Annotated in this window: 111 protein-coding genes and 1 pseudogene (2 of these 112 running past the window's edge); 54 read left to right on the top strand and 58 right to left on the bottom strand. The window is 72.9% G+C overall.

What is annotated here, in order from left to right; translation table 11 throughout:
* The 3 genes in view from dhaK to AB0C59_RS03450 are tightly spaced (at most 50 nt apart) and all read left to right on the top strand, a layout consistent with a single transcriptional unit that may run on beyond the window.
* Positions 1-200 carry the end of a dihydroxyacetone kinase subunit DhaK gene (gene dhaK / locus AB0C59_RS03460; RefSeq protein WP_363000528.1) on the top strand. The gene continues 793 nt to the left of window position 1, outside the view, so only the last 200 of its 993 coding nucleotides appear in the window; the start codon falls outside the window, past its left edge; its stop codon occupies positions 198-200.
* 50 nt (positions 201-250) lie between these two features.
* A complete protein-coding gene (dhaL, locus tag AB0C59_RS03455) occupies positions 251-850 on the top strand; it encodes a dihydroxyacetone kinase subunit DhaL (protein WP_363000526.1) in 600 nt (199 codons plus the stop codon).
* Positions 843-1259: a PTS fructose transporter subunit IIA gene (locus AB0C59_RS03450; protein ID WP_363000524.1), complete on the top strand. Its 417-nt coding sequence runs from the start codon at positions 843-845 to the stop codon at positions 1257-1259. Before dhaL ends, AB0C59_RS03450 begins: the two co-directional genes overlap by 8 nt.
* Before the next feature lie 48 nt (positions 1260-1307).
* Here the strand turns inward: AB0C59_RS03450 and AB0C59_RS03445 are convergent, their stop codons facing one another.
* The 3 genes from AB0C59_RS03445 to AB0C59_RS03435 form a co-directional block, all read right to left on the bottom strand.
* The gene (locus AB0C59_RS03445; protein WP_363000522.1) at positions 1308-1853 is read right to left on the bottom strand and encodes a PadR family transcriptional regulator; all 546 of its coding nucleotides are present in this window, start codon (positions 1851-1853) and stop codon (positions 1308-1310) included.
* 208 nt (positions 1854-2061) lie between these two features.
* Positions 2062-4077 carry an NADPH-dependent 2,4-dienoyl-CoA reductase gene (locus AB0C59_RS03440; protein ID WP_363000520.1) on the bottom strand — a complete coding sequence of 672 codons (2016 nt, stop codon included), beginning with the start codon at positions 4075-4077 and terminating at the stop codon, positions 2062-2064.
* A 77-nt stretch (positions 4078-4154) separates the two neighbouring features.
* Positions 4155-4955 carry a putative protein N(5)-glutamine methyltransferase gene (locus AB0C59_RS03435; RefSeq protein ID WP_363000518.1) on the bottom strand — a complete coding sequence of 267 codons (801 nt, stop codon included), beginning with the start codon at positions 4953-4955 and terminating at the stop codon, positions 4155-4157.
* Positions 4956-5294: 339 nt separating this feature from the next.
* Between AB0C59_RS03435 and AB0C59_RS03430 the strand changes: the two genes are divergently transcribed.
* Entirely contained in the window at positions 5295-5789 is a 495-nt protein-coding gene (locus AB0C59_RS03430; protein WP_363000627.1) for a MarR family winged helix-turn-helix transcriptional regulator, read from the top strand.
* Positions 5790-5823: 34 nt separating this feature from the next.
* Here AB0C59_RS03430 and AB0C59_RS03425 read toward each other — a convergent pair whose 3' ends face one another.
* Entirely contained in the window at positions 5824-6540 is a 717-nt protein-coding gene (locus AB0C59_RS03425) for a GNAT family N-acetyltransferase (protein WP_363000516.1), read from the bottom strand.
* A 391-nt stretch (positions 6541-6931) separates the two neighbouring features.
* Between AB0C59_RS03425 and AB0C59_RS03420 the strand changes: the two genes are divergently transcribed.
* The 3 genes from AB0C59_RS03420 to AB0C59_RS03410 all read left to right on the top strand — a co-directional run bounded on the left by AB0C59_RS03420 (position 6932) and on the right by AB0C59_RS03410 (position 9199).
* The gene (locus AB0C59_RS03420; RefSeq protein WP_363000514.1) at positions 6932-7516 is read left to right on the top strand and encodes a hypothetical protein; all 585 of its coding nucleotides are present in this window, start codon (positions 6932-6934) and stop codon (positions 7514-7516) included.
* 98 nt (positions 7517-7614) lie between these two features.
* Complete coding sequence (locus tag AB0C59_RS03415) at positions 7615-8580, top strand: acetylxylan esterase (protein WP_363000512.1); 966 nt, start codon at positions 7615-7617, stop codon at positions 8578-8580.
* Between the two features lie 151 nt (positions 8581-8731).
* A complete protein-coding gene (locus AB0C59_RS03410) occupies positions 8732-9199 on the top strand; it encodes a hypothetical protein (RefSeq protein WP_363000510.1) in 468 nt (155 codons plus the stop codon).
* A gap of 21 nt (positions 9200-9220) precedes the next feature.
* On the opposite strand, the gene AB0C59_RS03405 is transcribed toward AB0C59_RS03410, so the two are convergent.
* Positions 9221-9967: a methyltransferase domain-containing protein gene (locus AB0C59_RS03405; RefSeq protein WP_363000508.1), complete on the bottom strand. Its 747-nt coding sequence runs from the start codon at positions 9965-9967 to the stop codon at positions 9221-9223.
* A 122-nt stretch (positions 9968-10089) separates the two neighbouring features.
* Between AB0C59_RS03405 and AB0C59_RS03400 the strand changes: the two are divergent.
* Positions 10090-11145: pseudogene (locus tag AB0C59_RS03400) on the top strand (serine hydrolase); the annotation flags it as partial.
* Here AB0C59_RS03400 and AB0C59_RS03395 read toward each other — a convergent pair.
* The 10 genes from AB0C59_RS03395 to crcB (AB0C59_RS03350) all read right to left on the bottom strand — a co-directional run bounded on the left by AB0C59_RS03395 (position 11067) and on the right by crcB (AB0C59_RS03350) (position 20687).
* Complete coding sequence (locus tag AB0C59_RS03395; protein WP_363000506.1) at positions 11067-12440, bottom strand: glycosyltransferase 87 family protein; 1374 nt, start codon at positions 12438-12440, stop codon at positions 11067-11069. The pseudogene AB0C59_RS03400 and the gene AB0C59_RS03395 overlap by 79 nt on opposite strands.
* Positions 12437-13825 (bottom strand): polyprenol phosphomannose-dependent alpha 1,6 mannosyltransferase MptB, encoded by a 1389-nt coding sequence (mptB, locus tag AB0C59_RS03390; protein WP_363000504.1) that lies wholly within the window; start codon positions 13823-13825, stop codon positions 12437-12439. The genes AB0C59_RS03395 and mptB overlap by 4 nt, the downstream gene beginning before the upstream one ends.
* A gap of 151 nt (positions 13826-13976) precedes the next feature.
* On the bottom strand, positions 13977-14900 hold the full coding sequence (locus tag AB0C59_RS03385; RefSeq protein ID WP_363000625.1) for a glutaminase: 924 nt from the start codon (positions 14898-14900) through the stop codon (positions 13977-13979).
* Positions 14901-15010: 110 nt separating this feature from the next.
* On the bottom strand, positions 15011-16423 hold the full coding sequence (gene aspA, locus AB0C59_RS03380) for an aspartate ammonia-lyase (protein ID WP_363000502.1): 1413 nt from the start codon (positions 16421-16423) through the stop codon (positions 15011-15013).
* A 121-nt stretch (positions 16424-16544) separates the two neighbouring features.
* Complete coding sequence (locus AB0C59_RS03375) at positions 16545-17585, bottom strand: asparaginase (RefSeq protein ID WP_363000500.1); 1041 nt, start codon at positions 17583-17585, stop codon at positions 16545-16547.
* Positions 17582-18322, bottom strand: a complete 741-nt coding sequence (locus tag AB0C59_RS03370; RefSeq protein WP_363000498.1) for a FadR/GntR family transcriptional regulator — start codon at positions 18320-18322, stop codon at positions 17582-17584. The genes AB0C59_RS03375 and AB0C59_RS03370 overlap by 4 nt, the downstream gene beginning before the upstream one ends.
* A gap of 133 nt (positions 18323-18455) precedes the next feature.
* Positions 18456-19289, bottom strand: a complete 834-nt coding sequence (locus tag AB0C59_RS03365; RefSeq protein ID WP_363000496.1) for an undecaprenyl-diphosphate phosphatase — start codon at positions 19287-19289, stop codon at positions 18456-18458.
* A gap of 87 nt (positions 19290-19376) precedes the next feature.
* The gene (gene crcB, locus AB0C59_RS03360) at positions 19377-19751 is read right to left on the bottom strand and encodes a fluoride efflux transporter CrcB (protein ID WP_363000494.1); all 375 of its coding nucleotides are present in this window, start codon (positions 19749-19751) and stop codon (positions 19377-19379) included.
* Positions 19748-20128, bottom strand: coding sequence for a DUF190 domain-containing protein (locus tag AB0C59_RS03355; RefSeq protein ID WP_363000492.1), 381 nt, complete (start codon positions 20126-20128; stop codon positions 19748-19750). The genes crcB (AB0C59_RS03360) and AB0C59_RS03355 overlap by 4 nt, the downstream gene beginning before the upstream one ends.
* An 82-nt stretch (positions 20129-20210) precedes the next feature.
* The gene (crcB, locus tag AB0C59_RS03350; protein ID WP_363000490.1) at positions 20211-20687 is read right to left on the bottom strand and encodes a fluoride efflux transporter CrcB; all 477 of its coding nucleotides are present in this window, start codon (positions 20685-20687) and stop codon (positions 20211-20213) included.
* A gap of 329 nt (positions 20688-21016) precedes the next feature.
* Here crcB (AB0C59_RS03350) and AB0C59_RS03345 point away from each other — a divergent pair, with 329 nt between their 5' ends.
* Together AB0C59_RS03345 and AB0C59_RS03340 are read left to right on the top strand one after the other, a co-directional pair.
* Positions 21017-21373 carry a VOC family protein gene (locus tag AB0C59_RS03345; RefSeq protein ID WP_363000488.1) on the top strand — a complete coding sequence of 119 codons (357 nt, stop codon included), beginning with the start codon at positions 21017-21019 and terminating at the stop codon, positions 21371-21373.
* Positions 21374-21444: 71 nt separating this feature from the next.
* Positions 21445-21849: a MarR family transcriptional regulator gene (locus AB0C59_RS03340; RefSeq protein ID WP_363000486.1), complete on the top strand. Its 405-nt coding sequence runs from the start codon at positions 21445-21447 to the stop codon at positions 21847-21849.
* A 57-nt stretch (positions 21850-21906) separates the two neighbouring features.
* On the opposite strand, the gene AB0C59_RS03335 is transcribed toward AB0C59_RS03340, so the two are convergent.
* Positions 21907-22308, bottom strand: coding sequence for an SseB family protein (locus AB0C59_RS03335; RefSeq protein WP_363000484.1), 402 nt, complete (start codon positions 22306-22308; stop codon positions 21907-21909).
* 231 nt (positions 22309-22539) lie between these two features.
* Between AB0C59_RS03335 and AB0C59_RS03330 the strand changes: the two genes are divergently transcribed.
* Positions 22540-23526, top strand: coding sequence for a Ku protein (locus AB0C59_RS03330; protein ID WP_363000482.1), 987 nt, complete (start codon positions 22540-22542; stop codon positions 23524-23526).
* 39 nt (positions 23527-23565) lie between these two features.
* Here AB0C59_RS03330 and AB0C59_RS03325 read toward each other — a convergent pair whose 3' ends face one another.
* From AB0C59_RS03325 to AB0C59_RS03315, 3 genes are all read right to left on the bottom strand, one after another.
* Positions 23566-24111, bottom strand: a complete 546-nt coding sequence (locus tag AB0C59_RS03325; protein WP_363000480.1) for an SHOCT domain-containing protein — start codon at positions 24109-24111, stop codon at positions 23566-23568.
* Between the two features lie 110 nt (positions 24112-24221).
* The gene (locus AB0C59_RS03320) at positions 24222-24785 is read right to left on the bottom strand and encodes a DUF308 domain-containing protein (protein ID WP_363000478.1); all 564 of its coding nucleotides are present in this window, start codon (positions 24783-24785) and stop codon (positions 24222-24224) included.
* Positions 24786-24871: 86 nt separating this feature from the next.
* The gene (locus tag AB0C59_RS03315) at positions 24872-25402 is read right to left on the bottom strand and encodes a hypothetical protein (protein WP_363000476.1); all 531 of its coding nucleotides are present in this window, start codon (positions 25400-25402) and stop codon (positions 24872-24874) included.
* Positions 25403-25608: 206 nt separating this feature from the next.
* On the opposite strand from AB0C59_RS03315, the gene AB0C59_RS03310 reads away from it, so the two are divergent.
* Positions 25609-26628, top strand: coding sequence for an NAD-dependent epimerase/dehydratase family protein (locus AB0C59_RS03310; RefSeq protein ID WP_363000474.1), 1020 nt, complete (start codon positions 25609-25611; stop codon positions 26626-26628).
* A gap of 36 nt (positions 26629-26664) precedes the next feature.
* Positions 26665-27507: a rhomboid-like protein gene (locus AB0C59_RS03305; protein WP_363000472.1), complete on the top strand. Its 843-nt coding sequence runs from the start codon at positions 26665-26667 to the stop codon at positions 27505-27507.
* Positions 27508-27791: 284 nt separating this feature from the next.
* Here the strand turns inward: AB0C59_RS03305 and AB0C59_RS03300 are convergent, their stop codons facing one another.
* Both AB0C59_RS03300 and AB0C59_RS03295 read right to left on the bottom strand, forming a co-directional pair.
* Positions 27792-28904: a HAMP domain-containing sensor histidine kinase gene (locus AB0C59_RS03300; RefSeq protein WP_363000470.1), complete on the bottom strand. Its 1113-nt coding sequence runs from the start codon at positions 28902-28904 to the stop codon at positions 27792-27794.
* Positions 28901-29674, bottom strand: coding sequence for a response regulator transcription factor (locus AB0C59_RS03295; protein WP_363000468.1), 774 nt, complete (start codon positions 29672-29674; stop codon positions 28901-28903). Before AB0C59_RS03295 ends, AB0C59_RS03300 begins: the two co-directional genes overlap by 4 nt.
* A 115-nt stretch (positions 29675-29789) precedes the next feature.
* Between AB0C59_RS03295 and AB0C59_RS03290 the strand changes: the two genes are divergently transcribed.
* Genes AB0C59_RS03290 through AB0C59_RS03280 form a run of 3 tightly spaced genes read left to right on the top strand, consistent with a single transcriptional unit; the run spans position 29790 to position 31923 of the window.
* Positions 29790-30506, top strand: coding sequence for a glycosyltransferase family 2 protein (locus AB0C59_RS03290; RefSeq protein WP_363000466.1), 717 nt, complete (start codon positions 29790-29792; stop codon positions 30504-30506).
* Positions 30503-31120: a DUF2064 domain-containing protein gene (locus AB0C59_RS03285; RefSeq protein ID WP_363000464.1), complete on the top strand. Its 618-nt coding sequence runs from the start codon at positions 30503-30505 to the stop codon at positions 31118-31120. Before AB0C59_RS03290 ends, AB0C59_RS03285 begins: the two co-directional genes overlap by 4 nt.
* Entirely contained in the window at positions 31117-31923 is an 807-nt protein-coding gene (locus AB0C59_RS03280) for a methyltransferase domain-containing protein (protein ID WP_363000462.1), read from the top strand. The genes AB0C59_RS03285 and AB0C59_RS03280 overlap by 4 nt, the downstream gene beginning before the upstream one ends.
* 310 nt (positions 31924-32233) lie before the next feature.
* Here AB0C59_RS03280 and AB0C59_RS03275 read toward each other — a convergent pair whose 3' ends face one another.
* The gene (locus tag AB0C59_RS03275; RefSeq protein WP_363000460.1) at positions 32234-33460 is read right to left on the bottom strand and encodes a molybdopterin-dependent oxidoreductase; all 1227 of its coding nucleotides are present in this window, start codon (positions 33458-33460) and stop codon (positions 32234-32236) included.
* 113 nt (positions 33461-33573) lie between these two features.
* On the opposite strand from AB0C59_RS03275, the gene AB0C59_RS03270 reads away from it, so the two are divergent.
* Entirely contained in the window at positions 33574-34929 is a 1356-nt protein-coding gene (locus AB0C59_RS03270) for a hypothetical protein (protein WP_363000458.1), read from the top strand.
* 78 nt (positions 34930-35007) lie between these two features.
* Here the strand turns inward: AB0C59_RS03270 and AB0C59_RS03265 are convergent, their stop codons facing one another.
* Positions 35008-36462 (bottom strand): glyceraldehyde-3-phosphate dehydrogenase, encoded by a 1455-nt coding sequence (locus AB0C59_RS03265; protein ID WP_363000456.1) that lies wholly within the window; start codon positions 36460-36462, stop codon positions 35008-35010.
* A 572-nt stretch (positions 36463-37034) separates the two neighbouring features.
* On the opposite strand from AB0C59_RS03265, the gene AB0C59_RS03260 reads away from it, so the two are divergent.
* The 3 genes from AB0C59_RS03260 to AB0C59_RS03250 all read left to right on the top strand — a co-directional run bounded on the left by AB0C59_RS03260 (position 37035) and on the right by AB0C59_RS03250 (position 39663).
* Positions 37035-37847 (top strand): CAP domain-containing protein, encoded by an 813-nt coding sequence (locus AB0C59_RS03260; protein WP_363000454.1) that lies wholly within the window; start codon positions 37035-37037, stop codon positions 37845-37847.
* Between the two features lie 379 nt (positions 37848-38226).
* Positions 38227-38502, top strand: a complete 276-nt coding sequence (locus tag AB0C59_RS03255; RefSeq protein WP_363000623.1) for a hypothetical protein — start codon at positions 38227-38229, stop codon at positions 38500-38502.
* 312 nt (positions 38503-38814) lie between these two features.
* Positions 38815-39663: a methyltransferase domain-containing protein gene (locus AB0C59_RS03250; RefSeq protein WP_363000452.1), complete on the top strand. Its 849-nt coding sequence runs from the start codon at positions 38815-38817 to the stop codon at positions 39661-39663.
* A gap of 13 nt (positions 39664-39676) precedes the next feature.
* Here the strand turns inward: AB0C59_RS03250 and AB0C59_RS03245 are convergent, their stop codons facing one another.
* On the bottom strand, positions 39677-40507 hold the full coding sequence (locus AB0C59_RS03245; protein WP_363000450.1) for a TetR/AcrR family transcriptional regulator: 831 nt from the start codon (positions 40505-40507) through the stop codon (positions 39677-39679).
* 309 nt (positions 40508-40816) lie between these two features.
* On the opposite strand from AB0C59_RS03245, the gene AB0C59_RS03240 reads away from it, so the two are divergent.
* Entirely contained in the window at positions 40817-42532 is a 1716-nt protein-coding gene (locus AB0C59_RS03240) for an MFS transporter (RefSeq protein ID WP_363000448.1), read from the top strand.
* A 91-nt stretch (positions 42533-42623) separates the two neighbouring features.
* On the opposite strand, the gene AB0C59_RS03235 is transcribed toward AB0C59_RS03240, so the two are convergent.
* From AB0C59_RS03235 to AB0C59_RS03220, 4 genes are all read right to left on the bottom strand, one after another.
* Entirely contained in the window at positions 42624-43103 is a 480-nt protein-coding gene (locus AB0C59_RS03235; protein WP_363000446.1) for an NUDIX domain-containing protein, read from the bottom strand.
* Between the two features lie 9 nt (positions 43104-43112).
* Positions 43113-44774, bottom strand: a complete 1662-nt coding sequence (gene lnt / locus AB0C59_RS03230; protein ID WP_363000444.1) for an apolipoprotein N-acyltransferase — start codon at positions 44772-44774, stop codon at positions 43113-43115.
* 81 nt (positions 44775-44855) lie between these two features.
* The gene (locus AB0C59_RS03225) at positions 44856-45389 is read right to left on the bottom strand and encodes a hypothetical protein (RefSeq protein WP_363000442.1); all 534 of its coding nucleotides are present in this window, start codon (positions 45387-45389) and stop codon (positions 44856-44858) included.
* A 96-nt stretch (positions 45390-45485) separates the two neighbouring features.
* On the bottom strand, positions 45486-46256 hold the full coding sequence (locus tag AB0C59_RS03220; protein WP_363000621.1) for an aspartate/glutamate racemase family protein: 771 nt from the start codon (positions 46254-46256) through the stop codon (positions 45486-45488).
* A 53-nt stretch (positions 46257-46309) separates the two neighbouring features.
* On the opposite strand from AB0C59_RS03220, the gene AB0C59_RS03215 reads away from it, so the two are divergent.
* A complete protein-coding gene (locus AB0C59_RS03215; protein WP_363000619.1) occupies positions 46310-47509 on the top strand; it encodes a glycosyltransferase in 1200 nt (399 codons plus the stop codon).
* A gap of 12 nt (positions 47510-47521) precedes the next feature.
* Here the strand turns inward: AB0C59_RS03215 and AB0C59_RS03210 are convergent, their stop codons facing one another.
* Positions 47522-48808, bottom strand: a complete 1287-nt coding sequence (locus AB0C59_RS03210) for a TerD family protein (protein WP_363000440.1) — start codon at positions 48806-48808, stop codon at positions 47522-47524.
* Positions 48809-49099: 291 nt separating this feature from the next.
* Between AB0C59_RS03210 and AB0C59_RS03205 the strand changes: the two genes are divergently transcribed.
* From AB0C59_RS03205 to AB0C59_RS03180, 6 genes are all read left to right on the top strand, one after another.
* Positions 49100-49540, top strand: coding sequence for a DUF6643 family protein (locus tag AB0C59_RS03205; RefSeq protein WP_363000438.1), 441 nt, complete (start codon positions 49100-49102; stop codon positions 49538-49540).
* Between the two features lie 48 nt (positions 49541-49588).
* Positions 49589-50416 carry an MOSC N-terminal beta barrel domain-containing protein gene (locus tag AB0C59_RS03200; protein WP_363000436.1) on the top strand — a complete coding sequence of 276 codons (828 nt, stop codon included), beginning with the start codon at positions 49589-49591 and terminating at the stop codon, positions 50414-50416.
* Between the two features lie 250 nt (positions 50417-50666).
* Complete coding sequence (locus tag AB0C59_RS03195; RefSeq protein WP_363000434.1) at positions 50667-51269, top strand: hypothetical protein; 603 nt, start codon at positions 50667-50669, stop codon at positions 51267-51269.
* A 124-nt stretch (positions 51270-51393) separates the two neighbouring features.
* A complete protein-coding gene (locus tag AB0C59_RS03190) occupies positions 51394-53829 on the top strand; it encodes a right-handed parallel beta-helix repeat-containing protein (RefSeq protein ID WP_363000617.1) in 2436 nt (811 codons plus the stop codon).
* A 129-nt stretch (positions 53830-53958) separates the two neighbouring features.
* The gene (locus AB0C59_RS03185) at positions 53959-54807 is read left to right on the top strand and encodes a DeoR/GlpR family DNA-binding transcription regulator (RefSeq protein ID WP_363000432.1); all 849 of its coding nucleotides are present in this window, start codon (positions 53959-53961) and stop codon (positions 54805-54807) included.
* 81 nt (positions 54808-54888) lie between these two features.
* Entirely contained in the window at positions 54889-55362 is a 474-nt protein-coding gene (locus tag AB0C59_RS03180; protein WP_363000430.1) for an SRPBCC family protein, read from the top strand.
* Between the two features lie 41 nt (positions 55363-55403).
* On the opposite strand, the gene AB0C59_RS03175 is transcribed toward AB0C59_RS03180, so the two are convergent.
* On the bottom strand, positions 55404-56546 hold the full coding sequence (locus AB0C59_RS03175) for a PLP-dependent cysteine synthase family protein (RefSeq protein ID WP_363000428.1): 1143 nt from the start codon (positions 56544-56546) through the stop codon (positions 55404-55406).
* 388 nt (positions 56547-56934) lie between these two features.
* Between AB0C59_RS03175 and AB0C59_RS03170 the strand changes: the two genes are divergently transcribed.
* From AB0C59_RS03170 to AB0C59_RS03160, 3 genes are all read left to right on the top strand, one after another.
* Positions 56935-57258 (top strand): hypothetical protein, encoded by a 324-nt coding sequence (locus AB0C59_RS03170; protein ID WP_363000426.1) that lies wholly within the window; start codon positions 56935-56937, stop codon positions 57256-57258.
* Between the two features lie 245 nt (positions 57259-57503).
* The gene (locus tag AB0C59_RS03165; RefSeq protein ID WP_363000424.1) at positions 57504-58091 is read left to right on the top strand and encodes an ATP-binding protein; all 588 of its coding nucleotides are present in this window, start codon (positions 57504-57506) and stop codon (positions 58089-58091) included.
* Positions 58092-58221: 130 nt separating this feature from the next.
* Positions 58222-58932 (top strand): hypothetical protein, encoded by a 711-nt coding sequence (locus AB0C59_RS03160; protein ID WP_363000422.1) that lies wholly within the window; start codon positions 58222-58224, stop codon positions 58930-58932.
* Positions 58933-58997: 65 nt separating this feature from the next.
* Here the strand turns inward: AB0C59_RS03160 and AB0C59_RS03155 are convergent, their stop codons facing one another.
* Both AB0C59_RS03155 and AB0C59_RS03150 read right to left on the bottom strand, forming a co-directional pair.
* Positions 58998-60236, bottom strand: coding sequence for an ROK family protein (locus AB0C59_RS03155; protein ID WP_363000420.1), 1239 nt, complete (start codon positions 60234-60236; stop codon positions 58998-59000).
* Positions 60233-60964 (bottom strand): alpha-ketoglutarate-dependent dioxygenase AlkB, encoded by a 732-nt coding sequence (locus tag AB0C59_RS03150; protein ID WP_363000418.1) that lies wholly within the window; start codon positions 60962-60964, stop codon positions 60233-60235. The genes AB0C59_RS03155 and AB0C59_RS03150 overlap by 4 nt, the downstream gene beginning before the upstream one ends.
* An 86-nt stretch (positions 60965-61050) precedes the next feature.
* Here AB0C59_RS03150 and AB0C59_RS03145 point away from each other — a divergent pair, with 86 nt between their 5' ends.
* Complete coding sequence (locus AB0C59_RS03145; protein WP_363000416.1) at positions 61051-62193, top strand: methyltransferase; 1143 nt, start codon at positions 61051-61053, stop codon at positions 62191-62193.
* Here AB0C59_RS03145 and AB0C59_RS03140 read toward each other — a convergent pair.
* Entirely contained in the window at positions 62183-63058 is an 876-nt protein-coding gene (locus AB0C59_RS03140) for a class II fructose-bisphosphate aldolase (RefSeq protein ID WP_363000414.1), read from the bottom strand. The two genes, AB0C59_RS03145 and AB0C59_RS03140, sit on opposite strands and share 11 nt — an antisense overlap.
* 11 nt (positions 63059-63069) lie before the next feature.
* On the bottom strand, positions 63070-63981 hold the full coding sequence (locus tag AB0C59_RS03135) for a sugar isomerase (RefSeq protein ID WP_363000412.1): 912 nt from the start codon (positions 63979-63981) through the stop codon (positions 63070-63072).
* Positions 63982-64156: 175 nt separating this feature from the next.
* Here AB0C59_RS03135 and AB0C59_RS03130 point away from each other — a divergent pair, with 175 nt between their 5' ends.
* The 6 genes from AB0C59_RS03130 (at position 64157) to AB0C59_RS03105 (ending at position 71492) form a co-directional block, all read left to right on the top strand.
* Positions 64157-64936: a DeoR/GlpR family DNA-binding transcription regulator gene (locus tag AB0C59_RS03130; RefSeq protein ID WP_363000410.1), complete on the top strand. Its 780-nt coding sequence runs from the start codon at positions 64157-64159 to the stop codon at positions 64934-64936.
* A 75-nt stretch (positions 64937-65011) separates the two neighbouring features.
* Positions 65012-66847: a glycoside hydrolase family 15 protein gene (locus tag AB0C59_RS03125; protein ID WP_363000408.1), complete on the top strand. Its 1836-nt coding sequence runs from the start codon at positions 65012-65014 to the stop codon at positions 66845-66847.
* Between the two features lie 98 nt (positions 66848-66945).
* A complete protein-coding gene (locus AB0C59_RS03120; RefSeq protein ID WP_363000406.1) occupies positions 66946-68232 on the top strand; it encodes an MFS transporter in 1287 nt (428 codons plus the stop codon).
* A gap of 45 nt (positions 68233-68277) precedes the next feature.
* A complete protein-coding gene (locus AB0C59_RS03115; protein ID WP_363000404.1) occupies positions 68278-69795 on the top strand; it encodes an MFS transporter in 1518 nt (505 codons plus the stop codon).
* 173 nt (positions 69796-69968) lie between these two features.
* Entirely contained in the window at positions 69969-70616 is a 648-nt protein-coding gene (locus AB0C59_RS03110) for an HAD family hydrolase (protein ID WP_363000402.1), read from the top strand.
* A gap of 150 nt (positions 70617-70766) precedes the next feature.
* Entirely contained in the window at positions 70767-71492 is a 726-nt protein-coding gene (locus AB0C59_RS03105) for a helix-turn-helix transcriptional regulator (RefSeq protein WP_363000400.1), read from the top strand.
* Between the two features lie 249 nt (positions 71493-71741).
* On the opposite strand, the gene AB0C59_RS03100 is transcribed toward AB0C59_RS03105, so the two are convergent.
* Positions 71742-72398, bottom strand: a complete 657-nt coding sequence (locus AB0C59_RS03100) for a TetR/AcrR family transcriptional regulator (RefSeq protein WP_363000398.1) — start codon at positions 72396-72398, stop codon at positions 71742-71744.
* Between the two features lie 186 nt (positions 72399-72584).
* Between AB0C59_RS03100 and AB0C59_RS03095 the strand changes: the two genes are divergently transcribed.
* A complete protein-coding gene (locus AB0C59_RS03095; RefSeq protein ID WP_363000396.1) occupies positions 72585-73643 on the top strand; it encodes a medium chain dehydrogenase/reductase family protein in 1059 nt (352 codons plus the stop codon).
* A 69-nt stretch (positions 73644-73712) separates the two neighbouring features.
* Here the strand turns inward: AB0C59_RS03095 and AB0C59_RS03090 are convergent, their stop codons facing one another.
* Positions 73713-74405, bottom strand: coding sequence for a TetR/AcrR family transcriptional regulator (locus tag AB0C59_RS03090; RefSeq protein WP_363000394.1), 693 nt, complete (start codon positions 74403-74405; stop codon positions 73713-73715).
* 288 nt (positions 74406-74693) lie between these two features.
* Here AB0C59_RS03090 and AB0C59_RS03085 point away from each other — a divergent pair, with 288 nt between their 5' ends.
* On the top strand, positions 74694-75167 hold the full coding sequence (locus tag AB0C59_RS03085; protein ID WP_363000392.1) for a nitroreductase family deazaflavin-dependent oxidoreductase: 474 nt from the start codon (positions 74694-74696) through the stop codon (positions 75165-75167).
* Between the two features lie 51 nt (positions 75168-75218).
* Here AB0C59_RS03085 and AB0C59_RS03080 read toward each other — a convergent pair whose 3' ends face one another.
* On the bottom strand, positions 75219-76451 hold the full coding sequence (locus tag AB0C59_RS03080) for a geranylgeranyl reductase family protein (RefSeq protein ID WP_363000390.1): 1233 nt from the start codon (positions 76449-76451) through the stop codon (positions 75219-75221).
* A 193-nt stretch (positions 76452-76644) separates the two neighbouring features.
* Here AB0C59_RS03080 and AB0C59_RS03075 point away from each other — a divergent pair, with 193 nt between their 5' ends.
* Positions 76645-78000 (top strand): dipeptidase, encoded by a 1356-nt coding sequence (locus tag AB0C59_RS03075; protein ID WP_363000388.1) that lies wholly within the window; start codon positions 76645-76647, stop codon positions 77998-78000.
* Positions 78001-78057: 57 nt separating this feature from the next.
* Positions 78058-79149 (top strand): protein kinase family protein, encoded by a 1092-nt coding sequence (locus AB0C59_RS03070; RefSeq protein WP_363000386.1) that lies wholly within the window; start codon positions 78058-78060, stop codon positions 79147-79149.
* Here AB0C59_RS03070 and AB0C59_RS03065 read toward each other — a convergent pair.
* The 8 genes from AB0C59_RS03065 to AB0C59_RS03030 form a co-directional block, all read right to left on the bottom strand.
* On the bottom strand, positions 79122-80192 hold the full coding sequence (locus AB0C59_RS03065; protein WP_363000384.1) for an oligopeptide/dipeptide ABC transporter ATP-binding protein: 1071 nt from the start codon (positions 80190-80192) through the stop codon (positions 79122-79124). The two genes, AB0C59_RS03070 and AB0C59_RS03065, sit on opposite strands and share 28 nt — an antisense overlap.
* Positions 80189-81310: an ABC transporter ATP-binding protein gene (locus tag AB0C59_RS03060; RefSeq protein ID WP_363000382.1), complete on the bottom strand. Its 1122-nt coding sequence runs from the start codon at positions 81308-81310 to the stop codon at positions 80189-80191. Before AB0C59_RS03060 ends, AB0C59_RS03065 begins: the two co-directional genes overlap by 4 nt.
* Positions 81307-82227, bottom strand: a complete 921-nt coding sequence (locus tag AB0C59_RS03055; RefSeq protein ID WP_363000380.1) for an ABC transporter permease — start codon at positions 82225-82227, stop codon at positions 81307-81309. Before AB0C59_RS03055 ends, AB0C59_RS03060 begins: the two co-directional genes overlap by 4 nt.
* On the bottom strand, positions 82220-83206 hold the full coding sequence (locus AB0C59_RS03050; RefSeq protein ID WP_363000379.1) for an ABC transporter permease: 987 nt from the start codon (positions 83204-83206) through the stop codon (positions 82220-82222). Before AB0C59_RS03050 ends, AB0C59_RS03055 begins: the two co-directional genes overlap by 8 nt.
* Before the next feature lie 130 nt (positions 83207-83336).
* Entirely contained in the window at positions 83337-85160 is a 1824-nt protein-coding gene (locus tag AB0C59_RS03045) for an ABC transporter family substrate-binding protein (protein ID WP_363000378.1), read from the bottom strand.
* Between the two features lie 261 nt (positions 85161-85421).
* Positions 85422-86462, bottom strand: a complete 1041-nt coding sequence (locus AB0C59_RS03040) for an NUDIX domain-containing protein (protein WP_363000377.1) — start codon at positions 86460-86462, stop codon at positions 85422-85424.
* Between the two features lie 145 nt (positions 86463-86607).
* On the bottom strand, positions 86608-86799 hold the full coding sequence (locus tag AB0C59_RS03035) for a hypothetical protein (protein ID WP_363000376.1): 192 nt from the start codon (positions 86797-86799) through the stop codon (positions 86608-86610).
* Between the two features lie 116 nt (positions 86800-86915).
* Positions 86916-87875 (bottom strand): ROK family protein, encoded by a 960-nt coding sequence (locus AB0C59_RS03030; RefSeq protein WP_363000375.1) that lies wholly within the window; start codon positions 87873-87875, stop codon positions 86916-86918.
* 249 nt (positions 87876-88124) lie between these two features.
* Between AB0C59_RS03030 and AB0C59_RS03025 the strand changes: the two genes are divergently transcribed.
* Positions 88125-89207, top strand: coding sequence for a LacI family DNA-binding transcriptional regulator (locus AB0C59_RS03025; RefSeq protein ID WP_363000374.1), 1083 nt, complete (start codon positions 88125-88127; stop codon positions 89205-89207).
* Positions 89208-89441: 234 nt separating this feature from the next.
* On the opposite strand, the gene AB0C59_RS03020 is transcribed toward AB0C59_RS03025, so the two are convergent.
* The 5 genes from AB0C59_RS03020 to AB0C59_RS03000 form a co-directional block, all read right to left on the bottom strand.
* Entirely contained in the window at positions 89442-90749 is a 1308-nt protein-coding gene (locus AB0C59_RS03020) for an aldolase/citrate lyase family protein (protein ID WP_363000373.1), read from the bottom strand.
* Positions 90750-90941: 192 nt separating this feature from the next.
* Entirely contained in the window at positions 90942-91904 is a 963-nt protein-coding gene (locus AB0C59_RS03015; protein WP_363000372.1) for an electron transfer flavoprotein subunit alpha/FixB family protein, read from the bottom strand.
* A gap of 56 nt (positions 91905-91960) precedes the next feature.
* A complete protein-coding gene (locus AB0C59_RS03010) occupies positions 91961-92746 on the bottom strand; it encodes an electron transfer flavoprotein subunit beta/FixA family protein (RefSeq protein WP_363000371.1) in 786 nt (261 codons plus the stop codon).
* A 234-nt stretch (positions 92747-92980) separates the two neighbouring features.
* The gene (locus tag AB0C59_RS03005; protein ID WP_363000370.1) at positions 92981-93502 is read right to left on the bottom strand and encodes a flavin reductase family protein; all 522 of its coding nucleotides are present in this window, start codon (positions 93500-93502) and stop codon (positions 92981-92983) included.
* A 240-nt stretch (positions 93503-93742) separates the two neighbouring features.
* Complete coding sequence (locus tag AB0C59_RS03000; RefSeq protein WP_363000369.1) at positions 93743-94075, bottom strand: thioredoxin family protein; 333 nt, start codon at positions 94073-94075, stop codon at positions 93743-93745.
* Positions 94076-94317: 242 nt separating this feature from the next.
* On the opposite strand from AB0C59_RS03000, the gene AB0C59_RS02995 reads away from it, so the two are divergent.
* Entirely contained in the window at positions 94318-95046 is a 729-nt protein-coding gene (locus AB0C59_RS02995) for a lysophospholipid acyltransferase family protein (RefSeq protein WP_363000368.1), read from the top strand.
* A 30-nt stretch (positions 95047-95076) separates the two neighbouring features.
* Here AB0C59_RS02995 and AB0C59_RS02990 read toward each other — a convergent pair whose 3' ends face one another.
* From AB0C59_RS02990 to AB0C59_RS02975, 4 genes are all read right to left on the bottom strand, one after another.
* A complete protein-coding gene (locus AB0C59_RS02990) occupies positions 95077-95769 on the bottom strand; it encodes a phenylalanine--tRNA ligase beta subunit-related protein (protein WP_363000367.1) in 693 nt (230 codons plus the stop codon).
* 230 nt (positions 95770-95999) lie between these two features.
* On the bottom strand, positions 96000-97070 hold the full coding sequence (locus AB0C59_RS02985) for a low specificity L-threonine aldolase (protein WP_363000366.1): 1071 nt from the start codon (positions 97068-97070) through the stop codon (positions 96000-96002).
* Positions 97067-97819 (bottom strand): SDR family NAD(P)-dependent oxidoreductase, encoded by a 753-nt coding sequence (locus AB0C59_RS02980; protein WP_363000615.1) that lies wholly within the window; start codon positions 97817-97819, stop codon positions 97067-97069. Before AB0C59_RS02980 ends, AB0C59_RS02985 begins: the two co-directional genes overlap by 4 nt.
* A gap of 53 nt (positions 97820-97872) precedes the next feature.
* Entirely contained in the window at positions 97873-99267 is a 1395-nt protein-coding gene (locus AB0C59_RS02975; protein WP_363000365.1) for a DUF6421 family protein, read from the bottom strand.
* 538 nt (positions 99268-99805) lie between these two features.
* Here AB0C59_RS02975 and AB0C59_RS02970 point away from each other — a divergent pair.
* Positions 99806-100489, top strand: coding sequence for a glycerophosphodiester phosphodiesterase family protein (locus AB0C59_RS02970; RefSeq protein WP_363000364.1), 684 nt, complete (start codon positions 99806-99808; stop codon positions 100487-100489).
* 41 nt (positions 100490-100530) lie between these two features.
* Here AB0C59_RS02970 and AB0C59_RS02965 read toward each other — a convergent pair whose 3' ends face one another.
* Positions 100531-101070, bottom strand: a complete 540-nt coding sequence (locus AB0C59_RS02965; protein WP_363000363.1) for a GNAT family N-acetyltransferase — start codon at positions 101068-101070, stop codon at positions 100531-100533.
* Positions 101071-101145: 75 nt separating this feature from the next.
* Between AB0C59_RS02965 and AB0C59_RS02960 the strand changes: the two genes are divergently transcribed.
* Positions 101146-101538, top strand: coding sequence for a VOC family protein (locus tag AB0C59_RS02960; protein ID WP_363000362.1), 393 nt, complete (start codon positions 101146-101148; stop codon positions 101536-101538).
* 61 nt (positions 101539-101599) lie between these two features.
* Positions 101600-102364, top strand: a complete 765-nt coding sequence (locus AB0C59_RS02955) for a VOC family protein (protein ID WP_363000361.1) — start codon at positions 101600-101602, stop codon at positions 102362-102364.
* Here the strand turns inward: AB0C59_RS02955 and AB0C59_RS02950 are convergent.
* Together AB0C59_RS02950 and AB0C59_RS02945 are read right to left on the bottom strand one after the other, a co-directional pair.
* Positions 102361-102975, bottom strand: a complete 615-nt coding sequence (locus tag AB0C59_RS02950; protein WP_363000360.1) for a MarR family transcriptional regulator — start codon at positions 102973-102975, stop codon at positions 102361-102363. The genes AB0C59_RS02955 and AB0C59_RS02950 overlap by 4 nt on opposite strands.
* Positions 102972-104636, bottom strand: a complete 1665-nt coding sequence (locus AB0C59_RS02945; RefSeq protein ID WP_363000359.1) for an FUSC family protein — start codon at positions 104634-104636, stop codon at positions 102972-102974. Before AB0C59_RS02945 ends, AB0C59_RS02950 begins: the two co-directional genes overlap by 4 nt.
* A gap of 138 nt (positions 104637-104774) precedes the next feature.
* On the opposite strand from AB0C59_RS02945, the gene AB0C59_RS02940 reads away from it, so the two are divergent.
* From AB0C59_RS02940 to AB0C59_RS02915, 6 genes are all read left to right on the top strand, one after another.
* Positions 104775-105326: a DUF5134 domain-containing protein gene (locus tag AB0C59_RS02940; protein WP_363000358.1), complete on the top strand. Its 552-nt coding sequence runs from the start codon at positions 104775-104777 to the stop codon at positions 105324-105326.
* Positions 105327-105415: 89 nt separating this feature from the next.
* Positions 105416-106351: a M56 family metallopeptidase gene (locus tag AB0C59_RS02935; RefSeq protein ID WP_363000357.1), complete on the top strand. Its 936-nt coding sequence runs from the start codon at positions 105416-105418 to the stop codon at positions 106349-106351.
* A gap of 58 nt (positions 106352-106409) precedes the next feature.
* Positions 106410-107108, top strand: a complete 699-nt coding sequence (locus AB0C59_RS02930; protein ID WP_363000356.1) for an HAD-IA family hydrolase — start codon at positions 106410-106412, stop codon at positions 107106-107108.
* Between the two features lie 144 nt (positions 107109-107252).
* On the top strand, positions 107253-107930 hold the full coding sequence (locus AB0C59_RS02925; RefSeq protein WP_363000355.1) for a helix-turn-helix domain-containing protein: 678 nt from the start codon (positions 107253-107255) through the stop codon (positions 107928-107930).
* Positions 107931-108008: 78 nt separating this feature from the next.
* Entirely contained in the window at positions 108009-108623 is a 615-nt protein-coding gene (locus tag AB0C59_RS02920; protein ID WP_363000354.1) for a helix-turn-helix domain-containing protein, read from the top strand.
* Positions 108620-109531, top strand: coding sequence for an SDR family oxidoreductase (locus tag AB0C59_RS02915; RefSeq protein WP_363000353.1), 912 nt, complete (start codon positions 108620-108622; stop codon positions 109529-109531). Before AB0C59_RS02920 ends, AB0C59_RS02915 begins: the two co-directional genes overlap by 4 nt.
* A 103-nt stretch (positions 109532-109634) precedes the next feature.
* On the opposite strand, the gene AB0C59_RS02910 is transcribed toward AB0C59_RS02915, so the two are convergent.
* Complete coding sequence (locus tag AB0C59_RS02910; RefSeq protein ID WP_363000352.1) at positions 109635-110081, bottom strand: DUF6214 family protein; 447 nt, start codon at positions 110079-110081, stop codon at positions 109635-109637.
* A 237-nt stretch (positions 110082-110318) separates the two neighbouring features.
* Between AB0C59_RS02910 and AB0C59_RS02905 the strand changes: the two genes are divergently transcribed.
* On the top strand, positions 110319-110971 hold the 5' end (the start) of the coding sequence (locus AB0C59_RS02905; RefSeq protein WP_363000351.1) for an FAD-dependent oxidoreductase. 694 nt of this gene lie beyond the right edge of the window; only the first 653 of its 1347 coding nucleotides appear in the window; the start codon lies at positions 110319-110321; its stop codon lies beyond the right edge, outside the window.

The raw sequence follows: 110971 nt of genomic DNA, 5'->3' as shown, positions 1-110971 counted from the left end.
TGGAGCTGTACGGCTACAACGCCGAGGTCCAGCGGGTGCTGGTGGAGCGCGGGGTCGCCGTGGCCCGGACGCTGGTCGGCAACTACGTCACCTCCCTCGACATGGCGGGAGCCTCGGTCACCCTGTGCCAGGTGGACGAGGAACTGCTCAGGCTGTGGGACGCCCCGGTGAGTACACCGGCGCTGCGCTGGGGCAGGTGAGAGGAGAGCACCATGCGAACCACGGCATCCGTACCACGCAAGGAGATCCTGTGCTAGACGCCGACTTCTTCCGCCGCTGGATGACGGCGGCGACCGCGTCCGTCGACCGTGAGGCAGAGCGGCTGACCGCGCTCGACTCACCGATCGGGGACGCCGACCACGGCAGCAATCTGCGGCGCGGCTTCAGGGCGGTGGCGGCGGCGCTGGACAAGGAGGCGCCGGACACCCCCGGCGCGGTCCTCCAGCTCGCCGGGCGGCAGCTGATCTCGACGGTCGGCGGGGCCTCGGGCCCGCTGTACGGGACGCTGCTGCGCCGTACCGGCAAGGCGCTCGGGGAGGACGCCGAGGTCGACCGGGAGAGTCTGGCGCAGGCGCTGCGGGCCGGCGTGGAGGCGGTGATGGCGCTCGGGGGTGCCGCGCCCGGCGACAAGACCATGGTCGACGCGCTGGTCCCGGCGGTGGACGCGCTCGGCACGTCGTTCGCGGCGGCGAGCGCCGCGGCCGAGGAGGGGGCGCGGGCGACGACGCCCCTGCAGGCCCGCAAGGGGCGGGCGAGCTATCTCGGCGAGCGCAGTGTCGGGCACCAGGATCCGGGGGCGACGTCCTCCGCCCTGCTGGTCGCCGCGCTGGAGGAGGCGGCTGGTGAGTGAGAAGACCGAGGGGTTCGTCGGCATCGTGCTCGTCTCGCACAGCGCCGAGGTCGCCGGGGCGGTCGCCGCGCTGGCCAGGGGGCTGGCGGGGGGCGCCGCGCGGGTGCCCGTCATCCCGGCGGGCGGCACGGACGAGGGCGGGCTCGGGACGAGTGCGGGGCTGGTCGCCTCCGCCGCCCTGGCGGCCGACCGGGGTGCGGGGGTCGCCGTGCTCGTGGACCTGGGCAGCGCCGTGCTGACGGTGAAGGCCCTGCTCGCGGAGGGGGACGAGCTTCCGGCCGGCACCCGGCTGGTCGACGCCCCGTTCCTGGAGGGGGCGGTCGCCGCGGTGGTCACGGCGTCGACCGGCGCGGACCTCTCGGCGGTGGAGACGGCGGCCAAGGAGGCGTACACGTACCGCAAGGACTGAGGCCGCCGCGCGGGTGGTCCGCGGATGCTCCCGGCCCGTCGGCGTCCGCTACGGCCCGGGCAGCGGCTTGCCGAGTTCCTCCAGGGCGTGCGTGAGCCAGTGGATCCAGAAGGTCTCCAGGTCGATGCCCGCCCGCAGCACCAGGTGCTGGATGCGGCCCTGCGCCGTGCCGTCGCCGGGCGTGAAGTCGCGTGCCTCGATCGCCTGGTACTCGGCCAACTGCCGCTGGTGCAGCTGCAGGTGGCGGCGCAGGTCCGCCTCGATGCCCTCGGTGCCGACCACCGCCGCCGCGCGCAGCCGCAGCAGCAGCACGTCGCGCGCGGGTTTGGGGTCCTGCGGAGCGGCGGTCCAGCGGGCGAGTTCGGCCCGTCCCGCGGGCAGGACCTCGTAGGCCTTCTTCTGCCCGCGGGACGGTTGCTCGGTGGGCAGGGCCCGGATGAGGCCGTCGCTCTCCAGCCGTCCCAGCTCGCGGTAGATCTGCTGGTGGGTCGCCGACCAGAAGTAGCCGATCGACCGGTCGAACCGGCGGGTCAGTTCGAGTCCGGACGACGGCTTCTCCAGCAGGGCGGTCAGGATCGCGTGCGGGAGTGACATGGCCCCATCCTAGGAAGAGCGCCGGGCGCTGCCGGTGCCGCGGCGGGCGATGTCCGCGTGGCGGAGCGGACATCGCCCGGTGCGGTACCAGCGCCGCGGCAGGCACGTCCCGCCCGTCGAGGAGCGGTGCCTGGTGGGGTCCCCCGCTCGAAGAGCCGGGGGGAACGTGCCGGGCACCCTCCACGGGGCGAACGTCGCCCGGTACCTGCTAGAGCGCCGCGGCGAGTTCCGTGCCCTGCTTGATGGCCCGCTTGGCGTCCAGTTCCGCCGCCACGTCGGCGCCGCCGATCAGGTGCGGTGTCCGGCCGGCGGCCAGCAGGTCCTCGTACAGGCCCCGGGTGGGCTCCTGACCGGTGCACAGGACGACCGTGTCGACCTCCAGGAGCCGGCTCACCCCGTCCACGCTGATGTGCAGCCCGGCGTCGTCGATCCGATCGTAGGTCACTCCCGGCACCATGGTGACGCCGCGGTGCTTCAGTTCGGTGCGGTGGATCCAGCCGGTGGTCTTGCCGAGGCCCGCGCCGACCTTGCTGGTCTTGCGCTGGAGCAGGTGGACCTGGCGGGGCGGGGCGGGGCGCGCGGGGGCGGTGAGGCCGCCGGGGGCCCGGTAGTCCATGTCGACGCCCCAGCTGCGGAAGTACGTGGCCGGGTCCTCGCTCGCCTTGTCGCCCGGGTCGGTGAGGAACTCGGCGACGTCGAAGCCGATGCCGCCCGCGCCGAGGACGGCGACGCGCTCGCCGACGGGGGCGCCGTCGCGCAGCACGTCGAGGTAGCCGACGACGCTCGGGTGGTCGATTCCCGGGATCTCGGGGACGCGCGGGGCGACACCGGTGGCGACGACGACCTCGTCGTGGTCGGCGAGGTCGCCGGCGGCGACGCGGGTGTTCAGTCGGACGTCCACGCCGTGCTGTGCCAGCTGGGTGCGGAAGTAGCGCAGGGTCTCGTCGAACTCCTGCTTGCCCGGGACCTTGCGGGCGACGTTGAGCTGTCCGCCGATCTCGGCCGCGGCGTCGTAGAGGGTGACCTCGTGGCCGCGTTCGGCGGCGGAGACGGCGCAGGCGAGCCCGGCGGGTCCGGCGCCGACCACGGCGACCTTCTTGCGCAGCCGGGTCGGGGAGAGGACCAGCTCGGTCTCGTGGCAGGCGCGGGGGTTGACCAGGCAGGAGGTGATCTTGCCGCTGAAGGTGTGGTCCAGGCAGGCCTGGTTGCAGCCGATGCAGGTGTTGATGGCGTCGGCGCGGTCGTCGGCCGCCTTGGCCACGAAGTCGGGGTCGGCGAGCATCGGGCGGGCCAGGGACACCATGTCGGCGCAGCCGTCGGCCAGCAACTCCTCCGCCAGCTCGGGGGTGTTGATCCGGTTGGTCGTCACGAGCGGGACCGAGACGGCGCCCATGACCTTCTTGGTCACCCAGGTGTACGCGCCGCGCGGCACGGAGGTGGCGATGGTCGGGATGCGGGCCTCGTGCCAGCCGATGCCGGTGTTGATGAGGGTGGCTCCGGCGGCCTCCACCGCCTTGGCGAGCGTGATGACCTCGTCCAGGGACGAGCCGCCGGGGACGAGGTCCAGCATGGACAGCCGGTAGATGATGATGAAGTCCTCGCCGACCGCCTCGCGGACCCGGCGCACGATCTCGACGGGGAAGCGCATGCGGTTCTCGTACGAGCCGCCCCAGCGGTCCTCGCGCCGGTTGGTCTGCTGCGCGATGAACTCGTTGATGAGGTAGCCCTCGGAGCCCATGATCTCGACACCGTCGTATCCGGCCTGCCGGGCGAGACGGGCGGCGCGCGCGTAGTCCTCGATCGTCTGCTCGATCTCGGCCTCGGTGAGGGCGTGCGGGACGAACGGGCTGATCGGGGCCTGGAGGGCGCTGGGCGCGACCAGGTCCTGGTGGTAGGCGTACCGGCCGAAGTGGAGGATCTGCAGGGCTATCTTGCCGCCCTCGCGGTGCACCGCCTCGGTGATGACCGTGTGCTGCGCGGCCTCCTCGTCGGTGGTGAGCTTCGCGCCGCCCTCGTAGGGGCGTCCGGCGTCGTTCGGCGCGATGCCGCCGGTGACGATCAGGCCCACACCCCCGCGCGCCCGGGCGGCGTAGAACGCGGCCATGCGCTCGAAGCCGCGCTCGGCCTCTTCCAGGCCGACGTGCATCGATCCCATCAGCACGCGGTTGGGCAGCGTGGTGAAGCCCAGGTCGAGCGGGCTCAGCAGATGCGGGTAGCGGGTCATGGTGGGGGCCCTCCGTACACGGTGTCGTCCGGTCCGTTGTAGACGACGGCGCGACCGAAGTGCAACTAGTTGCACAATCACGGGGGTGTGAGCCGCGTCCCACGGGGCCGGGTGCCGATCAGCACATGGGCGCCCCGTTCGGGTGAGACGGCCGGCCGGACGTCGAGCCCGCCGCGGGTGAAGGCCGCCCTGGCCGCGGGAATCTGGCGTGCGCTCGTCTCCACCAGCAGCAGTCCCCCGGGCGCGAGCCACGCCGCCGCCTCGGCGGTGACACGGCGCAGGACGTCCAGGCCGTCGCCGCCGCCGTCGAGGGCGACGCGGGGCTCGTGGTCGCGCGCCTCGGGGGGCAGCAGCGCGATCTCGTCCGTGGGGACGTAGGGGACGTTCGCCGCCAGGATGCCGACGCGCCCGCGGAGGTCGTCGGGAAGGGCCGCGAACAGGTCGCCCTCGTGGACGCGGCCCCCGTGGGCGGCGACGTTGCGCCGGGCGCAGCGCACCGCGGCCGGATCGATGTCGGCGGCGTGCAGTTCCGGGCCGCCGAGCTCGTGGGCGAGGGCGGCTCCGACGGCGCCCGAGCCGCAGCACAGGTCCACGACCAGCGTCGCGGCGGCGCCGAGACGCGCGGCCTGCTCGACCAGGAACTCCGTGCGGCGCCGGGGCACGAACACCCCGGGTTCGACCGCGAGCCGCAGTCCGCGGAACTCGGCCCAGCCCAGGACCTGTTCGAGGGGCAGACCGGCCGCGCGCCGGGCGACCATGGCCCGGGCCTCGTCGGGTGTGCGGGCGGTGGAGAGGATCAACTCCGCCTCGTCCTCGGCGAAGACGCAGCCCGCGGCGCGGAGCGTGGAGACGACAGGGGGGAGCGGGAGTGGTGGCATGGAGAGGTGAAGCCTTCCGGTGGACCGAAGGGCACCCTCGCGGTCATTCCGCCCGGCAGCGGGGATCCGCGCCGTCGCGAGGTGAGAGCACCCGGGCTGACACAGCGGTGATGGGTCCCACCTCCTCGGTCGCGGTCGGCCGGGACGATCCGCGGCCGACGGTCACAGTAGCAGGGCGTGAGCAAGGGCGTACGGCGTCGACGGCGCACCGCCGCCCCGGCCTTGGGGTCGTACGACTCCCCCTTCGAGTTGTACTCTGCAACCAGAGGTCGAGGAGGATCCGTGGAGACAGCCCAGAGGTCCGGCGAGACGCCCGTCGCGGAGCGTGTCGGTGCCGCCGTGCCGGCGGAGTGCGTCGCCGCCGCCGGGGCGCGGGCGGCCGAGTCGGCCGAGTCGGCCGTCGAGACGATCCACCGCGAGCTGACGGCGTTCGCGCGCCGCGCCAGGGCCTCGGCCGGCCGCATGCATCCGGAGCTGTCGCTCGTCTCCTACACCCTGCTCGGGCACCTGGAGGAGAGCGGCGGCTGCCGGGCCACCGACCTGGCCGCCCACTACGCCCTGGACAAGTCCACGGTCAGCCGCCAGGTGGCCGCACTGGAGCGGGCCGGGCTGATCGAACGGCGGCTCGCCCCCGAGGACCACCGGGTGCAGGTGCTGGCCCTGACCTCGGCGGGCACCCGGATCCTGGCCCAGGTGACCGAGAGCCGTCGCGAGGCGTTCCGCGAACGCCTGCTGGGCTGGGCGGAGGACGACCTGGAACGCTTCGCGGCCTATCTGCTCCGGTACAACGCGGCGACGGCCACGGCACCCCCCGCACGCCCCTTCACCGACTGACGGCCGGACCGGCCGCCCCGGCCCGCGACCGCCGTCACAGCGGTGCCGGCTCCCTGGCCGCCGCGTGCTCCGGGACCCTCGCTCCGAGGAACCGCGTGTCGCGCCGCAGCCGGAAGCCGAGCGCCTCGTACAGGCGGATGGCGTTGGCGTTGTCCGCGGCGGCGTGCAGGAACGGCGTCTCGCCGCGGAGGCGGACCTCGTGCGCCAGGGCCAGGATCAGCCGGGTGGCCAGCCCCTGCCCCCGGAACTTCGCGTCGACGCACACCGCGCTGAGCTCGGTCCAGCCCGGCGGGCGCAGCCGCTCACCGGCCATGGCCACCAGCGCGCCGTCCCTGCGGATGCCCAGGTAGGTGCCCATGTCGACGGTGCGCGGCAGGAACGGGCCCGGCCGGGTGCGTGCCACCAGGTCCGTCATCTGCGGCACGTCGGCCGCGGTGAGCACCACGGCCTCGGGGTCGGGCACGGCCTCGACCCCGTCGTCCACGAGTTGGACGCCGTCGACGTCGAAGGTGGTCTCCCAGCCGTCCGGGAGTTCCCCGTGGAAGGCCGGGAGCGGTGCCTCGGCGCCCGGGCCCGCGAGGGCCGCGAGGTCGGCCCAGTCCCGCGCGCTCGGATCGTCGGGCATGCCCACCCAGGGCGACACGTCCAGGGGGTAGCGCATCACGCGGCCCCGGCGCTCCGCGAAGTGGGCGTGCGGGCCGCTCAGCGAGGCGAGGGCGGGGTTGTCGAGAACGTGGTCCGCGCGGCTCATGCGGCGACCCCGGCCGGGGTCGCGGCGCGGACCCGGCCGCCTCGGCTTCCGTGCCCGCACCCGTGCGTCCGGGGAATGTCCTGCCTCACGCCGCGCTCTCCTTCGCCGTCGCCGATCCCATCGCCGTCCTCGAAGGTGCAAGGATCACCGCGCCACGGCTATTCCCGGCTCTCGCGCCCGGCCGCGGCGCGGTGCTCCGACGTCGGATGGCCGGGAACCCCGCCCGAGGGGACAATGGGCAATTGGCACAAAAATGCCGTGCCATGTCGGTCCCGGGTGCGGGACATGCCGGGGCCACCGCCGTAGGACGGGGCGAGATCGGCTCCGACGGCCCGCCGCCTTGTGCGGCCGGCCCCCTGCGCGGGCGGGATGCGGGGGCGAGGAGGTCGAGATGCGAACTCGGGTGCGCGGCTGGCGCTGGCGGTGCAATCCGCTGCGCCGCAGGTCGGATGTCATCGAGGCGTGGACGGCCCTCGTCGTCGCCGTACTGCTGTGCGCCGGGGCTCCGCTGGCCGGTGCGGTGGCGGGCTGGTGGTCCTACGGGAGCGCGCGCACGGCGCAGGTGACCGAGCGCGCCCAGCGCCATGAGGTGGCCGCCGTGCTCGTCGAGGACGCGCCGAACGGCGGCCCCTCGATGCAGAGCCGGAGGCAGCCCCTGTACGACGTGAAGGTCCGCTGGACCGAACCGGGCAAGGGCACCCGGACCGCGGTCGCGCGGGTTCCGGCGGGTCTGCGCAGCGGGGACGTCACCGACGTGTGGCTGGACGCCGGCGACCGCGGCGTCGACCCGCCGGCGACCGACACGGTGGTGTGGCAGCACGCGGCGACGACGGGCGTGTGGGCCGCGGCCGGGATGGCCGGGACCGTCCTGGTGACCCGTGCCGTCGTACGCCGCGTCGCCCAGCGCCACCGCATGGCGGAGTGGGAGGCCGAGTGGGCCCGCACGGGGCCGGAGTGGGGGCGGCGGACGGCGTGAGGGATCCCGCCGGGGACCGGGCCGGACGTCTCGACCGCCGCGCCGGGGGTATCCGCCGGGTGACCCTTCCCGCCCCCTGACGTCAAAGGCACTCCCCCATGGCCCTGTTCGATCTGCCCCTCGACCAACTGCGCGCGTACCGCAGTGCGTCCACCGAACCCGCGGACTTCGACGCGTTCTGGTCCAAGACGCTCCAGGAGACACGCGAGCACGACCTGGACGCCCGGTTCGAGCCGGTCGACACGGGGCTGAGGACGGTCCGGGTGTACGACGTGACGTTCGCGGGGTTCGGCGGCCACCCGGTCAAAGGCTGGCTGACGCTGCCCGCGGATGCGGACGAACCGCTGCCGACCGTCGTGGAGTTCCTCGGCTACGGCGGTGGACGCGGACTCCCGCACATGTACCTGCTGTGGGCGTCGGCGGGCTTCGCGCACCTCGTGATGGACACCCGCGGGCAGGGCAGCGAATGGGGCGGGGGCGACACCCCGGACCCGGTGGGGAGCGAACCGGCCGGCCCCGGGGTCATGACACGCGGTATCGGGGACCCCGAGACGTACTACTACCGCCGGGTGTTCACGGACGGGGTGCGGGCCGTCGAGGCGGCCCGGGCGCATCCGCTGACGGACGCCTCCCGCACCGCCGTGATCGGCGCCAGCCAGGGCGGCGGCATCGCCCTGGCCGTCGGCGGGCTGACGAAGGACCTGGCGGCGGTGGCGCCGGACGTGCCGTTCCTGTGCGACTTCCCGCGCGCCACGACGGTCACCGACCGGGAGCCGTACCGGGAGATAGGCAACTACCTCAGGACGTTCCGGGGCCGTACCGAGCAGGCGATGCGGACGCTGTCGTACTTCGACGGCGTGCACTTCGCGGCCCGGGGCGGGGCTCCCGCGCTGTTCTCGACGGCGCTGGAGGACCAGACGTGCCCGCCCTCCACGGTGTTCGCCGCGTTCAACGCGTGGGGCGGCGACGACAGGACCATCGAGGTGTACGACTTCAACGACCACGAGGGCGGCGGCTTCCAGCAGGAGGCGGTCAAACTGCGCTGGCTGTCGGCCCGGCTGTGACGCGCGGGTCACCCGGGCCGGGTGATGCGGCCCGGTCCTCGTCGCGCGCACGCTGAGGACGGTGGAGAGCGGTACGCAGCCGGGAGCATCCGCCCCGGTGCCGCGCTCCGCGCCCGCGAGCACACCGGACGAGACGAAACGAGGCGGGACGATGACCTCGATGCACACCACACCGACACGGTCGACGAAGCAGCTGTGGGCCCAGGGCCTGATGATGTTCGCCTCGGTCATGCTGATGGTCGTCGGAGTGCTGGACATCTTCCGGGGCATCATGGGGATCGCGGCGAACGACGTCGCGGTCACCACACCGAACTACGTGTTCCGGTTCGACCTCACCGGCTGGGGCTGGGTCCACCTGGTCCTCGGGGCGGTGGCCGTGGTCATCGGCATGGGACTGATGTCGCGGGCCGCCACCTGGGCGCGCGTCGGCGGTGTGGCCATCGCCGGGTTCATCATCATCGCGAGCTTCCTGTCCCTGCCGTACTACCCGTTCTGGTCGGTCGTGATGATGGCGCTGTCGGCGTTCGTCGTCTGGGCGCTGTGCGTGGCCCGTCCGGAGGGCGACTCGCAGGCCCGCGCCACCGACGACACCCGGTGGGGTACGCCGCGCACGATGTGACGGCGGCCCCGCGAGGCCCGGTCAGGCCCCGGCCGGCGCGTCGGCCGGCCGGGTGGCCACGACCAGCCGGCAGCGCGGAGCGCCGTCGCCCCGGTGGCCCAGGGCGGGCAGCGCCCGGTGCTCCACCGTGAATCCCGCGCGCCTCAGCTCGCCCAGGACGGCGGGGAGCGGGAACGTCCGGTAGTACATGACGAACGGCGGTCGCCGTACGGCGTTGCGCACCCGCATCGCCGCGTCGAAGCCGAGCAGCGCCCAGTACCAGGGTGAGGTCCAGGCCGGCGGCGCCCCGACCGGGAACACGAACCGGCCGCCCGGCCGCAGTACACGGTGGACCCGCGCGAACAGGTCCGGCAGCTCACCGGGCAGGAAGTGCCCGAAGGCGCCGAAGCTCACCACGAGGTCGAAGGCCGGGCCGAAGGGCAGGGCGCGGGCGTCGGCGCGCACCCAGCCGACGCGCGGCGCGCCGGCCCGGGGCACCCGCCGCCGCGCGACGGCGAGCATCCCGGCGCTGAAGTCGACGCCGGTGGCGCTCCGGCGGCAGACCGGGCGCAGCACCTCCACCCCCGCGCCCGTGCCGCAGCACAGGTCGAGCCCGTCCTCGAAGGGCCCCATCGCCTGGAGCGCCTCCTCGACGGCGTCCAGGACGGTGTCGGGCGTACGGAAGGGAGTGTGGTCGAACTTGGGTGCGAGCAGGTCGTATCCGCGCTCGACCGAGGACAGCGCCTGAACGGCCAGCTCGCGAAGGGTGGGACCGTGCGGGGAGAACATCGGGCCGAGTCTAGGAGAATCCACCCACGGGGAGTGCGGCATCCGACATCCGGGTGCACCCGCCCCCCACTCGGCGCAGCCCGGCCGGGCACGCGGGCGCGGGCCGTTCCACGGTGGTGGGTATGAGCATCGGATCCTCACCCCGCACGGAAGCCTCCCGCTTCCCCGTCTCCCGTGCCCACGCCCTGCGCACCGTCACCTCCCGCACGGTCGCCTCCGCTTGTGTTCTCGGCGTGTCCTGCCTGTCGGTCCTCGCGCCCTTCCCGGCCGCCGCCGACACGGGCGCCGGAGCCGGCTCCGGCGTCTCACGCCCCGCGCCCTCCCAGCCCTCGCTCCTGTACGGGCCCGGCACGTTGACGCGGCCGGGTTCGGGGGCCCCCGCGCTCCCGGACGTGTCGGCGCTGTCCTGGCTGGTCGCCGACGCCGACTCCGGCGACGTGCTGGCCGCGCACGACGCGCACCGCCGGCTGCCGCCCGCGAGCACCCTCAAGACGCTGTTCGCCCTCACCGTGCTGCCGGCCGTGCCCCGCGACGCCGTGCACACGGTCAGCGCCCACGATCTGGAGGGCATCGGCGAGGGCAGCAGCCTCGTCGGGGTCCGCGCGGGCGACGCGTACCGGGTGAGCGACCTGTGGCGCGGGGTGTTCCTGCACTCGGGCAACGACGCGGTGCACGTGCTGGCCGCGCTGAACGGCGGCGTACCGGCGACGGTCCGCCAGATGCAGGCCAAGGCCCGTGCGCTGGGTGCGCTGGACACGCATGTCGTCTCGCCGGACGGCTACGACGCGGACGGCCAGGTGTCGTCCGCCTACGACCTCGCGGTGTTCGGGCGCACCGGACTGGGGAACGCGGACTTCACCCGCTACTGCGGCACCGTCGAGTCCAGCTTTCCCGGGGACGGCGGGTCGACGTACGAGATCGCGAACACCAACCGGCTGCTGACCGGGAGGGACGGCGTCCAGCCCTACCCCGGGCTCATCGGCATCAAGAACGGCTACACCACCCATGCGGGCAACACCCTGGTGGCCGCGGCCCGCAGGGGCGGGCGCACGCTGCTGGTGACGGTGATGAACCCCCGCTCGGGCCGCAGCCACGCGGTCTACGAGGAGGCGCGCTCGCTGCTCGACTGGGGGTTCGGCGCCGTCGGGCGGGTCAAGCCGGTGGGGTCGCTCTCGCCCGTGCAGCCGCTCGCGGCGCGTTCCCGTCCCACCGCACCGCCCAGGGTGACACCGGTACGGGCCGCGGGCACCGTCGGCCGGCTCTCACCGGGGGTGCTGGCGGCCTCGGTCGGCGCCGGGGTGGGCGTGCTGGCCGCGGTGGGCCACCGGCTCTGGGGCAGGCGCAGGCGGTCGGCGCGGGACTGACCGGCGGGCAGGCCGCACAGCAGGCCGAGGGTGACCCACACATAGGTGTTGCTGCCGAGGAACCCGCCGATCCCGGAGGCGTCGTCGAACCACAGCCACACCACGCTGGTGCACATCACCGCGTACAGGGCGCCCGCCACCCGCAGCCGCCGCTCCCGCACGAGCACGGCGAACGAGGGCAGCAGCCAGACGAGATGGTGCACCCAGGTGATCGGGCTGATCAGGCAGGAGGTGAGCCCGGTCAGGGCGAAGGCGCTCAGCCAGTCGCCCGCGCGCAGGGCGCGGCGCGCGCGCAGTCCCCACACCGCGAGGACGGCGAGGACGGCCAGTTCCCAGGCCGTCCGGTCGGGTTCGCCCGGTGCCGCGAGCCGGGCGATGACGCCCTGCAGCGACTGGTTGGAGACGTAGTCCAGCCGCCCCACCCGGGTGGTGTCCCAGACGGCCTGGGTCCAGTAGTAGTGGGACGGGCCGGGCACCGCCCAGTGGGCGAGCAGGGTGGCGGCCGCGGCGACGGCGGTCGCGAGGGCGGCGGCCCGCCACCTGCGGGCGAGCAGCAGCAGCGCGATGAACACCGCGGGCGTCAGCTTGATGGCCGCCGCCAGTCCGATGCCGACTCCGGCGCGGCGGTCCCGGCCGGTGCTCAGCAGCCAGGCGTCGGTGAGCACGAGGGCGAGCAGCAGCAGGTTGACCTGCCCGAAGCTGAAGGTGTCGCGCAGGGGTTCGAACAGGGCCAGGGCGCAGACGGCCAGAGCCCAGCCGAACCAGCCGTGGCGGCGCAGCCGCGGTCCGAACAGGATCCACAGCACGACGGACAGGGCGGCGAGGTTGAGGACCAGCGCCCCCACGATGGCCGTGTTCTCGCCGACGAACGCCATCGGCAGCATGCTCAGGGCGGCGAACGGCGGATAGGTGAAGCCGTACGGCGTCCCGGGTCTTTGGTAGTCGTAGAGGTGGCCGCCGTGGTTCATCCAGTCGTCGATGGCGCCGTGGTAGACGCGGACGTCGAACCAGCCGCGCAGCAGGGGCACGGTGGCGGTGAAGACGGTCACGGCGGTGACGAGGCACAGGACCAGCCGGAGCTTGCCCTTGTCGGTGGTCGGCAGTCTCATACGGCCCGCCCCAGCGCGGGCTCCCGCACCGACTGGTGCGCCTGCCACAGCACCACCACGGCGAGCGCTCCGCCCGAGACGGCCAGGACCACCTGGGCGAGGTCGGGCGCCCCGCCGCCCGGCAGCACGCCGAGCGCGAGGACCGCGGTGGCGGCGGCCACCCGGTGGCGCACCGAGGTGCTCGGCGCCGCGGCGGCGATGAGGAACAGCCCCCACAGCGCGTACCAGGGCCGGATGGCCGGGCCGAGCACGGCGACCGTGGCGAGGCTCAGGCCCAGCGCGTAGACGGGGGCGGGTCGCAGCTTGATCCATATGAATGACACGGCCAGCATGGTCGCAAGAAGTCCGGCCGCGTGCCAGACGGGCAGGGCGAGCGGGGCCAGACCGCTGCCGACATCGTGCAGGAGGCGGCCGGTGACACGGCCGAGCACGCTGGTGGGCGACCAGTTGTGCGCCGACACGGGGGTCTTCAGGGCGGCGATCCAGCCGTAGCCGGTGCCCGCGACAGCCGTGGCCAGGGCCGTGGTGGCCAGCGCGGCCCCGAGGGTGGTCGCCGTCGCACGGGCCAGGCCGACCTGTCGTCGCAGCGCGACGACCGCCAGCAGGCCGAGCGCGGCCGGGGCTTTGACGAGGGCGGCGAGAGTGACCAGGACGGCACCCAGGAGGTGCAGCCGGCCGCGCGCGGCGAGCAGTCCGACGCCGAGCAGCCCCAGCATGATGGCGTCGTTGTGGGCGCCCGCGACCAGGTGCAGCAGCACCAGCGGGTTCAGGGCGCCCAGCCACAGCGCGGCGGCCGGGTCGGCGCCGCACTGCCGGGCGAGCCGTGGCAGCGCCGCCGCCATCAGGGCCACGCCGGCCAGCGCCACCAGCCGCATGCCGATGAGCCCGGCCGGCAGCTGCCCGTGGGTGAGGCGGGAGAGCGCGGAGGCGACCATGAGGAACACCGGGCCGTAGGGGGCCGCGGTGTCCCGCCACACCGGGGCGACCTGGTCGGCGAGCGGCCCGCCGAGTTGGGCGGGCCCGTGCGCGTACACGTCGATGTGTGCGTCGACCATGGCGCCCTGCGCGAGATAGCTGTAGACGTCCCGGCTGAACAGCGGTGGGGCGAGCAGCAGCGGCGCGGCCCAGACGGCGAGGACGATCAGCAGGTCGCTGGGGGGCGGCGGCTCGGGGTCGCGCAGCAGCCTGCCGAGCAGCGCCCACGCGGCGATGAGGAGGACGACCCCGAAGTAGACCCCGACGAGTCCGAGGGCGGCACGCCCGGACTCGGGGGACACCAGATCCGCGACCGGCAGGGCCCCGGCGGTCTCACCGCCCAGTGCGAGGAAGGCGGTACCGGCCAGGCCGAGAGCCTGGCAGCGGCGGAGATCGACGGGAAGGGCCATGGCCAGCACCCGCCGAGCGTGTCAACGCCGGGTGGCCGGTGGTCGACGTCCTTCCCTCGCCCCGGCGGACTGCACATGTCCGGCGTGTGCGCGGAGGCCGCGGCGCCCGGCCCCGGTCCCGGCGTCCTGCCGGTCGGCACCGGGCGGTCGCTCAGAAGACCGACAGCCCCGTGAGGGTGGTGAACAGGTCGAGCGCGGCGACCCCCGCGACCGAGTTCCCGCGTTCGTCCAGGCCGGGGCTCCACACGCACAGGGTGCAGCGCCCGGGGACCACCGCGACGATGCCTCCGCCGACACCGCTCTTGCCCGGCAGGCCGACCCGGTGCGCGAAGTCGCCGGCCGCGTCGTAGGTGCCGCAGGTGAGCATGACGGCGTTGATCTGCTTGGCCTGGCTGCGGGTCAGCAGGCGGGAGCCGTCGGCGCGGACCCCGTGCCGGGCCAGGAAGCCGGTGGCCAGGGCGAGGTCCGCGCAGCTCGCCTCGATGGAGCACTGCCGGAAGTACTGGTCCAGCAGCTCCGGTACCGGGTTGTCGATGTTGCCGTAGGACGCCATGAAGTGGCCGAGGGCGGCGTTGCGGTCGCCGTGCGCGGACTCGGACGCCGCCACGTCCTGGTCGAAGGTGAGGTCCGGGTTGCCGCTCTCGGCGCGCAGGAAGTCGAGCAGGGTGGTGGCCGCGTCCCCGGTGCGGGTGTGCAGCCGGTCGGTGACGACGAGGGCGCCCGCGTTGATGAAGGGGTTGCGGGGGATGCCGCTCTCGTACTCCAGCTGGACCAGCGAGTTGAACGGGTTGCCGGAGGGCTCCCGGCCCACGTGCTCCCACAGTTCGTCGCCCTCGCGGGCCAGGTCGAGGGCGAGGGTGAAGACCTTGGTGAGGGACTGGGCGGAGAACGGCTGCCGCCACTCCCCCACCCCGTACACCGTGCCGTCGAGCTCGGCGACGGCCATGCCGAAGCGGCGCGGGTCGAGGGCGGCGAGGGCGGGAATGTAGTCGGCGGGCCGGCCGCGTCCGGGCCGCCGCTCCATGTCTTCCGCGATGCGCTCCAGTACGGGCTGGAAGGTGAGCGAGGAGGCCATGCCCCCCATCGTGCCGCCCGCCGGTTCCGGCCGCTCACCCGAGGTCGGGTCGTGGCGGGGCAGGTCGTACGAGGACATGTCGTCCGGGGCCATGGCGTGCGGGGCCCGGTTCACACCGCTCGCGGGCCGCTGCCCGCGAGCACCTCGGGGCGCAGCAGGGCCGCCAGCCGCTCGGCGGGCAGCAGCCCCTTCTCCAGGACGAGTTCCGCGACCCCTCGGCCGGTTTCGAGGGCTTCCTTGGCGATGCCCGTGGCCGCCTCGTAGCCGATGTGGGGGTTGAGCGCGGTGACCAGGCCGATGGAGTTCTCCACGGCGGCGCGCAGCCGCTCCTCGTTGGCCGTGATCCCGACCACGCACCGCTGCGCGAGGGTCAGGCACGCGCGTTCCAGATGGGTGATGCTCTCGGACAGGGAGTGCAGGATGACCGGCTCGAAGGCGTTGAGCTGGAGCTGGCCCGCCTCGGCGGCCATGGTGATGGTGACGTCGTTGCCGATCACCTCGAAGGCGACCTGGTTGACCACCTCGGGGATCACCGGGTTGACCTTGCCCGGCATGATGCTCGAACCGGCCTGCACGGGCGGCAGGTTGATCTCGCCCAGGCCCGCGCGCGGGCCGGAGGACAGCAGCCTGAGGTCGTTGCAGCTCTTGGACAGCTTGACGGCGATCCGCTTGAGCACGCCCGACATCTGCACGAACGCCCCGCAGTCCTGGGTGGCTTCGACCAGGTTGGCGGCCGTCACCAGCGGCAGACCGGTGATCGCGCAGAGGTGGCGGCGCACCGACTCGGCGTAGCCGGCGGGGGCGTTGAGGCCGGTGCCGATGGCGGTGGCACCGAGGTTGATCTCGTGGATCAGCTCGGCGGCCTCGGACAGGCGGCTGCGGTCCTCGTCCAGCATGACCGCGAACGCGGAGAACTCCTGCCCCAGTGTCATCGGGACGGCGTCCTGGAGCTGGGTGCGGCCCATCTTCAGGATCGAGCGGAACTCGACCGCCTTCTCGGCGAAGGCGTCCTGGAGCACGGCCATCGCCTTCAGCAGACCGCGCACCGCGAACACCGTCGCGATCTTGACCGCCGTCGGGTAGACGTCGTTGGTGGACTGGCCGAGGTTGACGTCCTCGTTGGGGTGCAGCCGCCGGTAGTCGCCCTTGGCGTGGCCGAGCAGTTCCAGCGCCCGGTTGGCGACGACCTCGTTGGCGTTCATGTTCGTGGAGGTGCCGGCGCCGCCCTGGATGACGTCGACCACGAACTGGTCGTGCAGCTTGCCGCCGCGTACCTCGCGGCAGGCCGCCACGATGGCTGCCGCCTTGCCGTGCTCCAGCAGGCCGAGTTCCTCGTTGGCGAGCGCGGCGGCCTCCTTGACCGCGGCGAGGGCCTCGATGAGGTGCGGGTAGGCGGCGATCGGCATCCCCGTGATGGGGAAGTTCTCGCGGGCGCGCAGGGTGTGGATGCCCCAGTAGGCCTCGGCGGGCACGTCGCGGTGGCCGAGCAGGTCGTGTTCGCTGCGGTGGGCTGCGGCGGTCATGGCTGTGCGGATCCTCTTCCGGAGTTGGGTGGGCACGTGCGGGGCGCGGCCGCCGGTTCGGTCCGGCGGCCCTGCGGGGGCGCGGCCCTCGGTGGCGTGCGGTCGGTCGCGACCTGTCCGGTCAGCTGTCCGTGCCGGGTCGGGAGCCGCCGGTGACGTCGAGTTCCGCGACCGGGCGGACGCTGCCGACCGGCAGGCCGCCGCCGAGGAGCGGCTCGCCCGCGAAGGCGCTCAGCGCGGCCGGGTCGACGCCGGCGCGGGCGAGGGCGGCGGCGGCGACCGGGACGCGGGCCCGGTTCGCCCCGTCGGAGATCTTCACGGCGATGGCACGCCCGTCCGGCAGCGCGGCGACCTGCACTCCCTCGAACCCGTCCTTGGCGAGCAGTCCGGGCACGGCGCTCATCAGCGCGGCGACGTCGCGTCCCGCGCCGGAGGCCATCTCGGCGTGCTCGCGCATCGCGTCGGCCACCCGCGCCTCGGGGGTGCCCGCCGGGGCGGTGGTCATCCGGGCCATGGCACGGGCCAGCCCGCGCAGCGACACGGAGAACAGGGGCGCACCGCAGCCGTCGACGGTGACCCGGGCGACGCGCTGGCCGGTGAACTCCTCGACGGTCCGCGCGATCAGGCCCTGGAGCGGGTGGTCCGCGTCGAGGTGGCCCGCGAGCGGCCAGTCGTTGAGCACGCAGGTGTAGAGCATCGCCGCGTGCTTGCCGGAGCAGTTCTGGGCGAGCCGGGACGGCGGGCGGCCCTCGCGTATCCAGGTGTCACGCGTGTGCGGGCCGTACGGCAGGTCGGGGACGTTGCGCAGGTCGTCCTCGGTGAGCCCGGCGGCCCGCAGGACGCGCCGGGTGCCGGCGAGGTGCCGCTCCTCGCCGGAGTGGCTCGCGGCGGCCAGCGACAGCAGGTCCCCGTCGAGCGGGAGTCCGGCCCTGAGCATCGCGACGGCCTGGAGGGGCTTGAGCGCCGAGCGCGGGTAGAAGGCGGCCTCGATGTCGCCGAGCCGGAAGTCCACCGCGCCGTCGGCTCCGAGCACGACGACCGAGCCGTAGTGGACGCCCTCGACGACCCCGCCGCGCACGAGGTGCGCGACCGGTACGTGCCGGGGCTCCCTGATCGGGGGCGCCTCGGCCGGGGACGCGGGGGCCGTCGTCGTGGGGTTCATGCGTTCGCCTTCGTGCCGTGTTCTGCCGTGGGGCCGTCCGCGTGGCCGGCCCGCACGATGTCGGTGAGGGTCGTCTCGACCCGGTCCAGATGGTGCGTCATGGCCTGGACGGCGTCGTGCTCGCTGCCGTCGGTCAGCGCCTCGAGGATCGCCCGGTGCTCCAGGTCGGACTGCTCGCGGCGGCCGCCCAGCTCGTTGAGGAAGGCGGACTGCCGGGCCAGCGCGTCGCGGATCTCCTCGATCACCCGGCGGAACACCGGGTTGCGCGCGGCCTCGGCCACGGCCAGATGGAAGAGCGTGTCCATCGCGACCCACGCGGTGGTGTCCGTCTCCCGTTCCATCCGGTCCAGGAGGTGGGCCAGGTGGTCGAGGTTCTCCGGGGAGCGGCGCAGCGCGGCGTACCCGGCGACCGGGATCTCCACATGGCGGCGCACCTCCAGCAGGTCGCTGGCGGCGTAGTCGCCGAAGGTGGGGTCCTCCACGGTGCCGGCGACGACGAAGGTGCCCCTGCCGGTGCGGGAGACGGTCAGCCCCATGGTCTGCAGGGCCCGGAGCGCCTCGCGCAGCACCGGGCGGCTGACCTCCAGGGTCCGGCAGAGCTCGGCCTCGGAGGGGAGCTTGTCGCCGATGGCGTAGTCGCCGCGCTCGATGGCGCCGCGCAGGTGGGTCAGCACCGCTTCCATGGCGCTGACGCGCCGCGGTGCCCGGCCACCTGTCTGGCTGTCTGACAGGTTCACGGCTCGATCGTGCGTGCGACGGAGCGGGGATGTCAAGCCGGGGTGACGAAAGCCGCAGGGGTGCGAGGCCCCGGGTCGGGCCTCGCACCCCTGGTCGCGCCCCGCGCGAGGCGGGCACGGGCGGCGTGTGCGGTCAGCTGAGCGCGCCGGTCGACAGCAGGCCCAGGAGCAGGACGCCGACGACGATCCGGTAGATCACGAAGGCGTTGAAGGAGTGCTTGGCGACGAACTTCAGCAGCCAGGCGATCGAGGCGTAGGCGACGACGAAGGAGACGATCGTGCCGACGGCCAGCGGCGCCGCGCCCACTCCGGCCCCGAGGGCGTCCTTCAGCTCGTAGATGCCGGCGCCGGTGAGGGCCGGGATGCCGAGGAAGAACGACAGGCGGGTGGCGGCGACCCGGTCGAGGTCCAGGATGAGCGCGGTGGACATGGTGGCGCCGGAGCGCGAGAAGCCGGGGAAGAGCAGCGCCAGGATCTGCGAGCTGCCCACCAGCATCGCGTCCTTGAACGAGGTGTCGTCCTCGCCGCGCTTGTGGCGGCCCATCTGGTCGGCGCACCACATCACTCCGCTGCCGACGATCAGCGAGGCCGCGACCACCCACAGCGAGGCGAGCGGGCCGTCGATGAGCGGCTTGGCGGCCAGGCCCACCACCACGATCGGGATCGTCGCGGCGATCACCCACCAGGCGAACTTGTAGTCGTGGCTGTACCGCGCCTCACGATCGACCAGGCCGCGACCCCAGGCGGTGACGATCCGCACGATGTCCTTGAAGAAGTACAGGAGCACGGCCGCGATCGCGCCGACCTGGATGACGGCCGAGAAGCCGACGACGGCCTGGTCGTCGACGGGGATGTTCATCAACCCCTCGACGATCTTGAGGTGGCCGGTCGAGGACACGGGAAGGAATTCGGTCACTCCCTCGACGACTCCGAGGACGGCGGCCTGACCGACGTTGATGACGCTCATGGGATCCAGTTCTGGAGAGTTGGTCGACAGTGCTGTAGACGGTAGCGTTGCGCGATGGTTTTCGCCACGCCGGGTCGCGGCGGTCCGCTACGGCCAGAGCGCTCCGGCGAGCGAGACCCCGGCGAAGGCGGCCCCGAGGCCCGCCACCACGCTCGCGACGACGTTGGCGGCGGCGTAGAACCCCGCCCCGGTCTCGGTCAGCCGCAGGGTCTCATAGGCGAAGGTGGAGTAGGTGGTCAGTGCCCCGCACAGGCCCGTACCGATGAGCAGTTGCAGGTGCGGGGAGGCGTGGCCGGCCGACGCCGCGGCGGTGAGCAGGCCCAGGACGAACGAACCGCTCACGTTGACCACGAAGGTACCCCAGGGGAAGACCGTGTCGTGCCGCGTCTGCACCGCGCGGTCGGTGAGATAGCGCAGGGGCGCGCCGACAGCGGCGCCGACGATGACGAACAGCCAGTTCACGACCGATTCTCACCCTTCCCGTCGGGGCCCGGCGTGCTCCCGCCCCGGCCCACGTACCGGATCACCTCGCAGTTCTCCAGCGTCACCAGGCCCTCCGTGACGAGGTCCTCGATGTCCGCCAGGAAGGCGCGGACGCGTTCCTCGGCGTCCACGACGACGACGGCCACCGGGAGGTCCTCGCTCAGCGACAGCAGCCGGGTGGTGTGGATGAGGGAGGAGGCGCCGAAGCCCTCGATCCCCCGGAACACGCTCGCCCCCGCGAGACCGGCGGCGTGCGCGCGGTGCACGATCTCGGAGTAGACGGGCCTGCCGTGCCGGTGGTCGTTCTCGCCGACGAGGACGGTCAGTCTCAGGGCCTTGCCGGTCAGTCGTGTCATCGCCGCCTCCGAGGGGTGTCGGCCGTGGTCGGGTCGCCGGGCGTCGTGCCGTTCGGCACCGTCGCCTCCTCACTGTCGCCGGTCACCGCTGGCGCCACGCCAGGGCAGGGCGGGTGGCCACCATCGCGAGCCATACGGCGGCGAGCGCGGCCGGCAGGGTCGCCAGCAGGTAGACGAGCGCCGTACGGGGGTGCCCCGCGTCGGCCAGCCGCTGGATGTCGACGGTGTAGGTGGAGAAGGTGGTGAAGCCGCCGAGCACCCCGGTGCCGAAGAAGGGGCGCACCAGCCGGTGCACGGCCCGCAGCTCGGTGATCACGACCATGAGCACGCCGATCACGGCGCAGCCCATGACGTTGATCCAGAAGACGGCCCAGGGGAAGCCCGCGGACGGCGCGGGCCACAGGAGCGTGGCGCCGTAGCGTGCGGCGGCTCCGATCGCGCCGCCGAGGGCGACGACGGCCACGACGTCGCCCTGTCCCCGCCAGGGCGAGGGACGGCGGACGGGCTCGGGCGCGGTCGTCCCGCCTGGTTCGGCACTCTTGGGGTGCGGCACTGTCATGGACGTACTTCTCCTACTCGCCGGGGCCCTGTCGAACGGGCACGCTCGATCGCAAGTAGGGACCGTTGGCGGCGACGCTGCCGCGGTTCGGGTACGGCGGGCCCCACCACCGCGCCGCGAGGCATGATCGCGGACGGGGAACAGACTAACGCCGCCCGCCGCGCCCGCGCACACGCGGGCGCGGGACGGCGGCCCTCGCCCACCGGCCCACCGGACCGGTCAGGATTCGAGAAGCCACCGCGGCGCCCCCCGCCTTAGCGTGAAGCCACCGGCGGGACGCGCCGGTCCGACAGGGCGGTCCGAGCCGCACGATCGACCAAGGAGTCACCATGACCGAGGGCCTCAAGACGATCATCTACCCCGTGAAGGACCTCGCCCGGGCGAAGGAGGTCTTCGGTGCGCTGCTGGAGGTCGAGCCCTACGCGGACGAGCCCTACTACGTCGGCTTCAAGGACGCGGGGCAGGACGTCGGCCTCGACCCCAACGGGCACGCCAGGGGCATGACCGGGCCGGTGCCCTACTGGAGCGTGGCCGACATCCGCGCCCGTCTCTCGGCCCTGCTGGGCGCCGGTGCCGAACTCCTCCAGGACGTGACGGACGTGGGCGGCGGCAAGCTGATCGCCTCGGTGAAGGATCCGGACGGCAACCTGGTGGGCCTGACCCAGGACCCGGAGCCGACCGCGTAGCGGGGCCGGATCGTTGCGGGTGCACTATTTGCACGGTAAACAAAAGGCCGTTCCTCTGTTACCGTGCGGGTATGGCAGCGAAGACGGCGGGTGCCGGGCTCGAGGAGCGGTGGCGGGACATCCTGTCGGTGCACGCGCGCACGATGTGCGAGATCGACCGGGTGCTGCACCCGTACGGCCTGGGCGCCAGCGACTTCGAGGTGCTGGACGTCCTCGCCGCCGAGACCCCCGCGCACGGCGACCACTGCCGGGTGCAGAACATCGCGGGGCGCGTCCATCTGAGCCAGAGCGCCCTGTCCCGGCTGATCGGGCGCCTGGAGAAGGACGGCCTGGTGCTGCGCTCGGTGTGCGCCGAGGACCGGCGCGGGGTCTATGTCGCCCTGACCGACAAGGGCCGCGCCCTGCACGGCGAGGTGCGGCCGCTCCAGCGGGACGTCCTCGCACGGATGCTGGCCGAAGGCGCGCCGACGCGCTGACGCGCCCGGCGCGGCCCCTCCCCGGCGGCTCGCCCGGTCCGGGCGGTCACGACGGCCTCACGACCGCGCCAGCAGCGTGCGCACTCCCTTGGAGTCGAGCGTCAGACCGTGCGGCGAGGCCGCGTCTATGGTCAGGCTCAGGTCCTCGGTGGGCCACTGCGAGGCGAGCGCGCCGAGCGGCACCAGCCGGTAGCGGGAGACGGACGGCAGCAGGTCCGCCATCTCCGTCTCCGACGTGAACACGGGCACCGTCTGCTCCCCGTCCGGCTGCTCCAGCACCGGCAGGGCCACCGCGTAGGGGTTGGTCGTGTCGTCCTCGGCGACGTCGTCCGGCACGGGGACGAGTACGTCGGACCCGGCCAGGGTGTCCAGCGCGGCCGGGTCCGAGGTGTCGACCGCGAGGGTGTCGAGCGCCGACTGGGCCGCGGTCGGTCGATGGTCCTTCTCGGGCGTGTTCATGGCAGATTCCCCAGGTAGTGGCGTGTGGAGGCCGCCCGGAACTCACGGTTCCGGGCGAACTACGGACGCGTACCCCACCCGCGTCCCGGCCATGCGTGCCATCAGGGACCGAATCCGCGGCCGCCCGCACCGGCCGTCGGGCCGCCGGCCCGGCCCGTGCGGACCTTCTCGGCATGCCGGGCGCGGGCGCCGTTCGTAGGCTGGTGCCCCCCCCTGTCACGGAGGTCCGCGATGCCCCGCAGCGTCTGGTCGGGAGCGATCAGCTTCGGCCTGGTCACGATCCCGGTGGACGTGGTCCCCGCGACCGAGGACCACAGTGTCCGCTTCCACCAGTACCACCTTGAGGACATGGGCCGGGTGCGGGTGCGCAAGTACTGCGCGGTCGAGGACCGCGAGGTGACGGCGGAGGAGATCGGCAAGGGGTACGAGATCGCCCGGGACGAGGTCGTCCCGGTGCTCGACGAGGAGTTGCGCGAGCTGCCGCTGCCGACGGCGAGGGCCATCGAGATCGCCGGTTTCGTGCCGGCGGGATCGATCGACCCGATCCGTATGGGCGAGGGCTACTACCTCCAGGCCTCGGGTGCAATCGCGGCCAAGCCGTACGTTCTGCTGCGCAAGGCGCTGGCGCGGACGTCGAAGGCCGCGGTGGCGAAGTTCGCCTGGCACGGACGGGAACGGCTCGGCCTGCTGCGGGTGCGGGGCGAGGCCCTCGTCCTGCACGCGATGCGCTGGCCGGACGAGATCAGGGATCCGGGCGAACTGGCTCCTGGCGAGGTGCGCCTCTCCGACGAGGAGATCACTGAAGCCGAACATCTGATCGACCGTATGACGCGGGACGACCTGGAGGGCCCCGACTACGTCGACCGCTACACGGCTGCGCTGGAGCAGGTGATCGAGGCCAAGCGCGAGGGGCAGGCACCGCCCGGAGCGCCGGAGCCTGCGGCCGAACCGGGCAAGGTCCTGGATCTCATGGCCGCGCTCCAGGCCTCGGTGGCCGAGGCGAAGGCCTCCCGTGGGGAGACCGCCGGGGCCGAGGTGCACGAGCTGCCGGGGAAGGGAGCCGCCCGGGCGGCCGGGAAGGCCGGGGAGAAGACCGGGAAGCCCGCGGCGGGCACGTCCGCTGAGGAGCCCGCGAAGAAGGCGGCGAAACGTACGGCGAAGAGTCCGGCCGCCAGGAGCACGGCGAAGAAGGCGGCCCGCCGGCCACGCAGCGCGTGACCGGCGAACCGGCGGACCGACAGCCCGGCGGACGCTCCGTCAGCGGCGCGAGGCGTGGTGGATGTGCGACGGACGGTCCGCGGCCGCCTCCGGCCCGGGTGCGGTCGCGGACGCCGCCGACGCCCCGGAGGCGGCCGGGGGTGCGGCCGGCGTCGCGGTGGACCAGGAGGACCCATGACTGGAGAGCACCATCTCCTTCGCCCGGCGGAACTCCTCGTCCGTGATGTCGCCGTGGGAGCGCATCTCGGAGAGCCTCGCGAGCTGGTCGGTGCCGCTCGGGGCGCCCGCCGTCTCGCGGACGTAGGAGTCGAAGGCCTCCTGCCGCGCCCGCGCCTGCGCCGTCTCGCGGCGGCCCATGCCCCGGCCGCGGGCGACGACGTACACGAACACGCCGAGGAACGGCAGCACGAGCACGAAGAACAGCCAGCCCGTCTTGGCCCAGCCGCCCATGGAGTCGTCGCGGAAGATGTCGAACACCACGCGGAACAGCAGGACGAACCACATGACCAGCACGAAGAACCACAGGATCGTCCAGAAGGCGCTCAGCAGTGGATAGTCGTACGCGAGGTATGTCTGCGCGACCATGTCACTCCTCCGTTCCCGGCACAGGCCCGAGGCGGCCGGTGCCGTCCTCAGCGTGCGCGCCGCGAGCCCGGCGTGTCCTCACCCGGCGGGGGTGAGCGCCGGGCGCCCTGTCACCGGGCCCCGCGCTGCCCGGCCCGCAGCGCCAGGGCGACCGTCAGTTCCGCGAGCCCGAGCAGCACGAGCCACAGCCCCAGCAGCCGGGTCAGCACGACGGCGGACGGAGCGGGCAGGGCCAGGACGACGATCCCGGCGACGACGGCGAGCACGGCCGCGCCGAGGACGAGTCCGCGGTGCGCGAGGTCCCGGTCGGCGAGGGCCGTGTAGGCGCCGAGCATCCCGGACACGAGCCACACCAGCCCGACGACCAGCGAGAGCACGGCGATGGTCTGCAGGGGGTGGCGCAGACACAGCACGCCGGCCAGGACGAGCACCACCGCGACGATCAGCCGGGGCAGCCGCTCGTCACGCTCCTCGCGGGCGAAGGCGGCCACGAGGCGGAGGCCTCCGGTCACGAGCAGGTACAGCCCGATGAGAACGGCGAGGACATGCAGGGTCTCGTGCGGCCAGACCAGCACGAGGACACCCGGCACCAGCGCCGCGAGCGCCGCGCCGAGCACCCAGGTCCACGACGCGGCGAAGCCTGTGACGCGTACGGAACCACGTGGAACGCTCATGGCTGCTCCCCTCCACGCCCCTGTACCACCCCACCATGGCCTCCGTGCCCCGGCGCCACCTCACCCGCCCGGGGTGAGCTGCCTCGTCAGTGTTCGAGGAGGATCTTGCACACGATGATCAGCAGGCCCAGCACCAGGTTCACCGCCGCGCTCACCCCCACCAGCCACCACGCCGCGTCGGCCCGCCGCGCCGCGGCCGCGGACCACCCCATCTGCCCGGCCACGGCGACCGAGAGCGCCAGCCACGCCCCACCGCGCGCGTCCAGCCCGAACAGCGGGCTGACGGCCACGGCCACGGCGGGCGGCACCGCGGCCTTGACGATGGGCCACTCGTCGCGGCAGACGTGCAGCACGGCCCGCCAGTTCAGCGACTGCTGCGCCAACCGGGCGCCGAACAGCTGCGCGTGCACGTGCGCGATCCAGAACACCAGGCCGGTGCTGATCAGCAGCAGCACCAGTTCGAGGCGCGAGACGGGCCCGGTCGCTCCGGCGCCCACCACCACGGAGCCCGCGAGCAGCGACCCGTAGACACCGCCGGTGTAGTCGGTGCGGGCCCGGCGCTCGGCCTTGGTCTCCTTGTGCCTCACCTCGCGCTGCGCGCCTTCCGCCTCGGACATCGCGGCCTCTCCTCACACGTCCCGTCACGGGCGGACCGTGGAAAGTCTGCGCGCGCCGCGCCCCCGCGCCCCGCGATCCCGTCCGTGACGGCCCCGCCGTTCACCTCTTAGGCCGAGTGCCGCGGCCGGGCGGCCCGGTCTTACGAAGCGGTGACATGGCGGCCGGGGCACGCGGTGGCGGGCCGCCCGGGGCCTAGCGTGGCCGTATGCGTGTACTGGTCACCGGCAGTGCCGGGTTCATCGGGTCCCATGTGGTCGAGGCGCTGCGGGCACGCGGCCACGAGCCGGTGGGGTTCGACGTGCGGGAGAGCACGCCCGCCGACGTGCGGGACGCCGACGCGGTCGCCCGCGCCCTGTCCGGGGTCGACGCGGTCTGCCATCAGGCGGCGATGGTGGGGCTGGGCGACGGCGTCGCGGACGCGGCCGAGTACGTCTCGCGCAACGACCTGGGCACGGCGGTCCTGCTGTCGGCGATGGCGGACGCGGGGGTGGGGCGCCTGGTGCTGGCCGGGTCGATGGTCGTCTACGGGGAGGGACGCTACGAGTGCGCGCGGCACGGGGTGGTGCGGCCGGGCCCGAGGGCGGTGGCCGACCTGGACGCCGGACGCTTCGAACCGGCGTGCCCCGTGTGCGGGCGGGAGCTGGCGCCCGGGCTGGTCGGCGAGGACGCGCCCGCCGATCCGCGCAACGTGTACGCGACCACCAAGCTGACCCAGGAGCATCTGTCGGCGGCCTGGGCCCGCGCGACCGGCGGCTCGGCCGTGTCGCTGCGCTACCACAACGTGTACGGCCCGGGGATGCCCCGGGACACGCCGTACGCGGGTGTCGCCTCCTTCTTCCGCTCGGCGCTCGCCCGCGGCGAGGCACCGCGTGTCTTCGAGGACGGCCGTCAGCGGCGGGACTTCGTGCACGTCCGTGACGTGGCCGCGGCCAACGTGACGGCGCTGGAGGCGGATCCGCCCGAGGGGGTGCTGACGGTGTACAACACCGGGAGCGGCGAACCGTGCGCGGTGGGCCGGATGGCGCGGGTGCTGGCCGACGCCCACGGCGGTCCGCGGCCGGTCGTCACGGGCGAGTACCGGCTCGGCGACGTACGCCACATCACCGCGGACTCCTCGCGGCTGCGCGCCGAACTCGGTTGGAAGCCCGAGGTGGGATTCGAGGAGGGGATGGTCGAGTTCGCCCGTGCGGGACTGCGCGGGCAGCGGCCGGAGCAGGCCCCCTGAGCACGCGTCATCGACGCACCTGCACAATCTCTCAGCATGAACCCACCGTCACCGCGGGGCCTGTTGGGCGGGCTCCTGCGCGCCGTCCGGGCGTATCCGCGCCGTGCTCCGCTGACCCTCGCCTACGTCTGCGTGCTCCTGGCCTGCCACGCCTGGATCAACTACGGGCTGTCCGCCGGGCGAGCGGCCGAGCTGCTGGGCCGCGTCAGCACCAACCTCGACAACCTGCACGCCCATCCGGTGGCCGCGCTGCTCGGCAGTGTGCTGTTCTTCGACGGCACGCTCACGGACGTCGCCTCGGTCGAGTTCGCGGGCACCCTGATCACTCTGGGTCTCGGCGTCTGCTGCTTCCTGGCGCTGGCGGAGCGCCGGTGGGGGAAGCGGCCCGCGGTGGCCCTGTTCCTCGGCGGGCATGTCGCGGCCACGTTGCTCACCGCCCTGGTCATCGCCGTGGCGCTGCGGCACGGCTGGTATCCGGCGGCCGTGCGGCACGACGTCGACTTCGGGATCAGCTACGGCGCCCAGACCGTCATGGCGGCCGGCACGCTCGCTCTGCCCCGGCGCGGTCGGCTCCCCTGGGCGCTGTTCGTGCTCGCCTGGCCCCTGGGAGGCGCCGAATGGCCGGGGCCTCTGCCCGACTTCACCACCATCGGCCATCTGATCGCGGCGGCCCTCGGCTTCGGAGTGGCAGCGGTGGCGCTCACGCGGCGACGGAACCGGACGGACCGACCGACGGTCCCGGACGCGGCAGGGCGACGGGCGACGTCCCGGCCGCCACGACGTCCGGTGGGTGTGCTCACCGCCTCGGACGAGAACCCGAGCACGTCCGGGCCGAAGACCACCGCCCCGGAACCGACCCCACCGACGGCTGAGGCGTAGAGCCCCGGAGTCGTGGCGGTCCTCGCGGCATGGGCGCCCGAGCGGTGTTGCCGCTGTCGGACACGGCGCCGACAGCGCGCCCCAAAGGGGCGCGGGGAACTGCGCGGCCGGCCACGACGACGCCGCGGGCGAATGACGGACGCAGCGAACCGCGACGCCAGGCCGCGCCCGGGCGGGCATTCCGACAGGGCCCCTTGGGGCCCCGGGCGCCGACGACCGGGAAGCCTGTGGCTCGGGGGTTTCGGGGCCCGGGGAGGGCGACCGGGGGAGGGGCCCCCGCCGGTTCACCCCCTGGCCGCGGGCAGCGTCACCTCGAAGCGGCAACCGCCCGGAATGTTCCGCACCGTGGCATGGCCCTGATGGGCCTCCACGATGCCGCGGACGATGGCGAGACCAAGACCCGCCCCCGCCGGAGGCGTACGGGCGTGGGTACCGCGCCAGCCGGTGTCGAAGACCCGCGTCAGATCCTCCTCCGGGATGCCCCCGCAGCCGTCCGACACGGACAGCACCACACCGTCCGCGGAGCGTTCGGCGGCGACCGCCACCGTGCCGTCGGCCGGTGTCCGCCGGATCGCGTTGACCAGCAGATTGCCCAGCACGCGGCTCATCTCCCTGCCGTCCACCTCGACCGGCACCGGCTCCACCCGGTCGCCGACCAGCCGTACCCCCAGCTCGCGGGCGAGCGGGTCGGCTCCGGCGAGGGCGTCGCCGACCAGGTCGTACAGCGAGATCCGGCAGGGGGCGAGGGCGAGCGTGCCCGCGTGGATACGGGAGAGTTCGAACAGGTCACCGACCATGTCGTTGAGGCGCTCGACCTCGGTGCGCATCTGCCGCAGGTAGCGGTCCGGGTCCGCCGCCACCCCGTCCTCGAGCGCCTCCGACATGGCCCGCAGCCCGGCGAGCGGAGTGCGCAGGTCGTGCGAGATCCAGGCCACCAGTTCACGCCGGGAGGACTCCAGGGCGCGCTCACGCTCGCGGGACTCGGCGAGCCTGGCGCTGGTCGCGGCCAGCTCCTGGCTCAGCGAGGCGAGTTCGGCGATGGCGGGCCCGTCGGGCGCGGTGAAGTCCCCGCCCTCGCCGAACGACCTCGCCGCGAGCTGGAGTTCACGGCTGCGGGCGACGACCCACCGGCCCAGGAGAATCGCGGTGGCCAGGGAGACGACGGCCGCCATCGCGACCACGGTCGTCACCACCCGCAGATCGTGCCCGGACAGGAACATCGCCTGCGCCACGGCCAGCGTGCCCGCGAGCATCGCGAACACCGCCACGGCGGCGATCACGGCGAGAGAGGCGGTCAGCGAGCGCCGGCGGATCAGGCGCAGCACGCCGGCGCCGACGAGGCCGGTGGCGGCGGCCCCGAGGAAGGCGTAGAGGGCCATGAGAAGGGCGTCGTTCATCCTCGGCTCCCTCCGTCGTCCTCACGCGCCTCGCGTCCGGCGGGGTCGAACCGGTAGCCCACGCCCCACACGGTCTGGATGAGGCGGGGACGGGCCGGGTCGTCCTCGACCTTGCCGCGCAGCCGCCGGACGTGGACGGTCACGGTCGACAGGTCGCCGAAGTCCCAGCCCCACACCTCGCGCATCAGGTCCTCGCGGCCGAACGCCTGCCCCGGATGCCGCAGGAAGAACGCCAGCAGGTCGAACTCGCGCAGGGTGAGGGCGAGTTCGATGCCGTCCTTGGTGGCACGGCGGGCGGCGGGGTCCACGGTCAGTCCGGCGGCGCCCAGCGCCGGCCGCACCCCCGCCGCGGGGCGGGCCCGGCGCAGCACGGACTCCACGCGCAGGACGAGTTCGCGGGGGCTGAAGGGCTTGGTGACGTAGTCGTCGGCCCCCACCTCCAGACCGAGGATGCGGTCGTCCTCGTCGCCACGCGCGGTGAGCATGATCACCGGCACCGGCCCGCGGTCGCGCATCCTGCGGCAGACCTCCAGGCCGTCCATCCCGGGCAGCATGAGGTCCAGCACCACCAGGTCGGGCCAGTGGGCGGCGGCCCTGGCCAGCGCCGCCGGCCCGTCCTGCGCGCGGTCCACCGTGTGACCGGCGCGCTCCAGGTACCCGGAGACCACCTCGGCCACGGTGGGGTCGTCGTCCACGACCAGGACGCGGGAGGTCTCGGGCGGCCGGTGCTCGTCGGGCACCGGCTGCGGGGACTCGTACGGCTGCTGCATGCCTCAAGCCTCGCACCGGAGCCCCTCGCGCGGCGCCCCCGGCCCGGGTGCCGGGCGCCGACGTCCGTGTTTCGTAAGGACCGGCTGTCCGAAATGCCCCCTTCGCGTTCGTAGGGTGAAAGCCGTGACGACCTCTCCCACTCCCCCGGACGTCGACGTGGTGCTCCCCTGCCTGAACGAGGCGGAGGCGCTCCCCTGGGTCCTCTCCCGCATCCCGCACGGCTGGCGTGCCCTCGTCGTGGACAACGGTTCCACGGACGGCTCGGCCGCTCTCGCGCGCGAACTCGGCGCGCGGGTCGTCCACGAGCCGCGTCGCGGGTTCGGTGCCGCCTGCCACGCGGGGCTGCTCGCCGCCACCGCCGACGTCGTGTGCTTCTGCGACTGCGACGCCTCCCTCGACCCCTCGCTGCTGGTGCCCTTCGTCCGCGAGGTGGCCTCGGGCGCGGCGGACCTGGTGCTCGGCCGGCGGCGTCCTCAGGGCCCGGGCGCCTGGCCGGCGCACGCCCGCGTGGGCAACCTGGCGCTCGCCCGGATGCTGCGCCGCCGCACCGGGCTGCCGCTGCACGACCTCGGCCCGCTGCGCGCCGCCCGCCGCGAGCGGCTCCTCGCCCTCGGCCTGACCGACCGGCGCAGCGGCTACCCGCTCCAGATGGTGGTGCGCGCGGCCGACGCCGGGTGGCGGGTCCGCGAGCACGACGTGCCGTATCTGCCGCGCACGGGCGCCTCGAAGGTGACGGGCACCTGGCGCGGGACCTGGCAGGCGGTGCGGGACATGAGCCGGGTGCTCGCCGAACCGTCCGCGGGTGCCACGGCGGGAGGGACGGCCCGGTGACGACGCTGCTCGTGATCGCCAAGGAGCCGCGGCCCGGCCGGGTGAAGACCCGCCTGACACCGCCGTTCACCCCCGACCAGGCGGCGGCCCTCGCCGAGGCGGCGCTCGCCGACACCCTCGGCGCCGTGGCGCTGGCTCCCGCCACCCGGCGTGTCCTCGTCCTGGAGGGGCAGCCGGGACCGTGGCTGCCGGCCGGGTTCGAGGTCGCGGCGCAGTGCGCGGGCGGGCTGGACGAACGGCTGGCCGCGGCGTTCGCCGCCTGCGACGGCCCCGCCCTGCTGGTCGGCATGGACACCCCGCAGGTGACCCCGGATCTGCTCGACGTGGACTTCGCCGGCTGCGACGCGTACTTCGGGCCGGCGCAGGACGGCGGCTTCTGGGCACTGGGGCTGGCGCGGCCGGATCCGGCACTGGTGCGCGGCGTTCCGATGTCGACCGCGACGACGGGCGCCGTGCAGCGGCAGCGGCTGGTGGCTGCCGGTCTGCGGGTGCGGGATCTGCCGTGTCTGCGCGACGTCGACACCGCCGCGGACGCGGAGGCTGTCGCGGCGGTGGCCCGGGGCAGCCGGTTCGCCGCGGTGCTGGCCCGGTTCGGGACGGACGGCGCCCGATGAGCGCGGTGGGCACCGCCGCGCGCGGCGGTGCGGCCTCCCCCTGGGCCGCCGGCGACCCCTACTCCGACGCCCTGCGCCTGGGCCGGGGCCCGCTCTTCCTGCGGCGGTCCGACGGCTGGCTGCTGCCCTTGGAGGTGGAACGGTGGTGCGCCGAGGCCGACGCCGCCGATCTGGAGGTGCTCGGGCGCTGCGCGGGTTCCGTGCTCGACGTCGGCTGCGGTCCCGGCCGGCTGGTCGCGGCGCTGGCCGCACGGGGCCGGCCGGTCCTCGGCATCGACGTCAGCGAGGCGGCCGTGGCGCGCACCGTGCGCCGCCTGGAGAGCCCCGCGTCCCGGCGGGCGGGGGCGACGGCACTGCTCCGCTCCGTCTTCGAGCCGGTTCCCGGCGAGGGCGGTTGGGACACCGCGCTGCTGATGGACGGCAACATCGGCATCGGCGGCGACCCGCGCGCCCTGCTGGAGCGGCTGCGCGGCCTGGTGCTGCCCGGCGGGACGCTGATCGTGGAGACCGCGCCCGCCGACATAGACGAACGGGTCAGCGTCCAGGTCGTCGACGCCGACGGCGCGCGGGGCGGCGCGGGCAGCCCCTTTCCCTGGGCGCGGCTCGGCACGCCGGCCCTGCTGCGCCACGCGCGCGGCAGGGGCTGGCATGCCGTGGATCAGTGGTCGTCGGGCGTACGGTGCTTCGTCTCCCTGCGCAGCCGGACCACCAGCAGCAGTGCCGAACCGCCGAAGAGGGCGGCGGTGATCAGCAGCCAGCGGGCCGGGAAGGGGGCCGCGGACAGCCCGGTGGCCCGCCGGTAGCGTTCGGCGACGGAGCCGCTGATCAGCGGGAACCACACGAGGAGCAGAAGCAGGGACAGGGCGGCCGGGACGCGTACGTACCCGGCCAGGCCCCGGTGCCCGATCCGCTCCAGCCCTCGGACGACCGCACGGTCCGCGAGTGCGTACAGCGGCAGCAGCACGAGGTCGTGCACCACCGCGGCGCCCACGACCCACAGCGCGATCCGGACCCGGTCGCCCGCCAGCAGCCGCACCCCCGCGTAGGACGCGAGCACGAACGAGCAGGCGAGCAGCAGGAGTCGCACGGGGCTGCCGATCAGGTCGCGGCGCCTCATCGCAGTTCCCCGAACGTCAGCCGGGCCACCCACTTGGTGTTGAGCACACCGGGCGCCGCGGGCACGATGATCCGCGCCGGATAGCCGTGGTCGGGGGTGAGGTCGGCGCCGTTGACCCGCAGGGCGAGCAGGGAGTCGGGGTCCGCCACCTGGTTGGCCCGCAGGGCGGCCCGGCGGAAGGCGCCGTGGCGCTGGAGCGACTCCACGAGCACGTCGCACGGGTCCTCGTGCCCGGCGAGCGCGGCGAGGTCGCGCAGCCGCACCCCGCGCCACCACTGGTCCGACGTGGCCCAGCCCTCCACGCAGGCGATGGGCAGCGCGGCGTCGTGCAGAGGGCGGGCGAGCAGGTCGGCGCGGCTCAGGCGCACGGTGCGGGAGCGGCCGACCAGGACCAGCCGCCACGCCTCCTCGCTCGTCTCGTCGGCGCCGATGCCCGCGTAGGCGGCGGTCTTGTTGATCTGGAAGCCGCCCGGACCGCCCGCGGGCTCGTCCCCGCCGTGCGGCGCGAGCAGGGCCGCCTCGCGCAGCGGACCGTCCACGCTGCGGCCCACCGTGGTGCCGAACAGCAGCAGCGACCCTCCCCCGACCAGGCCCAGCGCCCCGCGCCGGGAGACGGTGGGCGCGGCCGGCCGCGGGGACACGAGGTCTCCTTCGTCGCGCGCGCGGCGTACCGCGCGCAGGGCCGCCGGCGTCTTCAGTACGGCGTGGGCGAGGAAGGCGGCGAAGAACACCCAGGCGCCGTAGAAGTGCAGGGTGTAGAAGGAGCCCGGGAAGACGTAGTCGAGTTGGACGTTGAGCACGCCGGTGACGAACTCGAAGAGCCCTCCTCCGACCAGGAGCAGCAGCGAGATCCGCTCCAGTGCGTGGGCGAGCGACCGGGCCGGTGGCAGCGCGAACAACTTGGGCACGACGGACCAGAGTTTGGCCAGCAGGACCGGGATCAGGGTGATGCCGAGGGTCACGTGGACGCCCTGGGTGAGCCGGTACAGCCCGCGTGGGTGGGTGGGCCAGGGGAAGAGGTAGAAGCCGAGGAGCCCCTTGTCGGGGGTCATGTCGTTGACGGGTGACAGGTCCGGGTTGTACGCGGCGTAGGACAGCAGTCCCGTCACGAACAGCACGGTGACGCCGACGAGCAGGACCAGGCCCAGGACCGAGGTGAACCAGGGACCGCGCAGGGGGCTGCGCCAGAATCCGGGAGATGAGGGAAGCCGTTGATCGGGCATGTCCCGACCGTAGGCCGCGCATGCCGCCCACCAGCGCTTCGGACCGATGACGAAACTCTGACGTCCGGCCCGCGACCGGCTTTGACGCGCCGTTCGGGGCCTAGCGTTCGGGTGTGACCCGCTCCCTGCGCCGTGACCTTTCCGCCGTCCTCGCCGCCGCCCTGCTCGTCGTGGCCGCGGTGCTGATCGGCCGCCGCATCCAGCACGACCACCACTCGCTGTTCGTCGGCTGGCCGCCGCTGTTCGCCCGCTTCGATCCCCATGTCGGACCGGGAACCCCGGCCGCCGTGCTGGTGGCGGCTCTCGTGGTGGCGTACGGGCCCTCGCTCGCGGTCCGGCTGCGCTGGCGGGCGCTGCTCGCCGCGGCCTGGGGCACGGCCCTGGCCTGGACGTGGTCCCTGGCCCTGGTCGACGGCTGGCACCAGGGCGTGGCCACCCGGCTCACCACCCACAACGAGTACCTGCGGGTGATCGGCCGCTTCCACGACATCCCCGCGACCCTGCGGGACTTCACCCACCACATCCTCAGTGCCTCCCCCGCCCCGTGGCCCGCCCACATCGCCGGCCATCCACCGGCCGCGACGGTGACCTTCGTGCTGCTCGACCACGCCGGGCTGCGGGGCGGCGGCTGGGCCGGGGCCTGGTGCATCACCGTGGGAGCCACGGCGTGCGTGGCGGTGCTGACCGCGCTGCGGGTCCTGACCGGCGAGAGCCTCGCCCGGCGTGCCGCACCCTTCCTGGCCCTGGCGCCGGCGGCGGTGTGGGTGGGCGCGTCCGCCGACGGCTACTTCGCGGCCGTCGCGGCTTGGTCGTCGGCCCTGCTGGCGTGGGCGGTCGGGAGCGGTTCGAGCGCCTGCCGCCGGGCCGGTGCCGCCTTCGGATCAGGTCTGCTCTTCGGCCTGACCTGCTATCTGTCCTACGGCCTCACGCTGTTCGCGCTGCTGGGCGCCGGTGTGCTGGTGCTGGGCCGGACCCCGCCGAGAACCCTGCTGCGCGGCGCTCCGTTCCTCGCCGCCGGACTCGCCGTCGTCCCGCTGGTGTTCACCGCCGCCGGGTTCGACTGGTGGGAGGGGTACCGGCTGCTGGTCACGCGCTACTACGAGGGGGTCGGCGGCATCCGGCCGTACGGCTACTGGGTGTGGGCGAACCTGGCCTGCACCGTGGCCACGGTCGGCCTGGCGACCGCCGCGGGCCTGCGCCGTGCCGCCGCCGCGCTCCCCCGCCTCCGCCGCCCGCCGGCGACGAGCACGCCCGAGGCCCGCCTGGCCCTGCTGGTCCTGACCGCCCTGCTGGCGCTGCTCGTCGCGGACCTGTCCGGCATGAGCAAGGCGGAGACGGAACGCATCTGGCTGCCCTTCGCCCTGTGGCTGCTCCCGGCCTGCGCCCTCCTGGACCGCCCACGAGCCTGGCTGACCGCCCAGGCACTGCTCCCGCTCCTGGTCAACCATCTGCTGCTGACGGGCTGGTGAGCCGAGGGGCCGCCACCCGGCTTGCGGGTGGCGGCCCCTGCGGTGTCCGGCCGCGCGCGGCCCGCGGACGCGGTCCGGTTACGCGTTCGGTGCCGGGTAGGTGGGGTACTCCACCCCGGAGATGTGCTGCACGACGCGGATGACCTGGCAGGAGTAGCCGAACTCGTTGTCGTACCACAGGTAGAGGATCGCGTTGTCGCCCTCGACCTTGGTGGCACCGGCGTCCACGATGGAGGCGTGGCGCGAGCCGATGAAGTCGCTGGAGACGGCGTCCGGTGCGGTGGTGAAGTCGATCTGGCGCTTGAGCGGCGACGTCAGCGAGACGTTGCGGAGGTAGTCGAGAACCTCCTGGCGGTCGGTCTCGCGGGCGAGCTGCAGGTTGAGGATCGCGATCGACACGTCCGGGACGGGAACCCGGATCGAGCTGCCGGTGATCCTGGCCTTGAGGTCGGGCAGCGCCTTGGCGACGGCGGACGCGGCACCGGTCTCGGTGATGACCATGTTGAGCGGCGCCGAGCGCCCGCGCCGGTCGGCCTTGTGGTAGTTGTCCAGCAGGTTCTGGTCGTTGGTGAACGAGTGGACGGTCTCCACGTGGCCGCGCAGCACGCCGTACTCGTCAGCCATCGCCTTGAGCGGCGGGACGATCGCGTTGGTGGTGCAGGAGGCACAGGACAGGATGCGCTCGTCCGGCTTGATGGTGTCGTGGTTGACGCCGTGGACGATGTTGGCGACGTCGCCCTTGCCGGGCGCGGTCAGGACGACCTTGTCGATGCCGGGGCGCAGGTGCTTGGACAGGCCCTCGCGGTCACGCCACCTGCCCGTGTTGTCGATGAGGATGGCGTCCTTGATGCCGTACGCCGTGTAGTCCACCGACGTCGGGTCGTCGGCGTGGATCACCCTGATCGCGTTGCCGTTGGCGACGATCGAGCTGTTCGCCTCGTCGACGGTGATGGTGCCCTGGAACTGGCCGTGGATGGAGTCCCGGCGCAGCAGGGAGGCGCGCTTGACGAGGTCGTCGGCGGCCTGGCCACCGCTGGCGCGCACGACGATGGCGCGCAGCCGCAGACCGTTGCCCGAACCGGACTTCTCGATGAGCAGCCGGGCGACGAGGCGGCCGATGCGGCCGAACCCGTAGAGGACCACGTCGCGCGGCTCGCGCCGCTCGATCTTGCCCTCTCCCGTGGCGCCCGCGACGGCCTCGGCGGTGAACTCCTCGACCGACAGGCCTCGTTCGTCGCTCCGGTAGGTCGCGGCGAGCATGCCGAGGTCGATCTGGGAGGGCCCGAGGTCGAGCGTGGTGAGCGCCTTCAGGAAGGGAAGCGTCTCGGTGACCGAGAGCTCCTCGCCGGCGATCTGCCGGGCGAATCGGTGGGTCTTGAGGATGCTGACCACCGACTTGTTCACCAAGGAGCGGCTGTGCAGCAGGACCGTGACGTCCCGCTCGCGGTGCAGCTTCCCGATGATCGGGATCATCGACTCCGCGATCTCCTCGCGGTTCTTCCAGTTGGTGAACGAGTCGTCGTTGACAGTCACAGGCGTATCTTTCGAGCTAGAGGGTGCTCATATGGTAGCCGCCCGCCATTTTGATCATTCAATCGGCTCCGCCTGGACAGGAGCCGGCGCGAACCGGCGGGCGGTGCGACGCGGGCGGGGAGCACCCTTGAGCCCCTGAGGGCGGCGCATCGCCCACGACCGGAGCCGCCGCTTCGTGACATCCCTCACACCGGGCCGGGATCGAAGGGGCCCGGATAGTAGACGCCGCTGACGCGACATGCTGGATTTGTCCGGACTTGGATCGAGCGGCGCGCGGTCGACGCCCCGCGACTCCGGCCCGCGCGACCCGGCCGCCCAACGGCCCCCGCACCGCGCCTCATGACGGACCGGTATCCCTTCGCGAAGGCAGCAAATGATCACCGGGCAGCGCCCGCCAGCGCGACGAGGGGCCTCTTCGATCTACTAAGCAAACTAGTAGCAACGCCTTTTGCGTTCGCTGCAAAGGCGCCCAAGAATGACGAGCCGCAGGGCATCACCGCATGTGCAGGAGCGGGGTCCGCGCACAGCCAGCCGTACTAGGAGCGCTCGGCGAATTCCGGGTGAGGTCAGTCATGGGGAAGCACAGCAAGAACTCACGCCACCGGCGAATAGTCGTCGCCGCACTCGCCGTGGGCGTCGTGGGCGTGCCGTCCGCCGCCCTCGCCTGTGTCGACTGGCAGGGCGACGCCGGGCATCAGGCGCATGTCACCGCGAACAGGACGGCGGCCAGGTCCTGGGGCAGCGACCCGGACTGGTACCGCCGGTGGAGCGCCGACGGCGGCAGCCGGCCCTCCTGGAGCGCGTCGGCCACCCCGAGCGCCACCGCCGGCCCCGAGCGGACCCACGTGCCGAGGCCCCGGCACACGACCGCCGCGCCCTCGACCCACACCGCCGGCGCCACCCCCCGGCCCAGCGCCACCGCCACCACCGACGCCCCGCAGGCCGCGACGCCCTCCGCCCTGGCGGGCGCCCCCGCGTCGAGCACTCCGACGCCCACCGCGACGGCCTCCTCGACCGCGGCCCGCATCCTCGAACTCGTCAACGCCGAGCGCGCCAAGGTCGGTTGCTCGGCCCTGACGCTCAACTCCACGCTCGACAAGGTGGCGCAGGCGCACAGCGCCGACATGGCGGAACACCAGAACATGTCCCACACGGGATCGGACGGCTCCGACCCGGGCGAGCGGATCACGGCCGGCGGATACGCGTGGAGCTCGTACGGCGAGAACGTCGCCTACGGCTACTCCACCCCCGAGCAGGTCATGGAGGGCTGGATGTCGAGCCCCGGCCACAAGGAGAACATCCTCAACTGCGACTTCAAGGAACTCGGCGTCGGCCTCGCGCAGCCGGGCAGCTACTGGACGCAGGACTTCGGCACGGCCCGCTGAACGCGGACCCCGCCGACGAAGGCGGCGACCGCGGGACGCGTCCCTCTCGGCCTCGGGCCCCGATCGAACCGCACGGTTCGGTCGGGGCCCGAGGCCGTGTCGGGTCGGGTCCGCCCGGGCGACTGCCCCCGGTCGCGGGTGCGGCATGCCCGCCGGTGCGTGTGAGCACTCTGAGCCCGCGTGCGGGACGTCTTGAGCACGCGCACTCAGGCCGCGACGACCGTCGTCGACGAGAGTGTGGGACAGGCCGACCAGGACGGCGACGTCGGCCGGACAGCCAGGTCCCACACCAGAGGAGACGATCGTGTTCACGCCCCGTACGAGCACCCGGCCCACCGCGAGCGCCCGGCGGCCCCGCAGGCTGCGGACCGCGGCCGGCCTGGCCGCCGCTGTCGCCGTCACGGTCACGGCGCTCACCGGATGCTCCTCGTCCGACTTCAAGGACGCCATCTGCGGCGGCGGCGAGTACCCCGTCCTGACGGTGAACGGCACCGGCTCGGCGTGCGTCAGGAACGGCGAACACCCCCCGGCCGGATACACGCGCTACCCCGAGGGCAAGGTGCCCCAGCACGTCGACGACAAGTGGGACGTGTACTGGCGGACCCACACCGTCGACAGCAACGGCAGGATCGTCGACGCCCCGGACGCGGGGTGACCGCACGGACGTCCGACGGCAGGGGCGGAGCGCGGCCTCCGGCCGCCGGGGGCCCCGCCACCGGCGGCCGTAGACTCCGGGTGTGGCATTCATGAGCACCCCGCACTGCTGCTTCCTCTGACGCGGAGGACACGGAGGGCGACGCCGGACGGCGTGGCCCTCCTCGGCGTACCCGCCGCGTGAACCACGCGGAGCGCACGGCCCGTTCCCTCCTCGCTCACCGCTCCCTCGCCGGACCGGTGGCAGCACGGACCGCGGGCGCGCACACGGGTACGGCTTCCCCTCCCTTCCGTCGTCCGCCAGGAGTGTCTCGTGCCCGTACCGCTTTCCCCTGCCCTTGAGTCGTCCCTCGATCTGCTGCGCTGCCCGACGTGCCGCACGCAGCGGCGTCTGCGCCCCGGCCGCGGGGCGCTGCGCTGCCCGGCGGGGCACACCTTCGACGTCGGCCGTCAGGGCCACGCGGGTCTGCTGACGGGCGCCAGCGCCACCAGCGGCGACGACGCGGCCATGGTCGAGGCGCGGGAGCGCTTCCTGTCCACCGGCGCCTACCTTCCCCTGCGCCGGGCTGTGGCCCGCCTTGCGGCCGACGAGGCACCCGAGAGGGCCGCGGTCCTGGACGTCGGGTGCGGCACGGGCTATCACCTCGCGGGGGTGCTCGACCGGTTGCCCGGAGCCCGTGGTCTGGGGATGGACACGTCGGTGCGCGCGCTGCGCCGCGCGGCACGCGCCCATGAGCGGGCGGCCGCGGCCAGTTGGGACGTGTTCCGCCCCTTTCCGCTGGCGGACCGGGTGGCCGATGTCGTGCTGAACGTGTTCGCCCCGCGCAATCCGGCGGAGTTCCACCGGGTGCTCCACCCGGACGGCCGGCTGGTCGTGGCGCGCCCCACGGGGCGCCACCTCGCCGAACTGCGCCGTCGGGTACCGGAGATGGTCGGGGTCGATCCGGTCAAGGAACAGCGTCTGCACCAGGCGCTGGACCCGCTCTTCGAGGCCGCCGTCACCGAACGGGTCGAGTATCGCGCCCGGTTGACCGGACCGGAGGTCCTGGACCTGCTGGGCATGACGCCGAGCGCACGCCACATCGGCGCCCGGCCCCTGCCCGACTTCCTGCCCGGTCAGGTGACGGTCTCCGTGCTGGCCACCGCCTACCGGCGGCGGTGACCGAGGCGCCGGGTCAGGCGGGGTCCGGAGCCCGGTGGGCGTCCGGACCCTCGCCGTCCGCCCGGTCGGGCAGATAGCTGGCGAGGCCGCGCAGGATGATCTCCAGGCCGATGTCGAACCTCTCGTCGGAGGAGTCCGTCACCATCAGCCCCGACAGGGCCCGCAGATGCGGGAAGTCCTCCTGCGGCAGGGACGAGAAGTAGTCCTGCATCTCGTCGGCCATCTCCCGCCAGTCGGGGCGGGCCATGGAGGCCTCCTCCCCCGCGGCGCGCACGGTCCGCTCCCGGTCGACGGCCCGGTCCTGCCACAGGTGCTCCTCGATGACGAACCCGTCGATGTACGTGGACAGGAGGTCACCGGCCTCCGCCGCGATACGGTCGGGCAGCCCCGCGGTGCGGAACACGGCGAGCAACGCCTCGACGTGCGGCAGCAGTTCGGCGGTGAAGGGGACGTGGGACATGGAGATCCTGGCCATGTCCCGGTGGGACAGCAGGCGTTGCCGCGCGGAGCGCGCGAAGCTCCTCAGCTGCTCCTGCCACCGCTCAGGGTCGGCCACCGGCATCTCGAAGCCCTCGAAGATCCTGTTGTACATCTGCTCCAGGAGGGCGTCCTTGGAGCTCACGTGGGCGTAGAGGGCGGAGACCGTGACCCCCAGCTCGGAGGCGACCTGCCGCATCGACAGCCCGTCGAGCCCCTGGCGGTCCAGCACGACGAAGGCGGCCTCGACGACCCGTTCGCGCGACAGTGGGGTACGCGCGGGGACGATGTGGGAGCGAGCCGCGCGCTCACGCTGCCAGGGGGAGGGCGGTGGGGGTGTGGGGGTGCCGTCGGCCGGGTCGCTCATGAGGACAGTCTAGGCCGCGGGAGAACAGTGTTCTCCCGCCGGCGATCACCGTTCACCGGCCCTGTTCACCACCCTCGTCCACCCTCCCCGCCGAAGAGAGGAACGCGATACATCTCACCCGGTCACGCGATACGCTATATCGCAATGAACGCTGTTCTCTTGGTGAGCAGTGTTCTGTTAGAGTGAACACCGTTCTCCTCGCCGTCGGCTCCTTCCGCGGGCCTCACCGGCGAACCGAGCAGTCACATCCATCCACCCCACCGCGTCCGCAGGCCTCACCGCGGCGTGGCCCTTCCGCGAGGAGTTCCGATGTCCACCACCGGTGTCGCGTCCGCAGAGACGACGCCCACCGACTCCCCGGCGCCCTACCGGTGGCGCTGGGCCGCCCTCTTCGTCATCCTCGCGGCCGAGGTGATGGACCTCCTGGACGCCGTCGTCACCAACATCGCCGGCCCCTCCATGCGGGCCGACCTCGGTGGCGGCGCCTCCACCCTGCAGTGGCTCGCCGCCGCGTACACCCTCTCCATGGCCGTCGGACTCGTCACCGGAGGCCGCCTCGGGGACATCCACGGGCGCCGCCGGATGTTCCTGGTGGGTGCCGCCGGCTTCACCATCGGTTCGCTGCTGTGCGCGGTCTCCGTCTCGCCCGAGATACTGATCGCGGCGCGCGTCGTGCAGGGGCTGTTCGGCGCGGTGATGCTGCCCCAGGGCCTCGGCATGATCAAGGAGATGTTCCCGCCGAAGGAGTCGCAGAAGGCGTTCGGCATGTTCGGCCCCGTCATGGGCCTGTCCGCGGTCTGCGGGCCGATCCTGGCGGGCTGGCTGGTGGACGCCGACTACTTCGGCACCGGCTGGCGGATGATCTTCCTGATCAACCTGCCGCTGGGGGCCGCGGCGATCCTCGGTGCGCTCCGCTATCTGCCCAAGGGCCGGTCCGAGCAGAAGCCCCGCCTGGACATCCCCGGCATGCTGCTGGTCTCGGTGGCCGCTCTGATGCTCATCTTCCCGCTGGTCCAGGGCCGTGAGTACGACTGGCCGGTGTGGGCGTTCGTGATGATGGCCCTCTCCCTGGCCGTCTTCGCCGTGTTCGGCGTCTACGAGTCGCGCCGCAGCAAGGCCGGCCTGGACCCGCTGGTCGTCCCGAGCCTCTTCCGCAAGCGCGGGTTCAGCGGCGGCATGGCCCTCGGACTGGTCTTCTTCTCGACCATGCAGGGCTTCATGCTGGTCTTCAACCTCTACACCCAGATCGGCCTGCACTACTCGCCGCTCAAGGCGGGCCTGGTGATGGTGCCCTGGTCCGGCGGCATGATCGTCGGCTTCGGGATCGCCCAGGGCGTCGCCCGGTTCGGCCGCGCCGTACTGCAGGCGGGCACGGCCGTGATGGCGCTCGGCGTGTTCGCCGTGTGGCTGACCCTCGACCTGGTGGGAAGCGGCGTCGGCCCCTGGCAGCTCGTGCCCTCGCTGCTCGTCACCGGTGTGGGCATGGGCCTGCTCATGGCCCCGTTCTTCGACATCGTGCTCGCCAGCGTCGAGCAGCACGAGACGGGCTCGGCGTCCGGCACGATGACCGCGATGCAGCAGCTCGGCGGCGCCTTCGGCGTGGCCATCCTCGGCACCGTGTTCTTCGGTCTGCTGGGCGGCGGCATCGCGAGCGGCGTCGACCACCGCTCGGACGGCCTGCGCAGGGAGCTGACCGCCGCGCAGGTCGCGCCCGCCGCGCAGGACCGCGTCGTGGCGGACCTGCGCACGTGCGCCTCGGACCGCGCCGTCGCCAAGGACCCCGAGGCCACCCCGGCGTCCTGCGCGCGCCTGGAGAAGGACACCCGGTCGGCGGTGACCTCGCCTCAGGCCGCGGCCCGCGTGCCCGCCGCGCTGACGGCCACCGCGTCATCGGCGTTCCAGAGCGGCTTCGGATCCGTCATGAAGACGCTGCTGTGGATCGTCGACGGCATGCTCGCCCTGACCTTCCTGCTCTCGTTCCTCCTGCCGCGCCACGCGCGCCCCGAGGACTCCGCCGGCCACTGACGCGGACATCGGCGACCGGCGGGACGGGACGGCCGGGCAGCCCCGACACAGGGGGCCGCCCGGCCGTCGCGCTTTCCGCACGTCGGGCCTCTCAGAGCTCCGGCGCGGGGCTGAACCAGGTGGGTGAGTCCGACAGGGCCTGCTTGATCCTGAGCAGCCCGAACTCGTTGAGGTCCGGCAGCGCGTCCAGGGTGAACCAGCCGACCTCGACCGACTCGTCGTCGTTGACGCGCGCCTCGCCGCCCACGGCCCGGCAGCGGAAGGTGATGTCCATGTACTGGCACACGTCGCCGTTGCCGTACGTCACCGGTTCCAGGGCCTGGACGAGGACCACCCGCTCGGGGACACAGCGCACCGCCGTCTCCTCGTGGACCTCGCGCACGGCGCAGGCCGCGGGCTGCTCCCCCGGGTCGGGGATGCCGCCGATCACGGACCACCTGCGGGTGTCGGTGCGCCGCCCCAGCAGCACCCTGCCGTCGTCGTCCAGGACGATGGCGGTGACGCCCGGAAGCCACAGCAGTTGCCGGCCGGCCGACGCCCGGATGGTCTTGATGAAGTCGGGTGTAGCCATGGTCCGACCCTAACCGGCCTGTTCCGTGGCCTCCTGCCCACGCCCCTGGGCGTCGCCTTCGGAGGCCCTGGCGCGGCGGGAGCGGGCCGCCGACACCGCCACCTGACCGAGGCCTCCCGCGGCCAGCAGCACCAGGACCAGTTCGGGCAGCGTGCCGAGCCGTGTGGCGGGTGTCCGCGAGGAGCGCAGCGGGACCTTCTGGACGAGCGAGTCGGCCACGAACATGCCGGTGCGCTGGGTGATCCTGCCGTCCGGCATGATCACGGCGCTGACCCCGCTGGTCACGGGCACGGTGACGGTGCGGCTGTGCTCCACCGCGCGCACCCGGGACATGGCGAGCTGCTGGTAGGTCATCTCGCTGCGGTCGAAGGTGGCGTTGTTGCTGGGCACCGAGATCATCTGGGCCCCGTCGGTGACGGTGCTGCGCACGGTCCAGTCGAAGGCGGCCTCGTAGCAGGTGACGAGCCCGACCTTGGCGTTCGCCATGGTGAAGACACCCGGCTCGTGGCCCCGGCTGAAGTCCTGGCGCACCATCGACGTCCAGTTCTTGTTGATGGCGCCGACGAGCGAGCGCAGGGGCAGGTACTCGCCGAACGGCTGCACCTGCCGCTTGTCGTAGGTGTCCACGGGCCCCTTGGCCGGGTCCCAGAGGATCTGCTCGTTGTAGAGCCTGCCGCCGCGCTCGACCACACCGCCGACGGAGATCGGCGCACCGATCGCCTGGGCGGCGTCCTCGATGACGGCCGCCGCGTCCGCGTCCGCGAAGGGGTCGACGTCGGAGGAGTTCTCGGGCCACAGCACGAGATCGGGCCGTGCCACCTTGCCCTCCCTGACCCGCTCGGCCAGGCGCTCGGTCTCCCGTGCGTGGTAGTCCAGGACGGCCCGCCGCTGCGCGTTGAACTCGAGTCCGGCGCGCGGCACGTTCCCCTGGACGACGGCGACCGTCGCGGTGCCGTCCTCGGCCCTGTCGCTGACCAGGGAGCGCGCGGCCAGGGCGCCCGCCACGGGCGCGGCGACGCCGATCAGCGCGGCGAGCGCGGCCCCGCGCCGCAGTGTGCCGGTACGCCGTCCCTCCCCCGCGAGGCGCGCCACGTCGTACAGCCCGAACCCGCACAGCACCACGGCGAAGCCGAGCACCGGGGTGCCGCCGACCGCGGCGAGCGGCAGGAAGATCCCGTCCGCCTGACCGAAGGCGATCTTCCCCCAGGGGAATCCGCCGAACGGCGCCCGCGCCCGCGCGGCCTCCCCCGCGATCCACACCGCCGCCGCCCACAGCGGCCAGGCGGGCAGCCGGGAGACCAGGGCGATGCCCGCGCCGACCAGAGCCACGAAGACCGCTTCCACCGCCACGAGCGCGACCCAGGGCCCGGGGCCGACCTCCACGCCCGTCCAGACGAGCAGCGGCAGCAGGAACCCGAGTCCGAACAGATAGCCGAGTCCGAGTCCCGCCTTCCAGCTACGACCGCGCAGCACCCAGCCGAGAACGGCGAAGGCGAGCGGGGCGAGCCACCACAGCGGCCGGGGCGGGAAACTGGCGTAGAGCAGCACCCCGGAGAGCGCCGCGACAGCGGCGGGAACCAGGCGCCGGACCTTCCCGGGCCGGCCGGGGGTGGAAGCGGTGCGGGGCCCGGATTGCTCCTGGTCGCTCACGGGGGAAGCGGTGACGGTCACCCGGGTGAGTGTACGGCGCGTGACCGATCAGCCGACAGTTCGATCGTCATGGCGGGCGCCGTCGGTACGTGTACGGCTCCGTCAGTGTGTGGCGCCCGGGAGTCCCGGGTGCAACCGGGCCCTGATCACGCGTACCGCCGTCTCGGCGTTGTCCACCGTGATCGTGAACGTGTGGCCGTCCCACAGACGCAGGACCACTCCCTCGCCCCGGCGTACGACGACGGCGGTGCCCTTCTCCGGGCGCCAGCGGTATCCCCAGCCGCCCCACTGCCGCGGCGTCACCCGGGGGACGAACTCGGCGCCCGCGACCAGGGCCAGCGGGATGCGGCGGCGCGGCAGCCCCATGTGACCGCAGCGCACCTCGAGGGCGTCCTTGTCGACCTTCACGGCGACGTGCACGAAGGCGAGGGTGCCGAAGAGGACCAGGACCCCGGCCGCGATGCAGCCGACGACGGACATCACCAGGGGCACGATGCCGGACGTCCACGCGGATTCGACGGCCAGTTCGATGCCGAGCGCCAGGCAGGCGGCACCGACCGGTGCCAGCAGCCACTGCGCCCGGTTGGTCGCGCGTCCCGTCCAGATGTCGGGTTCGCCCTGGGGGTGCTCCCTCATGCCATGAGAGTACCGAGATTCCGGAGCGCGGGCACGTGGTCGCTCACCGTCACCGCTCTAGGCGGCGGTTCGGAACCGCGCCGGTGGCGGGAGCGCTCAGCGCGCCGGGCTGACCTCGTGCAGCAGGCGGCCCTCGGCGTAGGTGAGGGCCTCGTCGGGGAGGACGCCCTCACGGCCGCTCAGCAGGACCGTCAGGGCGGTCGACGCGGGGGCGCCGGGGTTCGCGCTCTCCCCGATGCGACGCAGTGCCTGGGCGGCCACCGCACCGGCCGTGCCGTGGAGGATGAGCGGGGGGAAGCCGGGCTTCTGGAGGGCTTCGCGGATGCGGTCGGCGACCAGCTCGTAGTTGGTGCAGCCGAGCACGACGGTGGTGACGTCGTCGGGGGTGAGCGCGGCGGCGGCGGCGACGGCCGCTTCGATGCCGGCCTCGTCCGCGTGGTGCACGGCGTCGGCGAGACCCGGGCAGGGCACCTCGGCGACGGACACCCCGTCGGCGAAGTCCCGGATGAGGCCGCGCTGGTAGGGGCTTCCGGTGGTCGCGGGCGTGGCCCAGATCGCGACGGGTCCGCCGCCGGCCGCGGCCGGCTTGATCGCCGGGACCGTCCCGATGACCGGGAGTCCGGGTTCGAGGTGGGCGCGCATCGCGGGCAGGGAGTGCACGGACGCGGTGTTGCAGGCGACGATCAGCACATCGGGGTCGTGCGCGGCGGCGGCCTCGGCGACCGCGATGGCGCGCGCCGTGATGTCCTCGGGGGTGCGCGGCCCCCACGGCATTCCGTCGGGGTCCCAGGACAGGACGAGATCCGCGTCGGGCCGCAGTCGGCGTATCGCGGCAGCGGCGGGAAGGAGGCCGAGTCCGGAGTCCATGAGCGCGATCTTCACCAGGCCACGATAGACGATGCGCCGTGATCGGCCCTCTCGTGGGGCAGACTGCGCGCGTGAGCGCCATCGTGTGGAGTGCCGCGGGATCACTGGTCGCCTGGCTGTGGCTGCTGCTCGGCCAGGGCTTCTACTGGCGTACCGACGTACGGCTGCCGCCGCGTCAGGACCCGGAACCGGGTGACTGGCCCTCGGTGTGCGTCGTCGTACCGGCGCGGGACGAGGCCGCGGTGCTGCCGCGGAGCCTGCCGTCCCTGCTGGCGCAGGACTATCCGGGGCGCGCCGAGGTCTTCCTGGTCGACGACGGCAGCACGGACGGCACCGGGCGGCTGGCCCGGGAGCTGGCGGACCGGCACGGGGGCCTGCCGCTCACCGTCGGCTCCCCCGGTGAGCCGCCCGCGGGCTGGACCGGGAAGCTGTGGGCGGTGCGTCACGGGATCGGCCTGGCCCGCGCGCGGGAACCCGAGTATTTGCTGCTGACGGACGCCGACATCGCCCATGCCCCCGACAGCCTGCGCGAGCTGGTGGCGGCGTCGCGTTCCGGCGGCTTCGACCTGGTCTCGCAGATGGCCCGCCTGCGGGTGGACAGCCTCTGGGAACGGCTGGTCGTACCGGCGTTCGTGTACTTCTTCGCCCAGCTCTACCCCTTCCGCCGCATCGCGATGTGGCGGACCCGGACGGCCGCCGCGGCGGGCGGCTGCGTCCTGCTGCGCACCCAGGCCGCCGAGCGGGCCGGGATCCCCGACAGCATCCGGCAGGCGGTCATCGACGACGTGGCCCTCGCGCGGGCGGTCAAGGACAGCGGCGGCCACATCTGGCTGGGGCTCGCGGACCGTGTGGACAGCGTGCGCCCCTATCCGCGGCTGCACGATCTGTGGGGGATGGTCACGCGCAGCGCGTACGCCCAACTGCGGTACAGCCCGCCGCTGCTCGTCGGTACGGTGCTCGGACTGGCCCTCGTGTACCTGATGCCGTCCGTCGCGATCCTCGCGGGCATCCTCACCGGCGACCACGCCGCGCTGCTGACCGGGACGGCGGCGAAGGTGGTGATGACGGTGACGTACCTGCCGATGCTGCGCTACTACCGCCAGCCCCCGTGGCTGGCGCTGCTGCTTCCCGTGACGGCGTTCCTGTACCTCCTGATGACGGTCGACTCGGCGGTGCGGCACGCGCGCGGGCGGGGCGCGGCCTGGAAGGGCCGTACCTACGCCCGCCCGGACGCGGCGCTGGAGGAGGGCTGACGGCGCCGGGGCTCACTTCCTGCCGGGTGTCCAGTTCATGCCCCACCCGTAGGCGCGGTCGACGGTGCGCTGCGGGCTGACGCCACGGTCCGGGACCAGGTAGCGGGCCTCGCGCCGGACGATCAGGTCACCGCCCTCGTTGGTGATCAGGGCGAGCGCGCACACGGTCGAGGGGGTCGTGCACTCGTCGAGGGAGAACTCGACCGGCGCGCCGTGCTGGGGGCGGAGCGTGACCGTGGCGTGCAGGTCGGCGAACGAGCGCGCGCCCTCGTAGATGGTCACGAAGACGAGGATCCGCCGGAAGTGCTGCTTGCGGTCGAGGTTGACGGTGAGGTTCTCGCCGCTCTCCACGGAGCCCGTGCGGTCGTCACCGTCGAGATGGATGTAGGGCGGCCGCTGCAGTGACCCGAAGGCGTTGCCGAGGGCCTGGACGACCCCCTTGGACCCGTCGGACAGTTCGTAGAGGGCGCACAGGTCCAGGTCCAGGTCGGTGTGCCCGGCCACCGCGCGGCCCGGTTCGGCCCCCCATCCGGAGAACTGCCGGCGCGTCTGCCAGTTGAGGTTGACGCGCAGGGCACCGGAGCCGCCGCCCTGCTTGGCCAGCGAGACCGACGGGGACTGCTTGGTGAGCGTGACCTTGGTGAGCCGGACCGGAGCGGGCGGCGGGGCGGGGGCGGGAGCCGGGGGCGCCACGGGGGCCTGCGGCGCGGGAGGCGGCGGAGGGGCCGGCAGGTCCACGCGGGTCCCGGGCACGGGCGGTGGCGCGGCGGCGTGCCGCGGCCGGTCGACGGTGATCCCGTAGTCCGTGGCCAGGCCCTCGAGCCCGCTGTCGTAGCCCTGTCCGACGGCGCGGAACTTCCAGGCTCCCCGCCGGCGGTAGAACTCACCGAGGACGAAGGCGGTCTCGACGGTGGCGACCGGGTCGAACCGCGCGATCTGGGTGCCCAGCGCCGCGTCGCTGACCCGGATGTGCAGATCGGGGACCTGCCCGAAGGCCCCGCCGTCGGCCGACGCCGCCAGCACCACGCTCTCCACCTCGGGCTCCACGCGGGCCAGGTCGACCAGGAGCGTGTCGGTCACCTGTCCGCCGGCGTCGCGCTTTCCCTCGTGGCGCACGGCGCCCGAGGGATGCGCGGGCTGGTTGTAGAAGACGAGGTCGGCGTCCGTGCGGACCCTGCGGGACACCAGCAGCAGCGCGGAGGCGTCCGCGTCGGGCACTCCGGGCCCCTGGCGCCAGCCGAGTTCGACGCGCAACGCGGTCGTGGGCACCTGCAGGTTCGAGCCCTTCGCCATGGACATGTCCGCCCCCATCGAATGTCGTCGCCCCGGCCCGGGACGCGGCACGCGCGTCCCCTCCGTCCAGGCCAACCTATTCCCCGGGGACCCGGACTCCTACGACCCGCTCCGCGACTCTCCCGGTCAACCCCCGGTAACCCGTGGGGAGCTTGGCTTTTACGGAAATCAAACGCCGCCCGCCGCCCCTTTTCGCCGACTTCGCTCGCATTGGGGATCCCGCGTCGCCCCGGGCACGGAAAACAACCCTCTTATCGGTCTCCCCAACCACCACATCGTTGGCTTAACTTATGTGCCATGACCTCCCCCCGCTCCACCTATGGCGGCGGCTACTACTCCGCGTCGCCCTTCCCGGACACCCCGATCTACGACTCGCTCGTCGCCGAGCGGGGCACCCCTCAGATCGCCCCGATCCGGGTCCCCGCGGCATACGAGGCGCCGGGCAACCTGCCCGCACTGCCGTCCGCGCTGCCCGCGCTGCCGGCCGCGCCCTCGCCGCAGATGCCGTCCTACGGCTACCCGCAGGCCCAGCAGCCCGCACCGCTGTACCAGGCCCCCACCGCGTACATCCCCCAACAGACGGGTCCACGCGGCTACCCGGGTCCCCAGCAGACGCAGCAGCCCCGCCCCATGGCCCAGTCCTCGGGCTACGAGGCGATGCGCCCGGCGGCTCCGCGTCCGGCCCCGGCGCCGTACCAGGACCCCTACAACAACGGGCAGCAGTACCGCGGGTACTGATCCGGTCGACGGGATGAGGCCGCCGGTGTCCAGTGGCACGATGGCCTCATGCCGACCGCAGCGCTGCACTCGATCCACGTCCACCCGGTCAAGGCACTGCGTGCCCTGGCGCCGCGCGAGGCCGTGGTGGAGCCTTGGGGGCTGGCCGGGGACCGGCGCTGGGCACTGATCGACCCGTCCGGCAGGATCGTCACGCAGCGCGAGCAGCCGCGTCTGGCGTCGGCCGCCGCCGAGCTTCTGCCCGGCGGCGGTGTCCGTGTGTCCGCGCCCGGCCGGGAGCCGCTGGTCGTGGACGTGCCCGCGCCGGGCGTCACGACGACCGCGAAGTGGTCGGGGGAGAAGATCGAGACGGTCGCCGCCGCGGCGGCGGCGAGCGACTGGTTCAGCGCGTACCTCGGCCAGGACGTGGCCCTCGTGCACCTCGACGACCCCTCCGTTCGGCGCCCCCTCGACGACCCCCCGCACTCACGGCCCGGTGAGAGCGTCAGCCTCGCCGACGGCTACCCGCTGCTGCTCACCACACTCGCCTCGCTGGACGCCCTCAACTCCCTGATCGCGCGGGGCACTCACCCCGACGAGGGCCCCCTGCCCATGAACCGGTTCCGGCCGAACGTCGTCATCGAGGGCACCGCCGCCTGGGCCGAGGACGACTGGCGGCGGGTGGCCATCGGGGAGGTCGTGCTCCGGGTCGCCAAGATGTGCGGGCGCTGCGTCGTGACCACCACCGACCAGGACAGCGCCGAGCGCGGCAAGGAGCCGCTGCGCACCCTCGCCCGGCATCGCCGCTTCGACGGCCGACTCGTCTTCGGCCAGAACCTCGTGCCGGAGACCACGGGCGTCCTGCGGGTGGGAGATCCGTTCACCGTCATCGAATGACCCCGGAACCGCACCGCTGGAAACGGACCGCCGGAACCGGTCCGGTCGAGTGCCACCGGGAGGGGTTCTCGAATCTCCGCTCCGGTGGGGAACAAGACGGCTACACAGAGTCGTTGGGGCGGTGTAAGAAGTCCATGAGAGGCGCATGAGGTGAAGGAGAGGTGCCGCCGCTCCCTCGCACCGTGACCGTGGGGCGCGGGGCACGGGGCGGGCACAGGGGCAGGACGGACGCGGGACAGGGGGCGGGACCGTGCGGGCAATCACGGGTTTGTGGCGGTGGAGGCGCAATCCACTGCGCCGTGGGACCGATCTGGCCGAGGCCTGGGTGGCCTTGGTCGCCCTCGTCCTGATCGCCGTCGCCGCGCCCCTGGCCGGCGCCGTGGTCGGGATGACCGCCCAGCACTCCCTGCGCGGTGCCGCGAGGGAGCAGCGCGGAGCCCGGCATCCGGTGACGGCCACCGTCGTCGCCAGGTTCGACGGCGACACGACGCGGCCGCATCCGGACCCCCGGACAGGACGGACGGGCATACGTGTGATCGCCGCCTGGACCGCCCCGGACGGCACCGTGCGGCGCGGCCCGGTCCTCGCCCGACTCCGAGAACCGCACCCAGGCGACCGCTTCACGCTCTGGACCGACGACCAAGGCCGGACAGCCGCCCGCCCGTTGGACTCCTCCACCATCACGACCCACGCGGTCCTGGCGGCTGCGGGCGTGGCCCTGCTGACCGCGGCGCTCCTGGAGAGCGGCCACCGGCTCGCCGTCCAGCGCATGCTCCGTCGCCGCTACGCGGCCTGGGACCAGGCATGGGAGAAGGCGGGTCCCGACTGGGGCCGCACCGGAACGGGCAGTTGACCGCCTTCCGACTCCCGTCAACCGAGCGCCTCCGCGCACGCTACGGTGGACCGGCCGGACCGTTGGGCCGTTCGGCATCTTCGCGAGAACCCGCGTGAGCACGAGGTGGGGGCACGGCAGCGCCATGGCACAGGGCACCGTCCAGGTGACACACACCGGCACATCGCGGTGGCGGCGCCGCACCGGTGAGTACGCGTCGCTCGCCGCCGCGCTGGAGGCCGCCGGGGACGGAGACGTGCTCACCGTCGCTCCCGGCACCTACCGGGAGAACCTCGTCATCGAGCGGGCGGTGACACTGCGCGGCCCCGAGGGCTCTCCCGGCTCCGTGCGCCTGGCTCCGGTGGACGGCGTGCCGCTGACGGTGCGGGCCTCCGCCGTGGTCCAGGACCTGCACATCGAGGGTCAGGACGCGGCGGCACCCGCGCTTCTGATCGAGGAGGGCACCCCGGAGCTCGCGGACCTGCGGATCATGACGCGTTCCGCGGCCGGCATCGAGGTCCGCGGCGGCTCCCGGCCCACGGTGCGGCGCTGCACGGTCGACAACCCGGCGGGCGTCGGCATCGCCGTCGTGGACGGCGGCGGCGGGCTGTTCGAGGAGTGCGAGGTCGTGGCCGCCGCCCAGTCGGGCGTCGCGGTCCGCGGCGGGGGCAGGCCGCGCCTTGAGCGCTGCCGCGTCCACCACGCCTCGGGCGCGGGCCTGTCGGTCACCGGTGAGAACTCCGCGCTGGAGGCGGTGGGATGCGAGGTGTACGAGATCCGTGGCTCCGGTGTGCAGATCACCGGGCTCGCCACGGCTCACCTGGCGGACTGCGCGGTGCACCGCACCACCGCGGACGGTGTCACGCTCGACACGGACGCGGTGCTGACGCTGTCCGACTGCCGTATCCATGACATTCCGGAGAACGCGATCGACCTGCGGTCGCGCTCGGTGCTCACCCTGACCCGTGCGACGGTGCGCCAGTTCGGCCGCAACGGCCTGTCGGTGTGGGACCCGGGCACCCGTGTGGACGCCAACCAGTGCGAGATCTTCGACAGCACCGGCGACTACCCGGCGGTGTGGGTGAGCGACGGCGCCACCGCGGTACTGGAGTCGTGCCGGGTGCACGACGTGCCGGACGCCCTGTTCGTACTCGACCGCGGCTCGCGGGTGGACGTGGTGGACAGCGACCTCACCCAGGTGCGCAACACGGCCGTGTCGGTGAGCGACGGCGCCACCGCGCAGCTGGACGACTGCCGGATCCGCGAGGCGGCGACGGGCGCGTGGTTCCGGGACCACGGCAGCGGCGGCACGCTGTCGGGCTGCGAGATCGACGGCACCCAGACCGGTGTGATCGTCACCAAGGGCGCCGACCCCACCATCGAGCGGTGCACGGTGACCTCTCCCGCGGAGGCCGGGTTCTACGTGTCGGCGGGCGGCCGGGGCAGCTTCGTGAACTGCCGGGTGACCGGCAGCGAGGGCTACGGCTTCCATGTGATCGACGGCTGCCGTGCCAGCCTGCGCAAGTGCCGCACGGAGCGGTGCGCGCGCGGCGGCTACGAGTTCACGGACGGCGGCCCGGGGGCCTCGGGCGGCGCGGCGGTCGTGGAGGACTGCACGAGCGACGAGAGCGAGGTGCGGCCCGCGGCGGCGCAGGAACCCGTCGTACAGACGGCCGCCCGGCCCGCGGGGCTGCTGGGCGCCATCCCCGGTCAGCGGTCGACGGAGCGGGAGCCGGCCGTGGCGGCCCTGCCGGAGGCCGACCGGCCCTCGCGCAGTTCGCGGGTCGTGCTCGGGGAGCTGGACGCGCTGGTCGGCCTGGAGAGCGTCAAGCGCGAGGTCCGGGCACTGACCGACATGATCGAGGTGGGCCGGCGCCGGCAGCGGGCGGGGCTGAAGGCGGCCTCGGCGCGGCGACATCTGGTGTTCACGGGCTCCCCCGGCACGGGCAAGACGACGGTCGCCCGGCTGTACGGGGAGATCCTGGCGGCGCTCGGCGTCCTGGACAAGGGCCACCTGGTGGAGGTGTCCCGGGTCGACCTGGTCGGCGAGCACATCGGGTCCACCGCGATCCGCACCCAGGAGGCCTTCGACCGGGCGCGCGGCGGGGTGCTGTTCATCGACGAGGCGTACTCGCTGTCCCCCGAGGACTCCGGGCGCGACTTCGGGCGCGAGGCGATCGACACGCTCGTGAAGCTGATGGAGGACCACCGGGACGAGGTCGTGGTGATCGTCGCGGGCTACACGGCCGAGATGGAGCGCTTCCTCTCGGTCAATCCCGGAGTGGCCTCCCGCTTCTCGCGCACCATCACCTTCGGCGACTACAGCCCGGGGGAACTGCTGCGCATCGTGGGGCAGCAGGCGGAGGAGCACGAGTACCGGCTCGCCCCGGGCACCGCCGAGGCGCTGCTGACGTACTTCACCGAGATCCCGAAGGGCCCGGCGTTCGGCAACGGACGCAGTGCGCGCCAGACCTTCGAGGCGATGCTGGAGCGTCATGCGGGCCGGGTCGCCCAGATGGAGGAACCGAGCACGGACGACCTGACGCTGCTCTATCCGGAGGACCTGCCCGAGCTGCCCTGATCCACTCCCCCACCGTTCCGCCGCGAGGGGGGGACGGGGTGGCCGCACCGGCGGCGTGGCGTGCGAGGATGGGGCGGCCGCCGTGCCGTACGGGGCCGGGCTGGTCGGGCGAAGGGAAGCGGAGCGGGCGTGAGTGAGAATCAGAACCTCCTCGCGGAGCAGCGCCGCGCCCTGATCGTCGACGAGGTGCGCCGGCGCGGCGGTGTGCGGGTCAACGAGCTGACGCGCAAGCTCGGGGTCTCCGACATGACGGTCCGCCGGGATCTGGACGCGCTGGCCCGCCAGGGTGTGCTGGAGAAGGTGCACGGCGGTGCGGTGCCGTTGGTGGAGGCGAGCACCCATGAGCCGGGCTTCGAGGCCAAGTCGGGTCTGGAGCTGTCCGCCAAGGAGGACATCGCGCGGGCCGCGGCGGAGCTGGTCGCACCGGGTTCCGCGATCGCGCTGTCCGGTGGGACGACGACGTACGCGCTCGCCCAGCGTCTGCTCGACGTGCCGGATCTGACGGTCGTCACCAACTCGGTGCGGGTGGCGGACGTGTTCCACTCCGCGCAGCGCAGCTCCGGCCCCCGGCAGGGCGGTGCCACGGTGGTGCTCACCGGAGGCGTCCGCACCCCCTCCGACTCCCTCGTGGGGCCCGTGGCCGACCAGGCCATCGCCTCGCTGCACTTCGACGTGCTGTTCCTCGGTGTGCACGGCATATCGCTGGAGGCCGGCCTGTCGACACCGAACCTCGCCGAGGCCGAGACCAATCGACGGCTCGTGCAGTCGGCCCGGCGTGTGGTGGTGGTCGCCGACCACACCAAGTGGGGCACCGTGGGCCTCAGTTCGTTCGCCGCGTTGGAGCAGGTCGACACGCTGGTGACGGACGCGGGACTGCCCGTGGGGGCGCGGGCCGAGATCTCCGAGCAGCTGCGGCGGCTGATCGTGGCCGGGGAGGCCGAGGACGGCGACCGGACCGGCACAGGTACAGACAACTGACGGGCAGCCAGCTAGGGTGGCGCAGACCTGACATCACTGCTTCGGCGCGGGAACTCCGCTTCCCGTGGGGGGGTCGCTCTCATGGCACGCCTGCTGCGCCCGGTGGGGCTCGACTTCACACGGACCGCTCCCGTGCGGCTGGTGTTCGCACGGGAGATCACGGCGGCACCGCAGGCGGTCTTCAGCGCCCTCGCCGATGACGTGCCGGGCTGGAGCGAGTGGTTCTCGGCGGTGTCGCACGCCCGGCCCCTGGAGGAGGGCGCCCGGCGTGAGGTGCGCCTGGTGGGCGGGACCCGGTTCCGGGAGACGGTCGTGGCGGCCGAGCCGAACGAGGTGTACGCGTACCGGGTGGACGAGACCAACGTGCCCGGGATGCGCGCGCTCCTGGAGGAGTGGCGGCTCGTCCCCGCCGGCACCGGCACCCGGGTCCAGTGGACCTTCGCGGCGGACGGGCCGGCGGTCTTCCGCTCGGTGCTCAAGGCCGCGCGCGGCGGCCTCGGGCGCTCGTTCCGGGGCGCGGTGACGGCACTGGACGCGCGGCTCGCGACGCGGTGACGGCGGCCGGGCCGGCACACCCCGGTCCGGGGTCCGAGGGGTCAGGCGCCCCGGTCCGCGCCCTCGGGCCACACCCCGGTCGACAGCAGTGAGGTGATGGCCTGCGCGTAAGGGGCGATGTCCAGCCCCTGACCGGCGAGCCACTCGTCCGAGTAGTACTTGTCCAGGTAGCGGTCGCCGGGGTCGCACAGCAGCGTGACCACACTGCCGGTACGCCCCTCGGCCACCATCTCCGCGACGATCTTCAGCGCGCTCCACAGCCCCGTGCCGGTCGAACCGCCCGCCTTGCGGCCTATCGCGCCCTCCAGGGCCCGCACGGCGGCGACGCTCGCCGCGTCCGGGACCTTCATCATCCGGTCGATGGCGCCCGGCACGAAGCTGGGCTCCATCCGGGGCCTGCCGATGCCCTCGATCCGGGAGCCGCGGTCGCAGGTGACACTCTGGTCGGCGGTCGTCCACCCCTCGAAGAAGCACGAGTTCTCGGGGTCGGCGACGCACACGCGGGTGTCGTGGCCCATGTAGTGCACGTACCGCGCGATGGTCGCCGAGGTGCCGCCGGTGCCGGCCGTGGCGACGATCCACGCCGGCTCGGGGAAGCGCTCCAGCTCCAGCTGGCGGAAGATCGACTCGGCGATGTTGTTGTTGCCGCGCCAGTCCGTGGCCCGCTCCGCGTAGGTGAACTGGTCCATGTAGTGGCCGCCGGTCTCGGCCGCGAGGGCCGCCGAGGCCTCGTACATCTTGCGGGAGTCGTCCACGAAGTGGCACCGGCCGCCGTGGAACTCGATCAGGCGGCACTTCTCGGCGCTCGTCGTACGCGGCATGACCGCGATGAAGGGCACACCGATCAGCTTGGCGAAGTAGGCCTCGGAGACGGCGGTCGAGCCGCTGGAGGCCTCGATGACCGGGCGGTCCGGCCGGATCCAGCCGTTGCACAGGCCGTACAGGAACAGGGACCGGGCCAGGCGGTGCTTGAGGCTGCCGGTCGGATGGGTCGACTCGTCCTTCAGGTAAAGGTCGATGCCCCAGGCCTCCGGCAGCGGGAAGCGCAGCAGATGCGTGTCGGCCGAGCGGTTGGCGTCCGCCTGCACCTTGCGGACGGCCTCTTTGAGCCAGGTGCGGTACTCGGCGTCGCTGCGGTCGACGTCGTACGTCCCGACGGGGTGGGTGATCTGCGGGGTGCTCACCGCGGGCTCCTTACCGTGGATGTGCCGACGGCTCGATTCACACGGTCGGACACCCCGATCATAGACAGCTTTGGCACGCTTCTCACCTGCATAAACGTCTCTTTGAGCAGCTCAAAGACCAGCCTGGGGCAGACGGCGCGAAATGATCGGTCGTCTCTGCGCCCATGCGCCGGGGACACGGGGCGGCCGCGCCGGGCACACTGGTGCCAGGCGCCGGGTGCGTGCAGACTGCACCGCGGGACGCCGTTCGGCGCGCACGGACGGTGCGCGGACGGCGGGTCCGCGCGGCAGCACCCTGGACCACGAACGAACTCGACCGGACCACTCCGGATCAGGGCCACGAGGCCGTCCGGACCGGGCCGACGCAAGCACGAGGGGGCGGTACATCATGGCGGAGCCGGACTTCACGGCGACGGGTGTGCGCATCGGGAAGAAGCTGCGGTCGCTCACCCGGGCAGGGCAGGTCCGGATCAGCGACGGCAGGTTGCGGCTGCTCACCAGCTACGGCAGCGAGATCGACAGCGCGCCGGTGCGCGCCGTCAGGGCGTCGAAGCCCTGGTTCGCGCCGCACGACCGGGCGTTGGCCGACCTCAACGGAACCCGCTACTCCCTGACCCTCGCCGACCAGGACCCGGCACCGGGCCAGTCCGAGTCGCCCTCGGCCCGCCGCTTCGTCGAGGCGGTCCACCGGGCGGCCCGGCGCGCCGGCTGAGCACGGCGCGAGTTGCGGGACCTCGCCTCGTGCGGCACGCTGGTCTCACCTCACTCTGGGTGTACCGGCGATAACGCTGAAGAACCAGCCCGCCGGTCAGCAAGCGGGCGGCCCCGTACACAGAGGTCGCTCCGCACCAGGCGGCCGGAGTACTCAGCCGCACAGCAGGCGGCAGGTACGACCAGGTCCTCCTGCTGGATCCGATCTCCGTCTTCTTCCGGACCTCAATTCGGGGAGTCGCAGCCGTGATCAGCCAGCCAAGCAGGCAGTGCACGGTGGAGCTCCAAGCCCTGCCGTCGCGGATCGGTCAGGTCCGCAGAATCGTATCGGCGCAGTTGCGCTACTGGCATCTGGATCCCTTGATAGACCGGGCCGCCCTCGGTGTGACGGAGCTGTTGACCAACGTCCACCTGCACGCCCAGCCGGACAAGACCTGCACGGTCGAGCTGGAGCTGCTGCTGGACCGGCTCACCGTCTCGGTGCACGACCACGACCCCCGTCTTCCGGTGCTGTGCGACGCGGACGTCCATGACACGGGCGGACGCGGGCTCGCCATGGTCGCCGCCGTCTCCGACAGCTGGGGGGCGCGCCCGGACGGCGAGTCGGGCAAGGTCGTCTGGTTCACGCTCCCCGCTCCGTCCTCGGCTCCCGCCCGGCGGGTACGCGGCCTGACGCCCTACGAGGCCGTGCTCGACGGCCCGGCGCCGGTCCCCAGCACCCTCGCGGTGGACGATCCGCTCACGGCGGACGCGCGGGCCGGTGCGGACGAGCGGGTCACGCTGGACGAGCGCGGGAAGGAGCCCGCCCCCGCCCGGTCGGCCGTCGCCGGCTGACCGGGCTTCCCCCCTCCCCCTTGCCCCCTCCCCCTTCCCCTCCTCCCCCGAACGGCCCAGTGGTCGCGGCCGGTTGCGGATAGGGTGCTCACCGACCGAATGATGATCTTTCTGGGGGGAATCGATCCGCATGAGCGTGATCGTCTTCAACGTGACCACGGCCGCGTTGCTGATCCTGATGTTCAAGGGCGCTCTGGCGCTGATCGGTGAGGACGCCCTGCGCAGACCTCCGATCCCCTGGGTGGCTGTCGCCCTCACCGCCGTGGCGGTCGGCGGGATGGTGCTGCAGCACAGCTGGGCGGGCGCGATGGACGCGCTCGACGACGATCCGCGCAGGAGCGGCTGGTGGCGGGTGGTGACCTCCGTCTTCCTGCAGAACGGCGGCGTCCTCGGCGCGGCCTGGAACATCGTCACCCTCGCGGTGGTCGCCGCCTGCGCGCAGCGGTTCTGGCGCGGCCCGCTCACCGTGGCCCTGTTCGCGGCGGGCATCCTGCTTCCCGAGCGCGTCGACGCGCTGTTCGGCGACACGGGGCACAGCACCGACCCCCGCAACTTCGCGGGCAGCTCCGGTGCGACGTACTTCCTCGCCGCCACCCTCGCGGGCGCCCTGCTGCTGTGCGCCCCCGCGGTCAAGGACCGGCTGCTGGCACTGAGCGTGCCCGTGGCCGGGCTGGCGATGTGGCTGGCCCAGGACAACGGCCACGGTCTGGTGGCCGTCTACGGGTTCGTCCTGGGCGTGGTGGTCCTGCCGCTCGCCCGGCGCCTGCCCCGCACCGCCGTGCCGGCCGCGTCCCGCGCGCCCCTGGGGGACGCGCCCCCGAACACCCCGGACACCGTCTGAGGCCCCCGGGCACGCACCGCCGGACAGCGGACACCTGACACCGGGCACCCGCCGTGGGCCCGGTGTCAGGTGAGCGCTCCCAGCGGGTCGTCCAGCACCGGCTGCCAGGCCAGCTCCGCCGCGCCCACGAGACTGCTGTGGTCCAGCGTGCAGGCCAGCACGGGGACCTGTCCGCTGCGGCCCCACAGGCTGCGGTCGGCGACGACGGCGTGCAGCCGCTCGGGGTCGGCGTCGAGCAGGGTGCGGTGCAGTCCGCCGAGGACGATGCGGTCGGGGTTGAGGATGTTGACGAGCCCGGCGAGCCCGAGGCCCAGCCGGTCGATCAGCGCCTCCACGGCGGTCCGGACGGCCGGGTCGGCCGGGTAGCGGTCGCCGATGGCGTCGTTGGCCTGGTGGAGCGGCGAGCTCTCGGGCCTCGTGGCCAGGCTCGCCGCCGCGAGGAAGGCCTCCGGGTCGGTCTCCACGTCGAGGCAGCCGCGGCTGCCGCAGTGGCAGGGGCGGCCCTCGGGGTTGACGGTGAGGTGGCCCACCTCCAGGGCGAGCCCCGAACTGCCCGTGTGCAGCCGCCCGTCGAGGACCAGGGCACCGCCCACTCCCCGGTGGCCGGTGGCCACGCACAGCAGGTCGCGCGCGCCGCGGCCCGCACCGTGGCGGTGCTCGGCGAGCGCTGCGAGGTTGATGTCGTTCGCCGCGAAGGCCGGTCCGGTGATGCCCGCCGCCCGCACGCAGCGGGCGAAGATCTCGCGTACGGGCGCGCCCGCGGGCCAGGCCAGGTGCAGCGGGTTCAGGGCGAGGCCCTCGGGTTCGGCCACCGCGGACGGCACGGCGAGGCCGGCGCCCACGCAACGCCGTCCGCTCTCGCGCAGGAGTTCGACCCCGGCGTCCACCACCGAGCCGAGCACCTTCGCCGGATCGGCGTCGATGATCTCGCAGCCGGGGGTGGTGGCGACGATCCGTCCACCGAGCCCGACGAGCGCGGCGCGGAACCCGTCCGCGTGCACCTGGGCGGCCAGGGCGACCGGCCCGTCCCCGGCGATCTCCAGTCGGTGCGAGGGCCGGCCCTGGGCCCCGGCGGCGGCGCCGGGGTGCGCGTCCACGCTGATCAGGCCGAGCGCCTCCAGCTCGCCGGCGACCGCGCCGGCCGTCGCGCGGGTGACGCCCAGTCCGGCGGTGAGCACGGCCCGCGTCGGGGCGCGTCCGGTGTGCACCAGCTCCAGCGCGGGGCCGAGCGCCCCGCGCCCCCGGTCCAGCCGCGTCCGTGTGGTCACTGCCCCGGTCGCTCCGGTGCCCGCCTTGCCAGTCATGAGGGCGAGTCTCCCATGATCGGCTCGAGGTCCGGTCCGAGCCCGCTGACCCGCAGCGTGATGTTCAGCCGTCCCGTGAGTCCGAGGCCCGCCGGCGCCGTGCCCGCAAGCACCCGAGGCACCCCGTGGTAGGCGAGGCGGGCCGGGCCGCCGAAGACGAACAGGTCCCCGCTGCGCAGTTCCACATCCGTGTAAGGGCGGTTTCGCGAGCCGGTGTTGCCGAAGCGGAAGACGCAGGTGTCGCCGAGGCTGAACGACACGACGGGGGCGGTGGACCTCTCGTCGCTGTCGCGGTGCATGCCCATGCGGGCGTCGGCGTCGTAGTAGTTGATCAGCGCGATGTCGTACGGGACGTCGTGGGCACCGGGTGGGAAGCCGTCCGGCTCGGTCGGGACGCCGCCCGGTCCGCCCGCCGGTGCGAGGGAGGCCTCGACGGCCTCCCGGCCCAGCGCGGCCAGCCAGTGCGGCAGCGGCTTCACGGGGGTCCGGTCGCCGTCGACGGTGGTGCGGGCGTAGCCGTACGGGTACCAGTGCAGGCCGAGGCACACCTGCCGGGCGGACATCGTGCCGCCGGGGGTGCGCACGGTGCGCAGCCCGGCGGGCGGCCTGGACCACTCGCGGCAGGCCTCGACCAGACGCCTCTGGTCGCTCTCGCCCAGCCAGTCCGGCACATGGACCGCGCCGGGCGCGATCCGAGCGCGCTCTCGTGGAAACAGCTCGGCGTCCATGGCCCCATCATCACGCATGGCGTCCTCGGTCGGCACGGGGTCCGGGCACGGGGTCCGAACTGCGGCTCGGCTAGCCTGGACGCACGATGAACGACCCTGTGACCACGCCCTGGGGCCAGTACGCGCTCACCCGCTTCCCCGAGGATCCCCGCGACCGGCTGCGCGCCTGGGACGCGTCCGACGCCTATCTGCTGAGGCACCTCGCCGCGAGCGGAGTCCCGCTGGACGGAACGGTGGTGGTGGTCGGGGACCGCTGGGGCGCGCTCACCACGGCGCTCGCCGCGCACGGCCCCACGCAGATCACCGACTCCTTCCTGGCCCGCGAGGCGACCCGCGCGAACCTCGCGCGCGCCGGGGCGGACCCGTCCGCCGTGCGGCTGCTCACCACCCAGGACCCGCCGCCCCCTCGCATCGACGTGCTGCTGGTCAGGGTGCCCAAGAGCCTCGCGCTCCTGGAGGATCAGCTGCACCGGCTGGCGCCCTCCGTCCACGAGGGCACGGTGGTGGTCGGCACCGGCATGGTCAAGGAGATCCACACCTCCACGCTCACGCTCTTCGAACGGATCCTCGGCCCGACGCGCACCTCGCTCGCCGAGCAGAAGGCCCGGCTCGTCTTCTGCAGCCCGGGACCGCGACCGGACCGGGGGGCCGACCCGTGGCCGTACCGCTACCCGCTCCCGGACGGCATCGGGCCGCTGTCCGGCCGGACCGTCACCAACCACGCGGGCGTCTTCTGCGCCGACCGGCTCGACATCGGGACGCGGTTCTTCCTGCGGCATCTGCCGCGCACCGAGGGCGGCGAGCGGGTGGTCGACCTGGGCTGCGGCAACGGCGTCGTCGGGCTGGCCGTCTCGCTCGCCAACCCCGAGGCCGAGCTGCTGTTCGTCGACGAGTCCTATCAGGCGGTCGCCTCGGCTCGGGCGACGTATCAGGAGAACGCCCGCGGGCAGGCCGAGTTCCGGGTGGGCGACGGTCTGGCCGGGGTACCGGACGGCAGTGTCGACCTCGTCCTGAACAACCCTCCCTTCCACTCCCACCACGCGACGACGGACGCCACGGCGCGGCGCATGTTCACCGGGGCGCGGCGCGCGCTGCGGCCGGGCGGCGAGCTGTGGGTGATCGGCAACCGCCATCTCGGCTACCACGTGACGCTGCGCCGCGTCTTCGGCAGCTGCGAACTGGTCGCGAGCGACGCGAAGTTCGTGGTGCTCAGGGCCGTCAGGAAGTAGCCCCGGGGCCGGGGGCGCCGTGCAGTACGGTGACGAGGCGGGCCACGGCCCGGGCCATGGCCTCGCGCCCCACCGACAGATAGGCGCGCGAGTCGACGGCCTCGGGGTGCGCCGCGAGGAACGCCCGGATCGCGCCGGTCAGGGCGATGTTCAGCGCGGTGCCGATGTTGACCTTCGTGATGCCGCCGGTGACGGCCGCCGTCAGCTCGTCGTCCGGGAGCCCCGAGGAGCCGTGCAGCACGAGGGGCACGTCCAGCGCGGCGCTCAGCCGTTCGAGCAGGGCACGGTCCAGGGCGGCGGTGCGGGTGGCCATGGCGTGGCTGCTGCCGATGGCGACGGCGAGGGCGTCGACCCCCGAGTCCGCCACGAACCCGGCCGCCTGAACGGGGTCGGTGCGGGCGCCGGGCGTGTGCGGATCGGGCGGCGGTTCGCCGCTCTTCCCGCCGACCTGTCCCAACTCCGCCTCGATCCACAGCCCTTGGGCGTGAGCCCAGTCGGCGGCGGCCCGGGTGGCGGCGAGGTTGTCGTCGTAGGGCAGCCGGGAGGCGTCGTACATCACGGAGCTGAAGCCCGCGCCCGGGGCCTGCCGCAAGAGGGCGTCGCTCTGGACGTGGTCGAGGTGGAGGGCCACGGGGACCGACGCGCGAGCGGCGGCCTCGGTGGCGGCGCGGGCGAGCGGAAGGAGGCTGCCGCGGCGGAACCGGACGGCGTTCTCGCTGACTTGGAGCACGACGGGCGCGTGGACGGCCTCGGCGCCCGCGATCACCGCCTCGATGTGTTCGAGGGTGATGACGTTGAACGCGGCGACGGCGCCGCGGCCCGCCGTGGCGGCGGCGACCAGGTCCCCGGTGGCTGCGAGGGGCACGGCTCTCCTCCCTACCGGGCTTCGGGGCCGCGGGCGGAGCCGAGGACCACCGAGCGGGTGAGGTGGCGCGGCCGGTCGGGGTCGAGTCCGCGGGCGGCGGCCACGGCGAGGGCGAGGCGCTGCACACGGACGAGTTCGGCCAGCGGATCCAGCCCGCCGGCCACCCACCTCCCGCCGGTCTCGCCGACCTGTTGGGCGAGGCCTTCGGGCGCCTCGCCCAGCATCCAGGTCGCGGTGCCGTCCGTGGTGACGCTGATCGGGCCGTGCCGGTACTCCATCGCCGGGTAGGCCTCCGTCCAGGCGAGCGAGGCCTCACGCATCTTGAGCGCGGCCTCGTTCGCGAGCCCGACGCTCCAGCCGCGGCCGAGGAAGGTGAACTGGGCGCAGCCGGTGAGCCCTTCGGGCAGCGGCGACTCAAGGGCCGTACGGGCGTCGGCGACGACGGCGTCCGTGTGCCGGCCGAGGTGCGCGCGGAGCAGGGTGAGTGCCGTGGTGGCGAACCGGGTCTGGACGACGGAGCGTTCGTCGGCGAACGCGAGCGGGATCACCTCGTCGGCCACGTCCGTCACGGGCGTGGCCGGATCCGCGGTGATCGCGGTGGTGCGCGTCCGGCCCCGCAGCCGGTCGAGCAGGGTCAGGACCTCGGTCGTGGTGCCCGACCGGGTCAGGGCCACGACCCGGTCGTAGTCCCTCCCCCAGGGGAACTCCGAGGCCGCGAAGGCGTCGGTCTCTCCCTGGCCCGCCCGTTCGCGCAGGACGGCGACGGACTGCGCCATGAAGAACGAGGTCCCGCACCCGACGACCGCGACCCGCTCGCCCTGGACGGGCAGGACGTCCTTGTGGGTGTCCACGTCCGCGGCGACGCGGTCCCAGCACTCGGGCTGGCTGGTCAGTTCTGCTTCGACATGGGTCGTGTACGTCATGCCGCACCCCTCCCGCTCATGCGTCTCATGCGTTTTCTTGCACGATAGGGAGTTGTTTCGAGCAGAATCAAGCATCGGGTGGGAATCCGGGAAGGAGGTTCCGGGAGAGGATGGGGAGGACCGGGAGCATGGGGAGGGGACGGGCCCGGGTCCCCGAGGGAGAGGGAGAGTGCGGATGGCGCGCGACGCCCGCTGGAAGGCGCTGCTGGACCTGCTCGTGGAGCGCGGCCGGCTGGACGTCGAGGAGGCGGCCGCCGAGCTCGAGGTGTCGGCCGCGACGATCCGCCGGGACCTCGACCAGCTCGCGGAGCAGCAGATGCTGGTGCGCACCCGGGGCGGGGCGGTGCGGCACGGGGTGTCGTACGAGCTGCCGCTGCGCTACAAGACCGCCCGCCGCGCCTCCGAGAAGCAGCGCGTGGCGCAGGCGGTGGCCGCGATGATCGCGCCGGGGGAGGCGGTGGGCCTGACCGGCGGCACCACCACGACGGAGGTGGCGCGCGCCCTGGCCCTGCGCGGCGACCTGGCGTCGGGCTCACCCGCGCTGACCGTGGTCACCAACGCACTGAACATCGCGGGCGAGCTGGCGGTACGCCCGCAGTTCAAGATCGTGGTGACGGGCGGTGTCGCGCGCCCCCAGTCCTACGAGCTCGTCGGCCCCCTCGCGGGAGGCGTGCTCGACCAGATCACCCTGGATGTGGCGGTGCTGGGGGTGGTGGCCCTGGACGCCGCGCACGGAGCGGCGGCTCACGACGAGGCCGAGGCCGCGATCAACCGCCTGCTGTGCGAGCGCGCCGAACGGGTGATCGTGGCGGCGGACTCCAGCAAGCTGGGGCGGCGCGCCTTCGCCCGGATCTGCGGGGTCAAGGCGCTGGACACGCTGGTGACGGACACGGCGGCGGGGCCGGAGGCGGTGCGCCGGCTGGAGGAGGCGGGCGTCACCGTGGTCACCGTCTGACCGCGCCGCGGCCGGTCCCTGCGCCTAAGCTGGGAGCCACCTTCGCACGGCGGGTGTGGCCTCAGGGAGGCTGTGATGGCCGGGACGCCCCAGGAGACGTACGCATCGGACGGTTGCCGCTACCAGCCGATCGCCGACCACGGCCTGATCGGCGACCTGCGCACCGTGGCCCTGGTCGGGACCAACGGCACGATCGACTGGTACTGCTGCCCGGCCTTCGACAGCCCGAGCGTCTTCGCCGCGATCCTGGACGCGGAGCGCGGCGGGGCCTTCGAACTGGCCACGGCGGTGCCCGCCCGGACCAAGCAGTTCTACTTCCCCGACACCAACGTCCTGATCACGAGGTTCTTCACCGAGGACGGTGTCGGCGAGGTGCAGGACTTCATGCCCATCGGCGAGGACGCGGTCGAGACCGAGCGCCACCGGCTGATCCGGCGCGTCCTGTGCGTGCGCGGCGCCCTTCCCTTCCGGGTGCGGGTGGCGCCGCGCTTCGACTACGGCAGGCGAGCGCACACCGTACGTCTGCTCGGCGACGCGGCGGTGTTCGAGTCCCCCGCGCTGTCGCTGGCCCTGACGTCCACCGTCCCCCTGGAGAGCGACGGCGCCGACGTGTGGGGGGACTTCAAACTCACCGAGGGCGAGTCGGCGGTGTTCGCGCTGGACCAGGTCGACGCGCGGCTGGCTCCGCGCATGTGCGCGCGGGCGGAGGCGGAGCGGCAGTTCGCGACCACGGTGGCGTACTGGCGGCACTGGCTCTCCTCCTCCCGCTACCGGGGCCGGTGGCGGGAGATGGTGCACCGCTCCGCCCTGACGCTGAAGCTGCTCACCTACGCCCCGACGGGCGCGATCGTCGCCGCGCCGACGACGAGCCTGCCCGAGCGGATCGGCGGCGAACGCAACTGGGACTACCGGTACGTGTGGGTGCGCGACGCGGCGTTCTGCGTCTACGCCCTGCTGCGCCTCGGCTTCTCCGGCGAGGCCGAGGCGTTCATGAAGTTCGTGACGCAGCACATCATCCCGGGCGACGGCGGGCCGTCGGGCCCCCTGCAGATCATGTACGGCATCGACGGCCGCACCGATCTGCCCGAGCAGGAGCTCGACCATCTGGAGGGCCATCTGGGCTCCGCGCCGGTACGGATCGGCAACGCGGCGGCCGACCAGCTGCAGTTGGACATCTACGGCGCCCTCATCGACTCGATCTACCTCTACGACAAGTGGGCGCAGCCCATCTCCAGCGACCAGTGGGACAACGTGTGCGACCTGGTCGACTGGGTCTGCGACCACTGGAACCAACCCGACGAGGGCATCTGGGAGACGCGCGGGGGCCGCAAGAACTTCCTCTACTCCCGGCTGATGTGCTGGGTGGCGATCGAACGTGCCATCCGGATGGCGCGCCGCCGCGGCCTGCCCGCGGACCTGGCCCACTGGATGAAGACCCGCGACACGATCTACCGGCAGATCATGCGGCGCGGCTGGTCGGACGTGCGCCACGCGTTCGTCCAGCACGAGGACGGGGACGTGCTCGACGCGGCCCTGCTGATGATGCCGCTGGGCAAGTTCATCGCACCGACCGACCCCAAGTGGCTGTCCACGCTGGACGCCCTCACCCAGGACCTGGTGTCGGACTCGCTGGTCTACCGCTACGACCCCCAGGCCACTCCGGACGGACTGCGGGGCGCGGAAGGCACGTTCTCCATCTGCTCGTTCTGGTACGTGGAGGCCCTCGTGCGGGCCGGTCGCGTGGACGAAGCCCGCCTGGCCTTCGAGAAGATGCTCACCTACGCCAACCATCTGGGCCTGTACGCGGAGGAGATCAGCCTCACGGGCGAGCAGCAGGGCAACTTCCCGCAGGCGTTCACGCATCTGGCACTGATCAGCGCGGCGTTCAACCTGGACCGGGCGCTGGGGTGAGGATCTGAGGTCCCGGGCCCCGGGTCCCGGCTCTGAGGCGTGAGGGTGGCCCCCCGCCCTCCCTTGCCCTGTCCGGGGGACCCTCCTATGCTGAGTTTGTGCCGCCACTGAACAAACTAGCCCCGCACCCCACCTCACCGGCCCGCACCCTCACCCCGCTCCGCATCGCCCTGACCGCCTTCTTCGCCCTGGACGGGTTCGTCTTCGCCGGGTGGGTCGTGCGCATTCCGGCGATCAAGGAGCAGACCGGCGCCTCGGCCGGCACCCTCGGGCTCGCACTGCTCGGCGTCTCGGCCGGAGCGGTGATCACGATGACCCTCACCGGACGGCTCTGCCGCCGCTTCGGCAGCCATCCGGTGACCGTGGTCTGCGCGGTCCTGCTGTCCCTGAGCGTCGCACTGCCTCCGCTCACCCACTCGGTGCTCGCCCTCGGCCTCGTCCTGCTCGTCTTCGGCGCGGCGTACGGCGGCATCAACGTCGCGTTCAACAGCGCCGCCGTCGACCTGGTAGCCGCGCTGCGCCGACCGGTGATGCCGCAGTTCCACGCGGCGTTCAGCCTGGGCGGCATGCTGGGGGCCGGGCTGGGCGGGCTGATCGCGGGACACCTGTCACCCACGGCCCACCTGCTCGGCCTCACCGTGATCGGCCTGCTGGTGACCGCCCTCGCGGGTCGCACCCTGCTGCGCCACGAGCCCCCGGCGGCCACGGCCGGCGCCGCGGCCGGCGAGCGCGCACCACGGGTCCTCGACACCCGCACCCGCGGCCTGGTGGCCGTCTTCGGGCTGATCGCCCTGTGCACCGCGTACGGTGAGGGCGCGCTGGCCGAGTGGGGCGCCCTGCACCTGGAACAGGACCTGCACGCCCACCCCGGGGTCGCGGCGGCCGGCTACGCGTGCTTCGCGCTCGCCATGGCCACCGGCCGGATGAGCGGCGCGGCACTCCTGGAGCGGTTCGGGCAGGTCCGCACCGTCGTCACGGGCGGCGCGACGGCCGCGTCCGGGATGCTGCTCGGCGCGCTGGCCCCCTCCACCTGGACGGCGCTGCTCGGCTTCGCGGTCACCGGGCTCGGGCTGGCCAACCTGTTCCCCGTCGCGGTCGAGCGCGCCGGGATGCTCGCGGGGCCCGGCGGCGTCGCGACCGCGTCGACCTTCGGGTACGGCGGCATGCTCGTCGGACCGCCCTCCATCGGCTTCATGGCGGACCGGTACTCCCTTCCCGTCGCGCTGACCAGCGTCGCGGCACTGGCCGCCGTCGCCTCCGCGATCGGCTGGGCGACACGGCACGTGAAGGTCGAGCACCCCTCGCACACGGACCACTCAACGCATCGCACCTCCAAGGGCACGCGCGCCCCACGGCGGCAGGACGCGGCCTCGCCGCAGCGGTGAATAAATGCGTTTGCATTGAATGCATGTGCATGTAGCCTGTGGGGCATGACCTCTCCGTTCACCACCCCCACGTCCGAGGGACGCTGGACACCCCGCCTGTGGGGCACCCTGCTGGTGCTCTGCGCCGCGATGTTCCTGGACGCCCTGGACGTGTCGATGGTCGGCGTCGCCCTGCCGTCCATCGGATCCGACCTCCACCTGACGACGTCGACACTGCAGTGGGTCGTCAGCGGCTACATCCTGGGCTACGGAGGGCTGCTCCTCCTCGGCGGCCGCACCGCCGACCTGCTCGGACGCCGCCAGGTCTTCCTGGTGGCGCTCGGCGTCTTCGCCGTGGCCTCGCTGCTCGGCGGACTCGTCGACTCCGGCCCGCTGCTGATCGCCAGCCGCTTCGTCAAGGGCCTGAGCGCCGCGTTCACCGCACCGGCCGGGCTGTCCATCATCACCACGACCTTCCCCGAGGGCCCGCTGCGCAATCGCGCCCTGTCGATCTACACCACCTGCGCGGCCACGGGCTTCTCCATGGGCCTGGTGCTGTCCGGCCTGCTGACCGAGGCCAGTTGGCGCCTCACCATGCTGCTGCCGGCACCGATCGCACTGATCGCCCTCGTCGCGGGCCTGAAGCTGCTGCCCCGCAGCGCACGCGAGAAGGACCACAACGGCTACGACATCCCCGGCGCGGTGCTCGGCACCGCCTCGATGCTGCTGCTGGTCTTCACCGTCGTACAGGCGCCGCAGGCCGGCTGGGCCTCCGCCCGGACCCTGACGTCCTTCGTCGCGGCCGCCGTGCTCCTGACCGCCTTCGTGCTGGTCGAGCGGCGCTCGGCCGGGCCCCTGGTCCGCCTCGGGGTGCTGCGCTCCGGCAACCAGGTGCGCGCACAGCTCGGCGCCATGGCCTTCTTCGGCTCGTACGTCGGATTCCAGTTCCTGGTCACGCTCTACATGCAGTCCCTGCTCGGCTGGTCCGCACTGCACACGGCACTCGCGTTCCTGCCCGCGGGCGCGCTGGTGGCCGTGTCCTCCACCAAGGTGGGCGCGATCGTGGACCGCTTCGGCACCCAGCGGCTGATCGCAGCGGGCTTCGCGCTCATGGTCGTCGGCTACGCGCTCTTCCTGCGCGTCGACCTCGACCCGGTGTACGCGGCGGTGATCCTGCCGAGCATGCTGCTGATCGGCGCGGCGTGCGCGCTGGTCTTCCCCTCGCTCAACATCCAGGCCACCAACGGGGTCGAGGACCACGAGCAGGGCATGGTCTCGGGCCTGCTCAACACCTCGGTCCAGGTCGGCGGCGCGATCTTCCTCGCGGTGGTGACGGCGGTGGTGACCGCGAACACGCCCGCGCACGCCTCGCCCCAGGCCGTCCTGGACAGCTACCGCCCCGGCCTGATCGTGGTCACGGGCATCGCCGTGGCGGGCCTGCTGATCACCCTCCCCGGCCTGCGCGCACGTCGCGGCGGACACTCCGTCCTGGTCGCCGGCTCCGTTCCGTCGCGGCCCCAGGCCGAGCCCCAGCCCCAGGCCGAGAGGATCGCGGACGCGGAGCCGGTGGCACTGCGCGACTGACACCCCGGAAACCCGCGCCTCACCCTCTCGTGCGCCCGGAGGAGTTTCCCACTCCTCCGGGCGCACGGCCGTCCGGCGTCTCGGCCACTCGCCCGCGGCGGGACACCGACCACGGGCCGGCGCCGACATCAGGGCCTTCATGGTGACGTCGCAGGCGTCGTAGGCTGATCGGGATGATCGACACCATCGCCTTCGACGTAGGCGAAACCCTCACCCGCGACGACATCTACTGGGCGCTGTGGGCCGACTGGCTCGACGTGCCCCGCCACACACTGTCCGCTCTCGTAGGCGCTGTCGTGGCCCAGGGCCTGGACAACGCCGAGGCACTGCGCCTCGTCCGACCGGGCCTCGACATCCCAGCGGAGTACGCGGCGCGCGAGGCGGCCGGGCGCGGCGAACTCCTCGCCGAGAGCGACCTGTACGACGACGTACGCCCCTCCCTCGCCGCCCTGCGCGGCCTCGGCTTCCGGGTCGTCGTCGCCGGGAACCAGACCGCCCGCGCCGGCCGGTTGCTCCGCGACCTGGACCTCCCCGCGGATCTCATCGCCACATCAGCCGAGTGGGGGGTCGCGAAGCCTCACAGTGAGTTCTTCGAACGGGTGTTGGAGGCGGCGCAGGCCGAGCCGCAGGCGACGGTGTACGTCGGCGACCATCCGACCAACAACGTGTTTCCCGCGAAGGCCGCCGGGCTCCGGGTGGCACACCTCCGGCGCGGCCCGTGGGGGCATCTATGGGCGGACGACCCTGAGCTGGTGGCCGCGGCGGACGGGCACGTCGCAAGTCTCACCGATCTCGTGAAGCAGGCTGCCGGCTGGCGGTGACGGACACCCTCGCTCCTCCCGGGGCGCGCGGCGCTGATTGCGCATGCGGAGCGCGCTGGTACGGATACGCTTCGGAGCGGACGTCCCGAACGGAGTCAGCATGCCCACCGACACCGTGCGCGAGGTCGGCAAGCGCATCGCACACGGCGGATGACTCAGGACGAACTCGCCCACGCCGCCTGCCTGTCCCTCAGCATGCTCCGCAAGATCGAGCAGGGCAGCAGGTTCCCGAGTGACGACACCCTCGACGCCATCGCCACCGCGCTGAACATGGACCCGTCACGGCTCCTGACCGGCCACGCCCGAGTCGACAGCCGAGTCCGCGACGCTCTGCCTGCGGTCTCCGCAGCCATCGCCGCGTACGACATCCCCGCCGACGGCCCAGTCCGCCCGCTCGCCGAGCTCCAGGCTGCCGTGGAAGCAGCGACCGCCTGGCGGCTCGACTCGCAGTACGTACGGCTCGTGGCCCAGCTCCCCGGCCTGCTCTCCGAACTGGCCCTCGCGTTCCAGGCCTGCTCCGACGACGAACGCGCCCAGGTCGCCGCGTTGTTGGTCACCGCGTATCGCGCAGCCGACGCCGTCGCCTACAAGTTCGGCTCCCGCGATCTGTCCGCCCGGCTCATCGAGCTCATGCGATGGGCGGTCCCGGCCGCCGAGAGCCGCTGCCTCGACGCGACAGTCGCCTACGTACGGACCGAGACGTTCTTCGCCGCGTACGCCCACAAGGCAGGGCTCGCCGCGCTGGAGTGCGTCGCCGACCGCGCGCACCGCGGCCTGCTCGCCCATGGGGCAGTCTGCGAACAGTGCGCCGACGAGGGCACCGAGTGCCCGGTCGGGCACAGCCTGTACCGGCTCGTGCGGGACTATCGCCGATGAGTGCGCGCGATGCGGTGAGCCGATCCGACCCGGCGAGACCTACGACACGCACCTGGTCGAGACGAGCTCTGGCGTGGCGCCGACCGTCGTCCGGCACACCCGGCGGTGCCGGCCGGGTCCCGCGCGTCGGCCGCGACGCCACCCACGCCCGTAGTCCCCCGCCGCCGACCAGCACTCGCGCGGCGGGAAGGGGGCCGCGACGGCGACGCGGCACAGCGGCCACCCTGCGACCGCGCGGCCCGTCGCCGCTCAGGACTTCGCGGCCAGCGCGTCGGCCTCGGCGGTGAACAGGAGCTCCGGGTCGAAGTCCATGCCCGTGAAGTGACCGGCGAGTTCCAGCGACAGGACACCGTGCAGCCGGGTCCAGAAGAGCAGCGCCCGGCGCAGGACCGCGGGGGGAGCCGTGTGCTCGCCCGCCCAGTGCCGGTTGTCGGCGAGATGGGCGGCCAGGCTGCCGGCGGGAGGCGCCCCGGCCTCGACCCAGGCGGCGGCGCACACGTCGAGCAGCGCCGACATGATCTCCTTGGCGATGGCGGTGATGTCGTCGGGCGCCTGGTAGCCGGGGACGGGCGTGCCGTAGATGAGGAAGTACCGCTGGGGATCCTCCAGCGCCCAGCCGCGCAGCGCGTGGGCGAGCCCCGTCGGGCCCGCACCCGATGAAGCGGCGGCGCGGAAGGTGTCCGCGAGACCGCGGTAGGCGTCCCGGATCAGCGCGGTGATCAGTTCATCGCGACCCGCGAAGTAGCGGTAGAGCGCCGGGCCGCTCATCCCCAGCTCCTTGGCGATGGCGTTCAGGGACAGCCCCGACGCGCCCGCCGTGGCGATCTGCTCCCAGGCCCGTGCCTTGACCTCCGCGCGCACCTGGCTCCGGTACCGCTCACGGGGACTTTCCGAGCTTGCCGCCATCGCTCGATGCTCCTCTCCTGCCGGGCCGGCAGACCTCTTGTTTACGTCTGTTTCAACCTATCACTCCCACGAGAGCCAGTAACCAATCACGACATCCCCCAACCTGGAACCCTTGACATCTTCGCGATGATCAGTCATGTTCGTTATAGCTTCTAACTCACACGAAGAGCTATAACGGAGGTTGTCGTGGCAGACGTCAAGGGAAACGAGCAGCTCGTCGAGGTCGTCCTCCCCGGAGAGGTGGAACCCGAGGGCCTGCGACTGCGGCAGCGGGACATCCCGGTGCCGGGCGACGGGCAGATCATGGTCCGCATGGAGGCCACCGGGGTCTCCTTCGCGGAGCAGCAGATGCGTCGCGGACGGTACTACGACCAGCCGCCGTTCCCGTTCGTCCCCGGATACGACCTCGTGGGCACGGTCCTCGCCGCCGGCCCGGGCGTCGCACCGGGACTGGTGGGCAAGCGGGTGGCCGCACTGGTCAAGATCGGCGGCTGGGCCAGCCACGTCCTCCTCGACGCCGCCGACGCGGTGGAGGTGCCCGCCGGGATCGACGCGGCGCAAGCGGAGACCCTCGTGGTCAACGGCATCACCGCCTGGCAGATGCTGCACCGCATGGCCCGGGTGCGGCCGGGCGGGACGATCCTGGTCCACGGCGCCAACGGCGGCGTCGGCACCGTACTCGTACAGCTCGCGCGGGCGGCGGGCCTGTCCGTGATCGGGACCGCGTCCGCGCGCCACCACGACGCCCTGCGCGACGTCGGAGTCCTGCCGGTGGACTACCGGACCGAGGACATCCCCGCCCGGGTGCGCGCACTCGCCCCCGGCGGCGTCGACGCGGTCTTCGACCACGTCGGAGGCCGCAGTGTGATCGACTCCTGGCGGATGCTCGCCCCCGGCGGCACCCTCGTCTCCTACGGCAGCGCCGCGACCCGGGACGACACGGGATCCAAGCAGTGGCCCGTGCTGAAGATCCTCGGCCGGGTCTGGCTGTGGAACGCCCTGCCCAACGGCCGCCACGCGTACTTCTTCAACGTCTGGGCCGGACGCGCGCTCAACAAGAAGCGCTTCCGGGCTCGGCTGCACGCGGACCTCACCGCGGTGTTCGCCGCACTCCAGCGCGGCGACGTCACCGCCCGCGTCGCCGCCCAGCTGCCGCTCTCCGAAGTGGCGGCGGCCATGCGACTGGCCGAGTCGGGCACGGTCGCGGGGAAGGTCGTCCTGGTTCCCGGCCGGGCGGGAGCCTAGACCCCGAGCCCTCGCCTCCCCCACCGCCCACCGGGCGGAGGCGTCCACGGTGGGGAGACCGGACGAGGCCTACGGGAACACCAGGCCGACACCGTGGGCCAGTTGGGCCGCGGCGTGGCGGAAGAACGCCTCCCGGTCCTCCACCACCTTGGTGAACTGACCGAACACCTCGAACCCCACCAGCCCGTACAGTTGGGCCCACGCGGCGACCAGGGCCGCAACCACCTCCGCCGGCAGATCAGGCGCCAGATCGGCGGCCATGCGCCGGGCCTCGGGCGCCAGTTCCGCGGGAATCGGGGTACGGGCCACGCCGCGCCGCCGGCAGGCGTCGCGCACGATACCGATGAACAGGAGCCCCACCCGGGACGCGGCCGGGACGGTCGTCTCGGGCGCGGAATAGCCGGGCACGGGCGAACCGTAGATCAGGGCGTACTCGTGCGGATGCGCGAGCGCCCAGCCGCGCACCGCCTCGCACACAAGGACCCAGCGGCGCGCGGGGGCGATGTCCCCGGCCTTGGCGTCCGCGGCCTCGGCGGCCTCGCCGAGGGAGTCGTAGGCGTCGATGATCAGAGCGGTGAGCAGGTCGTCACGGCTCGGGAAGTAGCGGTAGAGCGCGGAGGAGACCATGCCGAGCTCCCGGGCTACGGCACGGAGCGAGAGCTGGGCTGCGCCCTCGGCGGCGAGCTGTCTGCGCGCCTCGTCCTTGATCGCGGCGGTGACCTCGATCCGGGCGCGGGCGCGTGCTCCTTGAGGGGTGGTCATGGGGGGAGTCTGCCATGCGCGGGGAGCACTGCACACTTTTTGGAGCATCGCTCACTCTTTGGAGCAGCGCTCGTTTGACGGAGCGGTGATCACTCTTTGGAGCGGTGCTCACAGTCACAGGCCAGCAGCAAAGCAGCCCTTCCCCCGCCAAAGCCGCATCAGCACCCCACAGATTCGAGAGCAGTGCTCTCGCTTTAAGGCACCCCCGTCCGCCACACTCCCCTTAAGCGAGAGCACTGCTCTCGAACACGGCGAGAGCACCGCTCCCGCAAGCCCATGGGGGTCATCATGTCCGCGTCGCACCCGCAGTCGTCACCGTCGCCCTACTACCTCAGGGGAAGCCGGATGGCGATCCGCCTCAACAGGGTCATCGGCTGGCTGGCGCGCCACGGCATCAGCCTCGCCGGCACGGCGGAGATGTCCGTGCGCGGCCGCAAGAGCGGCCGGATGCAGCGCATCCCGGTCAATCCCCATCGGCACGAGGGCGTGCAGTACCTCGTCTCCGCCCGCGGGCATTCCCAGTGGGTCCGCAACATGCGCGCCGCGGGCGGCGGCGAGCTGCGAGTGGGGCGCAGGGTCCGCGTGTTCACCGCGGTGGAGCTGCCCGACCACGAGAAGCTCCCGGTCCTGCGCGCCTACCTGGAGAAGTGGGGTTGGGAGGTCGACCAGTACTTCCAGGGCGTCACCGCGAAGTCCAGCGACGAGGAGATCACCGCGTCGGCCCCCGACCACCCCGTCTTCCGCATCACCGTGGACAGCTGACGGCGACCGGCCCACCGGCATCGGCGGGCCCGGCCGGCAGCCGTGCGCAGGTCAGGACTCGGCGCCGTCGTCCGCCGGTCCCCGGTCCAGCGCGGTCAGGGCGCGCTGGACGATCGAGCGGTCGCGGACCAGCTCCCCCAGTGACGTGGATCCCTGTGTGATGCGCCTGAACGCGTTCCACGCCGGACGGACGCCGGTCAGTGCCGCGTGGAACAGGCCGGGGCGGCGTTCGAAGGCGGCCAGCATCCGCTTGCCGACGCTCATCTCCACGCCCAGCCCGGACTTGATCGCGAACGTGTAGTTCAGGGCCTGCCGGCGCGTGTCCACCGCGTCGTTCGCCTCGGCGATCCGCACCGCCCACTCCCCCGCGATCCGCCCCGATCGCAGCGCGAAGGAGATTCCCTCGCGGGTCCAGGGCTCCAGCAGCCCCGCCGCGTCGCCGCAGACCAGCACCCGCCCACGCGTCAGCGGTGAGTCGTCGGCACGGCAGCGGGTCAAGTGGCCGGAGGAGATGCTCGGTTCGAATCCGGCGAGCCCCAGGCGGCCGATGAAGTCCTCCAGGTACCGCTTGGTGGCGGCACCTTCGCCGCGCCGCGAGATCACCCCGACCGTCAGCGTGTCGCCCTTCGGGAAGACCCAGCCGTAGCTGCCGGGCATCGGGCCCCAGTCGATGAGCACCCGCCCACGCCAGTCCGCCGCGACGGTCTCGGGCACCGGGATCTCGGCCTCCAGTCCCAGATCCACCTGGTCGAGCTTCACCCCGACATGTGCCCCTATCCGGCTCGCGCTGCCGTCCGCACCGACCACGGCACGCGCCAGCAGCGTCTCGCCGTTCTGGAGGACGACCGCCACCGTGCGCCGGTCGGGCACGGCCGAACCGTGCTGCTCGACCCGGGACACCGTCGCCCCCGTCCGCAGTTCCGCGCCCGCCTTCTGCGCGTGCTCCACGAGCTGCTGGTCGAACTCGGGGCGGTTGATCAGCCCGAAGAGCATGCGCCTGGAGCGCCGGGTCCGGGTGAAGCGGCCGTTGTTCGAGAAGGTCACCGCGTGCACCCGGTCGAGCAGCGGAAGCTCGAAGCCGGGCGGCAGGCTGTCGCGGGAGGGACCGATGATGCCTCCGCCGCACGTCTTGTAGCGGGGCAGCTCCGCCTTCTCCAGCACCAGCACACTGCGTCCCGCCACCGCCGCCGCGTATGCGGCCGAGGCCCCCGCGGGTCCCGCGCCCACCACGACGACGTCCCATACCCGCTGCACGTCGTCCGCCGAAGAGTTCTCGCTGCTCACGATGGTCTACTGCTCCCGGTCAAGCCGCTTGTCGCACCTGTCCCAGGCATCCTACGGCGACGTCCTCGCAGGTCGCTGTGCGAGGATCGGCGGAGCGTGCGCCCTGCACACCAGTACGCACACACGCAGATCCGTACAGGAAGAACCCGTCCGTACCCATCGGTAGGACGTCGCACCCACAAGGAGCGTGCCCATGTCGTCGAATCCGGTCGCCGAGGCCGTCGCCTCGCTGATGCCCAGGGCCAGGGAGGAACTCACCGAGTTGGTGGCCTTCAAGTCGGTGGCGGACTTCGACCAGTTCCCCCGGAGCGAGAGCGAGGGCGCCGCACGCTGGGTCGCCGACGCGCTCGCCGCCGAGGGCTTCGAGGACGTGGCGCTGCTCGACACCCCCGACGGCACCCAGTCCGTGTACGGCTTCCTGCCGGGCCCGCAGGGCGCCAGGACGGTCCTGCTGTACGCGCACTACGACGTGCAGCCGCCGCTGGACGAGGCCGGCTGGACCAGCCCGCCGTTCGAGCTGACCGAGCGCGACGGGCGCTGGTACGGGCGCGGCACGGCCGACTGCAAGGGCGGCCTCATCATGCATCTGCTCGCCCTGCGCGCGCTGAAGGCCGACGGTGGCGTGCCCGTGCACGTCAAGGTCATCGCCGAGGGTTCGGAGGAGCAGGGCACGGGCGGTCTGGAGCGGTACGCCGAGGCCCACCCCGACCTCCTCGCCGCCGACGCCGTCGTCATCGGCGACACCGGCAACTTCCAGGCGGGGCTGCCGACGGCCACGGCGACCCTGCGCGGTATGACGCTGGTGCGGGTCGAGGTGGACACGCTCGAAGGGAACCTGCACTCGGGCCAGTTCGGTGGAGCGGCGCCCGACGCGCTGGCCGCGCTGGTGCGCGTCCTGGACTCGCTGCGGGCCGAGGACGGCTCGACCACCGTCGACGGCCTGGTCTGCGAGACGCGCTGGGACGGTGTGGAGTACGCGGAGGAGCAGTTCCGCAAGGACGCCAGGGTGTTGGACGGGGTGGAGCTGATCGGCTCCGGCTCCGTCGCCGACCGGATCTGGGCGCGGCCGGCCGTGACCGTGCTCGGGATCGACTGCCCGCCGGTCGTCGGGGCCACGCCGTCGGTGCAGGCGAGCGCCCGTGCGCTGGTCAGCCTGCGGGTGCCGCCGGGCGTGGACGCGGCCGAGGCGACGAAGCTGCTCCAGGCGCATCTGGAGGCGCGGACGCCGTGGGGTGCCCGGGTGCGGACCGAACAGGTCGGTCAGGGGCAGGCGTTCCGGGCGGACACGACCAGCCCGGCGTACACGGCGATGGCCGAGGCGATGGCCGTTGCCTACCCGGGCCAGGAGATGCAGTACGCGGGTCAGGGCGGGTCCATCCCGCTGTGCAACACCCTCGCCTCGCTCTACCCGCAGGCCGAGATCCTGCTCATCGGGCTGAGCGAGCCGGAGGCGCAGATCCACGCGGTCGACGAGAGCGTCAGCCCTGAGGAGTTGGAGCGTCTGTCGGTGGCGGAGGCGCTGTTCCTGCGCAACTACGCCGCGGGCTGAGCGGGTTCGACTCTGGAGGGCCCCACCGTTTTGGTGCGGGCCCTCTAGGCTGGTGTCATGCGGCTCGACAGCGGGACCGGTGACGCGGGCGAGCGGGGCGAGGCGGGTCGTCTGGTTCGGCACGGCGATGTCTCCACCTCCCTCGCGGTGCTCAGCGACGAGGAGTTGGCCGCTCTGGTGGCGGGTGCCACACCCCTGGGGGCGGGGATCGGCGGGCGCGGCGCGCTGCTGCGGGTCGACGGGGTACCCGTCTTCGTGAAGCGGGTGCCGCTCACCGATCTGGAACGGCGGCCGCGGCATGTGCACTCGACGGCCAACGTGTTCGGCCTGCCGCCGTTCTGCCAGTACGGCATCGGGGGCCCCGGATTCGGTGCCTGGCGGGAGCTGGCCGCGCACACGATGACGACGAACTGGGTGCTGACGGGCCGGTTCGCGGGCTTTCCGCTGATGCACCACTGGCGGGTGCTCCCGGACACGCCCCAGCCCCTGCACGCCGAACTCGTCGACGTGGCAGGGGCGGTGGAGTACTGGGAGGGCAGCCCTCAGGTGGGTGAGCGCATCGAGGCGCTGCGCACGGCGTCGGCGAGTGTGGCCCTGTTCCTGGAGTACATCCCGTACACCGTGCACGACTGGCTCGGGGCGCGGGTGGCGGCGGGCGACGCGGACGCGGCATGCGCCCTGGTGGACCGGGAGCTGACGGCCGTCGCCGGGTTCCTTGGGCCGCAGGGGTTCACGCACTTCGACGCGCACTTCGAGAACGTCCTCACCGACGGCCGGCGGCTGTATCTCGCCGACTACGGCCTGGCCGTCTCCTCCCGCTTCCGGTTGTCGCCCGCGGAACGCGAGTTCCTCGGGCGACACCGCGGGTACGACCAGGTCTACACGGCCACCTACCTGGTGAAGTGGCTGGTGACCGCCTTGTACGGGTACGGCGCGGCGGAGCGTGAGGCGTTCGTCCACGCGTGCGCGAAGAGAGCGGCGAGGCCCGAGGGGATCGCGCCCGTCGCGGCCGGTCTCATCACCCGGTACGCGCCGCTCGCCGCGGTCATGGTGGACTTCAGCCGCCGGCTCCGGTCGCAGAGCCGGCTGACGCCGTACCCGTACGAGGAACTGCGTCGGGTCTACAGAAGCTGCACCGTCTCCGCGTAGTGGCAGGCGACCGGGCCGGCGCCGCCCCGGTCGGTGAGCTCCGGGACCTGTTCGACGCAGGCGGTGCGCTCGCTCTCGGTGAGCTGCTGGGCGAACTTGGGGCACCGGGTGCGGAACCGGCATCCGCTGGGCGGACTGATCGGGCTCGGTACGTCCCCCTGGATGGTGATCCGCTTGCGTGCCCTCTCCTTGCGCGGGTCGGGCAGGGGGATCGCGGAGACGAGCGCCTGGGTGTAGGGGTGGGCCGGGCGGGAGAAGAGGTCGCGCGCGGGCGCGATCTCCACCAGGCGGCCCAGGTACATGACGGCGACCCGCTCGGCGACGTGCCGCATCACGGACAGGTCGTGCGCCACGAACAGGAAGGACAGGCCGAGTTCGCTCTGGAGGTCCATCAGCAGGTTGAGGACTCCGGCTTGGATGGAGACGTCCAGCGCGGACACGGGCTCGTCCAGGACGATCACCTTGGGGCGCAGGGCCAGCGCGCGGGCGATGCCGATGCGCTGGCGCTGGCCGCCGGAGAACTCGTGGGCGAACCGGTTGCCGTGCTCGGGGTTGAGCCCCACCAGGCGCAGCAGTTCACGCACCTCGCCGCGTGCGGCCGCGTTGTAGCGGCCGTGGATGCGCAACGGCTCGGCGACGATGTCGTGCACGGTCAGTCGCGGGTCCAGGGAGGCGTACGGGTCCTGGAAGACGATCTGCAGTTCACTGCGCAGCGGCCTCATCTGACGCTTGCTCAGTTCGGTGAGCTCCCGGCCGCGGTAGCGGACCTGGCCGGAGGTCGCCTTCTCCAGGCCGAGCAGGGTGCGCGAGACGGTCGTCTTGCCGGAGCCCGACTCGCCCACCAGGCCCAGGGTCTCGTTCTCGAACAGGTCGAAGGAGACACCGCACACGGCGTGGACGTCGCCGACCCGTCTGCGGACGACGCCGCGGGACATGACCGGGAAGTGCTTGACCAGGTCGCGGACCTGGAGGACGGGTTCACCGGTGCCGCCGTGGCCGGTGAGGGGCGGCAGTGCTGCGGCGTCCCGCACGGGAGCGGTCATTCGGAGTCCTCCTCGGGGGTCGGGGTGGTTGCCGCCTCGGCGAAGCGGGCCAGTGCCCCGGTATCGGCGCCGCTCGCGTCGAACACCTCGTCGGCGTCGGTGTCGACGAGTTCCGTGGAGAAGTGGCAGGCGCTCAGGTGGCCTTCGTGGCCGGTCGGCCTGAGCTGCGGCTCGTCCCGGTCGCAGGCGTCCCGGTGCATCGGGCAGCGTGGGGCGAAGGGGCAGCCGGGCGGCAGGCTGACCATCGAGGGCGGGGATCCGGTGATCGGGGTGAGCCGCTGCTCCTCACGGTCGAGGCGGGGCATCGATCCGAGCAGGCCGAGGGTGTAGGGCATGCGCGGGGTGTAGAAGATGTCCTCGACGGAGCCCGTCTCCACGATCCGGCCGGCGTACATCACGGCGACCCGGTCCGTGTGTCCGGCCACCACGCCCAGGTCGTGGGTGATCAGGACGAGGGCGGCGCCGGTCTCCGCGCGTGCCGTCTCCAGTGCGTCGAGGATCTGGGCCTGCACGGTCACGTCGAGCGCGGTGGTCGGCTCGTCGGCGATGATCACGTCCGGGTCGTTGGCCATGGCGATAGCTATGACGACGCGCTGGCGCATGCCGCCGGACAGTTCGTGCGGGTAGTTGTCGATCCGGCGGTCGGGGCTGGGGATGCCGACCGTGCCCAGGAGGTCGACGGCCCGGGTGCGGGCGTCGCTCTTCTTCATGCCGGGGTTGTGCCGTCTGAGGGTCTCGGCGATCTGGTAGCCGATGGGGTAGACGGGGTTGAGGGAGGTCATCGGATCCTGGAAGATCATCGCGATGCCGTTGCCGCGGATGTCCGACATGCGTGCGTCGGACATGCCGAGCAGTTCCGTGCCCTCGAACCGTACCGAGCCCCGCACGCGCGCCGTCGTGGGCAGCAGGCCCATCACGGCCATCGCGGTGACGGACTTCCCCGACCCGGACTCGCCGACGATGCCGAGCGACTCGCCGCGGGCGAGGCTGTACCCGACGCCGCGTACGGCCCGTACGGTTCCGTCCTCGGTGGGGAACTCCACGCTGAGGCCGTCGACTTCGAGTACGGCGTCGGTGGCGCCGCCGGCGCGTACGCCCTCGATGCTCGTGGTCGTCACTGTCGCACCCTTTGCTGCCGGGGATCGAAGGCGTCACGCAGCCCGTCACCGATGAAGTTGATGGTCAGCGCGATCAGGATGATGACGGCGCCGGGAATGTAGAAGAGCCACGGCCGGGTGTCGACCGCCGTCTGCGCCTGGGAGACGAGCAGGCCCAGGGAGGTGTCGGGCGGCTCGACGCCGAAGCCCAGGAAGGACAGGGCGGTCTCGGTGAGGATGCCGGTGGCGACCAGCACCGTGGCGTTGACGATGATGGGTCCGAGGGAGTTCGGCAGGAGGTGCCCGAAGATGATCCGGGTGTCGGACGCGCCCAGGGCGCGGGCCGCCTCCACGAACTCCTTCTCGCGCAGCGACAGGACGGTGGAGCGGACGATGCGCGCGACGTACGCCCAGGTCAGTCCGGCGACGACGACCGCGATCCAGTACCAGGAGCCGCCGCTTCGCGAGGAGATGACGAGGGCGATGGCGAACAGGGGAAGGGTCAGGATGAGGTCGGCGACGCGCATCATCACCGAGTCGACGATGCCCCGGTAGAAGCCGGCGATGGCGCCCCAGACGGCGCCGAGCACGGTGGAGCCGAACGCGATCAGGATGGCGACCTTGAGCGAGGTCTGGGTGCCGCGCATCACCTGGGCGTAGGCGTCGTAGCCGGAGGAGTCGGTGCCGAACGGGTGCTTGGCCGAGGGTGGTTGGGAGTTGTCCGGGGTGTACTTCGTGTACGAGTAGTGCCACAGGTACGGGCCGATGAACGCCCACAGCACGATCAGCACGAAGACGACGGTGCTGATCATGGCCGCTCTGTGCCGTCCGAAGCGGCGCAGCACCAGCCGCCACTGGCTGCGCTGCGCGACGTCGACCCCGTCCGCGGAGTCGGGTGCTTCGGTGCTCGCGAACCCGGGTGCCTTGGTCTCACTCATAGCGGATCCTCGGGTCGAGTACGGCGTAGAGCAGGTCGGCGATCAGGTTGAACACGATGACGATGAAGGCGGACAGCAGCAGCCAGGCCATCGTGCGGTAGACGTCGAGCGTGGTGACCGCCTGGACGAGCATCTCGCCGAGGCCGTGCCACTGGAAGATCGTCTCGGTGATCACCGCGCCGCCGAGGATGATGGCGACGTCGAGCGCCGTGACGGTGGCCAGCGGGATCAGCGCGGTGCGCAGGGCGTGTCTGATCATGACCTTGCCGCGGCGCAGCCCCTTGGCGCGGGCGAGGCGCACGTAGTCGCTGCCCAGCACCTCCAGCATGGACGCGCGGGTGTAGCGGGTCCAGGAGGCGAAGGAGACCAGGGCGAGGGTGATGGTGGGCAGGACGAGGTGGCCGATGCGGTCGACGAACTCGTTCCAGGTGGTGTCGACGTCGAGGTAGGTCGACTTCTCGCCGATGGTGCCGAGGAACTGGCTGCCGGTGTTCTCGTTGTACCAGATGCCGGCCTGCTTGAGCAGGACGGCGAACCAGAAAACGGGCATGGCGAGGAACACGAACCCGATGAAGGTGATCACGTAGTCGCCGAAGGAGTACTGGCGGATGGCGCTGTACACGCCGCAGACCACGGCGAGCAGCAGGGCGAGGACCATCGCCGCGGCGACCACGGTGACCGTGACCCTGAATCGGGTGAACAGGTCGTGGCCGATGTTCAGGTTGGGTTGCACCGACGGCCCGAAGTCGCCGTGCAGGACTCCGGTGATCCAGTTCCAGTAGCGTTCGGCGACGGGTTTGTCCGCGTGGATGTGCCGGGCGAACGCGGTGACGGCGGCCTTGCTGGGGGCGGGTTGCCGCGAGGTGGCGAAGTTGGCCACGGGGTCGCCGGAGTTGACGACCACCAGGAACACGACGAACGTCGAGACGATCAGGACGGGTATGGACACGAGCAGGCGGCGCACTGTGTAGGCGAGCATGCGGTCTTCTCTCGGAGGCCGACGGGTGGTGGGTGGCCGGTCGCCCGCGCGGCCTGCCCGGCCCCGGCGTGGCCGGGGCCGGGCAGGGGGTGTGCGACGGTGCGCGGGCGGACTACGGGGCGGGGGGGCGTTACTTCTTCAGGCCCCACTCGCCGACGTTGTAGGGCGGACCCACGTTCGTCGCGTTGTCCCGCATGTTCACGAACCGCTTCTGCACCGCGAAGAAGGTCGGCTTCTGGTACAGCGGCAGCACGTAGGCGTCCTTGATCATCAGTGCGTCGGCCTGGTTCAGCAGGCTCGCCGCCTTGGACGGGTCCGTCTCACCGATGGCCTGGGCGATCAGGGAGTCGGACTGCTTGTTGCTGTAGCCGCCGTAGTTGCCGCCGCTTCCGGTGGTCCAGGTGCCCTGGGCGTTGCTGGTCGGGAACGGCGAGGCCACCCAGGCGAAGACGATGATGTCGTACTGGTGGCCGGCGAGCACCGTACCGAGGTCCGCGGCGCCGATCGGCTTGATGGTGATCTTGATGCCGAGGCTCTGCATCGCGCTCTGCAGGATCTGGCACTCGCTCTGGCGGATCTGGTTGCCTGTGGTGTAGCGGCAGTTGAAGGGGCCCACGGCCTTGCCGTCCGGGGTCTTCAGGTCCGTGCCGATGCCGGTGAACTTCGCGTCGGTCAGGTACTGCTTGGCCTTGGCGAGGTCACCGGACCCCTGGCCGGACGCGGTGACCAGGTCCTGGTAGCCAGCCTGCCCGGGAACGTAGTTGTGGTTGCCGAGCTGCTTCACGCCAGGGTCGAACTGGCCGACCGTCTTGGCCATGATGTCCTTGACGCTGATGGCCGTGAACATCGCCTGCCGCAGCGCCGTGTACTTGCCGATCACGGGGTTGTGCAGGTTGAGGTCGAAGTGCTCCCACGTCAGGCCGCTGCCGATGGTGTAGGTGACGTCCGGGATGCCCTTGATCTGGTTGACCAGGTCGACCTCGGGCTGCGGGTAGATCCCCTGCACCTCGTTGTTCTTCAGCGCGGTCGGTTCCTGCGTGGCGTCGGTGATCACCTTGAAGATCAGGCGCTGCAGGGTCGCCTTCTTCGCTCCCCACCACTTGGGGTCGGGCACGTAGGTGGCGTGGTCGTTGTCCGTCCAGTCCTGCATCTTGTACGGACCGGCCGTCGCGTACTTGCTCGGCGGGTTCTTCTGGAAGTACTGCCAGCCCTGCGTCATCTGAGCGGCCGTCATGTGGGCCGCGTCGTCGGCCGTCGCACCGGAGATCTTCTCGGCGACGTGGGCCGGGTACATCGGGTAGCCGGAGCCGAACAAGCCCTTCCAGTCCGAATAGGGCTTGCTCATCACCATGGTGACGGTCTTTCCGCCGTCGGAGCCGGTGATCGACTTGATGCGGTCATAGCCGGCGGTGCTCGCCGGCAGGCAGCCCTTGGTCTGCGACGAGTCGCTGGCGGGCGGCGGCGGGCAGTCCTTGCCGTTGTTGGTGCGCCAGTAGTAGATCATGTCGTCGGCGGTGATCGGCGTGCCGTCGTTCCACGACGCCTTCGGGTTGATCTTGTAGACGATCGTCTGCGGACTGGTGCTGGTCTGCGTCGCCGACACCATCAGGTCCGTGTTGAGCTTGACCGAGAAGTCGGGCTGCGGGACGAACACCGAGGGAAGGACGACGCCGAGGGCCTCACCGTTCTCGAAGGTGTTGCCGTTGGTGTCCTGGGTGTTCCACTGCTGGATGTTCTTCTCCAGCGTGTAGGTGAACGTGCCGCCGGACTTGGTGTCGGCCGCGTTGCAGGTGTTGGCCTTGCCCTGGGTGCTGCACGACGTGAGCCCGGCCGAGCCGTTCTTCCCGCCGGACCCGCTTCCACCGCCGCCGCCGCTGCTGCAGGCGGCCAGGACCAGAGTCAGTCCGGCGGCGAGTGTCAGGCTCCGGGTGAGAGCCGAGGATGTGGCGCGCATGTCCCTCCTTCGGCCGGCGTGAGTCCGGCGTGATCTGGGCGGCCCCGAGCCGCCAGAGAGATGAGCTGCGGCAAAGGTAGAGGGATCAAGCCCGTTCGCCCCTTGACCGAGCCATACCGGGATGGCTTCGGTTCAGACTCGCTCTTCTCACGGAACCACCCGCGCCGTGCAAAATCACCTGGTCAGGCGACACCACCTGATTGATCATCAACTCTGCTTGAAAATCTGGGACTTCAGATCATTTTTGGACTTCTGGGGGTTTCAGCCGACCGGCAGGCCCGCCTCCAGGTAGATCACCGCGTCCCGTGCACGCGCCCGCAGCGCCCAGCGCAGGCGCTCGTAGCGCACGGGCGGCAGCAGTTGGGCCGCCTCCGCCTCCGTGACGAACCGCCAGGCACGCAGCTCGGGTCCGGGCAGGGTGAGCCGGCCGATCGCGGCATGGTCGAGGAGGCCGCCGTCGAAGAGGAGGCGCATGCCGCCGTAGCGGGGCGGGGCGGGTGGCTCCCAGTCCGCGACCAGCAGCCGGGGAGTGCTCTCCAGCACGATCCCGGTCTCCTCGGCGACCTCCCGCACCCCGGCGCCGGCCGGCGCCTCCCCGGGTTCCACCACGCCGCCGGGGAACTCCCAGCCGGCCTTGTAGGTCGGATCCACGAGCAGCACCCGCCCCCGCGCGTCGAAGAGCAGCACCCCGGCGGCGAGGGTCTCGGCGACCGGCTCCGGGGTCTGGACGATGTCGCACACGGCGGTGTCGGTGCGGACGGCCTCCGCGATCCGCACGGCGGTCTCGTGGGGGCTGAGGGAACTGGTGTCGATGAGGTGCGCGTCGGCGGTGAGCCAGGAGTCGAGCGCGGCGCGATAGGGCTCGACACGGTCGCCGGGGCGCGGGCGGACCCGGGCTTCACCGCCGGGCGGATCGGACGGTGACTCGACCGCGGCCGCGCGCTCGCGCAGGATCGTTTCAGCCGGGGCGAGGAGGAGATGGCGGACCGTGATGCGACGAGCGGCGAGTCCTCCGAAGATCTCATCGCGGTGCTCCTGGCGCAGCAGCGTCATCGGCACCACGAGCACCCCGCCGAGTTCGGCGAGCATCGCGGCGGCCGTGTCGATCACGAGCCGCCGCCAGATCGGCAGCTCCTGGAGGTCACCGGCCTCGTCGAGGCGCCCCGGCGGCAGCAGGCGCGGGAGTGCCGCGCCGATCACCTCGGGGTCGAAGAGCGTGCTGTTCGGGATCAGTTCGATCAGTTCCCGTGCGGCGGTGGACTTCCCCGCACCGAACGCGCCGTTGATCCAGACGACGGTCACGGACTCCCCCTCGTGTGTTGGCCCCCTGTGGCTTGCCCGCTACACCCTGCCACGGAAACCCGGCACTGATGAGGGCGTGTCCGCGCCGCAGCACGGCGCCGGTGCCCCCTCCCGAGGAGGGGGCACCGGCGCCGCGACGTGCCCGTCAGCCGTGCTGCCCGAGGGCCCCCTCGCCCGCGGCCCCGCCCTCGTCGAGGGTGTGGTCGACGGCGCTGAGCGTGTCCTTGGCCTTCAGGTCGGAGTGGTCCTCGTGGTCCGCGGCGTGCGACGGCGTGAGAGCCGCCACGACGAATCCGGTGGCGAGGGAGGCGATGGCGAGCATGCTGCGCTTCTTCATACCCTGCTCAACTGCCGAGCGGCGCGAGGGTCACGCACGCACCCGCCCACGGGTGCACCGGTCGCGGGTGCACCGGTCGCGGGTGCACCGGTCGCGGGCTTCGAGGAGGGAGCGGGTCAGGTGGCCGCGCCCACGGCCTGCGCGCGCTCGCCCCGGCGCAGGGCCGCGGCGGCGGCGCCCACGAGACCCGCGTCCGTGCCCATCAGGGCGGGGGCCACGGTCAGGCGCCGCACGAAGGACAACGTGGCATAGGAGGCCAGGGCCTTGCGCAAGGGGGCGAACAGGACGTCCCCGGCCTTGCCCACTCCCCCGCCGATGACCGCGATGTCGATCTCCACGAGTGTCGCGGTCGCCGCGATGCCCGCGGCCAGCGCCTGCGCGGCCCGCTCGAAGGACGCCGTCGCCACCGGGTCCCCGGCCCGGGCGGCGGCGGCCACGGCGGCGGCCGAGGTGTCCCCGTCGGGCCCGGGTCGCCAGCCGCCTTCCAGGGCGCGGCGCGCGATGTTCGGGCCGCTCGCGATCCGCTCCACGCAGCCGCGGGAGCCGCACGGGCAGGGGGCGCCGTCGAGATCGACGCTGATGTGCCCGATGTGCCCCGCGTTGCCGGTGGGGCCGGGGTGCAGGCGGCCGTCGAGGACCAGCCCGCCGCCCACCCCCGTGGACACCACCATGCACAGCGCGTTGTCGTGACCGCGGGCCGCGCCCTGCCAGTGCTCGGCGGCCGTGATGGCCACCCCGTCCCCGATCAGCTCGACGGGCAGCCCGCAGGTCTCGTCCCGGACCCGCTCGACCAGCGGATAGCCGCGCCAGCCGGGCACGTTCACCGGGCTCACCGTGCCCGCGGAGGCGTCCACCGGACCCGCGCTGCCGATGCCGACGGCGCTCACCCCACCCCACAGCGGGGTGTCCTGGAGTTCCCGCACGACCGCCCGCACGGCCCCCATCACGGTGTCGCCGTCCTCCCGCGCGGGCGTGGCACGCTGCGCGCGCACGAGGATCCGGCCGCGGCCGTCCACCAGCGCTCCGGCGATCTTGGTGCCGCCGATGTCGAGCGCGGCCACGAGGTCGGTGTGCATCAGTGTCAGATCTCCCAGTGCTTCCAGTGCTCGAGCCCTACCGGCACTCCGGTCGCGGCAGCCCGGGGAACCGCGGCCCGCCGCCACGATCCTCGCCTCTTCCCGGCCGCGCCGGGCAGGGGGCGGCTATGGCGGGCGGAGGCGGGCCGGAGATTGCGATGAACAGTCTCTCTCGCATCTGACAACGTTGTCCAGGCTCTATGCTCGACGCCACATCCTCATACACCCCCATGGACCGAATCCACCCCCATGGACCGACGCACCCCCGTGGACGACAGGACAGGACAGCGCATCGTGCCCGAGACCGCTCGCCGACCCGAGAACCGCTACGGCAATCGTCCGACCATGAAGGACGTCGCGGCGCGGGCCGGGGTGGGCCTGAAGACGGTCTCCCGTGTCGTCAACGGCGAGCCCGGTGTCACCCCGGACACCGAGCGCCGCGTCCAGGACGCCATCGAGGCGCTGGGCTTCCGCCGCAACGACAGCGCCCGGGTGCTGCGCAAGGGCCGCACGGCGAGCATCGGCCTGGTGCTGGAGGACCTCGCCGACCCCTTCTACGGTCCGCTCAGCCGCGCGGTGGAGGAGGTCGCGCGGGCGCACGGCGCCCTGCTGATCAACGGATCGAGCGCGGAGGACCCGGAGCGCGAACAGGAGTTGGCGCTGGCGCTGTGCGCACGGCGGGTCGACGGGCTGGTGGTCATCCCTGCCGGTGACGACCACCGCTATCTGGAACCCGAGATCAGGGCGGGCGTCGCCACCGTGTTCGTCGACCGCCCGGCCGGGCGCATCGACGCCGACGTCGTTCTGTCCGACAGCTTCGGCGGCGCCCGCGACGGAGTGGCCCACCTCATCGCGCACGGCCACCGCAGGATCGGGTTCATCGGCGACATGCCCCGCATCCACACCGCGGCCGAACGGCTGCGCGGGTACCGGGCCGCGATGGAGGACGCGGGCATACCGGTCGAGGAGTCCTGGATCTCCCTCGGCGTCACGGACCCGGAGCGGGTACGCCGCGCCACGGAGGCGATGTTGTCGGGTCCCGCGCCCGTCACCGCGATCTTCGCGGGCAACAACCGGGTGACGGTGACCGTGGTCCGTGTCCTGGCCGAGCACGGCCGCCCGGTCGCCCTGGTCGGTTTCGACGACTTCGAGCTGGCGGACCTGCTCGACCCCGGCGTCACGGTGGTCGCCCAGGACGCCGCCGCGCTCGGCCGCACGGCTGCGGAGCGGCTCTTCCGCCGGCTGGACGGCACCCTGCCGGCCCCCGAGCGCATCGAACTGCCCACCAGGCTGATCACCCGGGGCTCGGGGGAACTGCCGCCGGCGGACTGAGGAGGCGCCGCGTCCGGGCGGCCGCCCACGGCTTCGCGAGGGCAGGCCCGGGTCAGCCCGGCGAACGGCGCTCCCCACGGCAGTCCCTCCGCCGCCCGCGGGCGCGACCCGGCATCGCGGTCCGCCGTGCCCGTCGGTCGTCCGCGGCGCCGTCATGGCCGGCCGCGCGGTTCCCCGCGCCCCTTCGGGGCACGCCGTCGGCACCGTGTCCGACATCGGCAGGCACCGCCGCCCTCAGCGACCCCCCGAGGCCGTCGGGTCGGATCGCCCGGGTGTCGCGAAGCTCTCCAGGTCCGCCCGTGTCAGACCGGTGGCCCTCGCCACCTCGGCGATGTCCAGTGCGCCGCAGTCCAGCCCGCGCAGCAGGAAGCCGCTCAGCGCCTTCGCGGTCGCGGGCTCGTCCATCACGTCGCCGCCGGTGCGGTGGGCGTAGCGGATCAGGCGGGCCGCCGCCTGTTCGAAGCCCTCGCGGTAGAAGGCGAAGACGGCGGCGTAGCGGGTCGGCAGGTGGCCGGGGTGCATGTCCCAGCCCTGGTAGTAGGCGCGGGCCAACGCCCTCCGGGTCAGCCCGTAGTGGAGCCGCCAGGCGTCGTGGACCTTGTGCGTGGGCCCGACGGGCAGGACGTTGGTCGAGCCGTCGCTGACGCGCACCCCGGTGCCCGCCGCCGCGACCTGCATGACCGCCTTGGCGTGGTCGGCGGCCGGGTGGTCGGCGGCCTGATGGGCGGCGGAGACGCCGAGGCAGGCGCTGTAGTCGAAGGTGCCGTAGTGCAGTCCCCTCGCCCGGCCCCGGGCCGCCTGGATCATGCGGGCGACCGTCGCGGTGCCGTCCGCGGCGAGGATGGCCTGGCTGGTCTCGATCTGGATCTCGAAGCCGATCCGCCCCGGCGCCAGCCCGTGCGCCTCCTCGAAGCCCTCCAGCAACCGCGCCATGGCCGCGACCTGTTCGGCGTAGGTGACCTTGGGCAGGGTCAGGACGAGTCCGTCGGGCAGGCCGCCGGCCTCCATCAGACCCGTGAGGAAGATGTCGAGCGTGCGGATGCCCCGGTGGCGTACCGAGGCCTCCATGCACTTCATGCGGATGCCCGTGCAGGGGGCGGCCGTGCCGTCCTCGTACGCCTGCGCGACCAGCCGGGCCGCCCGGGCGGCCGCCTCGTCCTCCTCCGCGTCCGGGCGCGGTCCGTAGCCGTCCTCGAAGTCGACGCGCAGGTCCTCGACCGGTTCCCGTTCGAGCTTGGCCCGTACCCGGTCGTGGACGGGTTCGGCGAGCTCGTCGGCCAGGCCGAGGACGGCGGCCAGGGAGGCGGCGTCCGGGGCGTGCCGGTCCAGGGCGGCCAAGGCCTGGTCGCCCCAGGACCGGACGGTGTCGGGGGTGAGGAGGTCGCCCGGGACGTAGACGGTGTGGACGGGCTGCCGGGTGCCGGGGTCGCCCGGGTAGAGGCGTCGCAGCTCGCGGTCCACCGGAGCGAGGCGGGTGTCGATCTCCCCGGTGACGGCGTCCGTGAGGCTGGTCGCCACCCTCTCCCGCCGGCCTTCCGTCATTGCCTGCCCTCCCGTAGCCCGCGCCGCGAATCAACAATCTGTTGAACGACGCTATCCGTGGATCTCGCCGATGGTCAACACTCTCGCGCGCCGCGCAGGCCTTCGCTCCCGGGACGGCAGGCCCGCGAGGACGGCGAAGCCCCCGCGACCGCGCCGACGGCGGTGGCAGGGGCTTCGCTGTGGTGCCGGAGGTCAGCCCTTGCGGGTCTTGACCTCGTCGGTCAGCTGGGGGACGACGTCGAAGAGGTCGCCCACCACGCCGTAGTCGACCAGGTCGAAGATCGGCGCCTCGGCGTCCTTGTTGATCGCCACGATCGTCTTCGAGGTCTGCATGCCGGCGCGGTGCTGGATCGCGCCCGAGATGCCGGAGGCGATGTACAGCTGCGGGGACACGCTCTTGCCGGTCTGGCCGACCTGGTTGGTGTGCGGGTACCAGCCGGCGTCGACGGCGGCGCGCGAGGCGCCGACGGCCGCACCGAGCGAGTCGGCGAGCGCCTCGATGACCGCGAAGTTGTCCGCGCCGTTGACACCGCGACCGCCGGAGACCACGATCGCGGCCTCGGTCAGCTCGGGGCGGCCCGTGGACTCACGCGGCGTACGGGCGGTGACCTTCGTGCCGGTCGACTTGTCCGAGAAGGACACCGACAGCGCCTCGACCGCGCCCGCGGCCGGGGCGGCCTCCACCGCTGCCGAGTTGGGCTTGACGGTGATGACCGGGGTGCCCTTGGAGACGCGGGACTTGGTGGTGAAGGAGGCGGCGAACGCCGACTGGGTGGCCACCGGGCCCTCGGCGCCGGACTCCAGGTCGATGGCGTCGGTGATGATGCCGGAACCGATGCGGACCGCGAGGCGGGCCGCGATCTCCTTGCCCTCGGCGGAGGACGGCACCAGGACGGCGGCCGGGGACACCTGCTCGTAGGCGGCCTGCAGCGCGTCCACCTTCGGGACGACCAGGTAGTCGGCGTACTCCGACGCGTCGTGCGTGAGGACCTTGACGGCACCGTGCTCGGCGAGGGCGGCGGCGGTGTTCTCCGCGCCGGCACCGAGGGCGAGGGCGACGGGCTCGCCGATGCGGCGGGCCAGGGTCAGCAGCTCCAGGGTGGGCTTGCGGACGGCACCGTCCACGTGGTCGACGTAGACGAGAACTTCAGCCATGGGAAAGGATCTCCTTGCGGATTGCGAAGTCTGAGGGGCGGTCAGGCTGAGGAGCCTTAGATGAACTTCTGGCTCGCGAGGAACTCAGCGAGCTGCTTGCCGCCCTCGCCCTCGTCCTTGACGATGGTGCCCGCAGTGCGCGCCGGACGCTCGGCGGCGGACTCGACCTTGGTCCAGGAACCGTCGAGGCCGACCTCGTCGGCGTCGATGTCCAGGTCGGACAGGTCCCAGGACTCCACCGGCTTCTTCTTGGCCGCCATGATGCCCTTGAAGGACGGGTAACGCGCCTCGCCCGACTGGTCGGTCACGGAGACCACGGCCGGAAGCTGCGCCTCGAGCTGCTCGGAGGCGGTGTCGCCGTCGCGGCGGCCCTTGACGGAGCCACCCTCGACCGAGACCTCGGACAGCAGGGTGACCTGCGGGACGCCCAGGCGCTCGGCCAGCAGGGCGGGGACCACGCCGGCGGTGCCGTCGGTGGACGCCATGCCGGAGATCACCAGGTCGTAGCCGGCCTTCTCGACGGCCTTGGCGAGCACCAGGGAGGTGCCGATGATGTCCGTGCCGTGCAGCTCGTCGTCCTCGACGTGGATCGCCTTGTCGGCACCCATGGACAGAGCCTTGCGCAGCGCGTCCTTGGCGTCCTCCGGGCCCACGGTCAGGACGGTGACCTCGGCGTCGTCGGCGTTCTCGGCGATCTGCAGCGCCTGCTCGACCGCGTACTCGTCGAGCTCGGAGAGCAGACCGTCCACGTCGTCCCGGTCGACGGTCAGGTCATCGGCGAAGTGCCGGTCGCCAGTGGCGTCGGGCACGTACTTCACAGTGACAACGATCCTCAAGCTCACGCCGGCTCTCCTACTGCAATCGTCATTTCTTGGCTGCCTTCTTCCAGGCAGCATAGGCGCCTGAAGCGGCCGATCCCGTCCGGGGCGACCCCGCGCTCCGAACGAAATATTACTCGTCAGTACACCCACTACCTGCCCGCTAAGCAAGCGCTTTGAACTGTGACCTTGACAACGCTGCGTAATCGCGCACGCGGCTCGTCCGCCCCGCCGCGCGGAGCCCGAGGGCCAACGGGGTCAGTCGCGCAGCGCGTTGAAGCGCCCCTGGTGGTAGAGCAGCGGGCGCCCGTCCCCGGCGGGGTCCCCGCCGAGGTCTCCGTGGGCGACCTCGGCGATCACGATGCGGTGGTCCCCGGCGGGCACCCGCGCCACCACGCGGCACACCAACCAGGCGAGCACGCCGTCCAGGACGGGCACCCCCTCGGGGCCGTCGCGCCAGGCCGTGGGCGCGGCGAAACGGTCCGCGCCGCTGGTGGCGAAGACCGCGGCCAGCGCCTCCTGGTGCTCACCGAGTATGTGCACACCGACGTGTCCGGCCTCGGATACGGCGGGCCAGCTGGAGGCGCCGGTACCGATCCCGAACGAGACGAGCGCGGGCTCGGCCGAGACGGAGGTGAGGGAGGTCGCGGTGAAGCCGACCGGGCCGCCGCCGCCCGGGGCGGTGATCACCGCCACTCCCGCGGCGTGCCGCCGGAAGACGGAGCGCAGCAGACCGGACGGGGCGAGCGGAGGGGCGCCGAGGCCGGACGGGGCCGTCATGGAGGTGTCCTTCCGCGCGTGCGAGGGGTGGTGTGCGGGTCCCGCCGCACCGGCGGCGCCGGGCGGCCGGGCGGGTCCGTGGCCGTTCAACAGGCCGGACAGCCGGCACCGGCGGTGCGGGCCGGGTCCACGTGGTCGCGCTCGACGAGAAGGGGTTCCGGGGGCATACGGTCAGGTTGACGAGAGGGGGCGGCCTCAGTCAAGTGGGGGCCGGAACCTGGAGATACGTCATCAACCGGGTCACAGCGCCGTACCGAGCGCCGCGATGACGTCCGCCGTGCGCGGCTGGCCCACCGCCCGTCGTACGACTCTGCCGGCCGCGTCCAGGACGAGCACGGTCGGCGTCTTGACGACGTCCAGCGCGCGGACGAGTTCGAGCCGCTGTTCGGCGTCGATCTCCACATGGGCGACGCCCGGCACCATGGCCGCGACCTCGGCGAGGGTCCGCCGTGTGGCCCGGCAGGGGGCGCAGAAGGCGCTGGAGAACTGGACCAGCGTCGCCCGCTCACCGAGCCCCTGACCCAACTCGGCCGCGCCGAGCCGCCGTCCGTCGCCCTGTCCGTCCACGTCCACTCTCCCGTACTCCCTGCTCGCTCTCCCGCCCGCCACCGGCCGTCCCCTTCCCCAGCGTTCGGCGGACCCTCGTGATTCCCGGGCGCACTCGGGTGACGTGACGAGGATCTCGCCACTTACCGGCACCAGGACTGGCCCCCCGTGCGTTCTTCGGGCACGATCTGCGACAGGCCGTAAACCTACGGCAGCGTAACTTCCGCCGGGAAGCCCTTCCCAGGCAGAGAGAAGGGTCCATCCCGCCCATGGCTGAGCTTGTCTACCGTCCCGTCGTCGGTCTCGCGCTCACGATGTTCAAAGCATGGGACCTGAAGATCGACTGCAAGGGCTCGGAGAACATCCCTCGCTCGGGTGGCGCGGTGCTCGTCAGCAATCACATCAGCTATCTGGACTTCATCTTCAACGGCTTCGCCGCGCTGCCGCAGAAGCGCCTGGTGCGGTTCATGGCGAAGGACTCCGTCTTCCGGCACAAGGTCTCCGGGCCGCTGATGCGTGCCATGAAGCACATCCCGGTGGATCGCGAGCAGGGCGAGGCGGCGTACGCGCACGCGCTGGACTCGCTGAGGTCGGGCGAGATCGTGGGCGTCTTCCCCGAGGCGACCATCTCGCAGTCCTTCACCCTCAAGGGCTTCAAGTCGGGTGCCGTGCGCCTGGCCCAGGAGGCCGGTGTGCCGCTGATCCCGATGGCCCTGTGGGGAACCCAGCGCCTGTGGACCAAGGGGCACCCGCGCAACTTCAAGCGCAGCCACACCCCGATCACCATGCGGGTCGGCGAGCCCGTCGAGGCCCCGCGCGACACCTACGCGGGCGCGCTCACCCGCCAGCTGCGCGAGCGGGTGCAGGAGCTGCTGGAGGCGGCGCAGCGCGCCTACCCCGTGCGCCCGAAGGGCCAGGACGACACCTGGTGGATGCCGGCGCACCTCGGTGGCACCGCCCCCACCCAGGAGCAGCTGAGCGCGGCCAAGGCGCGCTGACCGGGATCCCTCACAGGATCCCTCACGGGGTCAGGCCGGGGCGTGGACGGTGACCCGCGCCCCGGGGCTGAACTTCTCCAGCAGCTCGGCGAGTTCGGCCCCGGCCCGCTCGACCTCGGTCACCGGCATCGGCGGCAGGCTCTCCAGCAGGAACAGCGCCGAGACCGACTCCTCCGTGAGCCGGGTGCGCGGCCCCTGGCGCCAGTTCCAGCGACGGCAGGTGACGCCGGCGTCGTCCCGCCACACCACCTCCCCGGCGTCCGGGCGCTCGACGGTCTCCGCCCCCTGGGCCGCGGTCACGAACTCCTCGCCGCCCGCGGCCCGTACGAGCCTCATGGCGCCCTGGATCAGGTCGAGGTCCTCACCGCCGACCGGGACGAGATGGGCGACGCTGATCGCGTTGTAGAGGTCCACGAGGGCGTTGATGCGGGGCAGGCCGGCGTCCGACAGGGCACGCCTGGCCAGCGCCTCGGCGGAGTTGCGGGTACGGGAGGGCTTGGCGCCGAAGTCCGTGTACGCCGCGCGCCAGGCCGCCATGTGCGGGTCCTCGTGCGGCGCGCGGCCGTCCAGGCGGGCGGCGAGCCGGCGGGTGGCGTCGTCGAGCAGGGCGGCGGTGGCGTCGGTACTGGGGCCGTTGACCAGGCCGTGCGCCTCGATCGCGACATGGGTGAAGCCGGGCGCGAGGGCGCGGACCTCGTCGGACACGGTCAGGGTGAACGTCATGGCCTGCCTCGGAGTGCGGTGGGAAGCGTCGAGGTTCACTGTACAGGACCATGAAGTCCTCTCCAGTGGACTTCCGGCGAGGGTGCGGGCCAGGGCCGCCGGATCGGCCGCGGGCCCGGAACGCGGAAAAGCGGTCGCCCGTGAGGTGGTTCCCTCACGTGCGACCGCACCTCCGCGCGCACTCGGCGGTCCTGCCCGCACAGGCCCTGGCGAGCCCGAAGGCCGAGGGCCTAGCGGGCCATCTCCTCCTTGAGGGCGGACACGAACTCGTCCACGTCGTCCTCGGTGGTGTCGAAGGAGCACATCCAGCGGACGTCGCCCGCCGCCTCGTCCCAGAAGTAGAAGCGGAAACGCTTCTGGAGGCGCTCGCTCACCTCGTGCGGGAGGCGCGCGAAGACGGCGTTGGCCTGCACCGGGTAGAGGATCTCGACGCCGTGGACCGCGCGGACGCCCTCCGCCAGCCGCTGGGCCATCTCGTTGGCGTGGCGGGCGTTGCGCAGCCACAGGTCCCTGGCCAGCAGGGCTTCCAGCTGGACCGACACGAAGCGCATCTTGGAGGCGAGCTGCATCGACAGCTTGCGCAGATGCTTCATGTGGCTGACCGCGTCCTGGTTGAGCACGACGACCGCCTCGCCGAACAGCGCGCCGTTCTTCGTGCCGCCCAGGGAGAGGATGTCGACCCCGACGGCGTTGGTGAACGTCCGCATCGGCACGTTCAGCGAGGCCGCCGCGTTGGATATGCGGGAGCCGTCCAGGTGCACCTTCATACCGTGCGCGTGGGCGTGCTCGCAGATCGCGCGGATCTCGTCGGGCGTGTAGAGGGTGCCCAGCTCGGTGCTCTGGGTGATCGAGACCACCTGCGGCATCGCGCGGTGCTCGTCGTCCCAGCCGTACGCCTGCCGGTCGATCAGGTCGGGCGTGAGCTTGCCGTCCGGCGTGGGCACCGTGAGCAGCTTCAGACCGCCCATGCGCTCGGGGGCGCCGCCCTCGTCCACGTTGATGTGCGCGCTCTCGGCGCAGATCACCGCGCCCCAGCGGTCGGTGACCGCCTGGAGCGCGACGACGTTGGCGCCGGTGCCGTTGAAGACCGGGAAGGCCTCGGCCGTGGCCCCGAAGTGGCTGCGGATGATCCGCTGGAGGTTCGCCGTGTAGTCGTCCTCGCCGTAGGCGACCTGGTGCCCGCCGTTGGCCACGGCCAGGGCGGCGAGCACCTCCGGGTGGGCCCCGGCGTAGTTGTCGCTCGCGAAGCCGCGGACCTCGGGGTCGTGGTGGCGGGACGCGTCGGTCCTGGGAGGGTTCACGGCTGCTCGGTCAGCCACAGACGGTTTCCGTTCACTTCGGCGGCGGATGTGTCCCAGACCCCGGCGATGGACTCGGCCAGGTCCTTGACGTCGGTGAAACCGGCGAACTTGGCGTTCGGGCGCTCGGCCCGCATCGCGTCGTGCACCAGCGCCTTCACGACCAGCACGGTGGCGGCGGAGGAGGGACCCTCCTCGCCCCCGGCCTTGCGGAAGGCGTCGGCCATGGCGAGGGTCCACGCCTCGGCCGCGGCCTTGGCGGCGGAGTACGCCGCGTTGCCGGCGGTCGGCTTGGACGCGCCGGCGGCGCTGATGAGGACGTACCGGCCGCGGTCGCTGCGCTGGAGGGCGTCGAAGAAGGCCAGCGAGGTGTGCTGCACCGTGCGGACCAGCGGCTTCTCCAGCATGTCCCAGTCGGCGAGGCTGGTGTCCGCGAAGGCGCTTCCGCCGCGCCAGCCACCCACCAGGTGCACCAGGCCGTCGACCCGGCCGAAGTCCTTCTCGATGTGGTCCGCCCAGTCGCGGACGGACTTGAGGTCGAGCAGGTCGACCTTCTCGCCCACGACGCTGGCGCCGCCGTGCGCGTAGCGGGCCGCGTCGACGGCCTCGGCCAGCCGCTCCGGGCTGTTGTCCGAGCCGACGACGGTCGCGCCCGCCTCGGCCAGCCGCATCAGCACCGCCCGGCCGGCGGCGCCACCCGCGCCTGCCACCGCGATGACCGCGCCGCTCAGCGGTCCGTTGCCGTTCGCCATGTTCTCCCCGTTCCCCATGTTCGCCTCCTGCTCGGCCGCGTCGGTGCGGTCGCTCACGCGGCCTGCTCGGCGCTCTGTGCCGTGATGCCCTTGGTCGAGGCGATCACGTTCTTCAGCTTCTTCTGGAGCGCCTCATAGAACATGCTCAGCGGAAACTCGTCCGGAAGCACGTCGTCGACGAGCTTACGCGGCGGCAGCGACAGGTCGAGCGCGTCCGGGCCCTTGGCCCAGCGGGAGCCCGGGTGCGGGGCGAGGTAGGTGGAGACCAGCTCGTACGCCTTGAACCAGTGGACCAGCTTGGGGCGGTCGATGCCCTCGCGGTACAGCGTCTCGATCTCGCCGCAGAGCTGGTTGGTGATCTGCGGGGCACGCTGCCAGTCGATGTGGAGCTTGTTGTCCGTCCAGCGCACGACGTCGTGCTTGTGCAGGTAGGCGAAGAGCAGCTGGCCGCCGAGCCCGTCGTAGTTGCGGTTGCGGTCACCGGTGAGCGGGAAGCGGAACATGCGGTCGAAGAGCACCGCGTACTGGACGTCGCGGCCCTGCGCGAAGCCGTCGGCCTCCAGCCGCACGGCCTCCTTGAAGGCGGTGAGGTCGCAGCGCAGCTCCTCCAGGCCGTACATCCAGAACGGCTGGCGCTGCTTGATCATGAACGGGTCGAACGGCAGGTCGCCGTGGCTGTGGGTGCGGTCGTGGACCATGTCCCAGAGCACGAAGGCCTGCTCGCAGCGCTGCTGGTCGTGCACCATCGCGGCGATGTCCTCGGGCAGCTCCAGGCCCAGGGTGTCCACGGCGGCGTCGGTGACCCGGCGGAAGCGGGCGGCCTCGCGGTCGCAGAAGATGCCGCCCCAGGTGAAGCGCGCGGGCGCCTCGCGCACGGCGATGGTCTCCGGGAAGAGGACCGCCGAGTTGGTGTCGTAGCCCGGGGTGAAGTCCTCGAAGGTGATGCCGCAGAAGAGCGGGTTGTCGTAGCGGGTGGCCTCGAGTTCGGCGAGCCACTCGGGCCAGACCATCCGCAGCACGACGGCTTCCAGGTTGCGGTCCGGGTTGCCGTTCTGCGTGTACATCGGGAAGACGACCAGGTGCTGGAGCCCGTCCCGGCGGTCGGCCGCGGGGTGGAAGGCGAGCAGCGAGTCCAGGAAGTCCGGGACGCCGAAGCCCTCGTCGGCCCAGCGGCGCAGGTCCTTCACGAGCGCCTCGTGGTACGCGGCGTCGTGCGCGACGAGCGGCGAGAGCTCGGTGACGGCGTCCGCCACACGGCGCACGGCGTCCTCGGCCGCCGCGCGCTCGGGCGCGCCCTCGGCGTCGAAGTCGATGGATCCGTCCGCCGACTGCCATGGCCGGATCTGTTCCACGGCACCCTTGAGCGCGGGCCAAGCCGGGTGATCCACCACCCTGCCCTCCGGAGGAACCTGTCCCTCCGCACCCACCTGCACAAGAATTTCCGTCATGACCCAACCTCCACGGGAGAACCTCGCGTAAGGACACCGTATGGGTTAACCGTTTCTTCCGGCAAGAGGACGATCGGGAAATTATCCTGCGCTCCCCCGGCGTCGCCGCTCTTTTTCCTGCCGTACGCCACCGGGACAACGAGAGTCACTACCCGCCCCGGAGGCGGGGCATGCGGGACGCGAAGTGATCCGGCTCACCGGAATCCCCGCCTCCGCGAGGCGGCCGGGGCGGAGCCCGCCGGCGCCGCGGTACCGGGAGGCCGCGAACCCGACGGCGAAGTCCAGCCACGCACGGACGCCCCGGCGCCGGCGCGGGAGCCCGCCCGGGCCACCGCCCGAGTCAACACATGTTTGACGCGCCCACGGAAGGGTGAGGCGCAACCGGTGGCGCCGTCGGATTTCCCCCGCGCCGCGCCCCCATTGCCTCGCGCAGGGGCGGGTTCAGCGGGGAGCAGGACCACTAGGCTGCGCCCAGCCGCGCCGGTACGGCAGCGCCGCGCGGCAGCCGAGCCCGCCGTCGACGGAAGCGAGTTGAACCTTGAACTTCCTCACCATCGGTCACCGCGGAGTCATGGGCGTCGAGCCCGAGAACACGCTCCGGTCGTTCGTCGCCGCCGAGCGCGCGGGCCTCGACGTGATCGAACTCGATCTCCATCTGAGCAAGGACGGCGCCCTCGTCGTCATGCACGACGCCGACGTGGACCGCACGACCGACGGCACGGGGCCGATCGCCGAACGGACCCTCGCCGAACTGCGCGCGCTCGACGCGGGGCGCGGTGAGCGCGTTCCCGTCTTCGAGGAGGTCCTCGACACGGTGGGGGCACCGCTCCAGGCGGAGATCAAGGACGTCGCCGCGGCGCAGGCGCTGGCCGAGGTCATGCGCCGCCGTGACCTGGTCGGGCGCGTCGAGGTGCTGTCGTTCCACGACGAGGCGATCACCGAGATCGCCCGCCTCGTGCCCGGTGTGCGCACCGCGCTGGTCGCCAGCCGCTACGGGACCGACGTCGTGGACCGCGCCGTCGAGTCCGGTGCCGCGGCGCTCTGCCTGAACATCCGCCGGCTGACCCTGGAGGTCGTCGAGCGGGCGCGCAAGGCCGACCTGAGGATCTACGGCTGGGTCGTCAACACCCTGGACCAGCTGCGCCTGGTGCGCGCCCTCGAACTGGACGGGGCGACCACGGACTACCCGGAGATCAAGCGGACCGGCCGCTTCACCGCCTGACCCGCGCCGCCGATCCGTGCTCCGGCCCCGCCCGGGCCAGGTCAGGTCAGCGGCTTGACCAGCAGTTCGAACTGCAGGTCGTCGCGCTGCGGGATGCCGACGCGCTCATCGCCGTACGGGAACGGCGACATCTGACCCGTACGGCGGTAGCCGCGCCGCTCGTACCAGGCGATGAGTTCGTCGCGGACCGAGATCACGGTCATCCGCATCTGGGAAACCCCCCAGACCGTGCGCGCCGAGCGCTCCGCCTCGGCGAGGACCACCTTGCCCAGGCCCGCCCCCTGGAGCGCGGGGCTGACCGCGAACATGCCGAAGTAGGCGTGCTCACCGCGATGTTCGAGCTGGCAGCAGGCGACCGTCTCCCCGCCGCGCTCGGCGAGGAGCATCCGGCTGCCGGGTTCCTGGACGATCGCGCGGATCCTGTCGCGGTCGGTGCGGCGCCCCTTGAGGATGTCCGCCTCGGTGGTCCAGCCGGCCCGGCTGGCGTCACCCCGGTAGGCGGACTCGATCAGCGCGACCAGGGCGTCGACGTCGGACCCGGTCGCGTCACGGAAGGTCGGGGCGGTGGTGGCGCTCTCCATGGACGGCTTCCTCCGGCTGGTGGTGGCGCGGCGCGGACACCGACGAGGGTAGCCCCGCCGGTAGGCTCCGGACGCATGGTCCATGTACTGAGCAGCCGGGTACTCCTGCGCCCCGTCGACCCGGAGCGCTCCCGGGCCTTCTACGGCGAGATGCTCGGCCTCCCGGTCCACCGGGAGTTCGGCACCGGCCCGGATCGCGGCGTCGTGTACTTCCTCGGCGGTGGATTCCTTGAGGTGTCGGGCCGGGGCGACGCTCCCGCCTCCCCCGCGCTCAGGCTCTGGCTCCAGGTCGAGGACGTGGCGGCCGCCCACGGGGAACTGGCCGACGCCGGGGTCCGGATCGTCCGGCCGCCCGTGCGGGAGCCGTGGGGCCTGATCGAGATGTGGATCGAGGACCCGGACGGCACCCGGATCGTGCTCGTGCAGATCCCGGCCGACCACCCCCTGCGGTACCGCCCCGGGATCTGATGCCGCCGACCGGCCTCGGACATAGCCTGCCAGGGGGGACCCGCGACACGAGAGGCGGCTCATGAAGCTCGACAAGCCGGTGACCGACGGACCCTGCTGGACGGAGCTGGGGACCAGCGACCTGGAGGCGGCGGGGCGGTTCTACGCCGACCTGTTCGGCTGGCGGACCCGGACCGATCCACGTCAGGAGGCGAGCGGGTACACGGTCGCCCGACTGGGCGACGCGCCGGTGGCGGCGATGTCGCCCCGCTACCAGGACACGCAACCCGTCGCCTGGAACGTGGCGTTCTCGGTCACCGACGCGGACAAGGCGGCCGAGGCGGTGCGGGAGGCCGGCGGCACGGTGATCCTGATGCCGAGGGACATCTTCGACGCGGGCCGGCTCACGGTCGCCCGCGATCCGGGCGGCGCCGTCTTCCAGATGTGGCAGCCGCGCGCCTTCACCGGCGCGGGGGTGTTCAACGCTCCCGGATCGCTCGGCTGGGTCGAACTGCTGACCCGCGCGCCCGCGGAGGTCACCGACTTCTACACGGCGGTCTTCGGCTGGACGGTGCACCCCCTGGAGGAGTACACGCAGTGGGGCATCGACGGCGCCGACTTCGGCGGCATGCTGGAGATGGGCGAGGGGTTCCCGCACGAGGTGCCCTCGCACTGGCTGCCGTACTTCGCCGTCGAGGACGTCGACCTGACCGCGGACGCGGCGGTGCGCGCGGGCGGCATCGTGCTGACCCAGCCGACGACGGTGCCGCACGGGCCGCGCATAGCGATCCTCAAGGACCCGCAGGGCGCGTTGTTCGGCGTGCACGCGGTGGACCACGAACACTAGGGCCTGTCCGAGGGAGGTGTGCCCCGGGGTACTCCCAGCCTGCCTTCCAGTTGGACGAGCAGTTCGGCGAGCAGCGCGGCCAGGTCGCGCCGGCCGTCGTCGTGCAGGCCGGACAGGACCGCCTTCTCGTAGGAGAGCTGCTCGGGCAGGACGCCGTCGACGATGTCGCGGCCCGCCTCGGTGAGCCGGACATGGGCGACGCGGCGGTCCCTGGTGTCGCCGCGCCGCTCGATCAGGCCCCGTTCGGTCAACTGCTTGAGGCGTTTGGTCACGGCGGCTCCGGAGGCGAACGTCTCCCGGGCGAGGTCACCGGGTGTCAGTTCATGACCCGTTCGGCGCAGCGCGCCCAGGACGTCGAACTCGGGCCGGGTGAGCCCCGCGCGGCGCAGTGGGGCGTCCTCGGCCTGCTGGAACAGCGCCGCGCACCGGTTGATCCGTCCGATGATCTCCATGGGGCCGGTGTCGACGTCGGGGCGGACGGTCCGCCACTGGCGTACGACGGCGGCGACGATGTCACCCGCCGGGTCGAGGCCCGGTCGCGCCGCGGCCCTTCCCGGGCCCCGCCCGCTCTCCCCGTTCCCCGTCTCCGCGCGTCCGTCCGCTGCCGTCATACCCGTACGCCTTCTCCCGTGTGCGGACCCTGCCGTCGTACCGCCTCGGCGAGCGTACGGTGCCCGGCCTGTTCGACGTGCCGCACACGCTCCTCGGGCAGGGCGCGCAGCCACCACTCGCCGGCCGCGGTGTCGGCCGTGGCCCGCAGTTCCACGACGGCGGCGGCCAGATGACGGCGCGCGGCCTCCAGCGCGCCCGGGTCGGGATGCTCGGCGGCCAGGGCGTGGACCGCGTGCCCACGGGCCACCTCCACGGCGTCGAGCGCGCGTTCGAGACGGTGGCCCGCCCGTCTGTTGGTGACGGCGATCGCGGCGACGAGTCCGACGAGCGCACCGAGGACGCAGTCCAGGACCCGGTCGGTCATCAGGGCGCCGGGTTCCTGAGGGTGGCCGAACTCCGTGATGAACAGGGCCATCGGGGTCACACAGACGCTGCCCAGCCAGTAGTTGCGGCTGATCAGCGCCTCGGCGCCGAAGGCGAGGGCCACGCCGCACAGCACGAGGGCCGCCTGACTCGCGTGGGCCAGGGGGGCCAGAGCGGCGAAGAGGAGGACACCCGCGAGATTGCCGACGACCCGTTGGACGCCGCGACTCCAGGTGAGGGTGACGTTGGCCTGGTAGAGCGAGGCCGCGGTGACCAGCGCCCAGTAGGGGCGGCCGACGCCCAGCGCGAGCGAGGCGTATCCGGCCGACGCGCAGCCGAGCGCGGTGCGCAGCGCGAGTGGGGCGACCGAGGACCATCGGGTGCGCGGCGCGGCGGGGGCGGCCGGTGCTGACGGGGCGGGCGTCGGGCGCGACAGACGGTGCCTCGGGTCCCGCTCGTCCCGCTCGTCCGCCGCGCCGAGCTGCTCTCCGGCGGTGCCGCGCAGGGCGCGGGCCCAGGAGCGCAGTCGCTCCGGGTCGCTGTCCAGGGGTGCCGCCAGCGCGATCTCGGCCCGGACGACGAGTTGTCCCAGGGCGTGCCGTAGGCCGGTGGGTGCGCCCGCGGTGAGCAGCGACCGCCAGGCTCCGTGCACGGCGGCCGCGGCTTCGGCCCGTGCGCCGGCCGTCCCGGTCTCGACGAACGCGGCGGCGGCACTCAGCGCCGAGGCGGTGGCACGCCGCTCGGGACCGTACGGCCTGAGCAGCCCGGGGGCCATGCCCACGAGCCATGCCCAGGCTCCCGCCGCGGCCGCGAGAGCCAGGTGGGCGGGCACCTGGCCGAGGGACTGCGGGGCGAACAGTGCCGCCGACGACACGAAGGTGAAGATCACGTTCCCCGGCGGTCCGACCACGGTCACGTCGCACAGGGCCTTCTGCCCGGCCGCGAGCAGCGCGCCGACGGTCACGAGCAGGACCGCGTCGGTGGTCAGCGAGGCGGTGACGAGGGCGACCGCGAGACCGCCGAGCATGCCGAGGGCGACCGCGGCCAGGACCCGGGCGCGGGCGGCATAGGGGCGGTGGTGCGCGTACAGGGCGCAGAGGGAGCCGGCCATCGTGTAGACCGCCAGGTCGAGGCGGCCGAGGGCGAGCAGGGCGAGGTTCGGCGGGGCGACGGCGGCCGCCACGCTGAGGGCGGGTTTGAACCAGATCTCCGAGGGCCTGCCCGGGCGCAGCAGCCCGGACAGCGGGAGGGGGTGGACTCGGGTCCTGCGGGGGGTTCCGGGGGCCGTGCTGCTCATGACGAGAAGCTTAGCAAGTGTTTTACAGGTAAATGAGCCTCCATGCGCTCCCCGTACCCCCATGCGCTCGCGTGCGCACCGATGGTGACGGGCATGCCCCTCGTGACCGTCCGAGACCGTGGAGCGGGGAGGTGCGCGGTGCACGGACCGACTTCGCCCGGTTGGCTGCTGGTCGCGCTGTGCGCGGCGACCGGGGCCTACTGCCTGCTGCGGATGCGCAGCAGGCTGGAGGAGCAGCGCCGGGCCGCGGGGGGCGAGGCTCTGATGGGGTTCGCGATGGCGGTGATGGCCCTGCCCGCCACCGTGGTCGAGCCGCCGCGCTGGGCGTGGATCGCCTACGCCGTGGTGTTCGGCACCGTCGCGGTGCGGACACTGGCCACCGCACGCGGGAGCGCGCACCATCTGCACCATCTGGTGGGGGCGTTCGCGATGGCCTACATGGCGGCCGCGATGGCGGCCGGGGGCCGTCACGGCCACGGCGGCGGCACGGCTCCCGTGACGGGGGTGCTGCTGGCGTACTTCGCCGGGTACGTGCTGTGGTCCGGGGTGCGGCTGGTCCCGGTCGCCGCACCGGCCGCGGGCGGGGGCGTGGGCGGGCGCGCCGTCGGCTGGGGCGACCGGCCGGAACTCGCCCTCGCCTGCCGTCTGGCCATGGCGATGGCGATGCTGGCGATGCTCCTCGCCGTCTGAACCGCGGGCACGCGCCACGCCCGTGGCGTACGTCACTTGCCTTCGCATCACGTATCCCGCGACGACGCCCCGCTCATAGGCTGCGGCCCATGATGGTCCCCGCGGCACTGCTGCTGCTCGGCGCCCTGACCGCCGTTCTCGCTCCGCGGCTGCTCGCTCGCGCGAACTGGCCGGACCGGGAACCCGTGGTCGCCCTGTGGGTGTGGCAGTGCGTCGTGGTGGCCGTGCTGGTGTGCTGCGCGTTGTCGATGACGCTGAGCGCGGCGGCCGCCTGGGCCGCGGTGCGCGGCCATGTGTTCGCCTCCGCGCCGAGTCCGGTCGTGGCCGCCTACGCGTTCGGCGGCGCGAGCGCCTGGGCCGCGCCCACGGCCGTGGCGCTCGCCTGCGGCGGCGCGTGGACCGCGGCGATGCTGGTGCGCGAGGTCGTCCGCGCGCGCTCGCGGCGGCGCCGTGACCGTGCGGAGCTGCTCGTCAGGTCGCCGCTGCTGCCGGGCGAGGAACCGGCCGGCGACCGCCTGACGATCCTGGAGGGGGAACGCGCGGACGCCTGGTGGCTGCCCGGACCGTCCCCCCAACTGGTCATCACCACGGGTGCGTTGCGCCGCCTCAAGGGCTCGCGCCTGGACGCCGTGCTCGCCCACGAGCAAGGGCACGCCCGGGCCCGGCACGACTGGCTGCTGCACTCGTCCGCCGCGCTGGCGAACGGCTTTCCGCAGGTGCCGGTGTTCGCCGCGTTCCGCGAGGAGATGCACCGCCTGGTGGAACTCGCCGCGGACGACACGGCCTCGCGACGCCACGGCCGCCTCACGACCGCGCTCGCCCTGGTCGAACTCAACGAGGGCAAGGGGGTGTTCGGCCCCTGCCCCACCCCGCACGCCCATGTCCCGCACCGTGTCCGCCGACTGCTCACCCCCGCCGACCGCCTCCCGGCGGCGCGACGACTGCGGCTGACGGCGACGGCCGCGCTGGTGCCGGCGATCCCCGTGCTGGTCGCGTTCGTCCCGGGACTGCACGCTCTGCACTAGGAGCCTGGCGGGCAGGCGCACTTGACCGTGATCGAGGGGCTCCCGCACGATCGGCCTCGTGACGGTCAAAGGCGTGCTCTTCGATTTCTCCGGCACTCTCTTCCGTGTCGAGTCCACCGCATCGTGGCTCCGGGCGGTGCTGCACGAGACGGGCACCGCGCCACCCGACGCCGGCGTCCCCCACACCGCGGCGCTCCTGGAGGCAGCGGGCGCGCTGCCCGGCGGCGCGAACCCCGACGGGCCGCTGCCGGCCGGCCTCGCGGCCCTGTGGGCGGTGCGCGACACCAGCGCCGAGGCGCACCGGGCCGCCTACACGGCCCTCTCCCGGCGGGTTCCCCTGCCGGACCCCCGTCTGCACGACGCGCTGTACGACCGCCATATGACGCCCGCCGCCTGGCAGCCCTACCCCGACACCGCCGAGGTGCTGAGCGCACTGCGCGGGCGGGGCGTGGCCGTCGGCGTGGTCAGCAACATCGGCTGGGACCTGCGCCCCGTCTTCCGTGACCACGGGATCGACGCCTACGTCCACACGTACGCGCTGTCCTACGAGCACGGCATCCAGAAGCCCGACGTCCGGCTGTTCGCGCTGGCCTGCGACGCCCTGGGGGTCGACCCGCGAGCCGCTCTCATGGTCGGCGACGACCGTCGCGCGGACGGCGGCGCGGCCGAACTGGGCTGCGCGGTGCACTTCGTCGACCACCGCCCGGTGACCGAGCGCCCGGACGGCCTGCGCCCGGTGCTCGACCTGATCGACTGAGGGCGACGGCGAAGCGCCTGCTCTGGGCCATCCCCCGTGTGACCCAGGGCAGGCGTCGCCATCCCCCGGACCTCGTCCGGACGGACGTGGTCCGGACCGCGCCGATTATAGTTGGTTGGCAGCCAGTCAACGCAGGAGTCCAGGATGTCGCCGCGCAGCGCCTCGGTCAATGAAGAGTTGCGGCGACGTTCCCGCGAAAGGCTCCTGTACGCGGCGGTCGAACTGGTCGGCGAGCGCGGCTACGAGGCGACGACCCTCGCCGACATAGCGGACCGCGCCGGATCCGCGCGCGGGCTGGTGTCGTACTACTTCCCGGGCAAGCGCCAGCTCCTCCAGTCGGCCGTCCACCGGCTCATGCACCGCACCCTCCAGGAAGCGCTGGAGCGCGAGCCCCGCACCGACGACGGCCGGGAGCGGATGGCCCGGGCCATCGACGCGATCCTGGGCCTGACCGTTCACCACACCGTGCTCATGCGTCAGCACATGGCGGGGATCCTCCAGGCCGAGGGGTTCGTCCAGTGCCCCGAGCAGCAGCGACTGGCGGAGCTGCTGCGGGACACGGTCGCCCGGCACGGGTCGACGGACCCCGGTGCGGACTACCCCACGCTGCGCGCCCTGCTGATGGGGGCCGTCTACGCGGCCCTGGTGCCGGGTGCCCCGATGCCCGTGCCCGTCCTGCGGGCCGAGCTGTTCGCACGCTACGGACTCGCCCGGGAGATGGGCAGCCCGCCGGGCCGGGAGGACGCCGGCGCGGCGCGCGAGGCCCACGACAGGGATCTGTCGCGGTTCTTCGCGACGGAGAGCCGGCCTCCCGACGCCTGACCGCGCCCGGGGCTTGCCAGGCGACAGGTCTGGCGTTATTAATAAATGGACGTTCATTTATTAAGAGGAGGAAGCACGATGGGACGCCCCCGAGGGGTCGAGGACGCGGTGATCCTGCGCGCGACCGCCCAGGTCATGGGCCGGGTGGGCCCCGCGGGCCTCACGCTGGCGGCCGTGGCGCGCGAGGTCGGGCTGGTGCCCGGCACCCTGGTGCAGCGCTTCGGGTCCAAGCACGGCCTGCTGCTGGCGCTGGCCGACCGGTCCGCCCGGGAGGCGGGCGAGCTGGCCGGGCGGGTGCGCCAGGAGCACGACTCGGTCCTCGGGGCCCTGGCGGCGCTGACCGTCCAGTCGGCGGCCGGGATGACCACCCCGCGGACGTTCGCCCACCATCTGGCGTTCCTGTGCATGGATCTCACCGATCCGCAGCTCTACGAGCACGCCCTGGCCGTTCACCGGGCGCGGCGGGAGGCGACCGAGGCGCTCCTGGCGGAGGCGGTCGACAACGGCGAGCTCCGCGCCACGACACCGGTCGCCCCGCTGGCCCGCACGCTCCAGGCGGTGACCGCCGGCGCGGGCCTGACCTGGGCACTCGAACGCGACGGCCCCCTCGAACAGCGTCTGCGGCAGGAGTTCGACGCCGCGCTGGCCCCGCACCTGCCGCACCCCGACGAGACACCCCTGGAGGAAGCATGACGACCGGAACACGGCCGCTGACCGGAAGGGTCGCCCTGGTCGCGGGCGGCACCCGGGGCGGCGGACGGGGCATCGCCGTCGAACTCGGCGCGGCCGGAGCGACGGTGTACGTCACCGGCCGCAGCAGCACGGCGGGCCACTCCCCCCTCGACCGCCCGGAGACGATCGAGGAGACGGCCGAGGCGGTCACGGCCGCGGGCGGTCTCGGTGTCGCCGTCCGCACCGACCACAGCAGCCCCGACGAGGTGCGGGCCCTCGTGGCGCGGATCGCGGCGGAGCAGGAGGGACGGCTGGACGTCCTGGTCAACTCCGTGTGGGGCGGGGATCCGCTGACCGACTGGGAGCACCCCTTGTGGGAGCAGGATCTCGAGACCGGACTTCGGCTGCTGCGCCAGGCGGTGGAGACCCATGTGATCACCAGCCGGTACGCGCTGCCGCTGATGGTCGCGCGAGGGAGCGGCCTGGTGGTGGAGGTGACCGACGGCAACACCGCGCGCTACCGGGGCTCGCTCTTCTACGATCTGGCGAAGTCCTCGGTGATCCGTCTGGCCGTCGCCCAGGCCGCCGAACTGAGGCCGCACGGTGTCGCGGCCGTGGCGATCACGCCCGGCTTCCTGCGCTCGGAGGCCATGCTGGAGCACTTCGGCGTCACCGAGGCCACCTGGCGCGACGGGGTCGAGAAGGACCCGGACTTCGCCCACTCCGAGACCCCGGCCTATCTGGGCAGGGCGGTGGCCGCGCTGGCCGCCGACCCCCGGATCATGGCCAAGTCCGGACGGGCCCTGGCCACCTGGGGCCTGTACCGGGAGTACGGGTTCACGGACGCCGACGGCACACAGCCGGACTTCGCCGCCCACTGGGCCAAGGACCTCGCGGAGCGGTACGGCCCGCTCGGCGAACCGCTGTGACGACCACGGGCCGGTGCCGCGGCGGCCACGCGCCGCCCGTCAAGGCGCAGCGGCGGGGCGGACGTCGCCCGGTACGGCGACGGCTCGGGACCGTGGTGCGCGGTCACCGTCGGGCGTGACGCGGGGGCAGGTACCCCGCGTCGCGCGCGCCGCCGATCAGCTTGAGGCACTGGCGCCGGCTGCGTCCCGTGACGCCCATGACGGCGGACACCGGGTCGGCTCCCCTGCTCCGGGCGGCGAGATACTCCTCGGCGATCCGGCGCACCCCTTCCGCGCCGGACACGAGCCCGGGGGCGGGCTCCTCGGCAGGGGCGGGCGGCAGGTCGGCGGTCAGCCCGCAGACCGTGAGCAGCGGCTCCTCGATGCGGTCCGCGAGCGCCACCAGGTCGTCCAGGCACAGGGGCGGCTGGGCCCGCACCTCCTCGATCGCGACCCGGTCCCCGGACACCACGGCCAGGACGTCGACCTGCCCTCCGCCTGGCAGGTGGAGGCGGACCGAGAGCCACGTCGTGACGTCACCGCGCTCCCGCAGTTCCCACGCGGGGCACACGGACACGGCTCCGTCCGTCGGCAAGTGATCGGAAAAATCCTGAAAGGACACTTCGAGCACAGACGCAACGTAAGCGAACGATCACATACCATGCGAAAGCCACGCACGGCACGGTCACTCGACCGGACCCCGTCGGGCCGGCGTCGTATCGGCTCGCCCCTCTCCCCTCCGGCCGTGCGCGGTGCAATGCTGGAACCGTCAGCGATCCAGCGATCTCCTCAGCGAGGGAGTTCCGCCGTGCTGCATGTCGCCGTCGTCGGCTCCGGGCCGAGCGGGGTCTACACCGCCCAGAGCCTTGTCCAGCAGGACCCGCTGGTGCGCGTGGACGTCCTGGACCGGCTGCCCTGCCCGTACGGTCTCGTGCGGTACGGCGTGGCCCCCGACCACGAGAAGATCAAGTCTCTGCAGGGCAACCTCCGCTCCGTCCTGGAGCAGGAGCGGATCCGGTTCCTCGGCGGCGTCCAGGTCGGCGGCGCGGGCGGGGTGTCGCCGGCGCGGCTGCGGGAGCTCTACCACGCGGTCGTCTACTGCGTGGGGGCCGCGACGGACCGGCAGCTCGGCGTCCCGGGCGAGGAACTGCCAGGAAGCTGGTCGGCGACCGAGTTCGTGGCCTGGTACAGCGCGCACCCGGACGCCCTGCCCGGCGGCTTCGTCCCCGGTGCGCGCACCGCGGTGGTGATCGGCGTCGGGAACGTCGCGGTCGACGTGACCCGGATGCTGGCCCGGGCGGCGCCGCAGCTCAGCCCCACGGACCTGCCGCAGGCGGCCCTCACCGCGTTCGCGGAGAGCAAGGTCACCGAGGTGCACATGGTGGGGCGGCGCGGCCCGTCGCAGGCCCGCTTCACCACCAAGGAACTGCGGGAACTGGGCTCGCTGCCGGACACCGAGGT

Origin of the sequence: Streptomyces sp. NPDC048664, assembly GCF_040650555.1 — a bacterium.
Classification (GTDB): domain Bacteria; phylum Actinomycetota; class Actinomycetes; order Streptomycetales; family Streptomycetaceae; genus Streptomyces.
The sequence above is the reverse complement of the archived record's forward strand: the minus strand, read 5'-3'. Positions and strand labels throughout refer to the sequence as shown.

Bases quoted from the DNA above. Each gene is read 5' to 3' on its own strand.
- AB0C59_RS03180 (WP_363000430.1), top strand. From the start codon at position 54,889: ATGGCACGCCTGCTGCGCCCGGTGGGGCTCGACTTCACACGGACCGCT.
- AB0C59_RS03315 (WP_363000476.1), bottom strand. From the start codon at position 25,402: ATGTCCGAGGCGGAAGGCGCGCAGCGCGAGGTGAGGCACAAGGAGACC.
- AB0C59_RS03030 (WP_363000375.1), bottom strand. From the start codon at position 87,875: ATGCACACCGACCTCGTGGCCGCGCTCGACATCGGCGGCACCAAGATC.
- AB0C59_RS02995 (WP_363000368.1), top strand. From the start codon at position 94,318: ATGGCTGAGCTTGTCTACCGTCCCGTCGTCGGTCTCGCGCTCACGATG.
- AB0C59_RS03190 (WP_363000617.1), top strand. From the start codon at position 51,394: ATGGCACAGGGCACCGTCCAGGTGACACACACCGGCACATCGCGGTGG.
- AB0C59_RS03045 (WP_363000378.1), bottom strand. From the start codon at position 85,160: ATGCGCGCCACATCCTCGGCTCTCACCCGGAGCCTGACACTCGCCGCC.
- AB0C59_RS03090 (WP_363000394.1), bottom strand. From the start codon at position 74,405: ATGACCACCCCTCAAGGAGCACGCGCCCGCGCCCGGATCGAGGTCACC.
- AB0C59_RS02960 (WP_363000362.1), top strand. From the start codon at position 101,146: ATGGTCCATGTACTGAGCAGCCGGGTACTCCTGCGCCCCGTCGACCCG.
- AB0C59_RS03085 (WP_363000392.1), top strand. From the start codon at position 74,694: ATGTCCGCGTCGCACCCGCAGTCGTCACCGTCGCCCTACTACCTCAGG.
- AB0C59_RS03235 (WP_363000446.1), bottom strand. From the start codon at position 43,103: ATGGCTACACCCGACTTCATCAAGACCATCCGGGCGTCGGCCGGCCGG.
- AB0C59_RS02935 (WP_363000357.1), top strand. From the start codon at position 105,416: ATGATGGTCCCCGCGGCACTGCTGCTGCTCGGCGCCCTGACCGCCGTT.
- AB0C59_RS02965 (WP_363000363.1), bottom strand. From the start codon at position 101,070: ATGGAGAGCGCCACCACCGCCCCGACCTTCCGTGACGCGACCGGGTCC.
- AB0C59_RS02990 (WP_363000367.1), bottom strand. From the start codon at position 95,769: ATGACGTTCACCCTGACCGTGTCCGACGAGGTCCGCGCCCTCGCGCCC.
- AB0C59_RS03145 (WP_363000416.1), top strand. From the start codon at position 61,051: ATGAACGACCCTGTGACCACGCCCTGGGGCCAGTACGCGCTCACCCGC.
- AB0C59_RS03110 (WP_363000402.1), top strand. From the start codon at position 69,969: ATGATCGACACCATCGCCTTCGACGTAGGCGAAACCCTCACCCGCGAC.
- AB0C59_RS03150 (WP_363000418.1), bottom strand. From the start codon at position 60,964: ATGGACGCCGAGCTGTTTCCACGAGAGCGCGCTCGGATCGCGCCCGGC.
- AB0C59_RS03435 (WP_363000518.1), bottom strand. From the start codon at position 4,955: ATGCCACCACTCCCGCTCCCCCCTGTCGTCTCCACGCTCCGCGCCGCG.
- AB0C59_RS03410 (WP_363000510.1), top strand. From the start codon at position 8,732: ATGACCTCGATGCACACCACACCGACACGGTCGACGAAGCAGCTGTGG.
- AB0C59_RS03170 (WP_363000426.1), top strand. From the start codon at position 56,935: ATGGCGGAGCCGGACTTCACGGCGACGGGTGTGCGCATCGGGAAGAAG.
- AB0C59_RS03135 (WP_363000412.1), bottom strand. From the start codon at position 63,981: ATGACGTACACGACCCATGTCGAAGCAGAACTGACCAGCCAGCCCGAG.
- AB0C59_RS03305 (WP_363000472.1), top strand. From the start codon at position 26,665: ATGAACCCACCGTCACCGCGGGGCCTGTTGGGCGGGCTCCTGCGCGCC.
- mptB (WP_363000504.1), bottom strand. From the start codon at position 13,825: ATGGCCCTTCCCGTCGATCTCCGCCGCTGCCAGGCTCTCGGCCTGGCC.
- AB0C59_RS03200 (WP_363000436.1), top strand. From the start codon at position 49,589: ATGCCGACCGCAGCGCTGCACTCGATCCACGTCCACCCGGTCAAGGCA.
- AB0C59_RS03310 (WP_363000474.1), top strand. From the start codon at position 25,609: ATGCGTGTACTGGTCACCGGCAGTGCCGGGTTCATCGGGTCCCATGTG.
- AB0C59_RS03280 (WP_363000462.1), top strand. From the start codon at position 31,117: ATGAGCGCGGTGGGCACCGCCGCGCGCGGCGGTGCGGCCTCCCCCTGG.
- aspA (WP_363000502.1), bottom strand. From the start codon at position 16,423: ATGACCGCCGCAGCCCACCGCAGCGAACACGACCTGCTCGGCCACCGC.
- AB0C59_RS03105 (WP_363000400.1), top strand. From the start codon at position 70,767: ATGACTCAGGACGAACTCGCCCACGCCGCCTGCCTGTCCCTCAGCATG.
- AB0C59_RS03440 (WP_363000520.1), bottom strand. From the start codon at position 4,077: ATGACCCGCTACCCGCATCTGCTGAGCCCGCTCGACCTGGGCTTCACC.
- AB0C59_RS03275 (WP_363000460.1), bottom strand. From the start codon at position 33,460: ATGCCCGATCAACGGCTTCCCTCATCTCCCGGATTCTGGCGCAGCCCC.
- AB0C59_RS03300 (WP_363000470.1), bottom strand. From the start codon at position 28,904: ATGAACGACGCCCTTCTCATGGCCCTCTACGCCTTCCTCGGGGCCGCC.
- AB0C59_RS03320 (WP_363000478.1), bottom strand. From the start codon at position 24,785: ATGAGCGTTCCACGTGGTTCCGTACGCGTCACAGGCTTCGCCGCGTCG.
- AB0C59_RS03385 (WP_363000625.1), bottom strand. From the start codon at position 14,900: ATGGCCTCCTCGCTCACCTTCCAGCCCGTACTGGAGCGCATCGCGGAA.
- AB0C59_RS03025 (WP_363000374.1), top strand. From the start codon at position 88,125: ATGGACCGACGCACCCCCGTGGACGACAGGACAGGACAGCGCATCGTG.
- AB0C59_RS03160 (WP_363000422.1), top strand. From the start codon at position 58,222: ATGAGCGTGATCGTCTTCAACGTGACCACGGCCGCGTTGCTGATCCTG.
- AB0C59_RS03355 (WP_363000492.1), bottom strand. From the start codon at position 20,128: ATGACACGACTGACCGGCAAGGCCCTGAGACTGACCGTCCTCGTCGGC.
- AB0C59_RS03115 (WP_363000404.1), top strand. From the start codon at position 68,278: ATGACCTCTCCGTTCACCACCCCCACGTCCGAGGGACGCTGGACACCC.
- AB0C59_RS03405 (WP_363000508.1), bottom strand. From the start codon at position 9,967: ATGTTCTCCCCGCACGGTCCCACCCTTCGCGAGCTGGCCGTTCAGGCG.
- AB0C59_RS03415 (WP_363000512.1), top strand. From the start codon at position 7,615: ATGGCCCTGTTCGATCTGCCCCTCGACCAACTGCGCGCGTACCGCAGT.
- AB0C59_RS03325 (WP_363000480.1), bottom strand. From the start codon at position 24,111: ATGGTCGCGCAGACATACCTCGCGTACGACTATCCACTGCTGAGCGCC.
- AB0C59_RS03210 (WP_363000440.1), bottom strand. From the start codon at position 48,808: ATGTCCATGGCGAAGGGCTCGAACCTGCAGGTGCCCACGACCGCGTTG.
- AB0C59_RS03395 (WP_363000506.1), bottom strand. From the start codon at position 12,440: ATGAGACTGCCGACCACCGACAAGGGCAAGCTCCGGCTGGTCCTGTGC.
- AB0C59_RS03365 (WP_363000496.1), bottom strand. From the start codon at position 19,289: ATGAGCGTCATCAACGTCGGTCAGGCCGCCGTCCTCGGAGTCGTCGAG.
- AB0C59_RS03050 (WP_363000379.1), bottom strand. From the start codon at position 83,206: ATGCTCGCCTACACAGTGCGCCGCCTGCTCGTGTCCATACCCGTCCTG.
- AB0C59_RS02945 (WP_363000359.1), bottom strand. From the start codon at position 104,636: ATGAGCAGCACGGCCCCCGGAACCCCCCGCAGGACCCGAGTCCACCCC.
- AB0C59_RS02980 (WP_363000615.1), bottom strand. From the start codon at position 97,819: ATGGCGAACGGCAACGGACCGCTGAGCGGCGCGGTCATCGCGGTGGCA.
- AB0C59_RS02950 (WP_363000360.1), bottom strand. From the start codon at position 102,975: ATGACGGCAGCGGACGGACGCGCGGAGACGGGGAACGGGGAGAGCGGG.
- AB0C59_RS03125 (WP_363000408.1), top strand. From the start codon at position 65,012: ATGGCCGGGACGCCCCAGGAGACGTACGCATCGGACGGTTGCCGCTAC.
- AB0C59_RS03420 (WP_363000514.1), top strand. From the start codon at position 6,932: ATGCGAACTCGGGTGCGCGGCTGGCGCTGGCGGTGCAATCCGCTGCGC.
- AB0C59_RS02920 (WP_363000354.1), top strand. From the start codon at position 108,009: ATGGGACGCCCCCGAGGGGTCGAGGACGCGGTGATCCTGCGCGCGACC.
- AB0C59_RS03330 (WP_363000482.1), top strand. From the start codon at position 22,540: ATGCCCCGCAGCGTCTGGTCGGGAGCGATCAGCTTCGGCCTGGTCACG.
- AB0C59_RS02975 (WP_363000365.1), bottom strand. From the start codon at position 99,267: ATGACGGAAATTCTTGTGCAGGTGGGTGCGGAGGGACAGGTTCCTCCG.
- crcB (WP_363000490.1), bottom strand. From the start codon at position 20,687: ATGACAGTGCCGCACCCCAAGAGTGCCGAACCAGGCGGGACGACCGCG.
- AB0C59_RS03205 (WP_363000438.1), top strand. From the start codon at position 49,100: ATGACCTCCCCCCGCTCCACCTATGGCGGCGGCTACTACTCCGCGTCG.
- AB0C59_RS03375 (WP_363000500.1), bottom strand. From the start codon at position 17,585: ATGAACCCCACGACGACGGCCCCCGCGTCCCCGGCCGAGGCGCCCCCG.
- AB0C59_RS03155 (WP_363000420.1), bottom strand. From the start codon at position 60,236: ATGACTGGCAAGGCGGGCACCGGAGCGACCGGGGCAGTGACCACACGG.
- AB0C59_RS02915 (WP_363000353.1), top strand. From the start codon at position 108,620: ATGACGACCGGAACACGGCCGCTGACCGGAAGGGTCGCCCTGGTCGCG.
- AB0C59_RS03005 (WP_363000370.1), bottom strand. From the start codon at position 93,502: ATGACGGCCCCGTCCGGCCTCGGCGCCCCTCCGCTCGCCCCGTCCGGT.
- AB0C59_RS02925 (WP_363000355.1), top strand. From the start codon at position 107,253: ATGTCGCCGCGCAGCGCCTCGGTCAATGAAGAGTTGCGGCGACGTTCC.
- AB0C59_RS03055 (WP_363000380.1), bottom strand. From the start codon at position 82,227: ATGAGTGAGACCAAGGCACCCGGGTTCGCGAGCACCGAAGCACCCGAC.
- AB0C59_RS03345 (WP_363000488.1), top strand. From the start codon at position 21,017: ATGACCGAGGGCCTCAAGACGATCATCTACCCCGTGAAGGACCTCGCC.
- AB0C59_RS03065 (WP_363000384.1), bottom strand. From the start codon at position 80,192: ATGACCGCTCCCGTGCGGGACGCCGCAGCACTGCCGCCCCTCACCGGC.
- AB0C59_RS03445 (WP_363000522.1), bottom strand. From the start codon at position 1,853: ATGTCACTCCCGCACGCGATCCTGACCGCCCTGCTGGAGAAGCCGTCG.
- AB0C59_RS03020 (WP_363000373.1), bottom strand. From the start codon at position 90,749: ATGACGGAAGGCCGGCGGGAGAGGGTGGCGACCAGCCTCACGGACGCC.
- AB0C59_RS03340 (WP_363000486.1), top strand. From the start codon at position 21,445: ATGGCAGCGAAGACGGCGGGTGCCGGGCTCGAGGAGCGGTGGCGGGAC.
- AB0C59_RS03075 (WP_363000388.1), top strand. From the start codon at position 76,645: ATGTCGTCGAATCCGGTCGCCGAGGCCGTCGCCTCGCTGATGCCCAGG.
- AB0C59_RS03070 (WP_363000386.1), top strand. From the start codon at position 78,058: ATGCGGCTCGACAGCGGGACCGGTGACGCGGGCGAGCGGGGCGAGGCG.
- AB0C59_RS03425 (WP_363000516.1), bottom strand. From the start codon at position 6,540: ATGAGCCGCGCGGACCACGTTCTCGACAACCCCGCCCTCGCCTCGCTG.
- AB0C59_RS03260 (WP_363000454.1), top strand. From the start codon at position 37,035: ATGGGGAAGCACAGCAAGAACTCACGCCACCGGCGAATAGTCGTCGCC.
- AB0C59_RS03295 (WP_363000468.1), bottom strand. From the start codon at position 29,674: ATGCAGCAGCCGTACGAGTCCCCGCAGCCGGTGCCCGACGAGCACCGG.
- AB0C59_RS02955 (WP_363000361.1), top strand. From the start codon at position 101,600: ATGAAGCTCGACAAGCCGGTGACCGACGGACCCTGCTGGACGGAGCTG.
- AB0C59_RS03335 (WP_363000484.1), bottom strand. From the start codon at position 22,308: ATGAACACGCCCGAGAAGGACCATCGACCGACCGCGGCCCAGTCGGCG.
- AB0C59_RS03035 (WP_363000376.1), bottom strand. From the start codon at position 86,799: ATGAAGAAGCGCAGCATGCTCGCCATCGCCTCCCTCGCCACCGGATTC.
- AB0C59_RS03225 (WP_363000442.1), bottom strand. From the start codon at position 45,389: ATGAGGGAGCACCCCCAGGGCGAACCCGACATCTGGACGGGACGCGCG.
- AB0C59_RS03220 (WP_363000621.1), bottom strand. From the start codon at position 46,256: ATGGACTCCGGACTCGGCCTCCTTCCCGCCGCTGCCGCGATACGCCGA.
- AB0C59_RS03100 (WP_363000398.1), bottom strand. From the start codon at position 72,398: ATGGCGGCAAGCTCGGAAAGTCCCCGTGAGCGGTACCGGAGCCAGGTG.
- AB0C59_RS03240 (WP_363000448.1), top strand. From the start codon at position 40,817: ATGTCCACCACCGGTGTCGCGTCCGCAGAGACGACGCCCACCGACTCC.
- AB0C59_RS03015 (WP_363000372.1), bottom strand. From the start codon at position 91,904: ATGGCTGAAGTTCTCGTCTACGTCGACCACGTGGACGGTGCCGTCCGC.
- AB0C59_RS03130 (WP_363000410.1), top strand. From the start codon at position 64,157: ATGGCGCGCGACGCCCGCTGGAAGGCGCTGCTGGACCTGCTCGTGGAG.
- AB0C59_RS03245 (WP_363000450.1), bottom strand. From the start codon at position 40,507: ATGAGCGACCCGGCCGACGGCACCCCCACACCCCCACCGCCCTCCCCC.